At 59.0% G+C, this 110,561-nt stretch carries 117 protein-coding genes, 1 other RNA gene and 1 pseudogene (2 of these 119 only partly in view); 66 read left to right on the top strand and 53 right to left on the bottom strand.

Translation table 11 applies throughout. The features are described from left to right. The 5 genes from ACFWW4_RS11180 to ACFWW4_RS11160 all read left to right on the top strand — a co-directional run. Positions 1-506: the 3' portion of a hypothetical protein gene (locus ACFWW4_RS11180; protein ID WP_411890914.1), read on the top strand. The gene continues 478 nt to the left of window position 1, outside the view; 506 of the gene's 984 nt are visible here — the last part of the coding sequence; its start codon lies off the left edge, out of view; it ends in the stop codon at positions 504-506. Positions 507-1,108: 602 nt separating this feature from the next. Then, complete coding sequence (locus tag ACFWW4_RS11175) at positions 1,109-1,360, top strand: hypothetical protein (RefSeq protein WP_411890913.1); 252 nt, start codon at positions 1,109-1,111, stop codon at positions 1,358-1,360. After that, the gene (locus ACFWW4_RS11170) at positions 1,357-2,283 is read left to right on the top strand and encodes a hypothetical protein (RefSeq protein ID WP_411890912.1); all 927 of its coding nucleotides are present in this window, start codon (positions 1,357-1,359) and stop codon (positions 2,281-2,283) included. The genes ACFWW4_RS11175 and ACFWW4_RS11170 overlap by 4 nt, the downstream gene beginning before the upstream one ends. 1 nt (position 2,284) lies before the next feature. Next, a complete protein-coding gene (locus tag ACFWW4_RS11165) occupies positions 2,285-2,653 on the top strand; it encodes a hypothetical protein (protein ID WP_411890911.1) in 369 nt (122 codons plus the stop codon). A 9-nt stretch (positions 2,654-2,662) separates the two neighbouring features. After that, a complete protein-coding gene (locus ACFWW4_RS11160; RefSeq protein WP_411890910.1) occupies positions 2,663-4,408 on the top strand; it encodes a hypothetical protein in 1,746 nt (581 codons plus the stop codon). 7 nt (positions 4,409-4,415) lie between these two features. Here the strand turns inward: ACFWW4_RS11160 and ACFWW4_RS11155 are convergent, their stop codons facing one another. Both ACFWW4_RS11155 and ACFWW4_RS11150 read right to left on the bottom strand, forming a co-directional pair. After that, on the bottom strand, positions 4,416-6,545 hold the full coding sequence (locus ACFWW4_RS11155; protein ID WP_411890909.1) for a hypothetical protein: 2,130 nt from the start codon (positions 6,543-6,545) through the stop codon (positions 4,416-4,418). Beyond that, a complete protein-coding gene (locus ACFWW4_RS11150; RefSeq protein WP_411890908.1) occupies positions 6,542-7,639 on the bottom strand; it encodes a phosphatase PAP2 family protein in 1,098 nt (365 codons plus the stop codon). The genes ACFWW4_RS11155 and ACFWW4_RS11150 overlap by 4 nt, the downstream gene beginning before the upstream one ends. 187 nt (positions 7,640-7,826) lie before the next feature. Between ACFWW4_RS11150 and ACFWW4_RS11145 the strand changes: the two genes are divergently transcribed. Next, positions 7,827-9,464, top strand: a complete 1,638-nt coding sequence (locus ACFWW4_RS11145; RefSeq protein ID WP_411890907.1) for a hypothetical protein — start codon at positions 7,827-7,829, stop codon at positions 9,462-9,464. Between the two features lie 216 nt (positions 9,465-9,680). Here ACFWW4_RS11145 and ACFWW4_RS11140 read toward each other — a convergent pair whose 3' ends face one another. After that, positions 9,681-10,100, bottom strand: a complete 420-nt coding sequence (locus ACFWW4_RS11140; protein WP_411890906.1) for a VOC family protein — start codon at positions 10,098-10,100, stop codon at positions 9,681-9,683. A gap of 87 nt (positions 10,101-10,187) precedes the next feature. Here ACFWW4_RS11140 and ACFWW4_RS11135 point away from each other — a divergent pair, with 87 nt between their 5' ends. Together ACFWW4_RS11135 and ACFWW4_RS11130 are read left to right on the top strand one after the other, a co-directional pair. After that, positions 10,188-11,480 (top strand): O-acetylhomoserine aminocarboxypropyltransferase/cysteine synthase family protein, encoded by a 1,293-nt coding sequence (locus ACFWW4_RS11135; RefSeq protein WP_411890905.1) that lies wholly within the window; start codon positions 10,188-10,190, stop codon positions 11,478-11,480. 134 nt (positions 11,481-11,614) lie between these two features. Further along, entirely contained in the window at positions 11,615-14,755 is a 3,141-nt protein-coding gene (locus ACFWW4_RS11130; protein WP_411890904.1) for a hypothetical protein, read from the top strand. On the opposite strand, the gene hppD is transcribed toward ACFWW4_RS11130, so the two are convergent. Continuing rightward, positions 14,752-15,846, bottom strand: a complete 1,095-nt coding sequence (gene hppD / locus ACFWW4_RS11125) for a 4-hydroxyphenylpyruvate dioxygenase (RefSeq protein WP_411890903.1) — start codon at positions 15,844-15,846, stop codon at positions 14,752-14,754. The two genes, ACFWW4_RS11130 and hppD, sit on opposite strands and share 4 nt — an antisense overlap. Positions 15,847-15,978: 132 nt before the next feature. On the opposite strand from hppD, the gene ACFWW4_RS11120 reads away from it, so the two are divergent. Next, positions 15,979-16,437 (top strand): Lrp/AsnC family transcriptional regulator, encoded by a 459-nt coding sequence (locus ACFWW4_RS11120; protein ID WP_411890902.1) that lies wholly within the window; start codon positions 15,979-15,981, stop codon positions 16,435-16,437. On the opposite strand, the gene ACFWW4_RS11115 is transcribed toward ACFWW4_RS11120, so the two are convergent. Beyond that, the gene (locus ACFWW4_RS11115) at positions 16,434-17,624 is read right to left on the bottom strand and encodes an MFS transporter (protein WP_411890901.1); all 1,191 of its coding nucleotides are present in this window, start codon (positions 17,622-17,624) and stop codon (positions 16,434-16,436) included. The two genes, ACFWW4_RS11120 and ACFWW4_RS11115, sit on opposite strands and share 4 nt — an antisense overlap. Before the next feature lie 117 nt (positions 17,625-17,741). Between ACFWW4_RS11115 and ACFWW4_RS11110 the strand changes: the two genes are divergently transcribed. Then, a complete protein-coding gene (locus ACFWW4_RS11110; RefSeq protein ID WP_393933387.1) occupies positions 17,742-19,616 on the top strand; it encodes a monovalent cation:proton antiporter-2 (CPA2) family protein in 1,875 nt (624 codons plus the stop codon). A 2-nt stretch (positions 19,617-19,618) separates the two neighbouring features. On the opposite strand, the gene cobT is transcribed toward ACFWW4_RS11110, so the two are convergent. Then, the gene (gene cobT / locus ACFWW4_RS11105; protein WP_411890900.1) at positions 19,619-20,629 is read right to left on the bottom strand and encodes a nicotinate-nucleotide--dimethylbenzimidazole phosphoribosyltransferase; all 1,011 of its coding nucleotides are present in this window, start codon (positions 20,627-20,629) and stop codon (positions 19,619-19,621) included. A gap of 77 nt (positions 20,630-20,706) precedes the next feature. Here cobT and cobS point away from each other — a divergent pair, with 77 nt between their 5' ends. Then, positions 20,707-21,471, top strand: coding sequence for an adenosylcobinamide-GDP ribazoletransferase (gene cobS, locus ACFWW4_RS11100; protein WP_411890899.1), 765 nt, complete (start codon positions 20,707-20,709; stop codon positions 21,469-21,471). On the opposite strand, the gene ACFWW4_RS11095 is transcribed toward cobS, so the two are convergent. Both ACFWW4_RS11095 and ACFWW4_RS11090 read right to left on the bottom strand, forming a co-directional pair. Next, on the bottom strand, positions 21,461-22,147 hold the full coding sequence (locus ACFWW4_RS11095; RefSeq protein WP_411890898.1) for an FG-GAP repeat domain-containing protein: 687 nt from the start codon (positions 22,145-22,147) through the stop codon (positions 21,461-21,463). The genes cobS and ACFWW4_RS11095 overlap by 11 nt on opposite strands. Before the next feature lie 146 nt (positions 22,148-22,293). Next, positions 22,294-22,617 carry a 2Fe-2S iron-sulfur cluster-binding protein gene (locus tag ACFWW4_RS11090; protein ID WP_411890897.1) on the bottom strand — a complete coding sequence of 108 codons (324 nt, stop codon included), beginning with the start codon at positions 22,615-22,617 and terminating at the stop codon, positions 22,294-22,296. A gap of 325 nt (positions 22,618-22,942) precedes the next feature. Here ACFWW4_RS11090 and ACFWW4_RS11085 point away from each other — a divergent pair, with 325 nt between their 5' ends. The 3 genes from ACFWW4_RS11085 to ACFWW4_RS11075 are packed head-to-tail and all read left to right on the top strand — an operon-like array spanning position 22,943 to position 26,487. Continuing rightward, positions 22,943-23,944: a TAXI family TRAP transporter solute-binding subunit gene (locus ACFWW4_RS11085; RefSeq protein ID WP_393933346.1), complete on the top strand. Its 1,002-nt coding sequence runs from the start codon at positions 22,943-22,945 to the stop codon at positions 23,942-23,944. Between the two features lie 57 nt (positions 23,945-24,001). After that, positions 24,002-26,095, top strand: a complete 2,094-nt coding sequence (locus tag ACFWW4_RS11080; protein ID WP_411890896.1) for a TRAP transporter permease — start codon at positions 24,002-24,004, stop codon at positions 26,093-26,095. Between the two features lie 11 nt (positions 26,096-26,106). Then, positions 26,107-26,487 carry a GFA family protein gene (locus ACFWW4_RS11075; RefSeq protein WP_411890895.1) on the top strand — a complete coding sequence of 127 codons (381 nt, stop codon included), beginning with the start codon at positions 26,107-26,109 and terminating at the stop codon, positions 26,485-26,487. Positions 26,488-26,551: 64 nt separating this feature from the next. Here the strand turns inward: ACFWW4_RS11075 and ACFWW4_RS11070 are convergent, their stop codons facing one another. The 5 genes from ACFWW4_RS11070 to rpiA all read right to left on the bottom strand — a co-directional run bounded on the left by ACFWW4_RS11070 (position 26,552) and on the right by rpiA (position 32,599). Then, on the bottom strand, positions 26,552-27,958 hold the full coding sequence (locus ACFWW4_RS11070; RefSeq protein WP_411890975.1) for a Do family serine endopeptidase: 1,407 nt from the start codon (positions 27,956-27,958) through the stop codon (positions 26,552-26,554). Between the two features lie 259 nt (positions 27,959-28,217). Then, positions 28,218-29,099 carry a protease modulator HflC gene (gene hflC / locus ACFWW4_RS11065; RefSeq protein WP_411890894.1) on the bottom strand — a complete coding sequence of 294 codons (882 nt, stop codon included), beginning with the start codon at positions 29,097-29,099 and terminating at the stop codon, positions 28,218-28,220. Then, positions 29,099-30,235, bottom strand: a complete 1,137-nt coding sequence (gene hflK / locus ACFWW4_RS11060) for an FtsH protease activity modulator HflK (RefSeq protein WP_411890893.1) — start codon at positions 30,233-30,235, stop codon at positions 29,099-29,101. Before hflK ends, hflC begins: the two co-directional genes overlap by 1 nt. Positions 30,236-30,313: 78 nt before the next feature. Continuing rightward, the gene (locus tag ACFWW4_RS11055; RefSeq protein ID WP_411890974.1) at positions 30,314-31,780 is read right to left on the bottom strand and encodes an FAD-dependent oxidoreductase; all 1,467 of its coding nucleotides are present in this window, start codon (positions 31,778-31,780) and stop codon (positions 30,314-30,316) included. A gap of 30 nt (positions 31,781-31,810) precedes the next feature. Then, positions 31,811-32,599, bottom strand: a complete 789-nt coding sequence (gene rpiA / locus ACFWW4_RS11050; protein ID WP_411890892.1) for a ribose-5-phosphate isomerase RpiA — start codon at positions 32,597-32,599, stop codon at positions 31,811-31,813. Between the two features lie 170 nt (positions 32,600-32,769). On the opposite strand from rpiA, the gene ACFWW4_RS11045 reads away from it, so the two are divergent. Genes ACFWW4_RS11045 through ACFWW4_RS11035 form a run of 3 tightly spaced genes read left to right on the top strand, consistent with a single transcriptional unit; the run spans position 32,770 to position 35,322 of the window. Continuing rightward, positions 32,770-33,456 carry a glutathione S-transferase family protein gene (locus tag ACFWW4_RS11045; RefSeq protein ID WP_411890891.1) on the top strand — a complete coding sequence of 229 codons (687 nt, stop codon included), beginning with the start codon at positions 32,770-32,772 and terminating at the stop codon, positions 33,454-33,456. Then, positions 33,456-34,829, top strand: a complete 1,374-nt coding sequence (locus ACFWW4_RS11040; protein ID WP_411890890.1) for an L-serine ammonia-lyase — start codon at positions 33,456-33,458, stop codon at positions 34,827-34,829. Before ACFWW4_RS11045 ends, ACFWW4_RS11040 begins: the two co-directional genes overlap by 1 nt. A gap of 10 nt (positions 34,830-34,839) precedes the next feature. Continuing rightward, positions 34,840-35,322 (top strand): DUF6886 family protein, encoded by a 483-nt coding sequence (locus tag ACFWW4_RS11035; RefSeq protein WP_411890889.1) that lies wholly within the window; start codon positions 34,840-34,842, stop codon positions 35,320-35,322. 6 nt (positions 35,323-35,328) lie between these two features. Here the strand turns inward: ACFWW4_RS11035 and ACFWW4_RS11030 are convergent, their stop codons facing one another. After that, the gene (locus ACFWW4_RS11030; protein WP_411890888.1) at positions 35,329-36,339 is read right to left on the bottom strand and encodes a heme-binding protein; all 1,011 of its coding nucleotides are present in this window, start codon (positions 36,337-36,339) and stop codon (positions 35,329-35,331) included. 191 nt (positions 36,340-36,530) lie between these two features. Between ACFWW4_RS11030 and ACFWW4_RS11025 the strand changes: the two genes are divergently transcribed. After that, positions 36,531-37,442 carry a DMT family transporter gene (locus ACFWW4_RS11025; protein ID WP_411890887.1) on the top strand — a complete coding sequence of 304 codons (912 nt, stop codon included), beginning with the start codon at positions 36,531-36,533 and terminating at the stop codon, positions 37,440-37,442. Here ACFWW4_RS11025 and ACFWW4_RS11020 read toward each other — a convergent pair. Then, entirely contained in the window at positions 37,387-38,052 is a 666-nt protein-coding gene (locus ACFWW4_RS11020) for a thiamine diphosphokinase (RefSeq protein WP_411890886.1), read from the bottom strand. The two genes, ACFWW4_RS11025 and ACFWW4_RS11020, sit on opposite strands and share 56 nt — an antisense overlap. Before the next feature lie 134 nt (positions 38,053-38,186). Between ACFWW4_RS11020 and ACFWW4_RS11015 the strand changes: the two genes are divergently transcribed. Continuing rightward, complete coding sequence (locus ACFWW4_RS11015) at positions 38,187-40,025, top strand: hypothetical protein (RefSeq protein ID WP_411890885.1); 1,839 nt, start codon at positions 38,187-38,189, stop codon at positions 40,023-40,025. A 192-nt stretch (positions 40,026-40,217) separates the two neighbouring features. On the opposite strand, the gene ACFWW4_RS11010 is transcribed toward ACFWW4_RS11015, so the two are convergent. Continuing rightward, a complete protein-coding gene (locus ACFWW4_RS11010; RefSeq protein ID WP_411890884.1) occupies positions 40,218-40,433 on the bottom strand; it encodes a DUF2842 domain-containing protein in 216 nt (71 codons plus the stop codon). A 6-nt stretch (positions 40,434-40,439) separates the two neighbouring features. Then, entirely contained in the window at positions 40,440-41,732 is a 1,293-nt protein-coding gene (locus ACFWW4_RS11005; RefSeq protein ID WP_393933373.1) for an adenylosuccinate synthase, read from the bottom strand. 142 nt (positions 41,733-41,874) lie between these two features. Between ACFWW4_RS11005 and ACFWW4_RS11000 the strand changes: the two genes are divergently transcribed. From ACFWW4_RS11000 to ACFWW4_RS10990, 3 genes are all read left to right on the top strand, one after another. After that, the gene (locus ACFWW4_RS11000; RefSeq protein WP_411890883.1) at positions 41,875-42,270 is read left to right on the top strand and encodes a DUF6524 family protein; all 396 of its coding nucleotides are present in this window, start codon (positions 41,875-41,877) and stop codon (positions 42,268-42,270) included. 76 nt (positions 42,271-42,346) lie between these two features. Beyond that, positions 42,347-42,700, top strand: coding sequence for a preprotein translocase subunit SecG (gene secG / locus ACFWW4_RS10995; protein WP_411890882.1), 354 nt, complete (start codon positions 42,347-42,349; stop codon positions 42,698-42,700). Positions 42,701-42,859: 159 nt separating this feature from the next. After that, the gene (locus ACFWW4_RS10990) at positions 42,860-44,503 is read left to right on the top strand and encodes a CTP synthase (protein WP_393933379.1); all 1,644 of its coding nucleotides are present in this window, start codon (positions 42,860-42,862) and stop codon (positions 44,501-44,503) included. A gap of 251 nt (positions 44,504-44,754) precedes the next feature. On the opposite strand, the gene ACFWW4_RS10985 is transcribed toward ACFWW4_RS10990, so the two are convergent. Further along, positions 44,755-45,273 carry an acyloxyacyl hydrolase gene (locus ACFWW4_RS10985; protein WP_411890881.1) on the bottom strand — a complete coding sequence of 173 codons (519 nt, stop codon included), beginning with the start codon at positions 45,271-45,273 and terminating at the stop codon, positions 44,755-44,757. Positions 45,274-45,784: 511 nt separating this feature from the next. Next, entirely contained in the window at positions 45,785-46,534 is a 750-nt protein-coding gene (locus tag ACFWW4_RS10980; protein ID WP_411890880.1) for a MipA/OmpV family protein, read from the bottom strand. Positions 46,535-46,650: 116 nt separating this feature from the next. Between ACFWW4_RS10980 and ACFWW4_RS10975 the strand changes: the two genes are divergently transcribed. The 10 genes from ACFWW4_RS10975 to ACFWW4_RS10930 all read left to right on the top strand — a co-directional run bounded on the left by ACFWW4_RS10975 (position 46,651) and on the right by ACFWW4_RS10930 (position 55,007). Continuing rightward, positions 46,651-47,442, top strand: coding sequence for a 23S rRNA (adenine(2030)-N(6))-methyltransferase RlmJ (locus ACFWW4_RS10975; RefSeq protein WP_411890879.1), 792 nt, complete (start codon positions 46,651-46,653; stop codon positions 47,440-47,442). 5 nt (positions 47,443-47,447) lie between these two features. Then, entirely contained in the window at positions 47,448-47,879 is a 432-nt protein-coding gene (locus tag ACFWW4_RS10970; RefSeq protein WP_393926997.1) for a TerB family tellurite resistance protein, read from the top strand. Next, the gene (locus ACFWW4_RS10965) at positions 47,876-48,628 is read left to right on the top strand and encodes a phosphate/phosphite/phosphonate ABC transporter substrate-binding protein (protein ID WP_411890878.1); all 753 of its coding nucleotides are present in this window, start codon (positions 47,876-47,878) and stop codon (positions 48,626-48,628) included. The genes ACFWW4_RS10970 and ACFWW4_RS10965 overlap by 4 nt, the downstream gene beginning before the upstream one ends. An 84-nt stretch (positions 48,629-48,712) precedes the next feature. Beyond that, on the top strand, positions 48,713-49,486 hold the full coding sequence (locus ACFWW4_RS10960) for an ABC transporter ATP-binding protein (protein WP_411890877.1): 774 nt from the start codon (positions 48,713-48,715) through the stop codon (positions 49,484-49,486). Positions 49,487-49,511: 25 nt separating this feature from the next. Continuing rightward, positions 49,512-50,234, top strand: coding sequence for a transporter substrate-binding domain-containing protein (locus tag ACFWW4_RS10955; protein ID WP_411890876.1), 723 nt, complete (start codon positions 49,512-49,514; stop codon positions 50,232-50,234). Between the two features lie 52 nt (positions 50,235-50,286). Further along, a complete protein-coding gene (locus ACFWW4_RS10950; protein WP_411890973.1) occupies positions 50,287-51,171 on the top strand; it encodes an ABC transporter permease in 885 nt (294 codons plus the stop codon). Continuing rightward, positions 51,168-51,974 (top strand): ABC transporter permease, encoded by an 807-nt coding sequence (locus tag ACFWW4_RS10945; protein ID WP_411890875.1) that lies wholly within the window; start codon positions 51,168-51,170, stop codon positions 51,972-51,974. Before ACFWW4_RS10950 ends, ACFWW4_RS10945 begins: the two co-directional genes overlap by 4 nt. Before the next feature lie 128 nt (positions 51,975-52,102). Further along, entirely contained in the window at positions 52,103-52,786 is a 684-nt protein-coding gene (locus tag ACFWW4_RS10940; protein ID WP_411890874.1) for a type 1 glutamine amidotransferase, read from the top strand. After that, a complete protein-coding gene (locus ACFWW4_RS10935; protein ID WP_411890873.1) occupies positions 52,783-54,135 on the top strand; it encodes a glutamine synthetase family protein in 1,353 nt (450 codons plus the stop codon). The genes ACFWW4_RS10940 and ACFWW4_RS10935 overlap by 4 nt, the downstream gene beginning before the upstream one ends. Further along, positions 54,102-55,007 (top strand): hypothetical protein, encoded by a 906-nt coding sequence (locus tag ACFWW4_RS10930; RefSeq protein ID WP_411890872.1) that lies wholly within the window; start codon positions 54,102-54,104, stop codon positions 55,005-55,007. The genes ACFWW4_RS10935 and ACFWW4_RS10930 overlap by 34 nt, the downstream gene beginning before the upstream one ends. Positions 55,008-55,015: 8 nt before the next feature. On the opposite strand, the gene ACFWW4_RS10925 is transcribed toward ACFWW4_RS10930, so the two are convergent. After that, the gene (locus ACFWW4_RS10925) at positions 55,016-55,435 is read right to left on the bottom strand and encodes a GFA family protein (RefSeq protein WP_411890871.1); all 420 of its coding nucleotides are present in this window, start codon (positions 55,433-55,435) and stop codon (positions 55,016-55,018) included. Between the two features lie 91 nt (positions 55,436-55,526). On the opposite strand from ACFWW4_RS10925, the gene ACFWW4_RS10920 reads away from it, so the two are divergent. Both ACFWW4_RS10920 and ACFWW4_RS10915 read left to right on the top strand, forming a co-directional pair. Further along, entirely contained in the window at positions 55,527-56,831 is a 1,305-nt protein-coding gene (locus ACFWW4_RS10920; protein WP_411890870.1) for an NAD(P)/FAD-dependent oxidoreductase, read from the top strand. Between the two features lie 78 nt (positions 56,832-56,909). After that, a complete protein-coding gene (locus ACFWW4_RS10915) occupies positions 56,910-58,094 on the top strand; it encodes a DegT/DnrJ/EryC1/StrS family aminotransferase (RefSeq protein WP_411890869.1) in 1,185 nt (394 codons plus the stop codon). A 109-nt stretch (positions 58,095-58,203) separates the two neighbouring features. Here the strand turns inward: ACFWW4_RS10915 and ACFWW4_RS10910 are convergent, their stop codons facing one another. Next, positions 58,204-59,163: a LysR family transcriptional regulator gene (locus tag ACFWW4_RS10910; RefSeq protein WP_411890868.1), complete on the bottom strand. Its 960-nt coding sequence runs from the start codon at positions 59,161-59,163 to the stop codon at positions 58,204-58,206. Positions 59,164-59,242: 79 nt separating this feature from the next. On the opposite strand from ACFWW4_RS10910, the gene ACFWW4_RS10905 reads away from it, so the two are divergent. Then, the gene (locus tag ACFWW4_RS10905) at positions 59,243-59,494 is read left to right on the top strand and encodes an N-(5'-phosphoribosyl)anthranilate isomerase (RefSeq protein WP_411890867.1); all 252 of its coding nucleotides are present in this window, start codon (positions 59,243-59,245) and stop codon (positions 59,492-59,494) included. A 63-nt stretch (positions 59,495-59,557) separates the two neighbouring features. On the opposite strand, the gene phaR is transcribed toward ACFWW4_RS10905, so the two are convergent. Next, positions 59,558-60,094, bottom strand: a complete 537-nt coding sequence (gene phaR, locus ACFWW4_RS10900) for a polyhydroxyalkanoate synthesis repressor PhaR (protein ID WP_411890866.1) — start codon at positions 60,092-60,094, stop codon at positions 59,558-59,560. Positions 60,095-60,186: 92 nt separating this feature from the next. Between phaR and ACFWW4_RS10895 the strand changes: the two genes are divergently transcribed. Next, positions 60,187-60,594, top strand: coding sequence for a hypothetical protein (locus tag ACFWW4_RS10895; protein ID WP_411890865.1), 408 nt, complete (start codon positions 60,187-60,189; stop codon positions 60,592-60,594). Positions 60,595-60,668: 74 nt separating this feature from the next. On the opposite strand, the gene ACFWW4_RS10890 is transcribed toward ACFWW4_RS10895, so the two are convergent. Together ACFWW4_RS10890 and ACFWW4_RS10885 are read right to left on the bottom strand one after the other, a co-directional pair. Further along, positions 60,669-61,118 carry a phasin family protein gene (locus ACFWW4_RS10890; protein WP_393927004.1) on the bottom strand — a complete coding sequence of 150 codons (450 nt, stop codon included), beginning with the start codon at positions 61,116-61,118 and terminating at the stop codon, positions 60,669-60,671. A 146-nt stretch (positions 61,119-61,264) separates the two neighbouring features. Continuing rightward, a complete protein-coding gene (locus ACFWW4_RS10885) occupies positions 61,265-63,061 on the bottom strand; it encodes a PHA/PHB synthase family protein (protein WP_411890864.1) in 1,797 nt (598 codons plus the stop codon). A 70-nt stretch (positions 63,062-63,131) separates the two neighbouring features. Here ACFWW4_RS10885 and phaZ point away from each other — a divergent pair, with 70 nt between their 5' ends. Continuing rightward, the gene (phaZ, locus tag ACFWW4_RS10880) at positions 63,132-64,403 is read left to right on the top strand and encodes a polyhydroxyalkanoate depolymerase (protein ID WP_411890863.1); all 1,272 of its coding nucleotides are present in this window, start codon (positions 63,132-63,134) and stop codon (positions 64,401-64,403) included. 33 nt (positions 64,404-64,436) lie between these two features. Here the strand turns inward: phaZ and ACFWW4_RS10875 are convergent, their stop codons facing one another. The 6 genes from ACFWW4_RS10875 to ACFWW4_RS10850 all read right to left on the bottom strand — a co-directional run bounded on the left by ACFWW4_RS10875 (position 64,437) and on the right by ACFWW4_RS10850 (position 70,420). Next, a complete protein-coding gene (locus ACFWW4_RS10875) occupies positions 64,437-65,141 on the bottom strand; it encodes a glyoxalase superfamily protein (RefSeq protein WP_411890862.1) in 705 nt (234 codons plus the stop codon). Between the two features lie 177 nt (positions 65,142-65,318). Continuing rightward, complete coding sequence (locus ACFWW4_RS10870; protein ID WP_411890861.1) at positions 65,319-66,035, bottom strand: alpha/beta fold hydrolase; 717 nt, start codon at positions 66,033-66,035, stop codon at positions 65,319-65,321. A 93-nt stretch (positions 66,036-66,128) separates the two neighbouring features. Continuing rightward, positions 66,129-66,986 (bottom strand): alpha/beta hydrolase, encoded by an 858-nt coding sequence (locus ACFWW4_RS10865; RefSeq protein WP_411890860.1) that lies wholly within the window; start codon positions 66,984-66,986, stop codon positions 66,129-66,131. Continuing rightward, positions 66,979-68,328 carry an MFS transporter gene (locus ACFWW4_RS10860; RefSeq protein ID WP_411890859.1) on the bottom strand — a complete coding sequence of 450 codons (1,350 nt, stop codon included), beginning with the start codon at positions 68,326-68,328 and terminating at the stop codon, positions 66,979-66,981. The genes ACFWW4_RS10865 and ACFWW4_RS10860 overlap by 8 nt, the downstream gene beginning before the upstream one ends. A 78-nt stretch (positions 68,329-68,406) precedes the next feature. After that, positions 68,407-69,153, bottom strand: a complete 747-nt coding sequence (locus tag ACFWW4_RS10855) for an alpha/beta hydrolase (RefSeq protein ID WP_411890858.1) — start codon at positions 69,151-69,153, stop codon at positions 68,407-68,409. Continuing rightward, complete coding sequence (locus ACFWW4_RS10850) at positions 69,146-70,420, bottom strand: MFS transporter (RefSeq protein ID WP_411890857.1); 1,275 nt, start codon at positions 70,418-70,420, stop codon at positions 69,146-69,148. Before ACFWW4_RS10850 ends, ACFWW4_RS10855 begins: the two co-directional genes overlap by 8 nt. Positions 70,421-70,516: 96 nt before the next feature. Here ACFWW4_RS10850 and ACFWW4_RS10845 point away from each other — a divergent pair, with 96 nt between their 5' ends. Further along, entirely contained in the window at positions 70,517-71,272 is a 756-nt protein-coding gene (locus tag ACFWW4_RS10845; protein WP_411890856.1) for an ArsR/SmtB family transcription factor, read from the top strand. 2 nt (positions 71,273-71,274) lie between these two features. Beyond that, a complete protein-coding gene (locus tag ACFWW4_RS10840; protein ID WP_411890855.1) occupies positions 71,275-71,709 on the top strand; it encodes an MAPEG family protein in 435 nt (144 codons plus the stop codon). Positions 71,710-71,805: 96 nt separating this feature from the next. On the opposite strand, the gene ACFWW4_RS10835 is transcribed toward ACFWW4_RS10840, so the two are convergent. After that, entirely contained in the window at positions 71,806-72,051 is a 246-nt protein-coding gene (locus tag ACFWW4_RS10835; RefSeq protein ID WP_411890854.1) for a hypothetical protein, read from the bottom strand. A gap of 195 nt (positions 72,052-72,246) precedes the next feature. On the opposite strand from ACFWW4_RS10835, the gene thrS reads away from it, so the two are divergent. The 5 genes from thrS (at position 72,247) to ACFWW4_RS10810 (ending at position 77,000) form a co-directional block, all read left to right on the top strand. Continuing rightward, positions 72,247-74,241, top strand: coding sequence for a threonine--tRNA ligase (gene thrS, locus ACFWW4_RS10830; RefSeq protein WP_411890853.1), 1,995 nt, complete (start codon positions 72,247-72,249; stop codon positions 74,239-74,241). Positions 74,242-74,474: 233 nt separating this feature from the next. Beyond that, positions 74,475-74,777: a DUF2282 domain-containing protein gene (locus ACFWW4_RS10825; protein ID WP_393926969.1), complete on the top strand. Its 303-nt coding sequence runs from the start codon at positions 74,475-74,477 to the stop codon at positions 74,775-74,777. 65 nt (positions 74,778-74,842) lie between these two features. Continuing rightward, entirely contained in the window at positions 74,843-75,697 is an 855-nt protein-coding gene (locus ACFWW4_RS10820; RefSeq protein WP_411890852.1) for a DUF692 domain-containing protein, read from the top strand. Then, positions 75,694-76,431, top strand: coding sequence for a DUF2063 domain-containing protein (locus ACFWW4_RS10815; RefSeq protein ID WP_411890851.1), 738 nt, complete (start codon positions 75,694-75,696; stop codon positions 76,429-76,431). The genes ACFWW4_RS10820 and ACFWW4_RS10815 overlap by 4 nt, the downstream gene beginning before the upstream one ends. Positions 76,432-76,451: 20 nt before the next feature. Beyond that, the gene (locus tag ACFWW4_RS10810) at positions 76,452-77,000 is read left to right on the top strand and encodes a DoxX family protein (RefSeq protein ID WP_411890972.1); all 549 of its coding nucleotides are present in this window, start codon (positions 76,452-76,454) and stop codon (positions 76,998-77,000) included. Here ACFWW4_RS10810 and ACFWW4_RS10805 read toward each other — a convergent pair. Both ACFWW4_RS10805 and ACFWW4_RS10800 read right to left on the bottom strand, forming a co-directional pair. Further along, positions 76,984-77,352: a hypothetical protein gene (locus tag ACFWW4_RS10805; protein WP_411890850.1), complete on the bottom strand. Its 369-nt coding sequence runs from the start codon at positions 77,350-77,352 to the stop codon at positions 76,984-76,986. The genes ACFWW4_RS10810 and ACFWW4_RS10805 overlap by 17 nt on opposite strands. Before the next feature lie 44 nt (positions 77,353-77,396). Further along, on the bottom strand, positions 77,397-77,726 hold the full coding sequence (locus ACFWW4_RS10800) for an arsenate reductase family protein (protein ID WP_411890849.1): 330 nt from the start codon (positions 77,724-77,726) through the stop codon (positions 77,397-77,399). Between the two features lie 174 nt (positions 77,727-77,900). On the opposite strand from ACFWW4_RS10800, the gene ACFWW4_RS10795 reads away from it, so the two are divergent. After that, complete coding sequence (locus tag ACFWW4_RS10795; RefSeq protein WP_393926964.1) at positions 77,901-78,110, top strand: cold-shock protein; 210 nt, start codon at positions 77,901-77,903, stop codon at positions 78,108-78,110. Positions 78,111-78,163: 53 nt separating this feature from the next. Here ACFWW4_RS10795 and ACFWW4_RS10790 read toward each other — a convergent pair whose 3' ends face one another. From ACFWW4_RS10790 to thyX, 5 genes and pseudogenes are all read right to left on the bottom strand, one after another. Beyond that, a complete protein-coding gene (locus tag ACFWW4_RS10790) occupies positions 78,164-78,337 on the bottom strand; it encodes a hypothetical protein (protein ID WP_411890848.1) in 174 nt (57 codons plus the stop codon). Between the two features lie 215 nt (positions 78,338-78,552). Beyond that, positions 78,553-78,681 (bottom strand): annotated as a pseudogene (locus ACFWW4_RS10785) (TraR/DksA C4-type zinc finger protein); the annotation flags it as partial. Between the two features lie 70 nt (positions 78,682-78,751). Beyond that, a complete protein-coding gene (locus tag ACFWW4_RS10780; protein WP_411890847.1) occupies positions 78,752-79,702 on the bottom strand; it encodes a hypothetical protein in 951 nt (316 codons plus the stop codon). Between the two features lie 687 nt (positions 79,703-80,389). After that, positions 80,390-81,448 (bottom strand): DUF6161 domain-containing protein, encoded by a 1,059-nt coding sequence (locus ACFWW4_RS10775; protein WP_411890846.1) that lies wholly within the window; start codon positions 81,446-81,448, stop codon positions 80,390-80,392. A gap of 170 nt (positions 81,449-81,618) precedes the next feature. Further along, a complete protein-coding gene (gene thyX / locus ACFWW4_RS10770; RefSeq protein ID WP_411890845.1) occupies positions 81,619-82,524 on the bottom strand; it encodes an FAD-dependent thymidylate synthase in 906 nt (301 codons plus the stop codon). A gap of 168 nt (positions 82,525-82,692) precedes the next feature. Between thyX and ACFWW4_RS10765 the strand changes: the two genes are divergently transcribed. The 3 genes from ACFWW4_RS10765 to ACFWW4_RS10755 all read left to right on the top strand — a co-directional run bounded on the left by ACFWW4_RS10765 (position 82,693) and on the right by ACFWW4_RS10755 (position 85,505). Then, positions 82,693-83,649 carry a hypothetical protein gene (locus ACFWW4_RS10765; RefSeq protein WP_411890844.1) on the top strand — a complete coding sequence of 319 codons (957 nt, stop codon included), beginning with the start codon at positions 82,693-82,695 and terminating at the stop codon, positions 83,647-83,649. Further along, entirely contained in the window at positions 83,639-85,024 is a 1,386-nt protein-coding gene (locus ACFWW4_RS10760) for a surface lipoprotein assembly modifier (RefSeq protein ID WP_411890843.1), read from the top strand. The genes ACFWW4_RS10765 and ACFWW4_RS10760 overlap by 11 nt, the downstream gene beginning before the upstream one ends. Before the next feature lie 82 nt (positions 85,025-85,106). Beyond that, positions 85,107-85,505, top strand: a complete 399-nt coding sequence (locus tag ACFWW4_RS10755; protein WP_411890842.1) for an MAPEG family protein — start codon at positions 85,107-85,109, stop codon at positions 85,503-85,505. 4 nt (positions 85,506-85,509) lie between these two features. Here the strand turns inward: ACFWW4_RS10755 and ACFWW4_RS10750 are convergent, their stop codons facing one another. The 9 genes from ACFWW4_RS10750 to ACFWW4_RS10710 all read right to left on the bottom strand — a co-directional run bounded on the left by ACFWW4_RS10750 (position 85,510) and on the right by ACFWW4_RS10710 (position 91,098). Next, positions 85,510-85,938: a hypothetical protein gene (locus ACFWW4_RS10750; protein WP_411890841.1), complete on the bottom strand. Its 429-nt coding sequence runs from the start codon at positions 85,936-85,938 to the stop codon at positions 85,510-85,512. A 143-nt stretch (positions 85,939-86,081) separates the two neighbouring features. Continuing rightward, the gene (gene rpmG, locus ACFWW4_RS10745; RefSeq protein ID WP_007814563.1) at positions 86,082-86,249 is read right to left on the bottom strand and encodes a 50S ribosomal protein L33; all 168 of its coding nucleotides are present in this window, start codon (positions 86,247-86,249) and stop codon (positions 86,082-86,084) included. A 107-nt stretch (positions 86,250-86,356) separates the two neighbouring features. Continuing rightward, positions 86,357-86,746, bottom strand: a complete 390-nt coding sequence (locus tag ACFWW4_RS10740) for a PAS domain-containing protein (RefSeq protein WP_411890840.1) — start codon at positions 86,744-86,746, stop codon at positions 86,357-86,359. Between the two features lie 68 nt (positions 86,747-86,814). Next, positions 86,815-87,182, bottom strand: an RNA gene (rnpB, locus tag ACFWW4_RS10735) — RNase P RNA component class A. A 12-nt stretch (positions 87,183-87,194) separates the two neighbouring features. Continuing rightward, positions 87,195-87,812 carry an N-acetylmuramoyl-L-alanine amidase gene (locus tag ACFWW4_RS10730; protein ID WP_411890839.1) on the bottom strand — a complete coding sequence of 206 codons (618 nt, stop codon included), beginning with the start codon at positions 87,810-87,812 and terminating at the stop codon, positions 87,195-87,197. Positions 87,813-87,871: 59 nt separating this feature from the next. Then, positions 87,872-88,612, bottom strand: a complete 741-nt coding sequence (locus tag ACFWW4_RS10725) for a hypothetical protein (RefSeq protein WP_411890838.1) — start codon at positions 88,610-88,612, stop codon at positions 87,872-87,874. Positions 88,613-88,651: 39 nt separating this feature from the next. Next, the gene (gene gatA, locus ACFWW4_RS10720; protein ID WP_411890837.1) at positions 88,652-90,133 is read right to left on the bottom strand and encodes an Asp-tRNA(Asn)/Glu-tRNA(Gln) amidotransferase subunit GatA; all 1,482 of its coding nucleotides are present in this window, start codon (positions 90,131-90,133) and stop codon (positions 88,652-88,654) included. Next, a complete protein-coding gene (gene gatC / locus ACFWW4_RS10715; protein WP_393926951.1) occupies positions 90,133-90,420 on the bottom strand; it encodes an Asp-tRNA(Asn)/Glu-tRNA(Gln) amidotransferase subunit GatC in 288 nt (95 codons plus the stop codon). Before gatC ends, gatA begins: the two co-directional genes overlap by 1 nt. A gap of 36 nt (positions 90,421-90,456) precedes the next feature. Then, a complete protein-coding gene (locus tag ACFWW4_RS10710) occupies positions 90,457-91,098 on the bottom strand; it encodes a ceramidase domain-containing protein (protein ID WP_411890836.1) in 642 nt (213 codons plus the stop codon). A 53-nt stretch (positions 91,099-91,151) separates the two neighbouring features. Here ACFWW4_RS10710 and ACFWW4_RS10705 point away from each other — a divergent pair, with 53 nt between their 5' ends. Next, on the top strand, positions 91,152-91,823 hold the full coding sequence (locus ACFWW4_RS10705) for a metal-dependent hydrolase (RefSeq protein ID WP_411890835.1): 672 nt from the start codon (positions 91,152-91,154) through the stop codon (positions 91,821-91,823). A gap of 51 nt (positions 91,824-91,874) precedes the next feature. Here ACFWW4_RS10705 and ACFWW4_RS10700 read toward each other — a convergent pair whose 3' ends face one another. Next, positions 91,875-92,321, bottom strand: coding sequence for a nucleoside deaminase (locus ACFWW4_RS10700; RefSeq protein ID WP_411890834.1), 447 nt, complete (start codon positions 92,319-92,321; stop codon positions 91,875-91,877). A gap of 407 nt (positions 92,322-92,728) precedes the next feature. Here ACFWW4_RS10700 and ACFWW4_RS10695 point away from each other — a divergent pair, with 407 nt between their 5' ends. The 3 genes from ACFWW4_RS10695 to ACFWW4_RS10685 all read left to right on the top strand — a co-directional run bounded on the left by ACFWW4_RS10695 (position 92,729) and on the right by ACFWW4_RS10685 (position 96,005). Next, the gene (locus ACFWW4_RS10695; protein ID WP_411890833.1) at positions 92,729-94,372 is read left to right on the top strand and encodes a sulfatase-like hydrolase/transferase; all 1,644 of its coding nucleotides are present in this window, start codon (positions 92,729-92,731) and stop codon (positions 94,370-94,372) included. A gap of 73 nt (positions 94,373-94,445) precedes the next feature. Continuing rightward, on the top strand, positions 94,446-95,201 hold the full coding sequence (locus ACFWW4_RS10690; RefSeq protein ID WP_411890832.1) for a class I SAM-dependent methyltransferase: 756 nt from the start codon (positions 94,446-94,448) through the stop codon (positions 95,199-95,201). 9 nt (positions 95,202-95,210) lie between these two features. Further along, the gene (locus tag ACFWW4_RS10685; protein ID WP_411890831.1) at positions 95,211-96,005 is read left to right on the top strand and encodes a pseudouridine synthase; all 795 of its coding nucleotides are present in this window, start codon (positions 95,211-95,213) and stop codon (positions 96,003-96,005) included. Between the two features lie 12 nt (positions 96,006-96,017). Here the strand turns inward: ACFWW4_RS10685 and ACFWW4_RS10680 are convergent, their stop codons facing one another. Then, a complete protein-coding gene (locus ACFWW4_RS10680) occupies positions 96,018-97,046 on the bottom strand; it encodes a hypothetical protein (RefSeq protein WP_411890830.1) in 1,029 nt (342 codons plus the stop codon). Positions 97,047-97,263: 217 nt separating this feature from the next. On the opposite strand from ACFWW4_RS10680, the gene ACFWW4_RS10675 reads away from it, so the two are divergent. From ACFWW4_RS10675 to dtd, 12 genes are read left to right on the top strand one after another with little or no spacing between them, the layout of a single operon-like run. Next, positions 97,264-98,109: a TerC family protein gene (locus ACFWW4_RS10675; protein ID WP_411890829.1), complete on the top strand. Its 846-nt coding sequence runs from the start codon at positions 97,264-97,266 to the stop codon at positions 98,107-98,109. 53 nt (positions 98,110-98,162) lie between these two features. Next, complete coding sequence (locus ACFWW4_RS10670) at positions 98,163-98,366, top strand: hypothetical protein (protein WP_411890828.1); 204 nt, start codon at positions 98,163-98,165, stop codon at positions 98,364-98,366. 1 nt (position 98,367) lies between these two features. Continuing rightward, the gene (locus tag ACFWW4_RS10665) at positions 98,368-99,249 is read left to right on the top strand and encodes a 5-bromo-4-chloroindolyl phosphate hydrolysis family protein (protein WP_411890827.1); all 882 of its coding nucleotides are present in this window, start codon (positions 98,368-98,370) and stop codon (positions 99,247-99,249) included. 3 nt (positions 99,250-99,252) lie between these two features. Continuing rightward, positions 99,253-100,437, top strand: a complete 1,185-nt coding sequence (locus ACFWW4_RS10660; RefSeq protein ID WP_411890826.1) for a toxic anion resistance protein — start codon at positions 99,253-99,255, stop codon at positions 100,435-100,437. 6 nt (positions 100,438-100,443) lie between these two features. Continuing rightward, entirely contained in the window at positions 100,444-101,400 is a 957-nt protein-coding gene (locus ACFWW4_RS10655) for a DUF2927 domain-containing protein (RefSeq protein WP_411890825.1), read from the top strand. After that, positions 101,400-102,035 carry a hypothetical protein gene (locus tag ACFWW4_RS10650; RefSeq protein WP_411890824.1) on the top strand — a complete coding sequence of 212 codons (636 nt, stop codon included), beginning with the start codon at positions 101,400-101,402 and terminating at the stop codon, positions 102,033-102,035. The genes ACFWW4_RS10655 and ACFWW4_RS10650 overlap by 1 nt, the downstream gene beginning before the upstream one ends. A 16-nt stretch (positions 102,036-102,051) precedes the next feature. Continuing rightward, the gene (locus ACFWW4_RS10645) at positions 102,052-103,140 is read left to right on the top strand and encodes an SPFH domain-containing protein (protein ID WP_411890823.1); all 1,089 of its coding nucleotides are present in this window, start codon (positions 102,052-102,054) and stop codon (positions 103,138-103,140) included. A 10-nt stretch (positions 103,141-103,150) separates the two neighbouring features. Continuing rightward, on the top strand, positions 103,151-103,714 hold the full coding sequence (locus ACFWW4_RS10640; protein WP_411890822.1) for a cytochrome b/b6 domain-containing protein: 564 nt from the start codon (positions 103,151-103,153) through the stop codon (positions 103,712-103,714). 1 nt (position 103,715) lies between these two features. Next, the gene (locus tag ACFWW4_RS10635; protein ID WP_411890821.1) at positions 103,716-104,138 is read left to right on the top strand and encodes a hypothetical protein; all 423 of its coding nucleotides are present in this window, start codon (positions 103,716-103,718) and stop codon (positions 104,136-104,138) included. Then, positions 104,138-105,226: a primosomal protein N' (replication factor Y) - superfamily II helicase gene (locus tag ACFWW4_RS10630; protein WP_411890820.1), complete on the top strand. Its 1,089-nt coding sequence runs from the start codon at positions 104,138-104,140 to the stop codon at positions 105,224-105,226. Before ACFWW4_RS10635 ends, ACFWW4_RS10630 begins: the two co-directional genes overlap by 1 nt. Before the next feature lie 21 nt (positions 105,227-105,247). Continuing rightward, complete coding sequence (locus ACFWW4_RS10625) at positions 105,248-106,153, top strand: carbohydrate kinase family protein (protein WP_411890819.1); 906 nt, start codon at positions 105,248-105,250, stop codon at positions 106,151-106,153. Beyond that, complete coding sequence (gene dtd / locus ACFWW4_RS10620; RefSeq protein WP_411890818.1) at positions 106,150-106,587, top strand: D-aminoacyl-tRNA deacylase; 438 nt, start codon at positions 106,150-106,152, stop codon at positions 106,585-106,587. The genes ACFWW4_RS10625 and dtd overlap by 4 nt, the downstream gene beginning before the upstream one ends. Before the next feature lie 81 nt (positions 106,588-106,668). Here the strand turns inward: dtd and ACFWW4_RS10615 are convergent, their stop codons facing one another. The 4 genes from ACFWW4_RS10615 to ACFWW4_RS10600 all read right to left on the bottom strand — a co-directional run bounded on the left by ACFWW4_RS10615 (position 106,669) and on the right by ACFWW4_RS10600 (position 109,250). Then, a complete protein-coding gene (locus ACFWW4_RS10615; RefSeq protein ID WP_411890817.1) occupies positions 106,669-107,145 on the bottom strand; it encodes a CAP domain-containing protein in 477 nt (158 codons plus the stop codon). Between the two features lie 88 nt (positions 107,146-107,233). After that, positions 107,234-108,031 carry a metal ABC transporter permease gene (locus tag ACFWW4_RS10610; RefSeq protein ID WP_411890816.1) on the bottom strand — a complete coding sequence of 266 codons (798 nt, stop codon included), beginning with the start codon at positions 108,029-108,031 and terminating at the stop codon, positions 107,234-107,236. Further along, a complete protein-coding gene (locus ACFWW4_RS10605) occupies positions 108,031-108,777 on the bottom strand; it encodes an ATP-binding cassette domain-containing protein (RefSeq protein ID WP_411890815.1) in 747 nt (248 codons plus the stop codon). The genes ACFWW4_RS10610 and ACFWW4_RS10605 overlap by 1 nt, the downstream gene beginning before the upstream one ends. Continuing rightward, entirely contained in the window at positions 108,774-109,250 is a 477-nt protein-coding gene (locus ACFWW4_RS10600) for a transcriptional repressor (protein ID WP_411890814.1), read from the bottom strand. The genes ACFWW4_RS10605 and ACFWW4_RS10600 overlap by 4 nt, the downstream gene beginning before the upstream one ends. Before the next feature lie 70 nt (positions 109,251-109,320). On the opposite strand from ACFWW4_RS10600, the gene ACFWW4_RS10595 reads away from it, so the two are divergent. Together ACFWW4_RS10595 and ACFWW4_RS10590 are read left to right on the top strand one after the other, a co-directional pair. Beyond that, entirely contained in the window at positions 109,321-110,277 is a 957-nt protein-coding gene (locus ACFWW4_RS10595) for a zinc ABC transporter substrate-binding protein (RefSeq protein WP_411890813.1), read from the top strand. A 141-nt stretch (positions 110,278-110,418) separates the two neighbouring features. Next, on the top strand, positions 110,419-110,561 hold the 5' end (the start) of the coding sequence (locus ACFWW4_RS10590) for a hypothetical protein (RefSeq protein ID WP_393926925.1). Its footprint extends 178 nt past the window's final position; 143 of the gene's 321 nt are visible here — the first part of the coding sequence; it begins with the start codon at positions 110,419-110,421; the stop codon falls past the right edge of the window.

Genomic DNA, 110,561 nt, shown 5'->3' with positions numbered 1-110,561 from the left:
GCTCGCTTGATCTGTCGCAACCCGATGAATACTGGGAGAGATATCTGTATTTCAACGCCGGTTGGTTTCTTGGCCCGGACCCTGCGGAATTCAGAAGATTGTTCACCGAATACGCGGTTTCAGTGCGGGACAATCCGCCGGAGGAACTGGTCATCCAACCGCTCGATCCCTGGCTGGATCAGGTGGTGCTGCCGCTGGTGATCCATGCGTTGGGCGGCGGGCGGCCCGGGCCGGAACTGGACGGATTAGACGGCGAAATAACGTGCCATTACAGGGTATTACCGCTGTTTTATGCCCGCGAGAGTGATCATGTGATTGATACGCTGGAGGCCGTGGCGGCACCCAACAAGATCAAGAAATGGCTCAAGCAATATGAGCCGTTCAAGCGCATGATCTATCAGGGGCGCGGGCGGAAAGTGCGGGCGCTGTTTGATCAGACCAATCTGCCGCGCAAGGAAAAGGCGTTAAGAAACAAGATCAAGGCAGCGGGTTTCTGGATGCGCTGAGGGTGTTGCGTCACCCCCACCGTACGGTCGCAACGACCGCACCGCGCGAATCAAAGGCTAACGCCTGCATTTCCTGACAAAACCGCTGTCAGCATCACGTCGGATTTGCGTCGGCAAAGCGTCGGACCTTTTGTCGGGCATTTGGTGGGTTAAGGCGGCTTGCGGTGGGTTGAGAAACTCGCCATGAGTGTAGGTTATGTTTCTGGCTCGATGGCTAATTTGCGGGACAAACCCGACCTTGGATTTCACGAGTTCGCTGAGGCAGCATTTGCTCACAGCCGCCGCAACTATGTTGTTGCAACGCAGCGCGTATTGCCATTCCGGTTGTTGATGGGCGTCATTCTGGCCGGCACGGGGACGGTTCGAAACTGTCACGAACGCCCTGCGCCTCGACGATCATCTATATACCATTTTCTCGGGGATAACGTTTCGGGTTGGGGTGTTGGTCGGAGTCCAGCTTTCCCAGGCACCTCAACTTGGTGACCACATCACGCAGCATGTGCACCCCTGTTCTGAATTAACGCTTCCTTCACGCTGGTCTCACCGGGCTTTCACGACGACTTGGGATGCTCCTTTCACCGAACCAACAGAAAGGACATCACATGTACCGCATGCTTACCTCCGCAACGACACGCAAGGTCAAGGGCACTACCATCGCCGTCGCCCTTGCCACACTTCTGATTTGGGGACTTGAGACATTCGTCCTGCATGAACGCTTGCCCAGCGGCATCCCAACCGAAATCCAGGGCGTCATACTGACGGTCGTCCTGTTTGTCACCGGCTACTCCATCTCGCCCGGGGCCCAAGACCAGATTGTGGCAGTGACCGCACCCGAGGGCGAGATTTTGTCATGAGAGGGCTTTCATACCCTGCCACTGTTTTGGTGCTGTGCAGTTGCGCCGCACCCGATGTCACCAGTGAGCTGACACAGGTAAATGCCGTGTTTGACGAAAGCGCCGCCGCGCTTTCGTCGGTCGTGGCGCCCATCGCCAAGGCAGAGTTTACAGCAGCCGAGGAACAACTGATTGCGCAACGCGCACCCGTTGTCGGGCAATCGGGCATCTGCGATCCACAATTTGCCCGCACGACAGGGCGCAGCATGGCGGATTGTACGCTGGACAGCTACGCCGACGACAGTTTGGCAGATAGCGAGACAATCAATGCAGCGCAGGTGCAGTCCGCAATTACCGCCATGGATGCCTATTGGGCGGCACTGGCGGAATTGGCAGCAGCCGAAACCACGGCCGAGGTTGCGACCGCCACCAGCGCGTTGCAAGCCACCCTTGTCAGCGCCACCGAGATCGGCACAGCACCGGCCTTTGCCAACGCAGCCCAGAGGGCGGCTGATCGGGGGCCAGCTGTTTTCGGAGCGCTGCAGTTTGGGGTTGAACAGTATCGAGCCCGCCAACTGCGCAATGTGATGCGCCGGGCAGACCCGGTCATTGCAGATATCACCGACGGGATCGCGGCTTGGGCCAATGTCACGCTCAATCCCGCGCCCAATCCCTACACACGGTTCCGCGACGCGATCCGCGCGCTTGAGCTGGCCCGCACTGATGGCACGCAAGACGGGTACCGCGCGGCGATCAAGGAAGCTCGGGATGCTCACCGCGCATTGCAGACCTTTGCGGCCAATGACCCGGTCAATCGGCTTTGGCTCTTGCGTAATGCCCACGGGGATATCCTTGCGCGGCTCGACGACCCGACGGCCGATGAATGGCTGACCACATTCGAACAGATCAAGGCGCTGCGCGCGCTTTCAAAGGAAGGGGCATGAGATGCCAACACTGACAAACCAGGACATGAACCTTGCCCACGGCAACATCCGATCACTTAGCAATACCGCGGCACAGGTCATCATAGCGTTGCAGATGCATGCCGAGACACTGCGCAAAAGCGGTGATTTCACGGGGCGCGCAGCGTTTCTTGATCAGTCCTATCGGGTCGCCGACGCAATGGCAGCCATTCAACAGGCACGGGATCGGCTGCGCCTCCAGCGGTCGTTGAAGGGGCCGATTGCCGAGCTGACAAACATCACCGTTGCGGCCAAGGCAGCCAAGGCCCAAATCGCCAAAATCGCCAAGGCATTGGGTGCGGCCAACGATCTTATCAAGCTTTTGAACCGGCTGCTGAAACTGGTCACATAGGAGGTCGTGATGTCAGAAGGTGGATTCACGTTAAAGCTGGTCGCCGGTGGGTCGATCACAACGGCAGCACTTTGTTTGCTCGAATATATCAAGATGCGCAGTCTCGACATCCCGTTGAGTGTCGGCCTGATTGGTTTTGATGTTATTGCCTCTGGAATTAGTCACATTGGGACGTTGATTTATCTAAGCGTGCTTGCTGGCCTCATCATTATAATTGCGATGATGGTTGCGCGAACCGTGGCATGGCTATTTTTCAACAAACTCCCTATCCATGCCGCCGGTTGGTACGCGACCGCCTATCTTGGCTACGGCGCGGCTTGGTCGCTCGCGCGTGGCAAAACGGCCTGGGCAGGCATGTCGGGCAGCGGTGAGAGCGATGCGCGCACAGACCTCGCAGTGTTGCACGAAAAAGCCGATGAAGAGGCCAGGCTGGTACTTGAGGACCGCATTGCCAGCATTGAGGCACGCATTGATGCACTTCGGAAGAAGTACGAAAAACAATCCAAACGTTTTGTCCGGGCGTTTCAGGTCACCAAGGCGGCTGGTCCGGGCTGGCCAAAAGCCTTGCGCTTATTGGTCGTCATGGCGTTTTTGGGAATTGCATTGTCGAATGCGGTCGCATGGAACCATATCAAGAATAAAAGGATGTGGGCGGAAGACGGATCGGCTGTGCATAGCAAACCGCTTCCAGAACCTGTGCAGTTAAATGTCACCATTCTGGAGTGGTCACTCGACTGCGACTCACATCGTCAATTACCGGTGATCGCTGTCGTCCAAAACCGGATCTGTGAGATTTGGATCAGCTTGGCTAACGACTATCCGCTGATCCATGTGACCGCTGTCGCACGTGAACGTACCGCGATGGGTTATCTGGAGCCGCTGGCAACAGATTCCGACCTCTATGCACCGTTCATATCAAAGCCCTACTACTATCTTGGTGATTTTGGCCCCTGGGCCTATCTGGCCGATGCGGATGATCCAAGTCGCCGCGTTCTGATTAAACGCAGCCACATCAACGAAATCTCCAGATCAGCACCAATGGAAATCGCCATCCAATACCCCGATGCGCCCGCTGTGTCTTGGTCCGAGGCCGCCGCGAAACTGCAAACCTGGTTTGGCAGTGCTGCCGCCCACATACCAGACGTGAATGTCCTGGTCAGCCAAGCGCAGAAACATGAACATCAATACACAAACGACTATGCTTTCGTCCGCGATCTGCATCATCGGCAGTGGACGGTCAACTTTAACGTCAGCATGCCCGAGAACGGCAGTAGCACCGAACCACAGGTCGATACCCTGACCGACGCAGTGTTGGAAATACTGGGCCCGACGCAGCGGCAAGCAGCACGCGAAGTCGCCAAATGCATGAAAAGGTCAGACGATGCCATGGCCGCGGTGCAGTTCGCGGAAAACACAACGGATCAGTTCGTCGCGGGCTCCCTGCCCTTTGGTGACATCCGCCAACTGGTCGCGTCGCGACATGCGCAGGGCGACAGCACCACGTTATTGCTGCTGGGTAGCGCCAGCGCGTCGGGGCCGCCGCACGCCAATCAGATCATATCAGAACGACGCGCCGAAATGGTCGGGCGTCTGATCACCAGCTACTTCCTTGATGCGGGGGACCTGCCCGACCCGGAGGCAGCCGCTCAGACGTTGATGAAAACACATGGGCTGCGCCTGATCGCCTTTGGCATTGGCGAGTTTGAAACCAAAGGCGAAGACACCGCGCGGCGAGTGCAAATCATCCAATGCTGACGAGGACCTATTTGTGGCGATCGATCCGCCGGCCAGCGTCCTGCCGACATTTGCGACCCTTGCCAGATTTGAGCGGCGCGATTTTGGTCCCGTAAGAATGCCCGCGGTTGTTTTCAACCATCCTGATCGCATCTGTTTCGAAGGACCCCGGGTCCGTCGCGCACTGCAAATAGGCCGCAATTTCCCGTGTCGCCTGTGCTGCCGCGAAACTGGTGCCGGAAAAGGCCACCGCGGACCCGTCTGCGCTGCCTGCCGCAAGGATCCCACGGGTCACAGCGCCATCCTCGGTCGGATAGGACAGGTTGGGTTGGAGTGCGATATCGCAGGGGCTGGTTACATGGTCGAATACAGCACCGGTTGAGGCATGAATCCAGGGCTGGCCGTCAGTGGCACGATGGCTTGTTGCCACCATGATGGACCGACTGCCATTATCGGGACGGCGCTGTTGTAGCACGCTGGCTGCGACTGCATTGATCGTTCCATGTCGGAAAACATAGCGGTCCGGGCTCATTCCCGACGGCCGATCAAGGTCTTCGGGCAATTCGCTGCTATCGATAGGTTCGTCTGTCGCATAGCTGTCGATCATCTCACCCCGCTCATCGTGCCGTTCGTAGTGCAAGTCGCGCAAGCTTGGGCGCAATCCGGTTGCACCTGTCGGCAGGTAGGATTGGTCGCTTTGCACGGCCACATTCACCTTGATGTAACTGTCGGAAACATTCTTTAGGCGAATTGCACAGCGTCCCGAGGGCACGGGTGTGCTCGGCATGACGTTGATCAAGGTTGGACGCATGGCCAGCGTATAACGCTGGCGTGGAATTTCACCAAGTGGGGCAGCCTGTTTTTGGTTCCCGTGGCTCCGCGCGACGGGCATTTTACTAGGATCAACATGGCCGCCAAGCTCAGGTACGTTGCTATAAATCCTTGCCACAGTCTCGTCCAAAGGCGTGATCAGATCACGATATCCTCCATTTTCAGGCACATCAGAACATGTGTCAGGCAAGTCCTGACCGCACAGTGCAATATCAATCGCAAGCGGTGCGGGTTTCGGATCTGGCACCGCTTTTTCTTCCAGCTCTTTTGACCATATCTCAACATAGCTTGACGACTGATCCTCAGGCGGGACATCCAAGTGGAAAGTCCGCACCTGACCTGGTTCCAGCGTGAACCTACCCACCCCTTCGGTCAGGTTGTCGTTTCCAGCGGGATAGACGAAGTACACTTTCGACTTGCCCGCGCACTTCCGGTCAACATTTATGCTGTCGATCAACTGCGCAATCCCGGTTGACGCATCGCGGGCACCGGCGAGTTTGGAGTAGGACAGGTTGATCACCATAGGATACCCTTTCGGTCCGTCCCCTTTCTGCTCGGCGGGCAGTTGCTTCCAGAGCACGTCGGCAAGGTCGATCATGCGCAGCATGCCGAGTACCGCAAAATACTCCAGAAATGTACCCGACAGACCAACAAGCGCGCGGTTCGGCATGTTCACCACCATCATGGCAGAGCATGTGCCGCCTGCCGCGATATCAGCCACAAACGTGCCGTGCGCGGCGCGATGTGCCAGCGCACGCGCCCCGTCAAAGTTGACCATATCAACAAGGTCAGCGGCGCGGTTGAACGCCTCTTGGTCAATGGCAATACCGGTGTCATGGCACTGCAACAGATCGTTGATATCCTGTGCATAGAGCTCTCGGCCAAAGGGCAGATACTTCTGATCGGCCTGCAAAGACGTCGCATTCTGCTGCCATGCCGCCAGTACACGCGTCTTGCCTCCGTCAAGAAGCGCCCGATGCGACAGGCTGATCCCTTCATCGATCACCACCGTGATCACCGTGTCAGGCGGCGGCGGGTCGGTGCGAAGCTGATCTGGTGATGGAAGCCAGCAGTCCCCTTCCTCAAATGCATCGTTTCTAAACCGTGGTCGCAGCGGCACACGGTCACCAATGCCCGGAATATTGGGGAAACGACCGGCAATTTTGCGCACGGGGTCAGACGGACCGAACACAAATTCTTCCAACCTCTGATCTGGCATCACCTCATACTGATCTGCATCCACCAAAAGCCACCAGTTCAGATAGGGGGACTGGACCTTGGGGTCCCAAACCTCCACTGACTTTGACTGCCACGGCGACCACTTCATGACCATTCCTCGGTGGCTGTGTGGAACTGCTTGCGCCACAGGTCTGCAACAAGGCATTCTGTGACGTCCTTGGCGGTCTTGTGCTCCAAGAACTCGGTGTAAAACCCGGAAAGCAAAAAATCAGGACTATCAGCAACTGTGAACCACCCTTCCCCCGGCGTAAATGAACCCAGATCAAGCGGCTGACCTACCCCGGCAAGCGCGATCAGCGCCTCACCCAAGGCAACGCCCAGAATGGCACCTGCGGCATTGTCTACGGGAAAATGTACGCCCGCCACCGTGCGATTGACCGCAATGCGGTGCGCCACCTTGAATGGCAAACGCTGGTCGCGGATACCCTTCACCGCACCAACATGCGCCGCCTGCTGACCTGTAATCAACCGATCCAGCACCGTGGCCATGGCAAAGGCCTCAAACGCGTGACCGGATGGAAATGACGAATGGTCCGGGGTCTGGATAATCGGAAAAATCCGCGGCTCCAGTGTGATCGGGCGCGGGGTCCAGCAGATATGTTTCGCCGTCATCTCCGACATAATGGCAAAGCTTTGCGTGACCGCGAGCAGTTCCATTGTCTTTTCGCGTTCGCCATTGTTCATCAATGCGACAGCACCAAAGAACGAGAGCAGATCATCAATCTGCTGATTGATCTCGCCAATCCGGTCGGCCCGCAGATCGCTGTAGCTTTGCAGATAGGTGACCTGTGCACCAAGCAGATCGATGTCTGGCGCGCTGATCTGCGCCAAGGCGTCTTTGCCCAGGTACAGCGTTGCTTGGTCACGGCATCCCGCAACACGGATGTGTCTGGCCAACTCTGCAAACAACACGATCTGGCGGCGTTCGCTGCCCAGATAATCCAGACTGTCAGCCGGTGGCTTGGGAACATTGGGGCGATATGCGGCGTTTTCTTGCCAGATGGAGGTGACAGCCTCACCCATCATGGCCAGCGCAAAATTCAGCTGTGTCGAACTTTCGGATCCGGCATGGGCCGCCCGGCCTGATCCCTGACCAGACCCTTGTCCCGACCCCTGGCCAGACCCCTGCCCCGACCCTTGACCAGACCCCTGTCCCGCACCAATTCCCCAACGCATCGCCATTTCGCCACCTCGTTATCCACTACTTTGATGCTTCAAGGCTTCCTTATCAGGTGGTGCGGACGCAAGCTTGCACCCCAAAGAACTCTATTTTTTCACGGTAAATTCGCGGAGAAGTTGTTTTTCTTGTCAGGCAATACAGCCATGGCGTAGCTTGTGGAAATTCATTTTAGAGGTGTTTGGTGGTAAGATGGCATGTGCAGGTCCTGTTCCCGATCTTAGATTTCACATTTGCGGTCAGTTTCACGTTCTTGATCCCAAGGGCCGCGATGTCACGCCCAAGGGGCGCAAAACGCAGGCCGTACTCGCCCTTCTGGTCACATCGGATACCGGCGGGCGGACCCGCGCATGGCTTCAGGACAAACTCTGGAGCGACCGCGGACCCGAACAGGGGGCTGGCAGCCTGCGACAGGCGCTATGTGAGATTAGACGCAGTTTCGGCCCGGCCAAAGATACGCTGCAAGCCAGCCGAAATGCCGTTTGGCTGGATCAGTCCCGTATCACTGTAAACGCAAAACCTGCCGGGCTGGACAAGAACGCAGAGCTTTTCGAAGGGCTGGATGTGCGTGACGATGAATTTGACCTGTGGCTGGTCAGTCTGCGCGCAAATGCCGGGTACACATCTGACACTGGCGCGGGTCTTGGCACACCCGACACGATCAAGCGGAAAGACAATGCAAAGATGCGCCAGATCATCTTGAACCTGCAAAACGCAGGACAGGGTGAAATTGGGTTTATCGAGGAGATTACCGCCGAGGCCGTCAAACGAAACCTGCGTGAACAGGCCGATTTTGACGTCCACACAAGCGCACCCCCTGCCACGCACCCGGACGCGCTAGTTATCGAAATTCAGTGCTTTGCGCCTACCAGTGGCGGTTTTGCAATCCGTGCCGCGCTACAGACCGTGGCAGACGGCAAGGTGCTTTGGTCCGACATCCACCCCACAGCGACTGCCCCAACGTTTGAATCGACGCCGCCCGAAATTCTGGCATTCAGTACCATAATTGCCGGGCGTATCTTTCGGGCCTTCCTGATGGACAGGGTCTCAAACGATTTTGACCCCGATGCCAACGTACTGGCACTTCTGGCAATGCAGAAAGTTTTCCTGCTGCGCGCGGATGAAGCCCAGAACGCCGAGGCCATGCTCGAAGCCGCCTATGAACGCAGGCAGCGCGGGGTCTATCAGGCCTGGCTTGCCCAGATCAACACGATTTCCTTTATCGAAGGGTTTGCCGCACGTGATGAAATGGCCAGTTCGGCCGAACAAACCATCGCCCTCGCCTTGGAAACAGAAGGCGAAAACAGTCAGGTGCTGACGGTGGCGGCAAATTGTGCGTTGGTCTTTGACCGCGATCCGCAATTGGCGGGCCATCTTGCACGCACAGCCGTCCGGGCCAACCCCGCCAACGCCATGGCTTGGTGGGTGCTGGGACATGTGCAACTGTATTGCGGGCAATATGATGAGTCCTATCACACCAGCTGCCGCGGGCAGGTCTTGGCGCGGGGCACTTTCCTGCAATACTGGCTGGATTTTCAAAAAGCTTTTGCTGCCGCCTTCTGCGGTAAACTAGATGAAGCGCGCATTCATGGCCAGGCATCTTCGATATTGCGACCCGAGTTCCGGGCGGCACATCGCTTTGCACTGGCCTTGAACACGGCCTCTGGTGATGATGAACATGCTCGGTACGCATTTCAGAAGTTGCGCAAACTGGAAGAGGGATTCAGCCCCTCACGCTTTGTAAACGACGAAGACTACCCGGTCAGCTTGATCCGGTCGACACCATTCTATAACACACGCAAGCTCTTGGAATTTGAGGCAAAACTCTAGATATTCTGGAGCACAAGAATCGCCAAAGGCAATCCTGAACGGCAGGAAAGTCTCTCGGCCAGTGAATGCTACGCCTGATCCATGCTGCGAGCGGCACCCATGACCGTCTCTCCCAATGCGCGGCAGCATAGATATCTTCGCTCATACGGCGATTTTCGTGCTGCGTGCGCTCGCAGCACGAAATGCAAACGACTGGCTTGGGCTTAAACCAGCCGCTCAACCTTCCTTCGCAAACACCCCGCTTTGCTCTGCGAACCCTTTCACCTCGATCGGGTTTCCGGAGGGGTCGCGGAAGAACATTGTCCATTGCTCGCCCGCCTCGCCTTTGAACCGCACGGAGGGGGCGATGATGAAATCGGTTTGTCTTTCTTCCAGGCGCCCGGCCAGTGCGTTCCAATCATCAAGCGGCAGGACGACCCCGAAATGCGGCATGGGCACCATGTGATCCCCGACCTTGCCGGTGGGCGCGTTGCTGAAGGGTTCGCCCAGATGCAGGCTGAGTTGATGTCCGAAAAAGTCGAAATCGACCCAGGTGTCGGTGGATCGCCCTTCGACAGCCCCCAGCGCGCCGGAATAGAATTCTCTGGCCGCGTCCAGATCGGTGACGTGAAAGGCGAAATGGAACGGTACGGGCATGGTCTGGTCCTTTTCATCAAGGGCCGTTGAGTGCCCCCGGTTTTCCGCCTACACCTTCGCCCGACAGATTTCAAAGGGAGACCACCAATGACTGACGGCCCGACATACGGCTTTGACACTTTGCAGATCCATGCGGGCGCCCGCCCTGATCCCGCGACAGGGGCACGGCAGGTCCCGATTTATCAGACGACGGCGTATGTGTTTCGCGATGCCGATCACGCTGCTGCTTTGTTCAATCTGCAGGAGGTCGGCTATATCTATTCCCGCCTGACAAATCCCACGGTCGCTGCATTGCAGGAGCGCATCGCCACGCTGGAGGGTGGTGTTGGTGCTGTCTGCTGTTCGTCGGGTCACGCGGCCCAGATCATGGCCCTGTTTCCGCTGATGGGTCCGGGGATGAATGTTGTCGCCTCGAGCCGGTTATATGGCGGCACAGTCACCCAGTTTTCCCAGACCATCAAGCGCTTTGGCTGGTCCGCGAAATTTGTGGATTTCGACGATCATGAGGCGGTCAAGGCCGCCATTGATGACAACACCCGCGCGGTGTTCTGCGAGGCGATTGCCAATCCGGGCGGGCATATCACTGATCTGGATGCGATCTCGGCTATATCGGATGCGGCGGGTGTGCCTTTGATTGTCGATAATACGTCGGCCACCCCGTATCTGTGCCGCCCGATTGAGCATGGGGCGACACTGGTGGTGCATTCGACGACCAAGTATCTGACCGGGAATGGGACGGTGACCGGCGGTTGCGTTGTCGATAGCGGCAAGTTTGACTGGGCCGCGAATGACAAGTTCCCGTCGCTCAGCCAGCCGGAACCGGCTTATCACGGGTTGAAATTTGCTGAGACCTTTGGCCCGCTGGCGTTTACTTTTCATGGCATCGCCATTGGTTTGCGCGATCTGGGCATGACGATGAACCCGCAGGCCGCCCATTACACGCTGATGGGTATCGAGACCCTGTCGCTGCGCATGGATCGCCATGTGGAAAATGCGATGAAGATCGCCAAATGGCTGGAGGATGATCCGCGCACCGACTACGTGACCTATGCGGGGCTGGACAGTTCCCCCTATTCCAAGCTGGTCCCCAAGATCTGCCCAAAAGGCGCTGGCGCCCTGTTTACGGTGGCCGTGAAGGGCGGTTATGACGCCTGCGTGAAGCTGGTCGATAGTCTGGAGATATTCAGCCACGTGGCCAATCTGGGTGATACGCGCAGCCTGATAATTCATTCCGCCAGCACCACCCACCGCCAGCTGACCGCCGAGCAGCAGGAAGCTGCGGGGGCCGGTCCGGGGATTGTCCGTCTGTCCATCGGGATCGAGGACGCTGACGATCTGATTGCCGATCTGGATCAGGCGCTGGCCAAGGCCACTGCCTGACGTCGCGCCCTGATCAAAATGGCAGGCCCGTTCGGGCCTGCCAAACCCTTGGCGTTGGCGGGTTTCTGCTATAATGTTAACCCGCGCAGGCGAAACGCGTTTTGCCCGCAACAACAAAATGCTAGACCCGTCACATGACCACCAATTTCGCTTTGTCCCTTTCATTCGAAGGTATTCAACTGTTGCATCGGGTGACAGGCGGCTGGCGGGTCGTGGGCGATGCGGATGTCGAAGACCCCAATCTGGATGCGGTTCTGGCCGATCTGCGCCAGAAGGCGCTGGCGCTGGAACCCGGCGGATTGCGCACCAAGATCGTGATCCCGCTGGATCAGATCAAATACCTGGCTCTGGACACAACGCAGACCACGCAGGATCACATCAACGCCGCCCTTGATGGCGCAACGCCGTACGATCTGGACGAGTTGGTTATTGATTGTGAGCGCCGTGGTGGCCGCACCCATATCGCGGCTGTCGCCCGCGAGACCCTGGATGAAGCCGAGGCCTTTGCCCGCGCCCACAAGTTCAACCCTGTCGCCTTTGTCGCCATTCCGGAACCGTTCACTTTTCAAAGCGAGGTGTTTTTCGGCCCCACCGCAATGATGCCAGAGGTGCTGGGCCCTGACGGTGCGGTCGAACGTGACATCCTGCCGATCATGGTCGTGGGCACACGCATCAAATCGCGCCTGCTGATCTTTGATATCCCTGAGGATGAATTGCCCCCCTCAGACGGTGCCGATCTGGCCGCGTTGCTGGCCCCCCATGTTGAGGAGGCTGATGCCCCGGCTGAGACACCAAAGCCCGAAGTTACGGAAGCGGTGTCTGATGAAGCTGCGCCGGATCAGACGGAGGCCGAGCCCGAGATAAAGGCTGCACCACCCGAAGACGGGGCATCCGAGGAGGCACCGGCGGAGCCGGTTGTTGAGGACAAGGACGTTCTTGTTCTATCGGATGCGATTGATGAACCGGAGGTGCTGGAGGAGGAAACAGCAGCCCCTGCCACTGAAACAGCCCCCAGCGTGCCAGACGCCGACGCGACGACGGCGGAATCGGAAGAGAATGCGCAGGACGGCCCTGCCGATGTGACCGCAGATCTGGTTTCTGACGTCGCTGCGGTGGATCAGGAGCCCGTTGAAGCAGACCCGGCGGATGAGGCTGCAGTGGCCGAAACGCCGACTGCGGAAAATGTTGATGATGCGCCTGCAAGCGACGAAACCGATACGCCAGAAGCAGAACCGGATCTGTTCAGCAGCCTGAAGGATGTTGAAGCGGCTGAGCCGGTCAAAGACACCGCTGCGCCGAAGGAAGAGACACCGGAAGACGACGCAGTCGCGACTGATACGCCAACCTCCCAGACACCGGTCGAGGACACGCCAGAGGTCGAAAAAGATGCCCCCGAGGTAGCGGCGACCGAAACTGTAACGCCGCCTGTCGCTGAACCGACAACAGCCAAGCAGCCCGTACTGCGCGATCCGACCTATCCGATGCCGGTCGATCCGATCATTGCCGAATATCATACCGCCCGGCCCAAATATAAGCGCCGCGCCCGGCGACGCGTTGTGGGGTCGATCACGGCGGTGGCCCCTGCCGCCGATGCCGCAGCCCTTGTTCCGCCGCCCAAGACCTCAAAAGCGCCTGTGGCCCCGGCGCGTCCGGTGGCAGCCGCCAATAACACGCCGCCGAAAAAACTGCTGGTGGGTACGGCTATTGCAGCCAGCTTTGCCGTGGCCGGGTTGTTGGCCTGGTGGCAGCTGGGTGCTGATCCGGTCGATGCGCCTGCTGAAATGCAGGGTGAACCTGCCGCTGCGGTGGAAACGATTGACTCTGCCGCTCTTGCTGCACCGGTAACGACCGCCGATAGTGCCACCCCGCTGTCCGATGAGGCACCACGTGTCGGCACATTGGATGTGATGCGCCAGACCGTGCCGTCAACCGATCCGGCGAATGCAGCGGATATTGCGGCGTGGACTGGCTATAACCCAGCCGCACCAGTGACTGCCCCTGACATCGCAGAGCCGGATGCGCCATTGGCCGCGCTGCCACCGATGCCTGCACCTGCCGAACCGACCGAAGCGGCGCAGGCCGAAGTCGGTGCGCCGATCCTGCGCGGTCGCGTCTTGAGCCCGGATGAGGCCGCCCGCATTTACGCCGCAACCGGCGTCTGGCAGCGCGCGCCCCGGATCGTGGATGTGCCGGATACGACCACGGCAGAGGGCATTATCTGGCCGGACGTGACCATTGCCCCCGGCAAGGTTGCGCAACCCGTCACGCCGGATGCCAACGCGCTGCAACCGGAACTGACCTTTGTCGCGCCAGCCGATCCGCCGCCTCCTGATGCGACATTCGATCTGGATGAGAACGGAAATGTTCTGGCCACAGCCGAAGGGGCTGTCACCCCGGAAGGGGCCGTGGTTTTTGCCGGGCTGCCCGACCTGAACGTGCGCCCACGTCCGACGCTGACCGAGGATGATCTTGCCCGCATGGCGCTGCTGGCCCCGGCGGCTGAAGATGTGGTGATCGTGGCGGGCACACCGGATGTGATCCCGCCCCTGCGCCCAGCCAACGCGGCATTGCCAGACGTGGTTGAAGAAGATGCAGAACCGGCGCCAACGCCGGGCGGCGTGGGTCTGGCCGGACTACAGCCTGATGCAGAAGCAGCTCCGCTGGTCGAAACCCAAGAGGCCGCATTGGGGTCAACCACGCCGATTGGTCCGCGACCGCAGCCCCGCCCCTCTGGTCTGGTTCCGCCACCGCCGCCTGCTGATCTACCCAGCAATCCTGACATCACATCCGTGATCGCCAGTATCGCAGAGGAAGCGGCTGCTGAACCGTTCATCGACATGACGCCCCGCGCGGTAAGCGCATCGCGCCGCCCTGATACACGCCCGCGTAACTTTGCTACTGTAGTGGCCAATGCGCGCCAGCAGGAAGCCAACCGGCAGGCCGCGGCCGCAGCAGCCCCGCAGCAACAGCCGCAACAGGCCGCACCCCAGCAAACCTCGGCCCCTGTGAATATTCCGCGCAACACCGGCCCTGTCCCAGGTGGTGTCGCCCGGGCGGCCACGCAGGAAGAGGCAATTGGCCTGCGCGAGATCAATCTGATTGGTGTTTATGGCCGCCCCAACAACCGCCGTGCGCTGGTGCGTCTTCCAAATGGCAGCTTTGTGCGGGTGGAAATCGGCAGTTCGCTGGATGGCGGTCAGGTAACCGCCATCGGCGACAACGCATTGAACTATGTCAAACGTGGCCGCACTTACGCGCTGCAGGTGCCGGGTTAACCGGCTTCCAGCACGCCACGTTCGATCTGGTCGGCCTCGATGCTTTCGAACAGCGCCTTGAAGTTGCCTTCGCCGAACCCGTCATCGCCCTTACGCTGGATGAACTCGAAGAAGATCGGCCCGATGACCGTTTTGGAGAAGATCTGCAGCAGGATGCGGGTTTCGCCGCCATCCACCACGCCTTCACCGTCGATCAGGATGCCGTGCTTTTCCATGCGGTCGCGCGGTTCGTCGTGGCCGACAACCCTGTCGTAGCTCAGGTCGTAATAGCTGCTGGGCGGCTTGGGCATGAATTTGATGCCACGCTCGGCGATCTCATCGGTCGCATCGTAGAGGTCCTGCGCACCCACCGCGATGTGCTGGATGCCTTCGCCCTTGTACCGCTTGAGGTATTCGACGATCTGCCCGGTTTCGCCCCGGTCTTCGTTGATCGGGATGCGGATGCGCCCGCAAGGCGATGTCAGGGCGCGGGATAGAAGGCCGGTGAACTTGCCCTCGATGTCAAAGAACCGGATTTCCCGGAAATTGAACAGATCACCATAGAACGCGAACCATTTGTCCATGTTCCCCTTGTGGACGTTGTGGGTCAGGTGATCAAGGTAGTGGAAGCCGACGCCAATCGGGTGCGCATCTGCGACCCAGTTGAATTCGTCGTTATAGGGGTTGGCTTCGTAATACTGGTCGATGAAGTAGATCAGGCTGCCGCCGATGCCGACGATGGCAGGGACGTCCATGGTTTTGCCGTCGCCTTCATAGGGTGTGGCCCCCTTGCTGACCGCATGATCAAAGGCGTGCTGCGCATCGACAACCCGCCATCCCATCGCAGGGGCGCAAGGCCCGTGTTCCTCGACAAAGGTGCGTGCGTGGCTACTGGGTTCGTTGTTGATGATGTAGGTGATGTCGCCCTGCTGCCAAAGCTCGATATCTTTGGTCTTATGCGTGGCTGTGTGGGTGTAGCCCATCTTGCTGAAGAGATCGCGAAGCGTGTCGGGCTCCGGATGGGCGAATTCGACGAATTCGAAACCGTCAGTGCCTGCGGGATTTTCAGCGGTGATCGTGGCCTTGGGGGCGTCGTGCGGGAAAGGACCCATGTTGTATTCTCCTGTTCGCGTTTGATGCATCCTACCGCATCTGGCGGTCCGGTTTTGCGCATTTTCGTAGCTCGATCAGCAAATATGTGCGAGTGTAGCGCAAATTTCTAGAAATTTGCGCGTGGAGGCCGCATGGAACTCGATCCGACCGACCTGAAATTGCTGTCAGCCCTGCAGCGCGATTCCACCCTAACGGCGCAAGATCTGGGTGAGGCCCTGAACATGTCAGCCTCGCAAGCCGGGCGCCGCCGCCAGCGATTGGAGGCGGAGGGATACATTGCGGGCTACCGCGCCTATCTGAACCCGGAGCGGGTCGGGCTGGGCGTGCAGGCCTTTATCCAGATTGTGATGGCCACCCATACTGAACAGAACGCGCGCGACTTTGTCCGCCTGACCCGGACCCGGCCCGAGATTGTGGGGGCTTGGACGCTGACCGGGGAAGCCGACTATCTGCTGCGGGTCTACTGCGCTGACCTGACGGCGCTGAACCTGCTGGTTCAGCAGGTCTTGCTACCGCATCCCGCTGTCAGCCGGGTGCAAAGCCAGATCGTAATGGAGCGGGTGAAGCCGGACGCGCCGCTGCCTGTTTAGGATTTATCGCGCAAGGTCAGCGCGCGGATCGCAGCCCCGCACATGACCAGCCCACCGGCAATGAAGGCCGCCCCAATCGAAAACGTCGCGGCAATGGCCGCGCCGATGAACGGGGCGGTGAGCAGGGCAAAGGTGTTGATTGCTTCGCTGAGGGCCGTGATCCGACCGATCTGGTCGGGGCTTACAGCATCCTGGATGATGGTTCGGAAGGGCACGACCGACATAGCTGAGGCGATACCGAGAATACCGAATAGAGCTATGTAAAGGATGACATGGAGAGGGGTGGATGTGACCTCTGACAGGCCAAGGATCACGGTCATGGATGCGCCGATGGCGAAGCCGCCGGCAATCCAGACGAATGGTTTGAGCGCGCGTTTGGTTGTCCCAAGCACCAGCGACCCGGCGACACCGCCTGCCCCGACGGCCGCAAGGCTCAGCCCCAGCACGGTTTGCGAAAACCCCAGATCACGGGTCAGCGGGGCGATCAGCGTGTCATAGAAGAACATGGCGAAATAGCCTGCGGCCATCATCAGCAAGGCCGCGCGGAGGACCGGTTTGCCGCGCACCGTCCGCATCCCGTCGCGGATGCTGTGCAGGATGTTTTCGTCGGGGGCAGCCGTTGTTACACCAATGGCAGGCAAGCGAAGGATCATCGCCGCCGCCAACAGCGAGACCAGCGCATTGATCAGAAACACCATCTGCGGCGCGAGCCAGATCAGGAAGACGCCGCCCAGCGCTGGGGCCACGATCTTGGACGATTGGTTGATCGCATGGCTGAACCCGTTGGCCCGGTTGCGCTGGTCGGGTTCGGTCAGCGCCTGGATCGCGGCCTGTTTGGCGGGCGTGTAGAAGGTATCAACCGCGCTGCGGCAGAACACGAGGGCCAACAGAACCGGCCAGTCGGGGGCGAGGAACAGTGCCGCAGTCGTGACCGCCCGGCCGAGGTTGCTGAGGATCAGCACCTGGCGGGTCGCCATCCGGTCCACCAGCACCCCGGCGAACGGACCGATCAGCAGGTAAGGCGCGCCCATGCTGACAGCCAGCAGGGCAAACACAAATGGTTCGGCCTGCCAGACATAGGCCAAGAGCGCCCCGATCGCTACGAAATCCAGCCAATCGGCAAAATCGGCGGGCAGCTGTGCCGCCAGCAGGCGGCGCAGGTCACGCGAAAGGGGGTTGGTGGGCATCAGCGGGCATTAACCAATCGAGAGTAATATATGGCCATTGCATCACTGCCTCGCATGAAGCGCGGGCACACGCAATCGCGCGTTGCTTATGACATTGGAGGTTGCGATACGTCGCGTATGGAATCCTTTCTGCTTCAGGCCACGATCTATCTGGGCGCTGCGGTCATCGCAGTGCCACTGGCCGCACGTCTGGGGCTTGGGTCCGTGCTGGGCTATCTGCTGGCGGGGATCGTCATCGGCCCGCTGACAGGGCTGGTCGGGACAGAGGCGCAGGATATCCAACATTTCGCCGAATTCGGCGTGGTGATGATGCTGTTCCTGATCGGGCTGGAACTGGAACCCCGCGCCTTGTGGGACATGCGCGACAGGTTGATCGGGCTGGGTGGTTTGCAGGTTGTGGTCACAACGGTCGCTATCATGGGTGGCTGTTTGCTGATGGGCTACAGCTGGACCATCTCCTTTGCCGTTGGCATGATTTTTGCATTATCTTCGACGGCTATTGTCTTGCAAACGCTCACGGAAAAAGGATTGATGCAAACCGGTGGCGGGCGGGCGACATTTTCGGTTCTGCTGACGCAGGACATCGCCGTGATCCCGATGCTGGCGGTTTTGCCGCTGCTGGCCGTTCCCGCCGTCATGCAGCTGGGCCCGGATGGATCGGTTCAGCGGGTTGATACACATCAAGACGATCATCATGGCGCGATGAGCCTTGTCGAGGGGTTGCCCGGTTGGGGTGTTACCCTTGTGACCCTTGGCGCGGTCATCGCCGTCATCCTGGCCGGGATTTATCTGATCCGTCCGGTGTTTCGTTACATCCACCATGCCCGCCTGCGCGAGATGTATACCGCCCTTGCCTTGCTGATGGTCGTGTCGATTGCCGTTTTGATGGGGATGGTCGGCCTGTCGCCGGCTTTGGGCACGTTTCTGGCGGGTGTGGTTCTGGCCAACTCAGAATTCCGGCACGAATTGGAAAGCGACCTTGAACCGTTCAAGGGGCTGTTGTTGGGCCTGTTCTTTATCACCGTGGGTGCGGGGATTAACTTTTCCCTGCTCTTCGATGAGCCGGGTTACATCCTGACGCTGACCTTGAGTGTCATGCTGATCAAGGGTGTGATCCTTTATGCCCTGTCGCTGTTGTTCAAGGTGAAGGGCAAGGATCGCTGGCTGTTTACCCTTGGTCTGGCGCAGGCGGGGGAGTTCGGTTTTGTCCTGATCTCATTCTCGCTGCAGCAGGGGGTGCTGAGTCAGGGGCAATCAAACACCCTGCTTTTGGTGGTGGCTTTGTCGATGTTGATCACGCCATTGCTGTTCATCGTCTACGACCAGCTGAGCCGTCGCATGGTTGATCACGAAGAGGCCGATGAGGACGAGGTGGATGAACAAGGCACCGTCATCATCGCGGGCATTGGTCGCTTTGGTCAGATCGTGAACCGTCTTGTGCAAAGTGCGGGGTTTTCGACTGTGGTGATCGACAGCAACCTGACCACGGTGCAGACCATGCGCAAATTTGGTTTTCGCGGCTTCTTTGGCGATCCGACCCGGCCTGACCTGCTGAATGCTGCTGGCCTCGAAGATGCCAAGGTGCTGGTGGTGGCCATCGACAACAAGGAATCGGCGGTCAAGCTGGTGGCCTATGCTCGCAAGGCCCGCCCTGATCTGCATATCATCGCTCGCGCCCGTGACCGCGTGCATGTCTATGAGCTATACGATGCCGGTGCCAATGATATCGTCCGCGAGATGTTCGACAGCTCATTGCGTGCGGGCCGGTATGCGCTCGAAAATCTCGGCCTGACCGAGTTTGAAGCGGCAGAGGCCGAAGAGACATTCTATCACCATGACCGGACCGCATTGCGCGAGCTGGCCGCCCTTTGGAAGCCGGGCGTGCCGGTGGCCGAAGTTCCTGAATATGTCAAACGATCCAAAGAGTTGAACACCGATCTTGAGACAGCACTTGCCGCCCGTCAGCAAGCGGATGACAACAAGAAGAAATAGGGTCAGCCGTCGCTGACCCCGGCCTCTGCGAATGTGGCCATGCCGGAATGGCAGGCGACCGCCCCTTTCAGCACCCCGATGGCCAGCGCAGCACCTGATCCTTCGCCTAGCCGCAGACCAAGGTTCAGTAGTGGTTCCTTGCCCAGCGCGTCCAGCATTTTCTGGTGTGCGCCTTCCGCGCTCAGATGCCCGGCGACCGTGTGGTCCAGTGCCCCTTCTTGTGTCTTGGCCAGCACAGCGGCGGCGGCGGTGCAGATGAAACCGTCAAGGATCACCGGGGTCCGGTGCTGCCGTGCCGCCGCAATGGCCCCGGCCATGGCCGCCAGCTCGCGACCGCCCAGACAGCGCAGCACCTCAAGCGGGTCGTCGGTGGCGTGCAGGGCGACACCTTGGGCCACCACTTCCGTCTTGTGCGCAAGCCCGGCGTCGTCCACCCCGGTGCCACGCCCGGTCCAGTCGGCCGCCTCGCCGCCCAATATGGCGGTGGCGATGGCAGCAGCGGATGTTGTGTTGCCGATGCCCATTTCGCCGGTGACCAGCAGGTCGCTTTGCGGATCAACAGCGGTCCAGCCGGTTTGCAGGGCGTCGATCACCTCTGCCTCTGTCATCGCGGGGCCTTGGGTGAAATCGGCGGTTGGTGTTTCCAAAGACAGGGCATGGACATCCATTCTGGCCCCGAATGCCTTGGACAATTGATTGATCGCGGCCCCGCCATGTTGAAAATTGGCGACCATCTGTACCGTAACCTCTGGCGGGAAGGCAGAGACGCCTTGTGCGCAGACGCCATGATTACCCGCAAAGACAATGACTTGCGGTGTGTTGATCTGCGGCTGCGGCGTGCCGCGCCACCCGGCATACCAGATCGCCAGATCCTCCAGCCGGCCCAGTGCGCCCGGTGGTTTGGTCAACTGGCTGTTGCGGTCCTGCGCACCTGCGGTGGCTACAGCATCGGGCGCGGGAGCCTGCGCCAGAACTGTGCGGAACTCATCAAGGGTCGTGAAAGGTGCTGGCATCAGGTCCTCGTTGCGTAAATCCTGCGAACTGTCTAACGATCAGGACGGCGATGAAAAGGGCCACAAGGGGCATCCGCGTGAACAATCGCGACACATCACTAATGACCGTGGGCGACGTGGCAGCGGCGGTCGGATTGCTGACCCGCCTGCCCATGCCTGTCGATACGGACCGGGCCATGGCCCGGGGTGCGCGGGCGGCATGGGCCTATCCTCTGGTGGGCGCCTTGATCGGGGCGATCATGGCGTCACTTGCCGCCCTGTTGCTCTGGCTGAGCCTGCCTGCTGCCATCGTCGCCGCGCTGATATTGGCCTTATCGGTCATTCTTACAGGCGCAATGCATGAGGATGGGTTGGCTGATGCGGCTGATGGGCTGTGGGGTGGCTGGGACAAACAGAAACGTCTGGAAATCATGAAGGACAGCCATATCGGTGTTTACGGCGTTGTGGCGATTGGGTTGGCGCTGTTGATCCGCTGGCTGGCGCTGGCGGCAATTGCGCAAAGTGGGCTTTATTGGGGGGCCTTGATCGCTGTTGGCGCGCTCAGCCGGGCGGGGATGGTCGGGGTCATGTCCGGCCTGCCCCATGCGCGTGATACCGGGCTGAGCCATAGCGTGGGCCGTCCCGAGACGATGACGGGCGTTGTTGCCTTTGGTCTTGCCACAATCATCGCGGTGGTTTGTTTTGGCTTCGGACTGATTTTTCCCGCCTGTATGGCCGCGCTGTTTTGCGGGCTGGTCGCAAAGGCCAAGATCGCGGGACAGACCGGGGATATTCTGGGGGCCACGCAGCAGGTGACCGAAATGGTTCTGCTGGTGACGGTGGTCGGGCTGATCAGCAGCTAAGGGCGGCCTCGAACGACTGGCGCCCCTCATGCGGTCCGACGATCCGGGCCTGCAACCGACCATCCACAAGCCGGGTCGCCATGATATTGGTCCAGTTGGCATCGGCCGTGATCATCTCGGGCCCCTGCCCGCAGTCGCGGATACCCCCGCTGATGTAATCCTCGCCGATCCGGTGATTGGTGAGGCCAGAGGCCGCCGTCACCTCGGTCAATTCACCATCTTTGAAGCGCCAGACCCGCAGCGTCTTGGCCAAATGCGGACGATCGATATAGGCGATTTCGATATAGCCATCGCCGTCAAGGTCAGCAGCACCGATGGGCGCAAGCCAGCGGTTGCGTTGGCCGATATAAGGTGTAGCTGCAATGAGTCGCAAATCGACTTCACCCGGCACAGCCGCGTAGATCGCAAGCTGCGCCCCCTTCTGCAAGTGGCTGCGCACCGCTATGATTTCGGCCTGACCATCACCGTTCAGGTCAGCAAGACGCGGTTGCGTATCTTCAAACACATGCGCGTCATCAAGTATCGCGTGTTTGTCGCCACAACTGCTGACTGTTTCGCCTCCCAAAACGGGCGTATAATATGCGGCCAGTCGACTGCCTTCGATGGCATCGCCCAACACACCATGAGCATAGCGATCCGTCGGCACTTCGTACCAGGCGGCTGTTATCCCTATCACATCACATGCGGGCCATTGTCCTGAACAGCCAGGCAAGCTGACATAACTTTCCACCCTGAAATCGGAAGAAATGTGCGGCGGTGACCGGCACGCAGAGACAGCCGCGGGCACCAGCAGTGCACAAAGGGCGATAAGCCCCAAGCGCATCAAATCTGCTTTTCCGGCATCTGCACGCGCAGGCCGTTCAGATCGTCGGTCACCTTCAACTGGCAGGTCAGGCGCGATTTGGTCGTGTCGGGTTGATAGGCAAAATCCAGCATATCCTCTTCCATCGCGTCCTTGGCGGGCAGTTTGTCCACCCAAGCGTCATCGACATAGACATGGCATGTCGAACAGGCGCAGGCACCACCGCAGTCAGCCTCGATCCCCGGAATGCCGTTATCGCGGGCCCCTTCCATGACGGTCAGGCCATTGGCGACCTCGACGACGTGTTCTTTGCCGCCATGTTCGACGTAAGTAATCTTGGCCATTTCGCTTGGTCCCTCGCACTGAAAATCCGTTCCATGGATTACTAATTCACCTGCAGAGGTTGGGCCAGCGCAAATGACCGTCGGGCTGTGCAAATTCAGTTGTGTTCGGTGGGGCGAGTCGCCGCATCGTCATGTTGGCGCTAGCAGTGTGCGGTTATCCGCACATCTTTTGCGAATCCTGCCCATTGACCGTGCAAATTAGCCAAATAAGTCAAATTGTTAACGCCGCGGACCCGATCCTGCTTGTCCTTCGGTCAGCATCGCGGTTTTGTTGTCTCGTCCGTCCGAAAAGGGCGACAACGTATATCCTGAGGGAGGAAACATTATGAAAATGTTCACAGCCGCTGTTGCGGCAGGTCTTGTGCTGGCAGCCCCTGTGGCACAGGCCGAAGAGGCCAGCTATATTCTGTCGACCGCATCAACGGGCGGTACCTATTATCCGGTCGGTGTGGCCCTGTCGACGCTGATCAAGGTCAAGCTGGAACCGTCACAGAAAATCGGCATGTCGGCCATCAGTTCTGCCGGGTCTGGCGAAAACGTGCGCCTGATCCGCGAAGGCGAGGCGCAGTTTGCCATTTTGCAGGGTCTGTTCGGCTATTATGCCGCCACCGGCACCGGCCCATTGGAAGAGGCTGGCCCGCAGGAGCATCTGCGTTCGGTCACGATGCTGTGGCAGAATGTGGAACAGTTTGTCGTGGCCGCTGACGCCGCCCCTACCGGCACGATCGAGGATATGGTCGCGTTGAAGGGGGAGGGCATGGCGCTTGGTCGCCAGAACTCTGGCACGATCGGCTCCAACGCGACCATTCTGTCGGGCTTTGGCGTTGATATCGAAAACGACTATGAACTGGTTTTTGCAGGCTATGGCCCATCAGCCGAAGCCTTGCAGAACGGTCAGGTCAAGGGGATCGGGACACCAGCGGGCGTGCCTACCGGTGCTATCAGCCAGTTGATGGCCGCAGCCGGTGACAGCGTGACCATGCTGAACTTTACCGAAGAGCAGGTGGCGCAGGCGGATGGCGGTCGTGGTCTTTGGACCCCCTACACCATTCCTGCAGGCACCTATCCCGGTCAGGACGCGGATATCAACACCATCGCGCAGCCGAATTTCCTGGCGACCCATGCTGATATCCCGGAAGAGAACGTCTATCAGATCACCAAGACGATCTATGAAAACCTGCCCTTCTTGCAGGCCATTCACCCGGCCACCAAGGCGATGGCGATCGAGCGGGCGATTGCCGGTCTGCCCGTGCCACTGCACCCCGGTGCAGTGCGTTACTATCAGGAAGTCGGGATCGAAATTCCTGACCGTCTGATCGCCGAATAACTGATCTTTCGGCCCGCGCATCCCGCGCGGGCCGAAACTGACCCCGAGGATTTGCCGATGTCCGACGAACGCCCCACCGACGGGGCGGTACAGCGCAGCTTTACCGGCCTGCCCGATACCGCATTGACCCTGTTATGTTTTCTGATCGCGGTCGGTCATATCTATGTGGCGTTCGACCCGTTCATTTCCGAGTTTCAACGTAATGCCTATCACTTTGCCGGTTTTGCCTTTCTGGCGGCTGTGTTTCACCCGCTGGTGCGCGGTGCGGTGCGCAGCCCGGCCCTGCTGGCCTTTGATCTGGCGTTTGGCGTCGCGATTGCAGCGGCGGCCATCTACCTACCCTATGCCGAACAGGGCATCTATGATCGGGGCGTGAAGTTTTCGACCGCCGACTGGATCGCAGCGGTTATCTGTGTCATCGGCGCGATCGAACTGACGCGCCGTCTGACCGGGCTCGTCATCCCGCTGCTGATCATCATTGCGCTTAGCTATGTGGGGTTTTGGGGCAAATATGTGGGCGGGGTGTTTTCGTTTCCCGGGCTCAGCTGGGAATCCATCGCGTTCCGGTCGATCTATGGCGATGACGCGATGTTCGGCACGATTGCGCGGATTTCATCCACTTTTGTCTTTCTTTTCATTATCTTCGGGGCCTTCCTGCTGCGTTCGGGCGCGGGAGATTTTGTGATCAATCTGGCCCGCGCCGTCGCGGGGCGCATGGTCGGTGGGCCGGGTATCGTGGCGGTTATAGCCTCTGGTCTGACTGGGACGATTTCGGGGTCTGCGGTAGCCAACACAGCCTCAACCGGCGTGATTACGATCCCCCTGATGAAAAAGGCGGGCTTCCCGCCGAAATTTGCCGGCGGGGTTGAGGCTGCATCGTCCACGGGCGGCCAGTTGATGCCGCCGATCATGGGGGCTGGCGCCTTTGTCATGGCGAGCTTTACCCAGATCCCTTACGAAAGAATCGTCGCCGTCGCGGCCCTGCCCGCCCTGCTTTATTTCCTGTCCGTCGTCTTTTTCGTCCGGATCGAGGCGCGCCGTCTGGGCCTGCCCCCGATGGAAAGCGATGGCGAGACATTTGGGTCGGCCTTTCGCAAGGGCGGGGCCAGTTTTGTCATCCCCATTGGCGGTTTGATCGCGATGCTGGTGTCGGGCTTTACCCCTGCCTATGCTGCCGTATTCGGCATTCTGGCCGTCATAGCATCCAGCTGGCTGACCCAGAACCCGATGGGCCCCAAGGCGGTGTTCGAGGCGATGGTTATGGGCACCAAAGGCATGATCATGACCGCTGTTCTGCTATGCGCTGTCGGGCTTGTGGTGAACGTGATTGCCACGGCGGGGATCGGCAATACGTTCAGTCTGATGATTGCCGAATGGGCCGGGGGAAACCTGCTGATCGCGATCATCATGGTCGCCATTGCCAGTCTGGTGCTGGGCATGGGCCTGCCGGTGACGGCGGCCTATATCGTGCTGGCCACGCTATCGGCCCCTGCCCTTGCCGGCATGATCCAGGACCGGTTCGTTATCGACGCATTGGCAAGTGGCACGCTGGACCCAAGTGCCATGCCGATCCTGATGCTGGCCCTGCCGGACCCGTCGGTTCTGGCGGGACCTGTCAGTGCTGAAGATGCGACCGCCATCGTGCGTAGTCTACCGTTGGAGGTAGCAGCCCCGTTGCGGGATATGGTTGTTCCGGCCGAGGTCGCCGTCGCGGCGATCCTGTCAGCCCATATGATCATTTTCTGGCTGAGCCAGGACAGTAACGTCACCCCGCCCGTCGCTCTGGCGGCCTTTACCGCCGCGGCGATTGCAAAGGCCCCCGCCATGGCCACAGGTGTTGCCAGCTGGAAGCTGGCCAAGGGGCTGTATATCGTGCCGATCATGATGGCCTATACCCCGTTCCTGTCCGGCGACTGGCCTGCGATGATCACGATTTTCGCCTTTGGCGTCGTGGGCATTTATGGGCTGGCCGGTGCACTACAGGGCTGTCTGGAGCGCCCGGTCGGGTTGTTGGAACGCCTGATCCTTGCCGTTGCCGGGGCCGCCTGTGTCTGGCCAACTGAAATCTGGATCAATCTTGTGGCCGCCGTCATTGTGCTGGGTTTGCTGGTGATCAATATGCGCAAACCGGCGGTCGTCGCGACAGCTTAAGGAGTTCTGCGATGCATCGGGGAAGCTGTTTATGCGGTGCGGTGACATTTGGGGTAACCGGCGATCTGCCGCAACCATCAGCTTGCCATTGCGTGGCCTGCCGCAAACATTCCGGCCATTTCGAGGCCTCAGTAGACATACCGGCAGATACGCTGACGATATCCGGTGAAGCGCATGTCAAATGGTACCAGTCATCCGAGAAAGTCCGGCGCGGGTTTTGCGACATCTGCGGGTCCACCCTGTTCTGGGACCCGGTGTTTCGCGATTGGACCGCCGTGGCCATGGGCGCGTTTGACACGCCGACACAGACCAAGCTGGCGATGCATATCTTTGTATCAGAGAAGGGCGATTATTATGATATCGCCGACGGGTTGCCGCAGAACGATCGTTAATGCGATGAAAAAGGGCGGGCCACTTGCGCGGCCCGCCCTACTCTCTCACTCACTCTGAAACTGTTTATTCCTCGAGCGACAGCGCCACGAAACGTGGGTCACCACCCCGGCGAACGAGGAGGAGAAGAGATTTCCGGCCTGCCTCCGACGCAGCTTCGATCTGCGCTTCGAGATCGGCGATCGAGGCGATGGCTTGCTGGCCGGCTTCGGTGATCACATCACCTTCAAGCAAACCCTTGGAGGCTGCCTCTGATTCAGCGTTGATGCCGGTGATCACAAGACCTTCCTCAATCGACAGGCCGAACTGTTCGGATAGTTCCGGTGTGATTTCCGAAAGGGTCAAGCCAAGGACTTCAGCCGATGCGGGGTCTTCTTCCTGCTCGGTCGATGCAGGGAAGGCCACAGCCTCTGACGTTTCCCGGCGGCCCAGAACCACGATCAGCGCTTCCATATCGCCATCGCGCAGGACCTCAACCGGGACTTCCTTGCCCACGGGCGAGTTACCGACGATGCGGACCAGTTCGCGGGTATCCTCAATCTCGATCCCGTCGAAATTCAGGATGACATCGCCAGACACCATACCGGCGTCTTCGGCAGGGCCAGCAGGCACATCGGTGACAAGGGCACCGCGTGCCATATCAAGCCCTTCGATAGCTTCGACCATGTCGGGCGTCACGTCCTGGATGCGCACGCCCAGCCAGCCACGGCGGGTTTCGCCAAACTCCTTGAGCTGATCGACCACATTGGTGACGACGGCAGAGGACATCGCAAAGCCAATCCCGATGGAACCCCCATTAGGCGACAGGATTGCCGTGTTCACGCCGATCACGTCGCCATCCATGTTGAAGAGCGGACCACCGGAGTTACCGCGGTTGATCGCAGCGTCGGTCTGGATGTAGTCATCATAGGTGCCTGACAGCGCGCGGTTGCGTGCTGACACGATACCGGCGGATACCGAAAAGCCTTGGCCCAGCGGATTACCCATGGCCATGACCCAGTCACCGACGCGGCTGCCGGCGCCATTGCTGTCACCGAATTCTACAAATGGCAGGTCCTCGAGATCGACCTTCAGCAGGGCAATATCGGTATTCGGGTCAGTGCCGACAAGTTCGGCAGGTACACCGGGTTCGCCGCCGGGGTAGAATTCGATCAGGATTTCATCGGCCCCTTCGATCACGTGGTTGTTGGTGACGATGAAACCGTCCTCTGAGATCACGAAACCGGACCCCAGCGCTGAAGAGCGACGTGCGCCTTCACCCGGACCCCGTTCAAGATCGTTGAAGAAATCCTCGAAAGGTGAACCTTCGGGCACGATCCCGCGTGGCCCTGTCCGCCCTGCCACAACAGTGCTGGTCGTGATGTTCACCACCGATGGGCTGACCTGCTCGGCCAGATCAGCGAAGGTTGCGGGGCGCGTCTGCGCGTTGGATGCGGTCGCCTGCGCGAGCACCAGCGCAAGAGCGAGCGTCATGGCTGCAAAGAGCGCCGCCAGAAGCCGCCGTGTACGCGCCTGATCTTGTTGAATTGCGATTGCCGTCGATTTCACAGGCAAGTCTCCTTGTACATTACAAATGGGCCAGTCGCTGACCCGTGCTGTTCATGATGATCTATCTAGGGCACAAATTGTTCAACACAAACCGTGTCACCAGGCTGTGATAATTTGAGATGATTCAAAGAAAAAAGGGGCCAGCGCGATGCCTGGCCCCTTTTTGAGACTGCTGATCCTGCAATTATTCGTTTGCAGCGCTGCCCTGATCGGACTTCAGATAGTTGAAGAATTCACTATCAGGCGACAGAACCATGGTCGCATTGCCGGACTGCAGGGACCGTTCATAGGCCGTCATGGACCGGTAGAATTCAAAGAATTCAGGGTCGGCCCCAAAGGCATTGGCAAAGATCTCGTTCCGGCGGGCGTCGGCCTCACCTTGAGTGATCTGCGCCTGCCGTTCTGCATCTGACACCAGTTCGATCACGGTCCGGTCGGCGCCTGCCTCAATACGCTGTGCGGCTTCGTTACCGCGCGCGATTTCGTCAGCCGCTTCACGTTCCCGTTCGGCCTTCATCCGCTCGTAAGTGGCGTTAAGGTTTTCGGGAGGCAGATCGGTCCGCTTCAGGCGTACGTCGATCAGTTGCAGGCCCAGACCACGCGCTTCGACGATGGCGTCATTACGGATACGCAGCATCAGCGCCGCCCGGTCGATGGACAGGATGTCGTTGCTGGCCACAGTACCCAGAACGTTCCGGGTCTTGTCGCGCAGGATACCATCCAGACGATCGGCGGCGCGCTGTTCGCCACCGTCACCGACGGCGCGGCGGAACTGTTCGACATCCACGATCCGGTAGCGGGCGAAGGCATCGACCACCAGACGCCGGTCATCCGATGGTGTCACTTCCAGCGGATCAAGGTCGCGGCTGAGGATACGGTCATCGTAACGCACGACTTCCTGAATCAGCGGGACCTTGAAATAAAGTCCCGGATCTTCGCGCACTGAAACGATCTGACCGAACTGCAGAACAAGCGCCTTCTTGCGTTCGTCGACGATGAACACTGAGGACATGATGCCAAGCACAATGACTGCGATGGCAGGCAGGATAAAGGCTGATCTACTCATCAGTTTGACCCTCCGGTTGTATTGCGGCGCAGTTCGTTCAAGGGCAGATATGGCACAACGCCCTGGCCCCCACCGCCACTCTCATCAAGCAGAATGATGTCAGTCCCGCCAAGGACCCGTTCCATCGTTTCCAAATACAGACGTTTGCGTGTCACCTCGGGTGCCTTTTGGTATTCCTCCAGAACAGCGGAGAAACGGCTTGCCTCACCTTCGGCCTCGTTGACGACGCGAGCGCGGTAACCTTCGGCCTGTTCGAGGATTTGGGCTGCCTGACCACGTGCTTCGGCGACCACCCGGTTGGCGTATGCGTCAGCGACGTTCTGCACACGGTCCCGTTCCTGTTCGGCGTCCTGCACCTGGCGGAATGACGCGATGACTGGTTCGGGTGGGTCGGCCTTGTTGAAGTTCACACGTACGATGTTCACGCCCGAGTTATAGGAATCAAGCGTGAGCTGGATTTCATCAGTCAAACGTTCTGCAATCGAACCACGATCACGGTTCAGAATCGGGGCGAGTTCGCTTTGCGCGATGATCTCGCGCATCGCCGATTCAGCCACGGCCGCAATCGTTTGTGGCGGATCGGCCAGGTTGAACAGATACTCGCGCAGATCAGAGATATTCCAAACCACCTGGAAATCGATATCAACGATGTTTTCGTCACCCGTCAGCATCAAACCGGCTTCCATACCAGACCGGCTGGTCCCAATATCAATGCTGCGTTCGGTTGTCACCGGCAGGATTTCACGGGTCACGATGGGCCATGGCGCAAAGTTCAGACCTTCGCCGTTGGTTTCCATGTAGCTCCCGAACAAGAGTTCGATTGACTGTTCTTCGGGTTTGACCGTGTAGAGCGACGCAAACACCCAAAACCCGGCTGCGATCAGGGCACCAAGCCCCACCATACCGCGCGTGATCTGCGGACCACCGCCGCCGCCTGTACCGCCGTTTTTGCCGCCGGATCCACCGCCGCCCATCAATACGCGCAGCTGTTCGCGCCCCTTGTTCACCAGATCGTCGATTTCAGGGATGCCGGGCCCATCATTGCCCGGTTTGCGGCCGCCGCGATTGCGGTCGTCATCGCCCCCTGATCCGTTATTGCCGCCGCCGCCCCAAGGGCCCCCAGTGTTTCCTGCCATCGTGTGTCTTCGCTTCCTTTATTCATCGCCCGGTCGGTCGGGCTATCCCTGTGCCATGTGTGGCCTAGTCTTGCAAAATCAAGCGGTCCGCATCGGATCCTTCATGGTCACCAATTCTTCGGCCATTGTCGGGTGTACCGCCACTGTACGGTCGAAATCTTCCTTTGTCGCGCCCATCTTGACCGCGATACCGGCCAGCTGGATCATCTCGCCCGCATGGTCTGCGACGATATGACAGCCCAGCACCTTGCGGCTTTCCTTGGACACGATCAGCTTCATCAGTACCCGCCCGGATTTTCCGGCAAAGGCCTGTTGCATCGGCCTGAACGAGGTGCAGTAAACCTCAATCGGTTCCTGATCGCGCGCTTCCTCTTCGGTCAGGCCAATCGTGCCCAGTTCGGGCTGCGTAAAGACCGCAGAAGGGATTAGATCGTGATCCGGCTTGGTTGGGTTGCCCTTGAACACGGTTTCAACAAAGGCCATGCCCTCGCGGATCGCCACCGGCGTCAGTTGCACCCGGTTGGTCACATCACCGATGGCGTAGATCGACGGCACCGATGTCTGCGAATAATCGTCCACCACGATTTCGCCACGGCGTCCAATCTCAACCCCGGCTTCCTTCAGGCCGATACCGTCGGTGTTTGGTGCCCGCCCTGTGGCAAACAATACGTGATCGAACACCTGTTCATTGCCGTTGGTCGATTTGACCCAGATCGGCCCCTTGGCCTTTTTATCTGTGTCGCTTTTGGGATTGCTGGCAATATCTTGCGAGTGCTTGGCCGAAGCACCCATAGCGGCATCGGAATCCGTGGGTGTCGGTCCGCCGTGATCTTCGCCCGCCGGGGCCATTTCAACGATATTGGTCCCGACATGCAGGTTGATACCGCGTTGGGTCATGGCGTCAGCCAAAAGACCCCGTGCCTCGTCATCGAAGCCACGCAATATCTGAGCGCCCCGATAATACTGTGTCACTTCCACACCTAGCCCGTGCAGAATGCAGGCAAATTCACAGGCGATGTAGCCACCACCGATGATCAGCACCGATTTCGGCATCTTCTCCATCAAGAAGATATCATTGGACACAATCCCCAGATCGGCGTTTGGCATGTCCGGACGTACCGGGTGCCCGCCGGTGGCCACCAGAATATGCTTGGCGGTCACCGTCTTGTCATTGATCCGCACCGTGTGCGGGTCGTCCAGCGTCGCCCGCCCATCAAAGATTTCGACCTCAGAGCCGTTCAGAAGGTCACGATACACTTCTTCCAACCGGTCCAGTTCGCTATGCAGCCGGGTACGGAAATGACCCCAGTCAAATCCGTTATGGCTGACGTCCCAGCCGTATTCGCGCGCATCGTCGAAGATATCGGGATATCCGCTGGCGTAGACCATCAGCTTTTTGGGTACACAGCCCCGGATCACGCAAGTGCCGCCCATCCGATATTCTTCAGCCAGTGCCACCTTGGCCCCTGTCGCTGCGGCCACGCGCGCGGCCCTAACACCGCCGGAGCCACCGCCAATGACAAAAAGATCGTAGTCGAACGCCATATCTTCACTCTCCGCGGTCATGTTTGGTTCTTAGTCGGTCACGTCGGCAAAGATATTGTCATCGTCCAACACATTGAAACGTACTTCTTGAGTGGCATCATTGAGGATATCGCGCACGGTGACACGCCCATCGCTATGACCCACAATCACCATGTCACAGGTGTCGATGAACAACCCGTTATCCACCACCCCAGGTATTTGATTGAGCATCAGGCTGAGCTTGCGTGGTTCGCCGATCCGCTTGAGATGCAAATCGAAGATAAAATTCCCTTCGTCGCTGACAAAGGGCGTGTCACCCGCCATCCGCTGCGTGATGGTGCGCCCCAGCACATCCATCCCGATCAGCATTTCCTCGATCAGGGCCTGTGTTGTGCCCATGCCAAATGGGATCACCTCGACCGGCAGCGGGAATGCCCCAAGCGTGTCCACCTTTTTGGAGGCGTCGGCGATTACGATCATCCGGTCACTGGCGGTTGCCACGATCTTTTCCTGCAGATGCGCGCCGCCGCCGCCTTTGATCAGGTTCAGATCATCGTCATATTCGTCGGCCCCATCGATGGTCACGTCCAACCAGCGCGCCTCGTCCAAGGTGATGACTTCGATCCCTACTTCGCGTGCCAACTTGGCCGTCCGGCTGGAGGTGGGCACGCCTTTGATCTGCAGCCCTTCATCACGCACCATTTCGCCCAGACATTGCACCAGCCACGCCGCGGTCGAGCCGGTCCCGAGACCAACTTTCATACCCGATTTCACATATTCCGTAGCCTGTTTGGCGGCGACAAATTTTGCCTTGTCGATGGGCGACAATTCACTGGTCATGGGGCAGCTCCGATAGTTCCTGATGCCTTATAGGCAAGATGGGCACGAGGTGCGAGACCTCAAATGCCTCTCACGGGCGTCTCACGGCAGTGTGTCCTGATCTCCGTCTTTTTGGGTGCAATGGTCGTATTTGGGCGGACGAGCGATCTGCGATGGTCTAGCGTCCGGCCATGACCAGACCCTTGCGCCTGCACTATGCCCCGGACAACGCCTCGCTTTGCGTGCGGTTGGCGTTGGAGGAGTTGGGGCTGGCCTATGACAATGTTCTGGTGGACCGCCGGGCAAAGGCGCAGAAATCACCCGCCTATCTGGCGATGAATCCGAATGGCCTGATTCCAGTGCTGGAAACCCCGCAGGGCCCGATGTTTGAGACCGGGGCGATCCTGTTATGGCTGTCTGACACCTATGGCGGTTTGATGCCTGCGCCTGATGATCCGGCACGCGCCCATGCGGTGCAGTGGTTGTTCTGGCTGGCCAATACGCTGCATCCTACCGCCCGAATGCTGTTCTATCCGGATCAGTATTGCGATGGCGATGCCGAAGGGTTGCGCCGGACCACACGCCAGCGCCTGTCAAAGCAGCTGGGCCTGCTTGAACAGGCCAGCTATGCGGATTGGATCGACGCTGACGGCGTCAGCGCGCAGGGCTGCTATCTTGGGCCGCTCCTGCGCTGGTTTGCGCTTTATGACGGGGCGACGGATTGGTTTGCCCTGCAGCGCTGGCCGCGTCTGCTGGCCTTTGCCCAACGCGCCGAAGTTCGGCCCGCCGCCCGCAAGGCAGCCAGTGCTGAGGGGCTTGGCCCCAAACCGTTTTCCGCCCCTATTCACTGTCATCCGCCCGAAGGAAGTGCTGTCTGATGTTCCTGTCTGTCTTTGATATGTTCAAGGTCGGTGTCGGCCCATCCTCGTCCCATACAATCGGGCCCATGGTCGCCGCAGCCCGGTTTCTGGACCACCTGCGCGCGCAGCCGTTCCGGGTGGCAGGCCTGCGCGCCTCGTTGCATGGCAGTCTGGCATTCACCGGCGTGGGCCACGCCACCGACCGGGCCGTAATTCTGGGCCTCGCCGGGTTTCGCGCCGATGACTACGACGCTGGAAGGGCCGAGACTGAACTGACCCGGATCACAACCGACCATACTGTCAGTCCTGACGGGTTGGGCACGCTCAAGTTTCACCCCAAGGACGATCTGGAATTCGACTATGGCCCTGCCCTGCCCGGCCACGCCAACGGGATGATCCTGCGCGGCACCGATGCGCAGGGCGACGTGATCACGCAAGTCACGTATTATTCCATCGGCGGGGGCTTCGTCCTGACCGAGGCGGAACTGGCCGCAGGCAAAGACACAGATAACGGCCCGCCGATCCCGTTCCCGTTCCACAGCGCCGATGAGATGCTGCAAATGGCCGCCACATCCGGCAAGACCATCGCGGGCATGAAACGGGCGAACGAACTGTCGCGGATGCCCGATGCCGATCTGGATCGCGGCCTCGCCCGGATCTGGGAGGTGATGAATGCCTGCATCGACCGGGGGTTGACGACCGATGGCACGCTGCCCGGCGGGCTGAAGGTCCGGCGCCGGGCCAAAGGGATTTATGACGCGCTGATGGCTGAACGCGGCATGAACCTGACCGCGCCGCACACCATCAACGATTACATGTCGACCTATGCGATGGCCGTGAATGAGGAAAACGCCGCTGGTGGTCAGGTTGTGACCGCGCCGACTAACGGTGCGGCGGGCGTTGTGCCTGCGACAATCCGCTACTGGCTGGACCACGTGCCGGGGGCCACCGCGTCCCGCGTCCCGGAGTTTCTACTGACAGCGGCGGCCATCGGCGGGCTGATCAAATTCAACGCCTCGATATCAGGTGCCGAGTGTGGCTGTCAGGCCGAGGTCGGCAGCGCATCTGCCATGGCGGCGGGCGGGCTGGCCGCAGTCCTTGGCGGCACACCGGAACAGATTGAAAACGCCGCCGAAATCGCGCTGGAACACCATCTGGGCATGACCTGCGATCCGGTCAAAGGGCTGGTGCAGGTCCCGTGCATCGAACGCAACGGGCTGGGCGCGATCAAGGCGGTCTCCGCCGCATCACTCGCCATGCGCGGCGACGGGCAACACCTTGTCTCGCTCGACGTCGCCATCGAAACCATGCGCCAGACTGGCGCGGACATGAGCGAGAAATACAAGGAAACTGCCCTCGGCGGGCTGGCCGTGAACGTCCCGAATTGCTAATGCCCGGTGCATGCTTTTTCACTTCAGCGAAGAGCCCACAATAAAGCGATTTGTTCCGCGGCCGACCCGGCTGAACCGCCCGCTGGTCTGGGCGATCAGCGACGCCTTTGATTTCCTCTACCTCTTCCCCCGCGACTGTCCCCGGATCGTTATCTGGGCAACGGAGCGGACGGCCGACAATGACGCGCAGTACTGGCTGGGCGGACATCGGCGGGTGGCGTTTGTGCAGGACAACTGGATGGACCGGATCAGCAAAGCAACGATCTATCGCTACAGCCTGCCCGGCGATCATTTCACGGCGATCGATGATGTCGGCATGGCGGTGTCCGACCGCCCCGTCGTGCCGGATAATATCGAAGCGCTGACAGGCCTGCCAGCGCTTCTTGCAGCGCGGGAGGTTTCGCTGCGTTCGGTGCCGTCCCTGGACCCGATCAAAGCGGTCTGGGACAGCACCCTTCATGCAAGCGGCATTCGCTTGAGGAATGCCGCCTAATCCTCTTTAAACAGATGGCATTTCAGCCTTCGACGTGTCAGGCTCTGCCACCTTCTCCATCGTGTTGATGCTGACATGCGGCCAGCGGATCAGGCCGGGCTGGCCGTCACGACGCGGGAAGAAATCAAGCATCACAAGCTGTGAATACTGCATAATCAGCTTGTCGGTGCCGTTGTCATCAACCTCCATGATCCAGAAGATGGATTTCATGTCGGTCGCATTGGCCTGCCTAACAATGAACGGAATGTTCGAAATCCGCGCCTGTTCTACAGATGTCTCCATCTCCAGCACGGTTGTGCGCTTGACCGTTCCCGGTACTGCACCTTTCAGCAGATCGTTCGGGGTCACCGGATTGAAACCGGGAAAGCCCGGCGCAGTGACCGTGCCCTTGAAGGGGTTGTCATTGAACGCCTTGTAGGGCGACAGGTAGACCCCATTCAGATCCGTTGCGACACCAATCGGCAGGCCGCTGACATCGGGGATCGTGGGTGGGCCATCGATCACCTTGCTTTCGCCAATAACCAGCGCACTGTCACCATGCGGGATGGTGCCCAGCCGCGCGATATCAAGGTTGTCTGTCTGCCGGTTCAGCATGTGCAGAAACAACCCCGGTTCGTGGTGAATGGCCAGATCGGCAGGTCCGGCCAGCCCGCTTTTGGGGTGATCATCGGCTGCCTTCTGTTTGATCATCTGCTCATAGTCGAGCGTGACGACAAACTGGTCGGTATTCTCGGACGGGTTACCAAAGGCGATGCCGCGATTGGGCACCGCCTTGTCCACCAGCGAGAACTTGAGCTCTTCGTTGTACTGATTGGCCAGCACCCGGTAATTGATCGGGTTGTCCTCGCGGGCAAAGGGAAGGGCAATCATGTTCCAGCCCCGCCCGTCAAAGGCGTCAGTGTTTTTCCATGTACCCGGCAGCAGCTTCAGCGGCCCAAGATCCGGGTCGCCGGTCTGGGCCACATCGACATAGCGGCCCCCACTGCGAAGCGTTTCCAAGCGATCTTCAGAGATCATAACAATATCCTTTTTAAAACAAACATTTAAATGCAGAAGCCGGTGCTTCACCTTTTGTAAAACGCATAGACGGCTTGAAATACGGGCGCCGGTTCTGCGAAACGATCTTAGCACAAGTTTCTGATTTTTTCGAATCTTTCAACAAAGTCGGCGCGATTGTGCCGAAGACGCACTCTCGATAGGCTGCATGAATGTCTGGCGATCGTCCCTTTCTTGGCGTCCTTTTGATGCTCGCGTTCTGCGTCCTCGCACCGCTTGGCGATGCTGTGGCAAAACTGCTTGGCGGGATTGTCGCCCTTGGTATTCTGTTGCTGGTCCGCTTTGTCATGCAGGCGTTGATCCTGTTGCCTTTGGTTCTGCTGAACGGTCAAAAACTGACCCTGCCGCGTGATCTTTTGATCTGGACCCTGATGCGCACCGGCCTGCACATTCTGGGGATCGGCCTGATGTTTACCGCATTGCGGTATTTGCCCTTGGCTGATGCCTTGGCCATCGCTTTTGTCATGCCGTTTATCATGCTGCTTCTGGGGCATTTCGCGATGGGGGAAGAGGTCGGCATGCCACGGATGATGGCCTGTCTTGTCGGCTTTATCGGGACGCTTCTGGTGATCCAGCCCAATTTTGTCGAGGTCGGATACCCTGCCCTGTTGCCGCTTGGCGTCGCGCTTGTTTTTGCACTGTTCATGATGCTGACACGCAAGGTTGCCCGCGATGTTGACCCGATCCGGTTGCAGGCGATCAGTGGCGTTCAAGCGACCGTGATGCTGGTGCCGCTCTTGCTGCTGTTCCCCGATGCCCGAGGTACGGGCGCTTTCGACTTCGCCCCATCTACGCTCTGGTTGCTGCTGGCGCTTGGGGTGATCGGGACCAGCGCCCATCTGTTCATGACATGGAGCCTGCGATTTGCCCCCGCCTCGACCCTTGCGCCGATGCAGTATCTCGAAATCCCGTTTGGCACGGCCATCGGCTGGATGATCTTTTCGGATTTACCAAACGGGCTCGCTGCCGTCGGAATTTGCATTACTGTCGGTGCGGGCCTTTACATCATCATGCGGGAACGACAGCTTTCAAGGCGGCCGCAAGATGCGACCGCGGCAGAGTGATCAGCAACGGTCCTGCCGCGTCGATCACCACCGCATCATCCGCCACGGCGTTTGACGAACTGATAAAACCCGTTGGATGCATCTCCTGATCGGCAAAGGGCCATTGCACACCGCTGACGCTGACCCGTGCGGTGCCAAGCGGCATCAACGACACACGGGTCTGGCGTGGCAGGTACAACACCGTGCGACCCTGGGATGCCATGAAGCTGACATCGTTCGCATCAGCAAGCAGCACGTTCTTGTCGGGATACCGGGCGACCACGTTCAATACAGCCAGAGCATGATCAATCCGCCCGCCGGTAAAGCCCAGCGCGATGATTGCAGCGGCGGAAACGCGGGTCAGCGCCTTCTCAAAATCCGTCGTGGATTGTTCGGGAATGTGGCAAAGCAGATCTGCAAATGTGGCACGGGCGTGTTCAGACAAACTATCCAGGTCGCCGATCACAGCGGCAGGGGTGATTCCCGCCTGCAAAAGACTGTCAGCACCGCCATCAACCCCTATGTGTTTGGAAACAAAGGGGGAAAGCTGATGGATCTCTGCCGCATCCACACTTGCGCCTCCGACCAGGCAAACTATACCTGCGTCAGAAACAATTTGTTTGATGGGCACGTTATTAACCTCAATTCACAAACATTCCTCAAAACGGTCACAAAATGATCCCGAATGTTCCGTCATGCTGTTCTCGATTAAGAATGAGTATCTGTCCAGCAAACTGCGGCCAATAGATCTAGAAAGCGGAAAATATGGGCGAAGCCAACAAAATTCTGAGCGTTTCATATGGCACTTTTTCGTGCCGCCTTGAAGGGTTCGAAGACTCTGTCGAAACGATGAAAACCGTGGTGTCCTACTTCCACGAATTGGCAGGTCATGACCGCTTTATGGATATGGAACCGCAGGCCCCTGATCTGGACGAATTGGCAGATCTGACGGTCGAAGATGACGGAACCCCAGTTGAAGCCGTTGTCGATAGCGGTGTGGTCAGCCTGCGCATTCAGCGCCCTGAACCGACGGAAGAAGAGGAACGGCCGAGCCTGCGCTTGCGTCGTGACAAACCGGCAGAACAGCCCGTAGACGAAGATGTGTCTGATCTGGATGACCTGGCGGATGAGGTTTCAGACCTCGACGATCTGGATGATGATGATGTCTCCGATCTGGATGATCTGGAAGACGATGTCGCTGATCTGGATGATTATGACGATGTCGCAGCTTCTGACGATGACAGCGATGATCATGCAGAGGTCGATGAAGCCGCCGAACTGGACGACGCTGTCGCCGAAGATGACCTCGATGAGGTCGCGGCAGAAGATATGGACCTTGTCGAAGATACCGAGGTCGAAGAAGAAGACACCCTGGCCGCGGATGACGACACCGACGAAGACGAGATGGTTGCTGCCGAAGCAGACGACGCCGATGACGACATGGCAGAGGCCGAGCTGGTAGCGGAAGATGATGTTGCCGATGATGATACAGCTGACGCACCCTTCTACGATCCCGCTGCGACCCAGCCCGCTGCTGATCAGGATGACAGCGTTGCCGCCAAGCTGGAGCGTATCCGCTCTCTGGTCGGGCGCGTGCCTCCCGCCAACCGCACTGCCGCCCCTGACGCGGGCGCGCCTGCAGCGTCGGGCAGTATCGCTGACCGTCTGTCGGCCCTGACCGGCAAAGCCCCTCAAACCGATGATCATCTGGTTGATGATTTCGATTTCAAAGCTGACGAGGCCGAGCCGCTGGTCCTGTCTGACGAAGACAGCGCTGATGACGAAATGGCCGATCACGCCGACGATTTCGACCGTGATGACGCAGAGGATACCGCCGCACATCTCGCCGATGACGACGATGGCGCAGAAGATGCCGCCATGGATGCCGACGAGGGCGAGACAGAAGACGACATCGCCATGCGGCGCGACAACCGGTCCAAGCGGGACAATCTGCCCAAAAACGACGATGACGCCATGTCGCGGATCATGTCGCAGGCCGATGAACGCCTGAACGAGCCCGAGGGGCGGCGCCATCGCGATGCGTTTGCGCAACTCAAGGCCGCTGTGGCCGCAACTGAGGCCGCGCGCCAGTTGGGCGATCAAAACGAGACTACGGATCCGCGCGACGCTTTCCGTGAAGATCTGGATGAGGCTGTCAGATCAGAAGACGAGGAAAGCGACGAGGCGCCTGCCGCCCGCCCTGTTTCAACCCCGCTGAAACTGGTGGCCGAGCAGCGCATCGAGGACGAACCGTCCGATCCCGCCGACCGCCTACGTCAGATCGCCTCTGTCAAGGATGATGGCGAAGGTCAGAAAGGCGGCTTTGCCGAGTTTGCCAGCGCAAAAGGCGCAACCGAGCTTGCCGATCTGCTTGAGGCCGCCGCCGCCTATATCGCGTTTGTCGAAGGCGACGACGATTTCTCGCGTCCGCAGGTGATGAAGAAGGTTCAGATGGCTTCCGCCGATCAGTTCAGCCGCGAGGATGGGCTCCGCTCATTCGGGCGTCTGCTGCGGCAAAGCAAAATTATCAAACTGAATAACGGGCGTTTCCAGGTGTCCGAAGACACGCGATTCCGTCCTGATGATAAGGCCGCACAAGGCTGACCGTCGAGCAGACGCTAGGGTGAAAGGGGCGGGGTTAAAACTCCGCCTTTTTCTCGTTTGGACATAGCAAAGACGGTGCAGTCGCGACCATCTGATGGCTGATAGTTCTGACACCGCCTAACCGTCGACCATGACGTGCCTTTATGCGCCAAACCAAACATGTCTTGCGGGCCGAAGGTCCGCGCATTTTGGTCAGGGTTTTTCATCCGGATCGGGCTGCCCGATCCCCTTGAACACCCATTTCAGCGGAAACGCCCAGCCGATGCCAAGGGCGACATAGATGAAAAACTCGATCACTTTGGGAAAGCGCGACGCCTCTGACATGATCGTCACCGCCAGCACGATATAGGCCGGCAGGCCTACCACCAGCACGAACAGGGCCAGTCTTTTGCGCGCTTTATACGTCATTCATCCTCAGTCGGAAAACGGATCAGTCACGAGGATCGTATCCTCGCGTTCAGGCGAGGTAGAAACTAGCGCGACCGGGCATTCGATCAACTCTTCGATCCGGCGGACATATTTGATCGCCTGCGCTGGCAGGTCCGCCCAGCTGCGCGCCCCTTCGGTTGATTCAGACCAGCCCTCGATCTCTTCATAGATTGGCACACAGCGCGCCTGCTGGTCCGCGGCGGTCGGCAGGTAATCCAGCTTTTCCCCGTCCAGATCATAACCAACACATATCTTAAGCGTCTCAAAACCGTCCAGCACATCCAGCTTGGTCAGCGAGATGCCGGACACACCAGAGGTTGCACAGGTTTGCCGCACAAGGCAGGCGTCAAACCAGCCGCAGCGCCGCTTGCGGCCCGTGGTGGTGCCAAACTCATGGCCACGCTCACCCAGCCGCTGCCCGTCCGCATCCTCCAGTTCGGTTGGGAACGGCCCCTCGCCCACGCGGGTGGTGTAGGCTTTGACGATGCCGAGTACGAAATCAATCGTTCCCGGCCCGACACCAACACCGGTGGCCGCCTGACCGGCAATCACATTGGACGAGGTCACAAACGGATAGGTTCCGAAATCAATGTCGAGGAGCGCGCCCTGCGCCCCTTCAAACAGGATCCGCTTGCCCGCCTTGCGTTTTTCATTCAGCACCTTCCAGACAGGCGCTGCGTATTGTAGAACCTCGGGTGCTATGCCCCGCAGCTGTTCCAGCACTGCATCACGGTCAATCGGTTCCAGCCCCAGCCCACGACGCAACGCGTCGTGATGGATCAGCGCACGGTCCAGCCGCAATTCCAGCGTCGCATCATCGGCAAGGTCGGCCACACGGATCACCCGGCGGCCCACCTTGTCTTCGTAACATGGGCCGATGCCGCGCCCTGTCGTCCCGATCTTGGCGACAGAGTTCTGGCTTTCCCGCGCCCGGTCCAATTCGCCATGAAATGGCAGGATAAGCGGTGTGTTTTCGGCAATCATCAGCGTATCGGGTGTGATCTGCACACCTTGGCCGCGCAAGGTTTCGATTTCCTTGACCAGATGCCATGGGTCCAGCACCACCCCATTGCCGATCACCGACAGCTTGCCACCGCGCACCACGCCTGAGGGCAGCGCGTGCAGCTTGTAGACCTCACCATCTATCACCAGCGTATGGCCTGCATTGTGGCCGCCCTGAAAGCGCGCGATCACATCGGCCCTCTCCGACAGCCAATCCACGATCTTACCCTTGCCTTCGTCGCCCCACTGGGCGCCAACGACCACTACATTTGCCATACGCGCTGTCCTTACAGATGTCCCTCGCCCCTATATCGCCGCCACAGTTCAGACGAAACCGCAAATTTGGCTCCCCGCAGGCTGGACAGGGCACGCGGGCCTCGCCATTGTCCGGCCAGATAAAAAAGAAGTGAGGCATATCATGGGTTTCGTCATTCGCTGGGTCTTTGCCTTTGTCCTGTTGGCGGCCACCTATAATCCGACGGAATGGAACTTTGTGCGGTGGAGCGCGGCCAATGCCGAAACAAACCTGTCCATGACGGTTCTGTTCGGGTTGGTCCTGCTTGTGGGTTACATCATCTATCTGCGCGCCACATTGCGGTCGATCGGTATCTTCGGGATGGTTCTGATCCTTGCCGTGGTCGCCACGGTTCTGTGGGTTCTTTATGATCAGGGTATCGTCAATCTGGATGACCCAACGCTCAACACATGGATCGCGCTTGCAGCCTTGTCGGTGGTTCTGGCCATCGGTCTTAGCTGGTCCATTGTTCGCCGCAAGCTGACCGGCCAGACTGACGTGGATGACATCGACGAATAAGGGACATTCAGGGGTTGCGGGATAGCCCTGCAGCTTTTAGATACCGCGTGTTCGCGAACGCCCCGAAAGGCCTGTCATGGAAAACGTTGTCCTTATCATCCACCTGATCCTGGCGCTCAGCCTGATCGGCACCGTGCTGTTGCAGCGGTCAGAGGGTGGCGGTCTTGGCATGGGCGGCGGTGGCGGTGCTGCCACGGGGGGACGACCTGCGCCAACAGCGATGGGCAAGTTCACATGGCTTCTGGCCATCGCCTTTATCTGCACATCCATTGCCCTGACGCTGATCGCGGCGGAAAAATCCGCAGGCTCTTCCGTGGTGGACCGGTTGGGTGGAACCGGCACCGAAGAAGGCGTGCCTGCCCCTGATCTGGGTGACAGCCTTCTGCCACCATCGGCAGATGATGATCCGCTGGTTCCAACTGGCGACTAGACCACAAGCTGTTGCCGAACTGACAAGTTCGGCAACATGATGTTGCGTCACCGGTTGCGCGCACGCCCCGAATCCGGTAATAGTCAAATCCCGTGATGATGCGAACTTCGCCGTTCGCTTTCCCACAGATTTTGGACGTTTTCACGGGAGTTCCCAGCCATGGCGCGTTATATTTTCATCACCGGCGGCGTGGTGTCTTCCCTTGGTAAAGGCCTGGCCTCTGCGGCCCTCGGCGCGCTCTTGCAAGCCCGCGGTTTTTCCGTGCGTCTTCGCAAGCTTGACCCCTATCTGAACGTCGATCCCGGCACGATGTCACCCTTTGAACATGGCGAGGTTTTCGTGACCGATGACGGGGCCGAAACCGATCTGGACCTCGGCCATTACGAACGTTTCACCGGCGTGCCTGCCCGCATGACCGATTCCGTCAGCTCCGGGCGGATCTATTCCAACGTCCTCGAAAAGGAACGGCGCGGCGATTATCTGGGCAAAACCATTCAGGTCGTCCCCCACGTCACGAACGAGATCAAGGAATTCCTCAAGATCGGCGAAGACGAGGTCGATTTCATGCTCTGCGAAATCGGCGGCACCGTCGGCGACATCGAAGGCCTACCGTTTTTCGAGGCGATCCGCCAGTTCAGCCACGACAAACCCCGCGGCCAGTGCATTTTCATGCACCTGACGCTGCTGCCCTATCTGGCGGCAAGCGGCGAACTCAAGACAAAGCCGACACAACACTCCGTCAAGGAACTGCAATCCATCGGGATCGCGCCGGATGTATTGGTCTGCCGGTCCGAACAGCCGATCCCCGACAAGGAGCGGGAAAAGATCGCCCTGTTCTGCAACGTGCGCAAGGAATCCGTGGTCGCCGCCTATGACCTGAAATCCATTTACGAGGCGCCGCTGGCCTACCACGAACAGGGCCTCGATCAGGCGGTTCTGGATGCGTTCGACATTTCGCCCGCCCCGGCTCCGAAACTGGATGTCTGGCACGATGTCTATGACCGCATCCATAACCCCGAAGGCAAGGTCAAGGTCGCCATCGTCGGCAAATACACCCAGCTCGAAGATGCCTATAAATCGATTGCAGAGGCGCTGACCCATGGCGGCATGGCCAACCGGGTCAAGGTCAAGATCGAATGGGTCGATGCGGAACTGTTCGACCGCGAAGATGCCGCCCCCTATCTCGAAGGCTACCACGCCATTCTTGTGCCCGGCGGATTTGGCGAACGCGGCACCGAAGGCAAGATCAAGGCGGCGCAATTCGCCCGCGAGAAAAAGATCCCCTATCTGGGCATCTGCCTTGGCATGCAAATGGCCGTGATCGAGGCCGCGCGCAACGTCGCCGGGATGGACAAGGCCGGGTCAGAGGAATTTGACCACGAAGCCGGGAAAAAACGTTTCGAACCCGTGGTCTACCACCTCAAGGAGTGGGTGCAGGGCAATCACAAGGTGGCGCGCAAGGCCGATGACGACAAAGGCGGCACGATGCGGCTTGGCGCCTACAGCGCGACCCTCACCGAAGGATCAAAAGTGGCGCAGATCTACGGCAGCACCTCGATTGAGGAACGGCACCGGCACCGCTACGAGGTCGACGTGAAATACCGCGATACGCTGGAAAAAGCCGGGCTGAAATTCTGCGGCATGTCGCCCGACGGCAAACTGCCCGAGATCGTCGAATGGGAAGACCACCCCTGGTTCATCGGCGTCCAGTTCCACCCCGAACTGAAATCCAAACCCTTCGCCCCACACCCGCTTTTCGCAGATTTCGTCAGAGCCGCAGTAGAAACATCGCGGCTGGTGTAGGTGTGAGGTTGGGGCGAGTTGCGGGACAGAGCCGTCGTTTGCACAACTTTGGCGATTGACTGGTCGCAGCCCGAAGGAGACATTGGATGCACCTATCAACCACCTCGTGCGTTCCGGATCAACGTCCGCATTAAAGTTTAAGATTGCCGACTGGACCGACAACAGCGACCCAGTGTGCTTAGCATGACTTTCGAAGGACGAGGCCGCCTTGCTTGGGTATCTCTATCATCAAGCATTTTTGAAGGATGGCTCTATCCCTCCCAGTTGGTCGACCAACGGATGGCGAGAGTCTCGCGGCTCGGGCTTGCATCGCGAAAATCTGCGTTGGACATGCTGTCGTAGCTGATCGTCACTTTACTGCCGTTGTCAAACGTATAGCCAATACCAAGTGCCGATCGAAATTGCAGAGTTCCATCAAGATCAGCGCCGTCACCTTGCATATAAAGGCCGGGCGTCATCGAGGTTTCGATGAACAATGGGGTCTCGTAGACGTATTGGGTGCTCCATTTCCAGCCGATCCCGAACCATGCAGCCCCATCGGTTGTCAGCGAAAGGCCGTAAGTGGGGCGAAAGGGGCCGCGTCGACGATGGCTGTCGTAGCCAAGGTAGAACTCATTCGCACTCTGAAATTCATCAGATTGCAGTTGTCCCAGCTGATAAAGCACCTGTGGTTCTTGCTTTTCGGTATCAAGGCAACCGCTGGGGCAATCATTCAACGTCATATCTGTCAAACTCGTCAGCAGCCAGATTAGACCAAGTGTACCGTCCATGATGTCATCCTATTTTTTGTGGCCCGGTGGAGCCTCCCGAAAAATGTACAAGGGCCAGATAAATCTAAGGCGCATATCTGTCTGCAACGGCGCAGCTAAACAAATGCCTTGATTGAGCTCCCTAAGAAGTGGCTTTGGAACTATCAGCTTACATCTTGTGTGTCTGCAACATGAGAGCAGGGTACAGCGCGTCAGTAGCCGCCACAACGGGCATTTTCCTCGTGGTTGATGTATACAGTGCCGCGAGGCAGACAACGTCTGGGCAGCCGAGGCGGATTAAGATCTACCACACACGATAGCTCCCTATCGACATGCTGCGAGCGGGTCTAGGGTCGGCAATTCTGGCCACTGGTGCAACACCGGATCAGCCCTAACGCTGAGAACACTAGGCGGTCCGAACGCTATAGACTAGTCCGAGTTTGCAGTTTTGCTGTGTCCGCTTCCTGCGCATAGCAGTCGCCAAAGCAAAGCGCAGCATCGGCCAAAGTGGCATCTACCCCACCCCAAACCCCTAAAACCCGAACGTCACCCGTCGGGTCAGGACGATGCTGCCTGTCACCTGATCTTCTGACTGTGTAATTGGACTATTCGCTGCATCATCACGCAATTGGTCATATTGCACCGTGCCGATCAAACCCCAATCGTCGTTGATCTGATAGGTTGCCTCTGCCTTCAGCCCTTGGCTGATAATGCCGCTACCCGCATCATAGGCATCGAAGGCACTTGCACCGGCTTCGATGTCACTGACCCCGAAATAGGTCTGCGCATAATCATCGCTGCCCCACAGGACACGCGGCCCGGCGGCGATTGTGATCTGGTCTGTGGGACGATAGATGATGTCGCCCCCAATCTCGGCCACAAGCGATTCATGCCCCACGACGCCGTAACGCACGTCGGCAAACAGCTTGTAGCCCGGTTGGGCGAACCGCAGACCGCCGCCCAGTTCCAGTGACGGGTCAATATCCTCCAAGCCAGTCAACTCCGCATAGTCATCCGCGCTGCGTTCGCTGATGAACCGAACAGAGCCACCAAACCCAAAGCCGGTCCGATCTTCACCCCCCAAGGACAGACCACCGAACTGCAGACGTTCCAGCTTGAAGCTGCCGGTCACGCCCAGTTCATTGTCATCCGACCCAAAATATTCAGGAGACGATTCCGGGCCGACACCGAAATGAAAGCTGATGCCATTGCCGCCATCCTGCGCCAGCACAGGTTGGCTGGCGACCAGCGCGGTCATCACAAGGATCGTGCGAAATGTCATCTTGGCCCCTCGCCATGTTTCAATCCCAAGGATAGGCCACCTGACCGGGGCGACAACCCCCTTGGCGCATCATCGCTTTATCGTTACCTCGCAGGGCAGACAGGCGGGGACAGCGGATGCTTTCATATCAACACGGGTTTCATGCGGGCAATCTGGCGGATGTGCACAAGCACAGCCTGCTGGCATGGGTTCTGGCCTATATGACCGGCAAGGACAAACCGCTAACTTATCTGGAAACCCATGCCGGGCGCGGGCTTTATGATCTGACCGATGCCGCGGCGCTGAAAACGGGTGAGGCCGCCAGGGGGATCGCCATCGCGCAAGACTGGTTCGCCGCCGATCACCCTTATCGGCAGGTCCTGTCGCGGATCCATGCCGCCCACGGGCCAAACGCCTATCCCGGCTCACCCCTGATCGCGGCCGAACTTTTGCGCCCGATGGACAATATCCACCTGTCCGAACTGCACCCGCAGGAATTTGCCGCCCTGCAGACCAACATGGCGTCTTATGGCGGCGTGATCCGCCAGCGCGACGGATGGGACATGGCCCTGTCGCTGTGCCCGCCTGACCCGCGCCGCGGCCTGCTGCTGGTCGATCCGTCTTTCGAGGTCAAATCGGATTACCAGACCATCCCCAGAACGCTCGCCAATATCCACCGCAAATGGGGGGTGGGCGTGCTGATGCTCTGGTATCCGGTCCTGACGGACGGCCCCCACAAACCCATGATCGGCGCCCTGAAATCCGCGATCCCCGACAGCGTCGTGCACGAGGTGCGTTTTCCCCCTGCCCGCCCCGGCCATCGCATGGTCGGCTCCGGTCTCTTCGTCGTGAACGCGCCTTACGGTTTCACGCAAGAGTGTGCGCGCGTGACCAAACTCTTCCAAGACAGGCTGTCAGGCACTAAGTAGGGCAAATGTTTACTGATCTCCTGCGGCGTCTGACCGCCCCCGAACCGCAAAAACTGCCCGATCCCGATGCCCGCCTTGCCCTTGGTGCGCTTCTGGTCCGGGTCGCACGATCCGATGGCGATTACGCCGATGTCGAAATTGCCCAGATCGACCGGGCCCTGTCCGCCCGCTACGGCCTCAGCCCGTTCGAGGCCGCCAAACTGCGCGCGGAATGTGAACAGCTTGAGGCAGAGGCGCCAGACACCGTCCGCTTTACCCGCGCGATCAAGGATGCCGTCGATTACGACGACCGCGTCGCCGTGATCGAGGCGATGTGGTCCATCGTCATGGCCGATGGCGTGCGGGAAGAGGAAGAGGACAGCCTGATGCGCATGACCGCCTCACTCCTTGGCGTGTCCGATCAGGACAGCCACAAGGCGAGGCTGCGCATTTCGTGATCGCCAGCCTGCCGATGTACGCCACAACACGCACGGCAGCCGCCGATGCACGGTTCTGGGCCGGCATCCGCGACGCCCTGCGCGCGCAAGGCCAGCCAGCGCCCGACACGCTGACGCCCGCACCGGGTGACCTGCTGACCCATTGGCGCGACCCGGCACTGGTGCTGTCGCAAACCTGCGGGCTGCCTTACCGAAAGGTTCTGCGCGATCACGTTATGCTGGTGGGCACCCCGGATTACGCGGTCGAGGGCTGTCCGCCCGGCCACTATTGCAGCCTTGTCATCACACGGTCGGACGATCCGCGCACCGATCTTGCGGCGCTCACCCAGACGCGCTTTGCCTATAACGACGCGATGTCGCAATCCGGCTGGGCCGCGCTCGCGCTTGAGGCACCTGATGTGCTGCAGGGGCCGCTGATCCAGACTGGCAGCCACCGCGCCTCGGCCATGGCAGTCCGGACCGGGCAGGCCGATTTCGCCAGCATCGATGCGGTGACATGGCGGCACCTGTCGGCCAGCGGCGACACTGCCGGGCTGTCCGTCATCCATCGCACCCGGCCAACGCCCGGCTTGCCCTTCATCGCTGCCAGGTGCCGGGACGGCACCGTGATCCGGCAGGCCGTCAGCATGGCAATCGCGGGCCTGTCCGCCGATGACCGCGCCATATTGGGGCTTCGCGACATCATCGAGTTATCGCCAGACGTGTATGATCTGCCCTTGCCGCCCTCTCCGCCGGCAATCGGAACCTGACGTTGGGTCAATGCGCCGTGAACCGTTGCAAATGCCCCGAAAATAAGCCCTACTCCCCGGCGGAATAACAAGAAGCTGCCACACGTGACCAATACCGCCCCTGTTATCGAAATCCGTGATCTGCATAAATCCTACGGGGCGCTTGAGGTGCTCAAGGGTGTGGATATCACGGCCCCCGCTGGGCATGTGGTATCGCTGATCGGCTCATCCGGATCGGGCAAATCCACCTTGCTGCGATGCGCCAACCTGCTCGAAGACAGCCAGCAGGGCGACGTCATTTTCTGTGGCGAGCCGGTGAAATGGAAAGGCAGCGGGGCGGGGCGCCATCCGGGCGACCACGCCCAGATGATCCGCATCCGCACCAACCTGTCCATGGTGTTCCAGCAGTTCAATCTGTGGGCACACATGACGATTCTGCAAAACGTGATGGAAGCCCCGGTAACAGTCCTCAAGCGCGACAAGGCCGAGGTCGAGGCAGCAGCCCGCAAATACCTCGAAAAGGTGGGGATCGGCGACAAATGCGACGCCTATCCGGCACAATTGTCCGGTGGTCAGCAACAACGCGCCGCCATCGCGCGGGCACTTTGCATGGAACCCAAGGCGCTGCTATTCGATGAACCCACCAGCGCCCTGGACCCGGAACTGGAACAGGAAGTCGTCAAGGTGATCAAGGATCTGGCCGCCGAAGGGCGCACCATGATCATCGTGACCCACGATATGCGGCTTGCCGGCGATGTCAGCGACCACGTGGTCTTCCTGCATCAGGGCAAAATCGAAGAAGAAGGACCGCCCGAAACGCTGTTCGGGCAACCGAAAACTGAACGACTGCGCGGGTTTCTGTCCGCCACAGTCTCATAAGAACATCAAACTGGGAGTATACCTGATGAAAAAACTGATCCTGACGACCGCACTGGCCCTTGTGGGCGGTATGGCATTTGCCGACGCGCATTCCGTGGTGCGTCTGGGCACCGAAGGCGCCTACCCTCCGTACAACTTCATCAATGACGCTGGCGAAGTGGACGGGTTCGAACGCGAACTGGGGGATGAACTTTGCGCACGGGCTGAGCTGACCTGCGAATGGGTCACCAACGAATGGGACAGCATCATCCCGAACCTCGTGTCCGGCAACTACGATGCGATCATGGCCGGCATGTCGGTCACGGATGAGCGTAAGGAAGTCATTGATTTCTCTGAACAATACACCCTGCCCGATCCGTCCGCATTCCTCGCCCTCGGCGATGTGGATCTGGAAAACGGCGTCATCGCCGCCCAGTCCAGCACGATCCAGGCCAGCCACGTCGCCAGCATGACCGGTGCCACGCTTCTGGAATTCGCCACACCTGACGAAACCATCGCCGCTGTGAAGAACGGAGAGGCCGACGCGGTTCTCGCCGACAAGGCGTTCCTGCTGCCGATCGCTGAATCCGACGGCGAACTGTCCATCGTCGGTGATGATGTCCTGATCGGTGGCGGTATCGGTGTCGGCGTCCGTCAAAGCGACACCGAACTGCGCGACAAATTCAGCGCCGCGATCCTTTCCATGAAAGAAGACGGCTCGCTGAACGAACTGATCACCAAATGGTTGCCTGATTCAGCCACATTCTAAGACCTGTTCGAGGGGGCCTTGCGCCCCCTCATCTTCTTTCCGGTGACCGCTTATTTTCAGCTTCTGCTTAGATCCCGCCAGTCTTGAAGGCCTGCCATGGCTCAGCTGCTACCTGACCACGGGCAAGCATATGGCGATGTATTGGGCGGTGGGCACCGTGCTGCTGCTTCTGGCGATCACCGCGCCGGTCGCACTCTTGTTCGGGTTCGGCGGGGCCTCTGCCGCGCGCAGCCACATCGCCCCGCTGCGCTGGATCGGCAAGACCTATATCGCCATCGTGCGCGGCATCCCCGACATCGCATTCTTTCTGTTCTTCGTGATCGCGCTGGATCAGCTGTTCGAATACATCCGCCACCGGATCAAATGCTCCGACTGGTCCGATGCGGTCTGGCAGGGCAGCGATTTCGTGGTCTGCTCCGCGGCGAAACTGCCCTTGGGCAACGCACCGCAATGGGTGCATGAAACCTATGGCTTCTTTCTGGCCGCCCTGACCTTCGCCATCGTTTTCGGCGCCTTTGCGGGCAATGTGCTGTTCGGGGCGATGCAGGCGGTCCCCCGCGGCCAGCTTGAAACGGCAGAGGCTTACGGGATGTCGCGCCGCCAGACTTTCTGGCGCGTGCTGGTGCCGCAAATGTGGGTCTACGCCCTGCCCGGCCTGTCGAACCTGTGGATGGTGCTGATCAAGGCGACGCCACTGCTGTTCCTGCTCGGTGTCGAAGACATCGTCTATTGGGCCCGCGAACTGGGTGGCTCGAAACAACCCCAATTCACCGACTATCCCCATCCCGACTGGCGGATGTGGTACTTTCTGGCGCTTCTGGTGTTCTATCTGTGCTTCACCAAACTCTCCGAAGTGGTGCTTGACCGGATCATGGCACGCCTGACCCACGGACAGGCCACCGCCGCTGGCGAAGCCCAGCGAAAGGCAGCCGCATGAGCTGCTGGGAAACCATCATCGACTATGGCCTGCGCAGCCAAGGCATCGGCGAACGGCTGTTGCCACGCAGTGATTTCACGCTGTGCCAGCAATTCACCCTGATCGGCTCCGGCATGATCTGGAACATCTATTTCGGGTTCTTTGCGCTCGTCTCCGGGTTCTTCCTTGCCACGGCCGTGGCACTTGGAAAGGCCGCCCGCAACCCGCTGATCCGCAAACCATCCGAATGGTTCATCTTCGTCTTCCGGGGCTCACCGCTCTTTATCCAGTTCTTCTTCGCCTATTTCCTGTTTCTCAGCCTCAAGGGGGTCTACCCGATCTTCAGCCCGCTCACCTCGGCCTGGGCGGGCGCGCTGGTGGTGCTGTTCCTGAACACCGCCGCCTACTCGGGCGAGATTTTCTACGGCGCCCTGCAATCCATTCCCAAAGGCGATACCGAAGCCGCTGACGCCTACGGGCTGTCCGGCTGGACCCGGTTCCGCCGCGTGATCTGGCCCACCATGCTGCGGCTGGCCTGGCCCGCCTACACGAACGAGGCGATCTTTCTCTTCCACGCGACCACGCTGGTCTTCTTCTCGGGCTTCCCGGCGCTGCAGCAACGGGGCGACGCGCTCTATTACGCCAACTACTTTGCCGACAAGACGTTCAACCCGTTCATCCCCTACCCGATCCTTGCGGGCTATTTCATCCTGCTGACACTGGTGGTCATAGGGGTGTTCGGTCTGGTCAACAAACGCCTGAACCGGCACCTGCCGCAAGAGGCACGAAAGCGGCTGAAGGTCCGGCCACAGGTTATCCGGTAGCGCGCAGAATTTTCTGGAAAATTCTGACGGCACACGGATTTTCGCGAAAATCCGTCCACCCCTCGCATCCGCTTGCGACAGGTCTAAAATCGGATTAGTTTTGCGCGACCTACAATCACGGTGACCCCATGAAAATCGGCATATTGCAAACGGGCCATTCGCCGGACACGCTGATGCCGCGCTATGGCGATTACGGGCAGTTTTTTGAAAAACTGCTGACCGGCAACGGCTTTGATTTCCAAACCTACAGCGTCGTCGACATGACGTTTCCCGCCAGCATCACTGACCAAGATGGCTGGCTGATCACAGGTTCAAAGCATGGCGCTTACGAGGACCTGCCCTTCATCCCCCCGCTTGAGGATATGATCCGCGACATCTACGCCGCCGCCATCCCGCTGGTGGGCATCTGTTTCGGGCACCAGATCATCGCACAGGCCTTGGGCGGTAAGGTCGCCAAGTTTGATGGCGGCTGGGCCGTGGGTCGCCAGACCTATGACTGGAACGGCGAGACGATTGCGCTCAACGCCTGGCATCAGGATCAGGTCACCCGCCGCCCCGCCGATGCGCAGGTTTGCGCCACCAACGCATTTTGCGAAAATGCAGCGCTTGTCTATGGCAATCGCGCCTTTACGGTACAAGCGCATCCGGAGTTCAATTCCGCCTTCACAGCAGAACTGGCCGACATCCGGGGCGAAGGCGTTGTGCCTAAACCGTTGCTGGAAAACATGAGGGCTAATCTGGACAAACCTATCGACGACACCCGCATTGCCCTGCAAATCGCGCGGTTTTTCAAGGAACGGAACGTAGCATGAGTTGGACCGAAAAAATCCCGCAAGCCGCAAGGGATTATCTTGAGGCCAACCGGCTGGACGAGGTCGAATGTGTGATCGCCGACCTGCCCGGAATTGCGCGGGGCAAGGCCGTGCCTGCTGGCAAATGGGAAAAGCAGACCAGCTTTCATCTGCCGAACTCCATCTTCTTCCAGACCATCACCGGTGACTGGGGGGAGGCCGCAGGCCCTGACGGCTTTCTTGAACCCGACATGGTCATGAAACCGGACTTGTCGACAACCACCGCCGCCCCATGGGCCGATGATGGCACACTGCAGGTCATCCACGACGCCTTTGACCAAAAAGGCAAACCTGTTCCTTTTTCGCCCCGCAATGTATTGCGCCGGGTGGTTGACCTCTACAAGGCCGAAGGCTGGACACCGGTCGTGGCCCCCGAGATGGAGTTCTACCTTGTCGCCCGCAACATCGACCCCGCCAAGGCGATTGAACCCATGATGGGGCGCACCGGACGCCCTGCCGCCGGACGGCAAGCCTATTCGATGTCTGCCGTCGATGATTACGGGCCGGTGATCGACGACATCTATGAATACGCTGAAGTCCAGGGGTTCGAGATTGACGGCATCGCCCAGGAAGGCGGCGCTGGACAGCTTGAGATTAATCTGCGCCACGGCAACCCGGTCAAGCTCGCCGATGAGGTCTTCTATTTCAAACGGCTGATCCGCGAGGCAGCCCTGAAACACGATTGCTTCGCCACCTTCATGGCCAAACCGATTGAAGGCGAACCCGGCTCGGCCATGCATATCCATCATTCGGTGCTGGACGAAAAAGGGCGCAATATCTTTACCGGCCCGCAGGGCGGCGAAACTGATGCCTTTTTCCATTTCATCGGGGGTTTGCAGGAGCACATGCCAAGCGTGATCGCCATGATCGCGCCTTATGTGAACAGCTACCGGCGCTATGTCCGCGATCATGCGGCGCCCATCAACCTCGAATGGGGGCGCGACAATCGGACGACAGGTATCCGCATCCCCGTCTCGCCACCCGAGGCGCGGCGGATCGAAAACCGGCTCGCCGGGATGGACTGCAACCCTTATCTTTGCATCGCCGCCTCGCTCGCTTGCGGTTATCTGGGAATGAAGAACGAGGTGCGGCCCGACAAACGCTGGCACGGCGACGCATATGAGTCAGAAGATGAAGTGCCACAGGGTCTTTATGCTGCCCTCGACATGTTTGACGAGGCGACCGATATCCACGACGTCCTCGGCCCTGATTTCGCCCGGGTCTATTCCATTGTCAAAAGGGCAGAATATAATGAGTTCCTGCAGGTCATCAGCCCGTGGGAACGCGAACATCTGTTGTTGAACGTATGATCAAACACGGCATCGCCATAATCTTTCTGACACTACTGACACAATTGGGTGGCATCGCATGGCTGCTTGCGCTGATCCTTCGACCTTTATTCGGGCGGTTTCTGACCATCTTTCTCGCCGCTTATCTGGGGCTGTCGGTCGGTGTGCATTACGCGGCCCCCTCCACAGGTCGGGTCGCCCTGCCCTGTCTGGACGCCGGGCCAACGCAGGTTGCAGTACTGAACCCGCTTTATTGCGCGCTGAACCGTCACTACGTGACACCCGAAATGAAAGACTACGCCAATTCGCTGGCCGCACATATGCACGAGACGTTCCCCGGCACACGCACCCGGGCGCTGGATGGCGGCTTTCCGTTTCTGAATGGTTTTCCGCTATTGCCCCACCTGTCACATGATGACGGGCAAAAGCTTGATCTGGCCTTTTTCTACACCGACGCCGGTGGTGAGTATCAGTTGGGCAAGGCGCGCTCGCCCATCGGCTATTGGGGCTTTGAAGATCCGCGGCCTGGCGACCCGGAACCCTGTGCCGACCAATCGGGGATCAGCCTGCGCTGGGACGTTGCATGGCTGCAACCCTATCTGCGCGATTGGCCGCTGGATGAGGCGCGGACAGGCGAAATGCTTCGCTGGCTAGCTGAAAACCCGGTTGGTGAAGACTTCCGTATCTTCATCGAACCTCATCTGGCCCGCAGGTTGGGAGTATCCGGCGATGCGGTGGGTTTCCAGGGCTGCAACGCGGCACGGCATGACGACCACATTCATGTGCAGTTTGTGCCTGCGACAACGCCACCAAGCCCCGAAGCAGTCCAACTAGATCCGGCTGAGCCGATTGAACCGGACCCTGCACCGATCGAGACAGAAACGACCGAGTAATGCCCGCCCTACCGCCTCACGAACTGCAGAATGCCGGCAATCGCCGGCGCGTCAGGATCATCTGAGGGATGGGCAACACCGTTATTCACGATGATCTCCTCAAAATCGAACGGGCTGATGCCGTCAAGACAGGCCACATTAACCCCCAGCTCATTCGGGTTCGAACGGCGCTGGTGATATGTGTAAATCCCGCAGACACGGCAAAAGTAATGCTTCGCTGTTCTGGTGTTGAATTGATAAAGCGTCAGGGCCTCTTCGCCTTGCATAAATCGGATACCACCCAGCGGTGCGGTCACGACCACCGCCCCGCGCATGCTGCAATAGGAACATGTGCAGCGACTGGCGCTGTTCAACCCATCGCTTAGCGTGACCTCAAACCGGACCGTGCCGCAGTGACATCCGCCGCTGTGCTTTGTCTCATTCGGCATCGACATCCCCCTTCGATCCGAACAAACCGCTATCTCTGTCCAACCTCAACCCCTATCATGCGCCAATACTTTCAGTGACCCGCAGGCCCTCATGAACCCGCTTCACCGCAATGACCGCCCCGGCCAGTTCCCCAAAAGCTGGTACGCTGCCAGCACCGATATCCCGCCGGAACGCCCGCCGCTTTATGGGCAGACCACGGCGGATGTCTGCGTTGTGGGCGCGGGTTACACCGGGCTGTCTGCCGCCCTGCATCTGGCGAACAAGGGACTGGATGTCGCTGTGCTGGATGCGCACAGGGCCGGTTTTGGCGCATCAGGGCGTAATGGCGGGCAAGTTGGCACCGGCTTTAACATGGACCAGCCCGCGCTGGAAAAGCGGTGCGGCCCGGACACTGCCCGCCTTTTGTGGGAACTGGCCGAAGAGGCCAAGCAAGACGTGCGCCAGAATTGCGCCCAGCTTGCGCCCGACGCGCGCTACACCCCCGGCGTGGCCCACGGGTTTTATGCCGCGCGCGAGGCAAAGGATTATGCAGACTATGCCGCGCATCTGGCCAACACCTATGGATATGATCAGATCGAACTATTGGACCCGGATGCCATGCGCGATCTGGTCAAATCCCCGCTCTACCAAGGCGGATTGCTGGATATGGGCGCCGGGCATCTGCATCCCCTACGCTATACCTTCGGCCTTGCCCGCGCGGCAGAGGCAGCAGGCGCACGCATTTACGAACGGGCCGAGGTTCACGATATTGCCCATGGCGATCCGGCCGAGGTGCGCACCGACCGGGGCTGCGTCAAGGCCCGCCATGTGATCCTTGCGGGCAATGGCTACCTGCCCAATATCGAACGCAAGGTGGCGGCCAAGGTCATGCCGATCAACAGCTTTATGTGCGCCACTGAACCGCTTGGCGACAAAGCGGCAGAGGTTCTGGCACGCGATATCGCCGTTGCGGACAGCAAGTTTGTCGTGAACTACTACCGCCTGTCCGAGGACAAACGTTTCCTGTTCGGCGGGCGCGAAAGCTATTCCATTGGCTTTCCCAAGGATATCAGCACCGCCCTGATCGCCCGCATGACAAACCTGTTTCCACAGTTGCAAGGCGTCAAGATTGACTATGTCTGGGGTGGCACACTTGGCATCACAATGCCCCGCCTGCCTGCCATTCAGCGGGTCGCACCCAATGTTCTGTCCGGCGCGGGCTTTTCGGGGCATGGTGTCGCCCTGTCCGGGCTGGCCGGCAAAGTCATGGCCGAGGCGATTGCCGGTCAGGCATCCCGTTTCGATACGCTGGCCGGGCTGAACGTCCCGAATTTCCCCGGCGGCGTGGCGTTTCGCGCGCCGCTACTGACACTGGCCATGACGTGGTACGCGCTCCGCGACAGGCTCGGCATATGACCACCTGAAACAATAATAGAATTGTAATGCGATTCGTGTTAGTTTTTCCCGAAATGTAATTTCAGGAAAGCTGAACACATGTCCTACATCCCCAATGTCTACGATGCCGAACCGATCCCAGCCGCCGCCATGGACGAGGTCAGCCGCATCCTGCGCAGTGGTGATTTGTTCCGTTACACGTCAGAGAATTCGCCAGTCGCTTTGCTTGAGGCAGAGTTCGCATCGCTGATGGGCAGCAAATATGCGCTAGCCGTGTCGTCCTGTTCGGCTGCGCTGTTTTTGTCGCTCAAAGCACTGGGTCTGCCAAAAGGCGCGCGGGTGCTGATCCCTGGGTTCACCTTTGCCGCCGTACCTTCGGCAGTGGTTCATGCTGACTGTATGCCTGTCCTGTGCGAATGCGGCGACAACTACCGCATTGATCTGGATGATTTCGAGGCCAAGATCCATCTGGTCGATGCGGTCATCATCAGCCATATGCGGGGACATACCTCGGACATGGATGAAATCATGGCGATCTGTCTAGACGCCGGAAAACCCGTTGTCGAAGATGCCGCCCACTCACTGGGGACCACATGGGATGGGCGCAATATCGGCACCATCGGCAAGATCGGCTGTTTCAGCTTTCAGTCCTACAAACTGCTCAACGCGGGCGAAGGCGGGATCATGATCACCGATGATGCCGACCTGATCGCGCGGGCCGTCATCATGTCGGGGGCCTATGAACATAACTGGAAAAAACACCCCGTTTTGCAGGACAGCTTTGTCAAATGGCAGAACAAGCTGCCACTTTATAACCAGCGGCTCAACACCCTGTCCGCAGCCATCATTCGCCCGCAGCTGGACGAGCTTGCTCGCAGGGTCGCCGATGGGCGGCGCAACCATGACCACGTTGCAACACAGCTCAACCACTCCAATTGGATCACTGTTCCCGCCAAGCTGACCCAGGAAGAGCGCGCACCTGACTCCATCCAATTCAATCTTGTCGACATGACCGATGAGCAGGTGAAGGATTTTCAGGGCGCAGCCGCCAAGTCAGGGCTGTCAGTGCAGGTGTTTGGGCTCAGCGACGACAATGCGCGTGCCTTCTGGAACTGGCAGTTCCTGGACCGGATCCCGCAATTACCGCGCACGCGTGCCATGCTGATGCGCGCCTGTGACGTGCGATTACCCGCGCGACTGAGCCTTGATGATTGCGACATCATCGCACAGACCATCGTCGAAGCGGCCGATCATGTCATGGTCCGTGAGCTAGAGCTGAACTAGAGCGTCGTCCGTAAAATCTGCAACGCAGATTTTCTCGGCGACAAGACAGGAGCAACAGTTGCATCTGTCTTGAAATCAAAAATCTGATTCAGATTTTTGGGATTTCGCTTTAGAGTAAGCGCAGTTGGTCTTTCAGCCAGGGGTATTGCTGCAGCGCCGGGTTTACGATCATATCCTGCAACAGCGGCTTGATCCGGGCGGCTATTGTCGCAGGCAAATCACCCAGAATGTCCTGTCGCGCGGTCAGTGAAATGGTCCGGCTCAGCGGCGGAAACGGCAGCGGCATCAGATCGACGGCATCGCGGAAACGGCCCGCACGCAGCCAACCCAGCGGCGTCAGGATTGTCCAGCCGGCCCCGTCCGCCACCATCGCCATGATGGCATGATAACTGTCCAGTTCGAACCGGTGGGTCAGGCGCAGGTTCTGTCGCGCCAGGTGGGCGGCGATCGTCCGGCCCATATGATGGCGGGTCGTGTATTGGATCAACTGCATCCGGTGCAGCTTGCGGGTCAGGTCCCCCTCGCCCATAACACCTTTTGGGGCTGCCAGCACGAAAGGTTCCTCAAGGAGCGGATGCACCTCCATCCCGGACATGGCCTGCCCCATATCCGCCGCCGCAATCACATCGAGCGCCCGTGTGTCCAGCAGATCGAACAGCCGATGCGACGCGCCGGTTTCCAACAGGAACTGGCAGTTCTTCAACTCCGCACTCATGGCGCGCAAAAGGCCCGGCGTCACGTCGGCATCCAAATCCTCGATCATGCCAAGGCGCAACCGGGTCAATCGGCTGAGGTCCACCATGGCCAGTTCTGCCTTGGCCTGATCTGCTTCGTTCAAGATCGTGTTGGCGCGGCGCAGAAACATCTCACCCGCCGGGGTCAGGGTTACGGGCCGTTCGCCCCGGTTCAAAAGGGTGGTGCCAATGGCCCCTTCCAGATTGGTGATCTGCTGGCTGACGGTCGCGGCTGACGTGCCCAAACGGCGGGCCGCCGCCGAAATCGATGCCTCCTCGGCCGTCGCCACAAAGACCGATATGCCCCAAAGGGTGATCTTACCTGATGTTGCCATGGTGCAATTCCTTCACCCGGCAAACTAGGTGGAAAGATGGCCCGCTGCAATGCAGGTCACTGTTAATGCCATCTTAACAATGACCGCACCATTTTGGTGCATGCAGTTGGAGCGTTTCAAACCAAAGGGGCGGGACTGGCTCTCCCAAATCTTCCATTGCCGAGCGGTGGAAACGGGCGGGGTCATCCGGCGACAGGTGGTCGATGTGGATCGCGAGGTTGGTATCTCTGCCTTCGTGGCCGAGGTACAGCGCCGTGGCTTCCGGCTGATCCGCACGCAACATTACTTTGTCATTGTCTGCGATCCGGGGCCCATCGAAGTGATCATCTAAAGTAGCGATCAAATTTCTGGAAATTTGATCTGTAAGAAGGAATTTCCCGAAATTCCTTCGCGCCTACTTCCCCATCTTTGACAGCTTTTCCTGCAAGGCTGCCAACTGGTCCTTGATCTCATTAAGATCATCACCCTGTTTCTCCGGCGATCCGGCACCAGGTATTATGCCCCCGGTCATCGCCTTGAAAAACGCTTCCTGTTGCGCACGCATCGCCTCGAAACCCGGCATGGTCGCCATGGGATTGGCTTTGGTCATGTTCTCCATGGCTTTGGATTGCCCATCACGCAGCATCTCGAAACTGGCCTGCAGGAACTGCGGCACCACGGATGCGGCCTGGCTGGTATAGCTGCGCACCAGATCGGTCAGCACATCAACGGGCAACACATTTTCGCCCCGGCTTTCATGCTCTGCGATAATCTGCAACAGATACTGCCGCGTCAGATCATCACCGGATTTCAGATCGACAATCTGCACTTCGCGTCCTTCGCGGATGAACGCAGCGATATCTTCCAGTGTCACGTAATCGCTGGTCTCGGTATTATAGAGACGCCGGCTCGCGTATCGCTTGATCAGCAGCGGTTTATTTGCCTCGGCCATGATCGTCCCTCCCAAGACATATTGCAGTGCAGAGAAGCCTATGCCGCGTCTGCGCAAAAAGAAAGAGGCTTGATCAAGTGACACCCGTCATTATGGATGCCGTCATGTATCTTAGGTTTGTTCATGACGTGCCCGTCGATGGCTTGAACGCGCGCCAGGGGTTTTTGGCGGCAGCCTATTTACTAAACCGAAACATCGCACTGGATGATAGTTTCAAGCGCAGTCTAGCGGAACATATCAGCTGGTCTGAAGACATCCTCGCCCAGCCAGATCGGTTTAATCGGTCCAAATCCAAGGGGGCATGGCGGCGGAACACAAAAGGCTTAAGCTGGTTCAGATCAAGTGCCACAGATCACATCGACCGAGCGATCGCGCTCAATGATTTGCTAGCCCAACGAGGCATTGTGATCGCAACACTTCGCACGGACCGTATTGGATATGTCGTTTATCAGGATGACTATCAGGTTGTCGCAGAGCCATTTGCGGATACACCTCGATAAACAAAAAACGGCCCGCGATGCGGACCGTTTCTTGATATCAAACCCTAGGGAGGCAAGGGCGATTTTAAATCAGCTTACTTTGCAGCAGCAGTTGCCTTCTTGGCAGCAGCAGTCACCTCGTTAGTGGCTTTCTTTGCAGCAGCAGTCATGTCCTCAGACATATCCTTGCCAGCGGCCAGAACCAGTTCCATGGTCTGTGTCTGCACTTTTTTCGCGATTTCAGCGAAAGCAGACATGTGCTCGGCAGCGGATTCAGCTTGTGCAGAAGCGAAATCAGTCATTGCTTTTGCATAGTCAGCAGGCTCTGCCTTTGCTTTGGACATGGCTTCAACTTTGGCCAGTGTGTCCTGTGTCCACTTTGCGGACAGCTCAGCAGATTTGCCAGCAGCGTCGATTGCAACACCAGACATTTTCTCGGCGAGAGTTGTCTGGTTCTTGAACTGCTCTTCCATTGCCTTTGTGTCGACAGGGAATGCGCCCATCATGTCTTTGAAGATCGCGGTGAAGTCTTGTGTCTTAGCCATTTTATCAGTCTCTTTCATGTCGGTGCGGAGCCCCCTCCGCGGTTATCTTGTGACACCAATATGCATGCTGCAGCGCAGCATTTCAAGTATTTTTTCTGCACTGCAGCATTTTTTTCTGCGGCCGCAAATTTATTAAGCGGAATCGGCTACTTAGTCACCACATAGGTGCCCGGCGCGGGTGCCAGAACCGGGTGATCGGCGTCGCCCGGCTCTCGTGCCGGTACCTTTTTGCCAGATTTTTGTGACAGCCACGTGTCCCAGCGCGGCCACCAGGACCCTTCGTGTTTTTCGGCCGCGTCATACCAGTCATCGACCGTCAGACCCATTTCAGGGTTGGTATAGTGACCGTATTTCTTTTTGCTCGGCGGGTTCACGATGCCCGCAATATGGCCAGACTCAGACAGGATGAACGTTTTGTCTTTCGCCCCCATCTTCTGAACACCTGTGTAACTGCTTTTCCACGCGGCAATGTGATCGGTCTCGCAGGCGATGGCGCAAAGCGGCACAGTCACATCCTTGATATGTAGGGTCGTCCCGCAAACCTCGAACCCGTCGGTCGCGAATTTGTCGTCCTGACACAGGCCCCGCAGATATTCGATTGCCATGCAGGCGGGCAGGTTCGTGCCGTCCCCGTTCCAGTAGAGCAAGTCAAAGGCGGGCGGCGCTTTGCCCATCATATAGCTTTTGATCGCTGGCCCATAGATCAGATCATTTGCCCGCAGATAGGAAAACGTGCGCGACATGAAGAATGAATCGAGGATGCCGTTTTCCGTCACCTCGGCCTCAATCCCGTCGACAAAATCATCCTGCAGGAAGACCCCCACTTCACCCCGGTCCGAAAAATCCGTGAGCGTGGTAAAGAACGTGGCCGCGTTTACCGACGTATCCTTGCGTTGCTTCATCAGCGCCAGCGTCAGGGACAGGGTGGTGCCCGCGATGCAGTAGCCCACGGCATTCACCTTTTTGACGCCGCAGATCTTTTTGACCTCATCAATCGCAATCAGATAGCCGTCTTCGATGTAATCGCTCATCGATGTATCGCGATACCCCGCATCGGGGTTCACCCATGAGACGATGAATACAGTGTACCCCTGCTCTACCGCCCATTTGATCAGGCTGTTTTGCGGCTTAAGGTCGAGAATATAGAACTTGTTGATCCAGGGCGGAAAGATGATCAGAGGAGTGGAGTAGACCTTTTCGGTCGTGGGCGCATACTGGATCAACTCAAACATATGGTTGCGGAACACAACCGACCCCGGCGTCGTGGCCAGATTTTCGCCCAGCTTGAACGCCTTCTTGTCAGCCAGCGTGACCACCAGATCGCCGTCATTCGCTTCCAGGTCGGCAACAAGATTTTCCAGCCCAGCCACAAGGCTTTCGCCATCCGTCTCGGCCGCCAATGCCAGCGCCTCTGGATTGGTCGGCAGGAAATTGGTCGGGCTCATCATATCGACCAGTTGCTGGCTGAAATAGCGCAACCGCTTCTTTTCCTCAGAATCAAGGTCTTCGATATCCTCGACCGCCTGCTGCACTGCGGCGGCGTTCATCAGGTATTGTTGCTTGATGAAATTGAAATACGGGTTGGTGTCCCACAACTCGTGGGCAAAGCGGCGATCCTTGGGGGTTTCATCCGTTGGCGGTTCCAGCTTGCCCTGCGCCAGCAAGTGCTGCGCCTCGACATAATGCTTGACCGACTTCCCCCAGAACTCAAGCTGATGTTCGATCAGCTTGGCGGGATTGTTCACCATTTCAGTCATATAGGCGGTCGCGGCCTTGACATAAAGGTCATGACTCGGCCCTTGCAGCGGTGGCGCAATCGGGCGCGCCTGACCCAATGCGGTCAACAAACGTTGGGTTAATTCTTCGACACGGGCAAGGTTGGCTTCCAGTTTTGCAACATTGTGTGCGGAAGTTACGTCATCCGCCAAATCGTTAGTTGTCATGTTAACCTTCCTATGCGTATGCTGCAGTCGCAGCATTCTGTCTGCGCGCCCCAGTTCGGAGACCCGTGTGATGAAGTATATGATGACCTACGACCTGATGGAAAGCGCGCGTAATACAAATCAGTGGTTGGGGGCAACCGCACGCGCTTTCGCTTCCTATCCTGCCATGTCCTGGGGGGCCAACCCTGCCATGGATTGGCTGAAAGCCTGGGGCGAGGTGACCGAACGCAGCTTTGCACGGATGGTGGTCAAGCCGGACTGGAACATCCCTGTCCAGACCAGCCATGACGGCACCGACATGGTCGTGACCACTGAAACCGTTGTTGAACGACCTTTTGGCGATCTTGTCCGCTTTCGTGTTGGCAGCCGCCCTGACCGGACGCGCCGCGTTCTGTTGGTGGCCCCGATGTCCGGTCACTATGCGACACTCCTCCGCAAGACGGTCATCAGTCTGCTGCCCGATTGTGACGTCTACATCACAGACTGGCACAATGCGCGCGACATACCCGTAAGCGCAGGCAAGTTCGATATTGAGGATTACACACTCTACCTTGTCGATTTCATGCGCGAGCTTGGCTCTGACATCCATGTCATCGCTGTTTGCCAACCGGTTCCGCTGACCCTCGCCGCCACCGCATATCTGGCCGAGCAGGACCCCGACGCGCAGCCCAAATCGCTGACGCTGATCGGCGGCCCCGTGGACCCGGAAGCGAACCACACCGAAGTCACCGACTTTGGCCGCACGGTCACCATGGGCCAGTTGGAAGAAACGATGATCCAGCGGGTCGGTTTCAAATATGCAGGCGTTGGGCGCATGGTCTATCCGGGTCTGCTGCAACTGGCATCGTTCATTTCCATGAACGCCGAAACCCACGCCAATTCCTTCCGGGATGAGATCATTCGCGTCGCCAAGGGCGAAGCGTCTGAACATGACCGGCACAACAATTTCTACGACGAATACCTCGCGGTCATGGACATGACGTCAGAATTCTACCTGTCCACCGTCGAACGGATCTTCAAAGGTCGCGAGATCGCGCGCAATGAATTCATCGTTGACGGGCACAAGGTCGACTTCAGCAAGATCACGACCGTCGCGGTCAAGATCGTCGAAGGGGAAGAGGATGACATCTCCGCCCCCGGCCAATGCCTCGCCGCACTTGATCTGCTGACTGGTCTGCCGGACGACAAAAAGGCGGCACATCTCGAACCGGGCGCAGGTCACTACGGCATCTTCGCAGGCGGTAGCTGGCGGAACAACATCCGGCCACTGGTTCTGGAATTCATCGATGCAAATTCCGACGGGCCAAAGCGCAAATCAGCCAAGGTCGTCAAACTCAAATAGGGGCGACACAACACCGCCCCCTTATGGCCCTGATCAGGCCATGACCGATTGTTCGGCAAAGTTCAGGTTCATTGGCTGGTCCAGAACCTCTCTTGCATCCGATGTCACCGGCACGTTGTCATCGACCTCGCGCAGATCAAAGCCGCGCGACCAACACTGACCTTCGCCGCGCAGATAAAACCCGTAATGCAGGGTGTCCGCATCGTCCGGCACATCCAGCACGATATGCCGTTTCGTCCAGTCCTGCGTGCCTTGCAACACACCGTCCGACCGCCGGTCCTCCATATTGTCAAAGCGGATGTTCCGCCCCACAGCGTCATCAATGCGCATCCAGATCGTCACGGCCCCGGTCACATGGGCGCAGGACAGATCAACAGACAATTGCAACCGTTTGCCGCGAAAGCCTGCCGCATCCACCATCTGCACCAACGTGGCAAACCCGGTATGCGGTCCGCGATGGTCGAGCGATTGAATGGTGACCGGGGTGCCGGGCGCATCGGGATCCATGCCAATTCGGTAGTCGGTGGCATTTGACCCGGCCACCTGCCACCCCATTGGCAATTGCAGCGGGCCAAAACTATCCCCGGCCAGCGCTGCCGCAGCCGTATTCCAATCAGCATGGCCCAACTGGTGGGCCACAATTTCCAGACATTGGCTATGGCTCAGCTTCAGCCCATGTGCTGCCATATCATTGCGCAGGGCTTTCGCCATCGCCTTTGGGTCGCGTAAAGCGTTCATCTTGATCTCCTTGATCATCGGACAAACCGTAAAACACCAGTGCGCGCATTGCTGACGGGCTTGTCCCGTTCAAAGCAGATCATGATGGGTTTTCAGGTCTTCACCAAACCCGGGGTGTGGGCGCGCGCGGCAGGCGACCTTGGCCTGCGAGTTACGTAACGGCATCCCCGTCTGCGGTCAAGGTCGCAACATCAGTGGCATCTTCATCCAGCGGCGCAAGGCATCGGTGACGGCTTCAGGGGCTTCGGCGGTTGTCAGATAACCGCCCTGCTCGATCACCTCCAGATGACCATAGGGGATCATCTCGGCCATGAACTCCTGCCGTTTGAGCGGAAACTGACCGTTGAAGCGACCGCACAGCACGACGGCGGGCTGCTTGATCTTGCGCAATGTAGCCTGCTGATCCTTGCGGCGTTGCAAGGCTCGGGCTTGCCGCACATAAACTTCGGCACCCAACCCATGCCCCATTTCTTTCAGCAACTGGATCATCGCCGCCTTGTCGGTGTTCGGGGCCATCCAAGTCGAATTCATCTCGTGCTGCAGCACATCATCCATCCGGCCTGACCGGGCGGCAATGATCTGCGCCTCGCGGGCTGCTGCTATTTCGGGCGTGTCGGCCTGCGCGCTGGTATCGATCAGGGCAATGCGGGTCACCCGGTCAGAGGCGCGGCGGATCACCTCCATCGCGACCATGCCGCCCAGGCCCGCGCCCGCCAGTGCAAATTTCGATGGGGCCCATGTCAGGATCTGGCTGGCAATCTCCTCCATCCGCTCGCCCCGCGTGGCAGGCGCGATCATGATCGCATGTTCCTTGGACAATTCTCTGATCTGGTGGCTGAAAATCCGGGCGTCACACATCAGCGGCGGGATCATCACCAGCGTTTCACTCGGCATTCGCTGCCTGCCCGTGCATAATGCGCAATCCTCAACCTTTGTTTTGCGGTCAGTTTGCCCGGCAGGCGGGACCACCGCAAGGGTGCGGCAGTGCTAGAGCCCCTGTAACCAAGCAGATATCCGCCGGGCCAGCGGCTCTGTCTGGTTTGGGCTGAACACATCGCCCGCCATCACATGCCCGTCCGGATCATCACCCGGACCAGGCGTGATGACATCCATGGTCACTGGCCCTGTCCAGCGTGCGGCGACCTTGCGGGTGTCACTGGGATGCACAACCGTGTCCGCCTCATTCAGACAGAAAAACGCTGGGGTTGCGACCTTTGACAAGTCGGCCTTGCGCACCGCGCGCACAGCCTGACCCATCGGATGCACAGCCTCGGTCGGGTAACTTGTGGTCCAATAAGCGGTGTGCCTGTCGTTAATCGGCTCAAACCGACGGGTCCGCCCGGCCACGTATTTGCCCCAGTGTTTGACCGCTGGCGCATCCAGCACCACCTGCGCAAGCCGGTTTCGCAAACCAAAATTGGGCGAGATATAGATCGCGGCCTTCGCCGGAACACCGTCTGCCAACGCCAATGTGGCCAGCGTACAGCCCGTCGAACACCCCATGATCACGATCTCATCGCCGATGCTCTGCGCAATCTCTACCGCTTCAGCAACATCCGCACGCCAATCTTCATAGGTCGCCGTCGCCATCGCGGCACTATCCTGTCCGTGACCCGTCAAACGGGTGAAATGGATATTGGCACCCAAATCCTTGGCCACCAGATCAGGCAGCGGGCGCAGTTCTTCCGGTGAGGCGGAAAACCCATGAATATAAAGCAGCGAAACCGGCGTCTTGACCCCCGGCTTATCGGCCCAGATCACACGTTTTTTGCACCCTTCGCGCAGGTTGGGCACGATGGCTTCCCGGTCAGCCAGCCAGGTTTCGATGTCTTCAATATTAACCATGGGACGCCACATGCCTGCTGACGGGCCGATAGATCGCGATCAACCCGATAATCGACACCAAGAAGATACCCGAAGGCACCAATGTCAACGCCGTCTTCAGCGCATCCAGCGCGCTTTGGGTCTGTTGCACAACACCGCTGTCAGACGACTGCCAGCCGGCCGCCGACAGGATCAGGCCCAGTACCAGCGGGGCAATGGCATTGGCCACCTTCTGACCAAAAAGCCAGACCGCGCTGAACGCACCCTCAATCGCCTCGCCGCTTTCGGCGCGGGTCACATCCATCAGGTCGGGATACATAGCCCACGGGATCTGCTGATAGGCGCCGTTGGTAAGACCTGCACATAGAAACAGGAGGGCCATGGTGGTGACGCCTGTGGCGGGCAGGCTCATCCAGATCAGAACCAGCACCAGAATGTACAACCCCATGCCCAGATTAAGCGCCCAAGTCTTGCCTAACCACGCACTCAGCCGCACCCAGATGAACTGGCTGATGACAGAGCCCACGATGAACATCGCAAACAGCGTCGAAAAAACCCCCAAAGCGGCAGCAAGCCCTGACAACATGCTGCGCCCGTCATCCTGCATCAGATACAGGGCCGCCAGTTGCAACCCGGCCGCGATCAACGCCACCCCCAACGTCAGAACACCGTAAAGCACCACCAGAACAACAAATGCGCGATTGCGCATTACCAGCCGCACGATCTCCATGAAGCTGCCCGATGCAGCCGATGGGATACGTGGCGCGTTGCGCGTGGCCAGCAGCATCCCCCAGATTGTCAGCACCACCACCGGGGCGACCAGCAAAACAGCGCGCAAATACCCTTCGCGCGTATCGCCCGCCATCGCTGGGACCAGCGCCCCAGCCGTCAGCAAACCCAATGACGCAAAGGTCATGCGAAACGCCATCATCGCAGAGCGTTCATGCGGCTCTTGGGTCATCTCACCGGCCATGGCACCATAGGGAATGGCCACAAACGTGAACCCGACCGTGGCGACACCAAAGAACGCCACCACCCAGATCGCATTGAACTGCCAACTCATCCCCATGGGCACAGCGAACATACCCACGATGCCAAGGGCCAGAACAATTGCACCCACCGCAATCCATGGGGCACGGCGGCCCCAGCGGCTGTTGGTGCGGTCCGAAAGGTAGCCCACGAGCGGATCAGTCACCACGTCAAACGCCAGAACGGCAAAAGTTACAAACCCGGCAACCGATGGCGGCACACCAAGAAAAGTGGTCAGATAGGTAAAGACCAGCAGTTGCTTGACCACAACAAAGACATTGACACCCATATCGGCCAGGCCCCAGCCTGCCTTCTGCCCTACTGATAACGCCATACTCGTTCTCCCGCGGCTCGGCGCAGGTTAGGCAATCACGGACCCATGGCGAAACAGCGACGTTGCGTAAGATGGGTTTTAACCCATCGCCCGGTCCAGAACATCCGTAACAGACGTGGCAATCAGTTCCAGACAGGTGTCATCGGAAAACCGGTGATCAGCCCCATCCACCAGCGTCAGGCGCATATCGGGGCCCTCCGCATGCTCCAGCAGGCGCAAGGCCACCGCCATATCCACATCCGCATCCGCAGTGCCCTGCAGGAACCGGACCGGAAACGGCAAAGGCAGCGGATCGCGCAGCACCAGCCGGTCGCGCCCCTCTTCGATCAACCGCTTGGTGATAACGTAAGGCTCACCATATTCCGACGGCAGCGCCACCTGGCCTGCGCTGTCCAGCTCTGCCTTCTGCGCCTCCGAAAACCCCGTCCACATGCTGTCCTCGGTGAAATCCGGGGCTGCCGCGATGGTGACCAGCCCTGCCACCCGGTCCGGCAATGCGCGGGCGACCAACAGCGATATCCAGCCCCCCATGGACGAGCCCACCAGCACCACCGGCCCCTCAATCAAACCCAGCGCCGCACAGGCATCCTCGAACCAGTCACCGATACAGCCATCGGTAAACGCCTCACTGCTTTCGCCATGGCCCGAATAATCAAACCGCAGAAACGCACGGCCCTGCGCGCGGGCCCACTCCTCTATATACACCGCCTTGGTGCCCTGCATGTCGGACTTGAACCCGCCAAGGAAAACCACCGCCGGGCCATCACCCGCAGTCAGGTGATAGGCAATCCGCCTGCCCTGCGGGGTTGTAAAAGTTTCAGCCATGCTGCACCTCGTCCAGTCCTGCCGCAATCATGGCGGCACCAAAACACATGGCCGCGAAAAGGCCAATCACCAGCGGCACGCTGAACGCCGCAATCGCGGCAAACCCGGCACCGGCCACCAGCAGAACCAGCCCGACAATGGTATTCGACAGCGCAGTGTAACTGGCACGATCCTCAGGCCCTGCCATGTCAACCAGATGGGTGGACCGGCCCTGCCGAACCCCGTGATAGGCAATCATCAGACCAAACAGGACAACGGGTATCACACCCGGGACCGTCGCGATCCCGGTCAGCGCCAGCACCACCATCGCGGCCAGAACCGCACCACCGGCAAGACCCGCCAATTGCAGCACCCGGCGCGATGACCGGTCCGATAACCGGCCCCAGACATAGGATGACAACAGCGATGCGACAGCCGACGCCAGCACCAGTGCACCCAACTGGCCGAACGCCCCGTCAGGCTGCAGCATTACCAGATAAGGCGGGGCCAATGCTGTGCCCACCAGCAATGACCGCACGATGATAAACCGGGCCAGTTGCGGGCGCTCGCGCAACAGCGAAAACTGCGCCAGCCCGTTGGCGGCGGAATCCTCGTCCGACGGGGCCTCGTCCATGGTGGCAAACACCAGCGCGGCCAGCACCCACAACCCGGCAGCCAGCAGGATCGCCCCTTCGACCAGCACATAACGGTCGCCGATGCCCGACATCAGGACAATCGCAAACACGATCACACCCAGCGCCGCGGCAGAACTGGCAAAGCCGGTGGCGGTGCCCCGGCGCGATTTGCCCACGGTCTTGCCCAGAATATCCTTGTAGCTTGCCGAACAGACCGACCGGGCCAGCGCCAGCACGGCCAGCAGACCCACAATCACCGCCCCGGCCAACCAGCCTTCCAGCGTCAGGGCGGCGATGGCGATCCCGGCGGCACTGATCCCCTGCACAAACGCACCGCCCGCCCAGAACCATTTGCGGATGCGGGCGCGGGTGATGAACGGCGTGGTGAAAAGCTGCGGCAGCAACGCACCGGCCTCGCGGACCGGGACCAGCAGACCGGTCCAGAACGCCCCGGCGCCCAGATGGGTCAACAACCAGCTCAACACCAGTTTAGGGTCAATCAGACCATCGGCAATCTTGCTGGCACTCAACGACAGAACATGGCGCAGAAAACTGCCCGGCTCGGCCTCTTGCGCGGGCTGCGGCAGATCAGGGTCCGCACCCGTATCATCGGTCACGATGTCGAAGATCTGTTCGGTTGTGGTGTCGGCCATCTGTCGTCTCCTTCTGCGATCACTATCTAGGGCGGCCGACAGATTTTCACGTTACCATCTTGTCACGTGACTATATTGTCACCTATAAGTGATTCCATGGATGCCATTTTCAAAGCTCTCAACGATCCTGCCCGGCGCGACCTGCTCGACAGTTTGCGGCGCAAGGATGGTCAGTCACTCAGCGACCTCGAACAGGTTCTGGATATGTCACGCTTTGGGGTGATGAAGCATCTCAAGGTCCTGGAAGACGCGAAACTGATCGTCACCCGCAAGATGGGACGGTTCAAGTACCACTACCTCAACGTCCTGCCCCTGCAAGAGGTGATGGACCGCTGGGCCGCGCCCTTTCTTCAAAGACAGGCGCGCGCGCTGACCGAACTGAAACTGAAACTGGAAAGAGACACCAAGATGGGAAAACCCGATTTCGTGATGCAGACATTCATCCGCTGCACCCAAGACGCGCTTTGGTCCGCCCTGACAGAGGCCGACCAGATGGCCGCCTACCATTTTGCCTGCAACAGCGTGCAGGGCAATCCGGCGGTTGATCAGGCGACCACATTCATTCTGCCCAATGGCGACGCGATGCTGCGGCAGGTCACAACGGCGCTTGACCCGAAATCGCGGATCGCCATGACATTCGAACCGCTTTTCATGGGCCCAGATGCGCCCACCAGCCACATGGTCTATCAGATCGAACCGCAGGGCGACCAGTGCAAGCTGACCATCGAACATTATGACATGGCCCCGGGTCAGGAAGGCTTCGGCGAAGGCTGGGCGCGTCTGGCCGCCTCACTCAAATCCTATCTGGAAACCGGAACCGGCCTGAAGGCCGCGATGCAACAAGGAGCATGACAATGGAAACCTTCCCAACCGAACTGGGCATACTGACCTGTCTTGCGATCCTCGCGGCATCGCTCTGGATTCCCTATATCGTCGGCATGAAGACGGCAGCCGAAGGATCATTGCCCGCCGATGCGCCTGATGGCTTCGTGCGGATATCCAACCCCGCCCTGCACCGCCCTTGGGTGCAGCGGGCATACCGCGCCCATCTCAACCTGCTGGAACAGCTGGTGCCGTTCGCGCTCTTGGTCTTCATCGTCGACAGGCTCGACGGGTTCACCGCGCTCACCTACTGGACGGCGATCGCGTTTTTCTGGCTGCGGGTGGTGCACGCGGTCGGCTACATCACCGGCAAGGCGGCATTTCCGCTGCGCCCGATCATCTTCACGGCCGGTTGGGTGTGCTGTCTAATCATGGCCTACGCGGCTTTTGCGGCGGGGCTGGCGTAAACACGGGGTTAACGATGCAAGCGTTGGGGTCCGACGTTTTGCCGACACAAATCCGACGCAAATCCGACGCAACGCCGACCGCCATTTCAGGCCAATTCAACCCCCAACATAGACGCTGGTTTTGGGCCGGTAAAAGATTTTCTGATCATGCAACCGGCCCAGCAACTCCTCGCCCTCGCGCTGGTCCTGTTCGATCACCTTGATCGATTCCAGATGGGCCGGGTTCTCTTCCGACAAGGCCCGGCGCATCTTGCACAATTCACGGCCACGGGCGCGCAAAGCCTCCTCGATCAGATCAACATCAGTGATGCTCAATTCGAACTGGCGGTTGTAGCGTGGCATGTAATATCCCCAAGATGTGGGTTTCCCATCGGAAACATGCGTCGTATCTAACGCGCCAAACGTCGCAGTCAACGTATATCTGGGTATACCATCGTTCGGACTTGACCAAAGCCCCGCTTGGCGGCATCTAGCCATCACACATAACCCGCAACCGGGCGTTCCGTGGGCGCCAAACTGACGAGGAGCTTAAGGCCGATGGCCCAGATTTCCCTGACTTTTCCTGATGGTAACAGCCGATCCTACGAGGCCGGGGTAACGCCTGCTGACGTCGCCGCCGACATTTCATCCAGCCTGCGAAAGAAGGCGATTTCAGCCACGGTCAATGACCAGCACTGGGATCTGCAATGGCCCATCGAAACGGATTCCGCCATTGCAATCAACACGATGAAGGACGAAGCGCCAGCGCTCGAACTGGTTCGTCATGATCTGGCGCATATCATGGCGCGCGCCGTGCAGGAAATTTGGCCTGAAACGCAGGTCACAATCGGCCCCGTGATCGAAAACGGCTGGTACTACGATTTCGACCGCGAGGAACCGTTCGTCCCAGAAGACCTCGCCCTGATCGAAAAAAAGATGAAGGAAATCATCAACAAACGGGACGACGTGCGCACGGAAATCTGGGACCGGCCCAAGGCAATCCAGTATTACAACGACCGGGGCGAGCCCTATAAGGTCGAACTGATCGAAGCCATCCCGGGCGACGAACCCCTGCGCATGTACTGGCACGGCGACTGGCAGGACCTGTGCCGCGGTCCGCACCTGCAGCACACGGGGCAAGTGCCCGCCGACGCGTTCAAGCTGATGTCCATCGCCGGTGCCTATTGGCGCGGCGACAGCAATCGCCCCATGCTGCAACGCATCTACGGTGCTGCCTTTCGCAACAAGGAAGACCTCAAGGCATATCTGCACCGGCTGGAGGAAGCAGCCAAGCGCGACCACCGCAAACTGGGCCGCGAGATGGACCTGTTCCACATGCAGGAAGAGGCGCCCGGCCAGATTTTCTGGCATCCGAATGGCTGGACGATCTACACCGAATTGCAGGACTTCATCCGGCGCAAACAGCGGGCGGGTGGCTATGTTGAGGTCAACACACCGCAGGTTGTCGACCGTGTGCTATGGGAAAAATCCGGCCACTGGGAAAAATTCCAGGAGTCCATGTTCATCGTGGAAGTGGATGAAAGCCGCACCGAAGAGGGCGACAATGCCCAGAACTTCGATGAACGCGTCAATGACCCAAAGCATACACGGGTCAATGCGCTCAAGCCCATGAACTGCCCCTGCCACGTGCAGATTTTCAATCAGGGGCTAAAATCCTATCGCGATCTGCCATTGCGCATGGCCGAATTCGGATCTTGTGCGCGCTATGAACCGTCAGGCGCGCTGCACGGGATCATGCGGGTGCGCGGGTTTACCCAGGATGACGGTCATATCTTCTGCCGCGAGGACCAGATCGAAAGCGAAACAGCAATCTATATCGACTTCCTGTCTTCAATTTATCACGACCTGGGCTTTGACAGCTTCAAGGTGAAATTCTCTGACCGCCCGGAAAAGCGGGCCGGGACTGATGAGACATGGGACAAGGCCGAGGCAGCATTGCTGTCGGCGACACGCGCTGCGGGGATTGAGCCAGAGCTGAACCCCGGCGAAGGCGCGTTTTATGGCCCCAAACTAGAATTCGTGCTGACGGACGCGATTGGGCGGGATTGGCAATGCGGCACGCATCAGGTGGATTTTGTTCTGCCCGAGCGGCTGAATGCGGACTATATTGGCGAAGACGGCAACAAACACCGTCCCGTTATGCTGCACCGCGCCACGCTGGGATCATTTGAGCGGTTCATCGGCATCCTGATTGAAGAACACGCAGGCAAACTGCCGTTCTGGCTGGCACCGCGTCAGGTCGTCGTCGCGACCATCGTGTCCGACGCGGACGATTACGCGCAAGAAGTCGTAACGGCCTTGAAAGCAGCCGGTGTCCGGGCCGAGGCGGATACGCGCAATGAAAAGATCAACTATAAGGTCCGCGAACATTCAGTCGGCAAAGTGCCGGTCATTCTGGCGCTTGGCGCACGCGAGGTCGACGACAAGACAGTCACCGTGCGCCGTCTGGGTGAAAACAAGACAAGTGTAACATCACTTGATGAAATTGTTGCAGAACTGGGCAAAGCGGCAACGCCACCCGATCTGCTGTAACATTTCGAAACAGGTTATTGAAACAAACCCGCCGGTTTCAAACCCGGCGGGCCCTTTGTTTTTATGACTATCGGTGGGCGACCGCCCGCCGCATCGCCTGTGCCCCTCACACGACCTCACGGAACCGCGATGCACGGGGCTGTGAATAGAAAACCGATCTGGCATAAGGTTACTGTCTGGTCAGCACCGGTATGCGGTGACTGCATAACGAAATTCAACCGAAGGAACCCTCGATGTCCAAAGCTTCAAAATCTCTCGTTCTGGCAAGCGCCGTTGCTACAGCGCTGACCGGTCTGGCCACCACATCTGCTGCAGCAGGTGATGTGAAATGCTACGGCGTGTCGCTGGCTGGCGAAAACGACTGTGCAGCTGGCCCCGGCACTACATGTGCAGGCACATCGACCATCGACTATCAGGGCAACGCCTGGACGCTTGTTCCCGAAGGCACCTGCGAAACAATGGACCTGCCAGCCATGGCAGACGGCACACCACGCGAAGGATCGCTGGAAGAGCTTGATCGCGATCTGCCTGCATAAATCGATCATGATAAGGTAAGGTGGGCACGAACTCACCTTACCCTCTGACCAAACGGGGCCAGACGATGCTTGATTCCGCACGCCATTCATCCCTGCCGCCCCGTCCCGGCGTTGGCTACAAACCCCAACATTACCGCGACATCATGGCTGATCCCGGCCCTGTCGGCTGGCTGGAAATCCACGCCGAAAACTACATGGGCGATGGTGGTCGCCCGATTGCGCAACTGCGTCACCTTGCTGAACGCTTTCCGATCTCGGTGCATGGCGTGGGACTGTCCATCGGGGGCGAGGGCGATCTTGACCCCGACCATCTGGCCCGGCTGAAACATTTGGTGGGCTGGCTGAACCCCGCCAGCTTTTCCGAACATCTCGCGTGGTCCACCCATGACGCACATTTCTTCAACGACCTGCTGCCCTTGCCATACAACGCAGCAACCCTCCACAGGGTCGCGTCCCATATCGATCAGGTACAGGACGTGCTGGGTCGGCAAATGCTGCTGGAAAACCCGTCCAGCTACCTCGCCTTTGCCGACTCCACCATGTCAGAGACTGATTTCCTGCGCGCGCTTGTCACGCGCACTGGCTGTGGCCTGCTTTTGGACGTCAACAATGTCTTTGTCAGCGCAACCAACCTGAAAACGTCACCGAAAGCTTACATTGATGACTTCCCACTGGAGGCTGTCGGTGAAATCCATCTTGGCGGCCACGACGAGGATGAAGACGAAACCGGCGCCCCACTCCTGATCGACAGCCATGGCAAGGCGGTGGTTGATCCTGTCTGGGTGCTGCTGGATTACACACTTGCCAAGTCCGGCCCCAAACCGCTGTTGATCGAATGGGACAATGACGTACCGGCCTGGCCGGTTCTGGCGGATGAAATTCGCCGCGCCGAGAGCGCATTGTCATTGGTGACAATATGACCGTCACGCAAGCCAATTTCACGGCTGCGATGTTGGATCCCAACGCTGCTGTTCCCACAGGACTGCAAAATCCCAATGGGCACATTGCTAGTAAGCGCTTCAACGTCTACCGCAACAATGTTGCCGTAAGCCTGTCTGACGCGCTGGAAACGGCTTTCCCGGTGGTCCGCAAACTTGTCGGTGACACGTTTTTCCGCGCGATGGCGGGCGTTTATCTTCGCCAGCATCCGCCAACATCCCCGCTGATGATGTTCTATGGTGAGGATATGCCCGTGTTCCTCAGCGGTTTTGAACCGGCCAGATCGCTGCCCTATCTACCCGACATCGCCCGTATCGATTTGGGCCTGCGCCGCGCCTATCACGCAGCGGACGCCACCCCGGTGGATGGTCAGGTACTTGGCACATTTGACCCCGAAACACTGATGAAGATGCGATTGCGCATTGCCCCTGCGGCGCAAACAATTGCATCGGACTTCCCCATCTACAGCATCTACCGCGCCAATACCGCTCCCGATGAACCCAAACCCGTGATGCAGGCGGAGGCCGTGCTGATCACCCGTGCCGGGTTTGACCCCGATATTCACCTGATCAACAACGCTGCAGCCACTTGTGTCACCGCACTCGCCGACGGGCAGTCACTGGGCGAGGCCATCGACACCGCTGGCGAAACGCTCGATCTTGCTGGCGTCCTGAACTTGCTGCTGTCCCACGGCGCTGTGACCGAAATTTACTGAAAGGCCCCTCCCCCATGAATATGATCGTTTCCCCGCTTGAGCCGATGACCGAACCGATGAACCGCGCCGGCGATCAGGTCCTGCCCCTGTTGGCGCGCCTCGTCTTTGCGGGGGTACTGCTACAGTATTTCTGGAATTCGGGCCTGACCAAACTGGGAGACGGGTTTTTCGGCTTTCTGACCCCGTCATCGGGGGCCTATGTCCAGATTTTCCCCAAAGCGATGGAGGCAGCAGGGTATGACACATCACAACTGGGCGTCTTTCACTGGGCCGTCGTGGTCGGCGGGACGGTGGCGGAATTCGTCCTGCCATTGCTGATCATTGTGGGTTTACTGACGCGTTTGTCGGCGATCGGCATGATTGGCTTCATCATCGTCCAGTCGCTGACAGACCTCTATGGCCACGGCGGGATCGAACACGAAGGCACACTTGGCGCATGGTTCGACCGGTTCTCTGACGCGCTGATCCTCGATCAGCGGGCATTCTGGGTGCTGTGCCTTCTGATCCTGGTGTTCAAAGGGCCAGGGCTGTTGTCGCTCGACCGGGCTATCTTCAAAAGTGCGCCTTAGGCTCATCCGGCTGACCGGCGGCAATCGCCAGCAGACCACCCAGACCGGCAAAGCCGATGGGAAACATCGTTGCTACATTGAATCCAAAGGCGGCATAGAAACAGGCCGCCGCCAGCACCATCAGGATACCACCCCATAGCGCGCGGGCCTTTGCCATGGCGCCGCCTGCGATAGCCAAAAGTGGTGCCATAAAGCTGGCGAAACGGATGAAGCCGGGGTTTTCGAACATGCCGAATAACTCACCCACTTCGGCATGTTGCTCTGACAGCTCTGCATAACCATAGCCGAACAGGCCCACGAAAATCCCCATAACGCCCGCGATCAGGCCCAGTGTCATTGCCGCATTGCGCATGCGTGTCTCCTTACTGCTCTGAAATTTACTTATGCAGTGTCAGATCATTCGCCAAGGTATCGTGCCTGAACGTCAGGTTTCCAGCCGATCGTCCATTCACCGCCCATCTCAATTACAGGGCGTTTCATCAGCGTCGGATGGGCCGCCAACAGGGCGGCCGGATCAGCCGCCTTTTCATCATCCGACAGCCCGCGCCAGGTCGTCGAGGCACGATTGATCGCCGTCTCACCGAATGCAGCGATGATCGCACCGCGATCTTCGTCGCTCATACCGTCAGCGCGCACATCGATCACCTTGAGGTTGTGGCCCGCAGCTGCCAGCGCTTTGAGCGCTTTGCGGCATGTGTCGCATGATTTCAGACCAAAGAAACGCATTTTACCTGTCCTATGTGCAAGGGATTGCCGGTTCGCGGGGATGCGACGACTTGTCATTTGCCTTTTGGATAAAACACTTAAGTGTAAAGGTACAAGGCCAAGGGAAGTCCGCTTTGTCGCGGGGCCCAAGTGCTGCCCTGCCCGCTACGGGCGCGACATGAAGGAGTGCTGACAATGCCGAGTGGCACTGTAAAGTGGTTCAATACAACGAAAGGTTATGGGTTCATCGCACCCGATGACGGTGGTGCTGACATTTTTGTGCATATCTCAGCTGTAGAACAATCCGGTCTGACAGGCTTGGCTGATGATCAAAAAGTGACTTTTGAACTGGTAGAAGGTCGCGATGGACGCAAAATGGCCGGGAACCTGTCAGTGGGTGGTTGATCCACTGGAAAGCCTTTGCGAAACCAGTTGGCGCTGAGCCCCTGTTTCAGGGCTCAGGCTGCCAGTTTGTTTGAATCGCCAGACTTGCCCGAAATAGCGCACGGGGCGTGACCGGTGCGGTTCTCCGCCTCTCGGGTCAACCGCTCCACCAGATCCATCTGGATCGGCAAAAAGGCGCGGCGGGTGGTGTCTTCGTCAGATGGTCCGTTTGTCTTTTTTGTCGTCATATCTATCCCCAGTTCTTGATTTCTCAAAACGTTTGTACTGGAAACGCCCCCATCTGGATGAGGGGAACCTCGCGGCACATTTCCCCCAGTGACGTGGGGTCATGAACATAACAGGCCCGATTTTCACGCGATCTGCTGCGTGGCGCAGGCGGTAACAACTACCGAAGGTTCTTGCTTACGTATGCAAGAACAACCTCAGGGTGCTCTCTAATACTTTACGAATCGTTAACTGTGACCCCTTGTCGTCGCGTCAGCTTTGGCGTTTGTCGCCAGCGGAGCGTGGTAGAAGCCACACGTGCGGGGGCAATATCCTCACCACAATCGGTACAATATCCGTAATCCCCCTGCGCAACAGTTGCTCACCACACCATCGGCAGCATTGAGAGCAGCAGAACCGTAGCTCGCTAAGGCCGATCAGTATTTGCGCTGTGGCATCCGGCTGCGGACCATCTCGCGCAGGTCGTCAGGGTCCATGCGTTCCACCGGCGGGTTATAGGCCAGTTCGGCCTCATGCGCCTCGCGGCGGCGTTCATAGACCAGCACGGCACCAGCGCATTGCAGGCTGAACAGCCACAACAGATAGACGATAATTATGCCCGCCATGATCGCATCGATCGGGGCAAAACTATACGACCCGCCGGCATCTACCATGACCGAGAATTCCATAACCCGGGCCATGATCACCTCGCTCAGGCCAAATTGGGTGGCGATGATAAAGGCTGCGGGGATGGCAAGAAAACCCAGCAGGTAGATGATGATGATCAGCAGAACGAGCGACAGAAACCCCGACCCGACACCGGAAAACGGGGTGTGAAACTGCCCATTCGGGTCGCGCCCGGCGGCGCCACCAGCAACAGCTGGCAAAAGGGCCGCGCGCATCAGGACAAATATCAGGCTGGTGGCCAGAAACAGCCAGCCGCTGCCGGAAACACCACCATCAAGTGTAAGATCAGAAAACGGGTCGACGGCCCCAGCCGCCAGTTCGGTCACCTCGGTGGCGGACCCTCCTCCGGAAAACAACACCAGCAACCCTGCCGCCCCGAACGTCACAATCAGCTTGGTCACAGCCTCGAACGCGCCATAGCCCAGGGACGGTAGAAACAGGTTCACGTAAGAGCCTTCCACGGCCTCGCCTCGCGCTTGAAGGCCCAGCCGGGTGCCCACCATCATCGGGATCATCGCCATCACGAATGTCATCGCCAGGATGATACCGATGGCAATCAAGGGTGAGATCAGAGCGGCGAAGATACCCCAGAAGACCGACAGCAGGACATAGAGGACCAGAAAGACCAGCAGAAACGGCAGCACGATCAGGAACCGCCAGAGGATGGAAAACGACAGAGGGAATGCGCGCAGAATAATCATCAATCATAGCCCGATTGTTTTGTTTTATCCGGCCATATGGGCTAATCCCGGCAAAAATGTGAACCGTTCATGTTCGGTTAATGGAATGTGGTGTCATGCGTAGCCGACAGGCAGTGACAGCCTTGATCAGACACGAAGACCGTAACGATCGTACGCGCCACATCAGGGCAGCGCCGGGACCGACGGGGGGGCTGGACCTTCTCGGAAACTGTCCAGTGGACAGTTTCAGGTCCAGGCGGGCGGAGCCCAGGGGGCTCGGCCGTTATGCGCAATATAAGGGCAGCGCCCGGACCTCGGGGTGGGCGCGCCGACATGTGTGCATGGCGGGCCGGTCAATTCAGATGCGGCGGTTATGCAGGGTGCGACGTTGCAGAAGCGCCCTCCCCGTGGGGGAGGGTTTGGACCGTCTCGGAAATGGTCCGGGGGACCATTTCAGGTTCAAACGGGCGGAGCCCCGTCGAGGGTGCGCTTCCGCGCAGCGGAAGCCTTTGGTTACCCTGAAAGCCTTGGCTGGTGTCGCGCACAACAGTAGGGCAGCGCCCGGACCTCGGGATGGGCGCTCAAACGGGTCTGTTTGGCGGGGCTTAGCGTTTAACGGTGACGATGGTGCGGGGTGCGGCGTTGCAAAAGCGCCCTCCACGTGGGGGAGGTCCGGGCGCTGCCCGACGATGCCGGGCGGAGCGTTGGTTAGTTTCCGCCATACTTTCGCGAAAAAGCTTCTAGCGGACTGACTGAGCCGAAATCGTCCTTAACAACACCATCAGATGCCGGGGCAAATAGTCGATTAACCAAAGCTCCCATAAACTCCTCTTTGTTGTGCCCCTTCTCCGCAAGCGCAAGATACGTCTCAGTCATCGTGATCCGCTCAGAGGCGTCATTCCAAAGATGAAGTTGGCTAGCAAAAAGGCGATAGATGATACGGGAAAACACCAATATGAGCCCAATCAATAGAGCAACAACGCCGAAGGCACCTGGGCTGGCGTCTTTCCAATAATTCACGAAAGCTTCAAAACCCTGTTCGAACGAACGAATATATCCCCAAACCACCCATGCCAGCGCCCAAGAGTACCCAAGAAAGATTAAAGCGAAAATGAAAGTTGAAACACGGTGCCACCACCGCTTGTTCTTCCAGTAACTGACCGGCTCTAACAAAGCAATTTTGGTCTCGTAGAACTCCTCAAAGGCCTCGATCCGCCCCTTTGAGTCGGCAATCAGTTTATCAAGCTCATCTTTTGCCGACGTCCTGATCTCGAGCTGTTCTTTGTATACATTGGATTTTTTTCTTGCCAAAAGTCTGGCCAATCCACCCGTCGACTGTCTGACCTTTGCCTCGCGGGCTTCAATCGCTTCATCAAGTTTCCGAAGCCGTTTATCGGCGCCTACCTTCAATTCCGAAATTTCGGAAGAATATTGCTCACTCAACTCGTTGAGTAGGCTACGGGCGCTTGCCGCACCCTTCTTTGTCATGCCAAGCTTGAACGCAGATAGGGCCGCTACCCCCTCCAAGTAAGGACGGGTCAATTGGTTATGATGTGGATGCGGTAACATCGCCGCGTTCAACATGTTCAACGAAAGCTCGGGGTTAATTTTTGCGATATCTTGAGCGTATGCGCCTATCGCTGAGTCTCCACTTAGGTAAGCATCTTTTTCTATCGCTGCCTGAACTTGGGTTAACTGGTTGTTAAGCTCACGCTCATGTCTCAGTTCTTCCGGCTGATTGATGACGTTTTGCGCCGCAGTGTCCAAATTACTCCACCTACTATTCAGGCTATTTTTGACACCAGAACTCAGGTTTGGGTGTTCATCCAACCAACCCCATAACTTGCGCTCTAAACTAACCTAATCCGAAACTGCTTGCGCATCTTTCAGTTGCAGTGACTTGCCGCTTTTTAGTTGAATTTCGTACCCAACTTCACTCACCCAATTATCCCTTCAAACTCCCGCCACTCCCCCTTGGACATGCCCGAGGTCTCCTGCGTCACCTCTTCACCCTTGAGCATCCGTCGCAAGCAATCCAGCGCTTTGCCAGAGAGTGTCGCCCCGCCCATCCGGTAGTCCTCGAACGCGCCATAGGCCGCGGGCACCCAGTCGGCCACCACCTTGCAGATTTCTTCCGCATAGACCCTGATTTCATATTGCGCGTGCGCGTCCGCCCGCAGGCGCAGGAAGTGAAACAGGTTGTGCAAATCCACCTTCCAGTACCATTGGGTGTAGATATTGGCGGGCAGGTTCATGCGGGCCAGTTCGCGGGCAAGGCCTTGCTGGCCCTCCTGCCCGATCATTTCCTCGTAATGGTCATAACACCGGGCCGCATCGCCCTTGAGGTATTCCAGCACGCGGGCCGCTTCTTCACCCGTCAGCGCCTCGCCCCGTCCCTGATTGTTGATGACGGACTGGGCGGCCAGTTTATCGGCCTCCGGGATATAGAATTCACGATCAAGGATCGAATAGCGCGCCGAATATTCGTTCACATTCGCAGTCCGGTGCCGGATCCACTGGCGGGCCACAAAAACAGGCAGCTTCACATGCAGCTTGATCTCGCACATCTCGAACGGGGTCGAATGCCAGTGGCGCATCAGGTAGCGGATCAGCCCTTCGTCATTCTGGACGGATTTGGTGCCCTTGCCATAGCTGACGCGCGCCGCCTGACAGATCGCGGCATCGTCGCCCATATAGTCGATCACCCGGATGAACCCGTGGTCGAGCACGTCATACGCCTTGTAAAGATGCGCCTCCATCCCGTCGGCGACAGCGCGCAGAGTGGACTTGGGGTTGGCGCGCAGGTCATCGATTTCGGCCTGTTGGTCGGGGGTGATTGGCATCCGTTTTCTCCGGCTTTTGCTGAGTCTTTCGCTGACTATAGGGATTGGGCGGCTGTGGCAAAACCTCCATACCGCGAAAACAATGCGTACATCGCCACGGTTGAGCGTTGACATGTGGAAAAGCGGACAAGATGTTACAGTCAAAGAAAAACAAATGAGGCAGAGATCATGACACGACTTGTAACCGCTGCAGCGCTGCTGGCGTTGCTGGCAGCATGTGACGACGACCAACCGCTGAACTTTGACGGCGAAACACCAACGACACCGCCAACGACACCGACGGACGGCGAAGATCCGCTTAACCCGGACGAACTGCCGCCGGTGAATGGTGTGTTTGGCCCTGTCGCAGGGGACATTGATGCTGGTTCATTTTCGACTTCTGGCGGCGGTACTTTACAGGTGTCGATCACGCTTGATGATGACGTATTGCTACAAACCTACACGCGCAACGCGGCGTATGATGTCCCAGGATACCTTGCCTTCACAACTCAGGATGACGCGCTGGATCGCTTCTTCACCGCATTTGGCGCGACTTCTAATGATGGCGATGTTCAGGCTGTGCTTGCGATGGATGGCGGCCAATTCACCAAGTATTTTGGCGGTGTGACATATTCCGCTACCGACTATACCGCACCTTCAAGCGGGCTTGCCAGCTACGCCGGGACCTATGTCGGCATGTCAAACTTTGGCACACGTGACGGCACGCTGCCATCCGGCGCCGATCCAGACCTTCTGCCGGAACGAGCTACCCGGGTTACAGGTGACATCTTCATTAACGCTGACTTCACGGACAACACTTTGAACGGCGCGATCTATGGTCGAGCTTCTCTCGATGGCAGTCCTGTCGCGGTTGATACCGTATTTCTTGTTCCTGCGGGGATTAATGCCGATGGCAGCTTTACCGGTGGTGCCGAAGACCGCGCGCAGGAAAATATCGGATCTTATTCCGGTACTTTCGGCGGCACGAATGCTTCGGGCATTGCTGGCGGCGTGTTTCTGCAAGACTTTGACGGCGGTGTAGATAACGAACAAGAGCGCGGCATATTTGTTCTTAATCAATGTGGAACGCCGGGTGAGGCTGCAATCTGTAATGATGAGGACGTTGACGACGTTGATGAAGACTAGTCGCTGTCTTGTGCTGGCGCTTTGCCTTCTGGGGCAAAGCGCCATGGCCCAGACAACAGTCGACATTCCCATCGATGAAGCCCGTGTCATAGCGACACGGGCGCTTTTGGCTGGAGAGACTGAATTGGCCCTGCAGATCGCGCAGGGCCTTTTGCAGGCAAACCCGGATGACCGCGCAGCATTGCTGGTCGTCGCGGCCGGCGCGCCGCGTGCGGGCGACGCTGCTGCAGGGCGACGGGCAGGTGCCCGGGCCTATGCGTTGTCCCAGACAGATACACAGCGATACGAGGCGGCGCGCCTGACTGCCCTTGCGGCGGCCAATGAAGAACGGTTTACGCTGGCCACATTCTGGCTTCGCCGCGCCCTGACTGTGGTGCCCAACGAACAGGAACGCGAACGGACGCTGGCGGATGCGGCCGGATTGCGGCGCGTTAATCCATGGTCAACAAACCTTGGCTTTGCCATTGTCCCGTCTAACAACGTCAATGGCGGGGCAGATGAAAATGATGTGGACGACCTGGGCGGGCTTCAGGGTAATCTATCTGCGGACGCGCTGGCACTCGCCGGTGTGCGCGCATCCCTGAATTTCTCTACACAGTATCGGTTTTACCAAAGTCCCCGAGACCGGGCGACCGTCGCTTTGCAATATCAGGTTGCGCGGGTCAGGCTGCAGGACGAGATCGTGGACAATCCACAGGATCGGCCAGATGTGGAAGGGGATGAAACGGTCAGAGTGGACGCAGGTGCCTTCGCAACCGATTACCTGCAATTGTCGCTCGGTTACGATCGTGCCTTCGAGGCGGGCACCATCGGGCTCCAGGCCAGTATCGGCACGTTCGAATATGGCGGCGATCCTTACTACGATTTCCAACGACTGCGCCTGACAGGGGCAATTCCCCTGTCAGATCCGCTTGTACTGCAACTCTCGGCGCGGCGCGAATGGCAGGATTATGAAAGCACAACCATCGGCGAGGTGGTTCGGACTACATTGAATGCGGGGCTGTCCTATCGGCTGGACAGCGGTGACCGGATCAGCGCGACCTTGGGTAGCACTGATAGCGACGGTCAAGGCCCATCACAGACTTTCGAGGATTGGAGTCTGCGCTTTGGCTACAGTTTTGCCGAACCTGTCGGTCCGGCCTCGCTCAGTCTCAATGCAGGCGTGAAATTTGCTGACTACCCGGTGTTTTTTAACACAACCGATGGCCGCGAGGACGAGACGTTTTTCTACGGCGTTAATATCGGCTTTCCCGATATTGAATATGCGGGTTTCGTGCCCGGGCTTTCAATTGATGGCAGCCAGTCCGAAAGCAATGTGGGGCGCTTTACCCGCAACAGCCTGTCGGTCGCCTTTACGATCAACTCGGCCTTTTAGCGCCTTGGGGCAGGTTGCAAACTTGGACGGTTCTGTGAACAAACAATTCCCGAGTATCGCGGCCGGGTTGGAGATATGAACTTTGACTGATCTGAGTTTGCCCATCACCAGCTTTGCGGCCATTGCCAATGGGCTGATCCTGTTGCTGCTGACCTATAAGGTCATCGTGCTGCGTCGTCGGGACGGTGTGGTGCTGGGTGACAATGACGACCGGGAAATGATCAAGGCGATCCGTGGGCAGGCCAATGCGGCCGAGCAGATACCGCTCGCCATCATCCTTCTCGCCCTGATCGAACTTCAGGCGGGCAATGTCATCGTACTTGGCGTTCTGGCCGCCGCCTTGACCACGGGTCGCGTCATGCACGCCCTTTATTTCGGCATCCACGGCACCAACTGGCGATTGCGGTTTTACGGGATGCTGCTGACGCTCTTTGCGCAGGCGGGGCTGTTGCTGGCGCTGCTGGTGACGGTCGCACTCTGAGCCGCTATGCGCCGGTACGGGTGATCCAGAAGAACCGGTAAGCCACGGTGCCCACCGCACTGCTCAGCCGATCACGACGGCGCCAGACGCTGATCGCGTCGCGGGGCGTGCGATAGATGCCCAGAAACAGCTCCAGATGCATGAAACGGTTTGCGGTCTGCCCGCCAACGTTCGTGACATCAATCGCCGCAACGGCAATCATGCCGCCTGTCTCGTGACCCTGAAAATAGTTTGGCAGAAACGCGCTTTGCCGTTCTCTTTCCCGGTTGATCGCATAATCGACCGACCAGGAATTCAGTGCCTGCGACCCGGCCTGCACAACTGCCGCAACGGCATCGCCGGTCGATGTTGCCGGCCCATCCCCGCGACCTGCCAATGTGTAACCGGGCGCGGAAAGATTGCCATTGTTCACCTCTGTCCATTGAAAACCCATGATCAATGCTCCTTTGTTCCAATGAACGAAGCATAGAACAGCGCGCGCGGCAGCAATAGGCAGGTTTCCCTGACCCAAGCGTCCGACAACAAAAAAGGCCGCGCAGGTTGCACGGCCCTATCACTGTCCCAAAGTGGCGATCTTTACTTGATCTTGCCTTCTTTGTACTCGACATGCTTGCGCACGACGGGGTCATATTTCCGCACGACCATCTTTTCGGTCATGGTGCGGGCGTTCTTCTTGGTGACGTAAAAATGCCCGGTCCCCGCGGTGGAGTTCAGGCGGATCTTGATGGTGGTCGGCTTCGCCATGTCTCATCTCTCCTGGTTGCGGGCCGCGTTGCGCGCAGATCGCATGAATCTGATTGAAGCTGCCTTTTAACCTTGGGCACGCCCCTGTCAACCGCAAAGGCGATAAATCAGGGGGCTGGCGTCACGTCGCGTGACAGAACGAGCACCGAGGTGCTGACACCGTTCACACCCGGAACGGGCGACAGCGTGATCGACCATTCCTTGAGTTTTCCACTGGGCATGCGCCGGGTTGTTTTGAACTGCTGCACATCACCTGCCAGCGCCGCATCGAACCGGGATTTGATCATCGCCTGTTGGTCGTTGGGCCAAAACTCCCACCAGCATTTACCGACCACTTCGGACATGTCGTTCAGTTCCATCACCCGAAGGCTCTGTTCACCCATGAAACTGATCCGCCCGACCGTGTTCAGCAGCTTCACGCAATCACTGCTGTTGCGTAAATCCGCGAGCGTGGGCGCGTCAACGGCGTTCTGTCTGGGCGTTTCTGCGATTTTCATGCGCAGTCCTCCTCTTCTTAAACCAGAGGTAGTTCGCCATCCTTAAAGACAACCTAATTTTATGAAAATTGCGCGGATGGCCTGTAAGCCGGATTCTGTCCCGGTGGCGAACCACCCTGGATGACCATTCATCTAAAGCATCTGTTACCAGATACCCTCTAGCTGCCAACCCGGACCGTCTGGGGTTCAAGCATCCCCGCCTTTCGGCACGAGGTCCCTATTTGGCATTGCTCCCGGTGGGGCTTGCCGTGCCGCTTACGTTGCCGCTTGCGCGGTGGGCTCTTACCCCACCGTTTCACCGTGACCATGCATGCATGGCCGTCTGTTCTCTGTGGCGCTTTCCCTGGGGTTGCCCCCGCCGGGCGTTACCCGGCACCGTGCTTTGTGGAGTCCGGACTTTCCTCGGTATTGCTACCGCAGCCATCCAGCCATCCGCGCAAGAGATCAGTTAGGTGGACGCCGCGTTGACGTCAACGGGAAAACGGCTGGCCAGATCGATGATCATCCCCGCATCCTTCGGGTCAATTGGGCCTATGGCGCCGGGCCTGAAACGCATGCGAAACACCTTCAGCAGCAAGTCCGCATCCCCATCGGCGGTGTAGCCAAAGGCCCGCATCATCGGCACGAACTTTGCCGTGTCGCCTGTTTGTGCGTGCGGCCAGACCGCCAACCCCTCGAGCGCCAGTCTGCGCCAGTCAAAGCGGGGACCGGGATCAATCTTGCGGCCCGGTGCCATATCGGAATGGCCGATGATCCGCTCAGGCCGGATATCCCAGCGCGCGCGGATACCCCGCAGCAGATCAGCCAGCGCATCCATCTGGGCGGCGGCAAAAGGGCTGAATCCGTTATTAGCCAATTCAATCCCGATGGAGCGGCTGTTGACATCCGTCACTGCGCCCCAACGCCCTGCCCCGGCATGCCACGCACGCAGTGCTTCCGGTACCAGCGACATGACCTCGCCATCCGCGGCGATCAGGTAATGGGCCGACACCTCGGTTTCGGGGTTGCATAATGTCTTCAGCGCAGCCTCGGCCGTTTCCATCGCGGTGTAATGGATCACCACCATATCGGGTCGCGCATGATCACGACGCGGCCCACAATTGGGGGAGTTGTAGGTGGTTAGTTTCAGTTGCCGGCAGCCCGCTTGAACGGTGCAGGGTCCCAGCCGCAGGCAAAGCCGTCACCATCGGGGTCAATGCCCAACCGGTCACGTTCAGGCCCGCCACGCGCCAGAAAATCGCGCTGCGCCTCGTCCGAGCTGGCATACCCCGCGCAGTTGCGCTGGAACCGTCCCTGCCCTGACAGGATCGACCGGCTGTACCATTCCTGCCCTTTCACATTGGGCGCGTTAATGGCGTATTCGACGATATTCGGCCCGGTAGAGCTTGGGCGCTGCGGCACGGCTGTCGGCTGAATCTCCTGCCGGGCGGCGGCCTGGGCAGCACGACGTTCCGCATCGCTTTCGATGGTTTCGCGGCCCGCCACGGCGTCAAAACTCTGCTCGTCCGAAATGCCTGGATTATTGGCAAGCGCCGGCGGAGCATTGGTGGGCGACGCATCCAGGCCTTGGGTCCGGCCAGGGTCATTAGCGGTGTTCACTGGCGTCTGCACCTGACCAATACCAGCCGCCGCCAAATCGCTGGACGGGATGCCTCCAGGCGGCAATGGCGACGCCCCCGGTATGGTATTTACCTGCGGTGGTGGAATGATCGACTGACGTGGTGACGACAGGGCCGCCTCGCGCCGGGCGCGCTCCAGCTCGAACTGCGAAAAGTCATCAAAACCGATACCGCGCTGCGTTGGCTGCGGTGATCCACAGGCGGCCAGAACCGTCAAAGCTGCCAATACTACCAAACCCGATTTCATCGCCGATCACCTGTCACATCTGTTTTCTTTTGGCCGAAACTACCACCACTTGGTCGGTTTGGCTACAAAACCTGCGGCCTCTTCCAGCGTGTAAGCCACGTTCAGCAAATCGGCTTCTTCCCATGGCCGTCCGATCAGTTGCAGGCCCAAGGGCAGGCCTTGCTTGTCCAGCCCCGCGGGCACCGAAATCCCCGGCAGCCCGGCAAGGTTCACCGTGACGGTGAAGACGTCATTCAGATACATCTGGATCGGGTCAAAGTTTTCACCCAGCGCAAAGGCCGCAGAGGGTGTGGCAGGCGTCAGGATCGCGTCGACACCATCGGCAAAAACAGTTTCAAAATCCTGCTTGATCAATGTCCGCACCCGGCGCGCCCTGTTGTAGTAGGCATCGTAGAAACCAGCGGACAGCACGTATGTCCCGATCATCACGCGGCGCTGCACCTCGGGGCCAAAGCCTTCGGCGCGGGTCTTTTCATACATCTCTGTGATGCCGTCGCCTTGCGCCAGCTTGGCGCGATGCCCGAAACGCACACCGTCATAACGGGCCAGGTTCGATGACGCCTCAGCGGGCGCAATCACATAGTAGGCCGGCAGCGCGTATTGCGTATGCGGCAGGCTGATATCCTTGATCACGGCACCCGCGTCTTTCAGCATGGCGGTCCCGTCCGACCAGAGCTTTTCAATCTCTTCCGGCATGCCGTCCATCCGATATTCCTTTGGAATACCAATGGTTTTGCCCTTGATGTCCCCGGTCAGCGCGGCCTCAAAATCCGGCACGGCCAGATCGGCGCTGGTGCTGTCTTTCGGATCATGCCCGCACATGGTCTGCAGCATGATGGCACTGTCGCGCACATCCTTCGTCATCGGCCCCGCCTGATCAAGCGAGGACGCAAAAGCCACGATCCCCCAGCGCGACACGCGGCCATAAGTCGGTTTCAACCCGGTGATGCCAACAAAGGCGGCAGGTTGGCGGATGGAACCGCCAGTGTCGGTGCCTGTTGCGGCAAGGCAAAGGTCAGCGGCAACCGCAGAAGCAGACCCACCAGACGATCCACCCGGCGTCAGCGCCGCATCATCATTGCCGCGCCGCCACGGGTTGACCGCGTTGCCGTAAACGGATGTTTCGTTGGACGAGCCCATGGCGAATTCATCCATGTTCAGCTTGCCCAGCATGACCGCACCAGCATCAAAAAGCTGACTGGTCACGGTGCTTTCATATTCCGGTTTGAACCCTTCGAGGATACCAGAAGCCGCCTGCGACGGCACACCCTTGGTGCAGAACAAATCCTTAATCCCCAAGGGGATACCGCACATATCAGGCGCATCGCCTGTCTTGATCAGGGCATCCGCAGCGGCGGCCTGTTCGGTCGCAATCTCGGGCGTGTGATGGACAAACGCACCGAGCGCCCCGGCCCCTTCGATGGCGGTCAGGCAGGCCTGCGTGATCTCGGCACTGGTCGTGTCGCCCTTGCGCATCGCGTCACGGGCTTCGGCAATGGTCAGTTTTGTCAGATCGGTCATTATTCAACCACCTTTGGTACGGCGAAGAACCCTTCGCGCGCATCAGGCGCGTTCTTCAACACAGCCGCTTGCTGATCACCATCTGTGACCACATCATCGCGCCGCTTGAGGCGTTGTGGGGTTACGGATGTCATCGGTTCCACGCCCTCAACATCGACCTCGTTGAGTTGTTCGATAAAATCAAGGATCGCGCTGAATTCGCCCGCCAGTGCAGGCAGTTGATCGTCTTCGACCTTGATGCGGGCCAGCTTGGCCACGCGGCGGGCGGTTTCGGTGTCGATTGACATGGGCCTCTCCGGTAAAACTGTTGCCCGCGTTTACCGCTACGCAGCACGGGTCGCAAGCATGTGGCGACGGTAAACTTCGATCATCCAGCCCAGCATGACGCCGTTGAGCAAATGCCAGAAGATATGTGTTCCGATCGGGAATTGCGCACACCAGATTTCATCCAGCGATCGCAGCGTGATCGACAGACACAAAATGGCGGCACCGATTATGAAACCTCTGCCCACCGGCCCGCGCAGCAGGACCGCATACAGGATCAGCAGGATCGGCACCGTCCAGTAGAAATTCGAGATGCGAAAGAACGGCAACTGGTTCAAAAGTGGCACGATTACATAGGCATAGGGGGCAAACAGCGCTGTAATCAGTAGTGCCGCCCACCACGGCACGCCGACCATATCGCGGTTCGCAAGGAACAGATAGGTCAGGATAAACAGCCCGATGGGGGCGACATCGGCCAGGGCAGCCCATTGTGTTGCATGGGTGTGGAACAGATAGCTGCCCACCCCGATACAGAACAGGATCACGCACAGAAAACGGGCGGCAGGCAGACCCGCGCTGCGCCGCCACATGATGATCGCCGCGATAATGAAAGCCAGATTTGTGATCGCGTTAAGCGGTTCAGACCAATAGGAAAAATCGGTCCGTTCGCAATAGGCGTCGATCTGTGCGAACCAGTCCATCTTGCGCCCCTTTCACTGACCGTTATCCTGACCGGAAAGCAGTGGAGGGCAATATGAAAATTACATGGCTGGGACATGCGAGTTTCCGGATGGAGGTCGCTGATGCGGTACTTCTGATCGACCCGTGGCTGGCGGCAAATCCGTCATTCCCTGATGACAGGCGGGCGGATGCGTTGGCGGGTGCGACCCATATTCTGCTGACCCATGGGCATTTCGATCATGCCTCGGAAGTTGCTGATATCGCTCAGGAAACAGGCGCATCCGTTGTCGGTATTCCAGAGCTTTGTGCAGCCTTCGAAAGTCACGGTACCGTCGAATTCAACAAGGGCGGCACAGTCGATCTGAACGGCGCGAAAGTCTCCATGGTCCAAGCCACACATTCGTCATCGTTGGGCAGCGCCTATGCCGGAACCGAGGCTGGGTATATGATCAAGGGGGATGGTCATACGGTTTATGTGTCCGGCGATACGGACGTAATGGCCGATATGGGCTGGATGGCAGAGTTTTATCGGCCTGACATTGGTATCTTGTGCTGCGGCGGCCATTATACGATGGGCATGGAGGGTGCGGCGTTTGCCGCGAAAAAGTTCTTTGATTTCAAAATGATCATTCCCTGCCACTACAAAACATTTCCTTTACTCGCACAATCCGCGCAGCCGCTGGTGGATGCCCTGCCGGATGTGAATGTGCTGACGCCCGAGGTGATGGACGTGGTCGACATCTGAGCGATCAAACTTTCACCGAAAGTTTGACACCAATTCCTGTGCAAGGAATTGTCAGCGCCGGGCGGCGAAGAAGCTCTTTAACAGCGCCTCAGACGCGGCGGCATCGATTCCGTCATAGATTTCAGGCACATGATGACATTGCGCATGACTGAAAATACGTGGCCCCTGCCCCACCCCGCCGGATTTGGGATCATCCGCCCCATAGTAGAGCCGCGCGATACGCGCGTTGCTGATCGCGGCGGCACACATCGGGCAGGGTTCCAGCGTAACATAAAGATCAAATCCGGTAAGCCGTTCTTTTCCAAGGGTTTTACAGACCTCTCGGATCACCAGCATTTCCGCATGGGCGGTGGGATCGTTCAACTCGCGCGTCCGGTTGCCGGCCTGCGCGATGATGCCGTCCGGGCCTGCAATGACAGCACCAACCGGCACTTCACCGCGTTCAGCAGCGGCGCGCGCCTCAATCAAGGCCGTGTCCATATGTGTGCGAAACACCATAGGTCTTGATGCCCGTTTCGCCACCAAGCGACAAGATCGGTTAATGGGCCGAACGTCGGGAATCTGCCACACGCAACAGGCCAATCGTTAACGGCCTTGTTTTACGGGGCCTGAGTCGGTTTTGGCCGGTCGGCATCGCGTCGGCAAAACGTCGGACTTGCGTCGGACCCTGATGCAGTTTTTCGCCAAATCCGGCTGGTGAATGCCCCGCACGGTGATAGAGATTAAGAAACACTTACCGCAGACAGGTGACCAACGCATCGATAACGATCACTTGAACGCGGCGAAAACAACAGTTTGCACACGGGGTTTCACATGGTGACGCACACGCTAAAGATGTAGCTGGACTGCGGGCGCCGCTATTTGCGCCAGATTTTCAACGTTTTCATCACAAAGGACGCATTGCCATGAATATTCTTTTCATCATGTATGACCAGCTCCGCTTTGACTACCTGAGCTGCGCAGGCCACCCGCATCTGGATACGCCGAATTTTGACCGGGTCGCCGCGATGGGGGTCCGCTTTACCAATACCTACGTCCAATCGCCGATCTGCGGGTCAAGCCGCATGTCGTTCTATACCGGGCGGTATCCGTCGAGCCATGGGGCGCAATGGAACAACTTTCCCTTGCGCGTGGGCGAGCAAACGATTGGCGATCACCTGCGCAAGATCGGCATGGATTGCTGGCTGATCGGCAAGACCCATATGCATGCCGACAAGGAAGGCATGGAGCGGCTGGGGCTGGATGCCGACAGCGTGATCGGTGCGCGGCAGGCGGAATGCGGATTTGATGTGTGGATCCGCGATGACGGGCTCTGGGCGCAGGGGCCTAAAGGGTTCTACGATGAAAAGCGCTCGCCCTATAATGAATACCTGAAATCCAAAGGCTATCCCGCTGACAACCCATGGCATGACCATGCCAATGCGGGGGTGAAGCCGCCGAACCGCATGGCATCCGGCTGGATGTATGAAAACGCCGACCGCCCCGCCAATATCCATGAAGAGGATTCAGAAACCGCCTGGCTGACCACCAAGGCCATCGAATTCATGGATCAGGCCAAGGGGCCATGGTGCGCCCATGTCAGCTATATCAAGCCGCATTGGCCCTATATCGTGCCTGCCCCCTATCACAACATGTATGGCACCGACCTTGTCCCGCCCCCCTTGCGCGACGAGAGAGAGCGCGAGGACGCCCATCCGGTGTTCAACGGCTATATGAACAATCGTGTCGGCTACGCCTTTCAGCGCGAAGAGGTCCGCCAAAAGGTGATCCCCGCCTATATGGGTCTGATCAAGCAATGTGACGATCATCTGGGTCGCGTTCTGGATCATCTGGAAGACACAGGCGCGATGAAGGACACGATGATCGTGCTCACGTCAGACCACGGTGATTATCTGGGCGATCACTGGATGGGCGAGAAATCCCTGTTTCACGACCAGTCCGCCAAGATCCCGATGATCATCTATGACCCGCGCAGGCGTGCCAATGGCACTCGCGGCACGACCTGCGATGCGCTGGTCGAAAGCCTTGATCTGGCCGCGACCTTTGTCGAGGCGGCGGGTGGCGAAGTGCCGGCCCATATCATCGAAGGCCGGTCGCTGCAGCCCTGGCTGGACGGCGAAAGCCCCGACTGGCGCGACTTCCTGATTAGCGAATTTGACTATTCCGGCACCCCGCTGGCCGAGGAACTGGGGTTGGAGCCGCGCGATTGTCGCCTGTTCATGGTGTTTGATGGCCGCTGGAAGATGATGCATGCCGAAGGCGGGTTCCGCCCGATGCTGTTTGATCTGCAAACAGACCCGGAAGAATTCATCGACCTGGCCAAAGCGGATGCGCATAACGCAGAGATCACCCGGCTTTACGGCTATCTGGCCCAATGGGGGCGACGCATGTCGCAACGTGTCACCAAATCAGACGCGGACATTGTCGCCATGCGAAACAAGGCCGGGATGAAAGGCGTGCTGCCCTTCATGTATGACGGCAGCGAAGTGCCGCGCCCCCTGACCAAGTTCTATCGGGGCAAGGCGCCGGCATTGCCTGAGAAGGAATAAGCCCCAGGGGTGGTCACGCATTGACACCGAGCGTCTTCGCTGCGCAGGTCGCTTGAAAGCGAATGGTGCCTTGATGAGTGATACCAGCCAGACCGATATCTATGATCCGGATTTTGTGGCCGACCTGTTTGACCGCTGCTCTGCCAATTACCGCAGGTGGAGCGCGGTCAGTTCCTTTGGCTTTACCTATATCTGGCGCAAACAATGCGTGGCCCGCCTGCCCCGCCCCATGCAGTCGGACGCAGTGGCCGTTGATCTGATGGCGGGCACGGGCGAGGTTTGGCCGCATCTCTTGCGCCGGTTCCCCGGTCTGGGGCGGATCACAGCACTTGATATCTCGCACCGGATGCATCTGGATGCGGTCGCCCGGCTTCATGGTGGTCATGCTGACCGGATCACACATGTTGAGGCGAACGCGCTGGAAACGGATTTGCCGGAAGGCATGGCTGACATTCTGATTTCGACTTTCGGCCTCAAGACCTTCAATCCCGATCAGCAGACGATCCTCGCCCGGCAAATCGCTCGCATCCTCAAACCCGGCGGCCATTTTTCATTGATCGAGGCGTCTGATCCGCAAGGGTGGGTCTTGCGCCCGTTCTACCGGTTTTATCTGGACCGGATGCTGCCGCAGATCGAACGATTCTTCCTGAAAGGCGCCCATGATTTCAGCATGATCGGCACCTATACCCGTAATTTCGGCGATAGCGCCCATATGGCCGAAGCCCTGCGTGATGCGGGTCTGACCGTCACCCTGAAGAAGCATTTTTTCGGTTGCGCGACCAGCGTGGCGGGCCATAAGCCGATTGCGCCGCCGCCCGATGCATCCTAGAGCCATGATATGACCGATACACCCCCATCCGGCGACCGCATCGCCAAGGTTTTGTCCCGTGCGGGCGTTGCAAGCCGCCGCGAGGCGGAGCGTATGATCGAAGCGGGCCGCGTGGCGGTCAATGGCAAGCGCATCGACAGCCCTGCCCTGAACGTGACCGCCGCTGATAAGATCACGGTGGATGGCAAGCCCGTGGGTGAGCCGGATCCGCCGCGCATCTGGCTTTATCACAAACCTGCCGGTCTGGTGACGACCGAACGCGATGAAAAGGACCGACCAACGGTCTTTGCCTCCCTTCCCGATACCATGCCGCGGGTGATGTCAGTGGGCCGCCTTGATCTGAATTCAGAAGGTCTGTTGTTGCTGACGAATGACGGCGGCGTGAAGCGCCGGCTGGAACTGCCCAGCACCGGATGGCTGCGCCGCTACCGGGTGCGCATCAACGGCTCCGTCAGTGAGGCCAAGCTGGATCAGTTGCGGGCGGGGATCGCGGTGGATGGCATACGCTATCAGCCGATGACGGTGACATTCGACCGCCAGCAAGGGGCGAATGCCTGGCTGACCGTATCCATTCGAGAAGGCAAGAACCGCGAAATCCGCCGCGCGATGGAAGCGATTGGGGTGACGGTGAACCGGCTGATCCGGGTCAGCTATGGCCCGTTCCAGCTTGGCAATCTTGCCGCCGGCGCGGTGGAAGAACTCAAACAGCGGGTGGTCCGCGACCAGTTGGGCCTGTCAGACAAGCCCAAACCGACACGGGTGCGCAAACCGGTGAACAGGCCGACCCGTGGCAAGCCAAAGTAACACGACGGACGGTCAGCTTGGGGTCTGTGCGCCGTTCGCCGGAACGGCAACGGTCGCGGCACCTTCGACCTGCCGCAGTGCGTTGGGCACGAATAATTCGCTGAACCCTGCCAGAAAGCCAAAAAGCAGATAGGTCCACGGCAAAACTGCAGGCTCGATGGAAGCCAGCAGCCAATCGCCTGAAATAAGGAAAATCGCCACACCCGCCGCAATCACGCCGATGGGGATGCGCACGAACCCGGTATAGACCATTTCCCAGAACGACACGGAATGATCCACCCGAATGTCGCTGACAGAGGCCGACACCGCAAAAAACGCACCAATCGCGCCCAGTGCCAGCACATCCAGCGCGTGGACATCGAAGGCCATCGACGCCTCGTTCACGACCAGGCTCGACATGAGGGTTGTGAAACGGAAACCAACCCAGATCCCAAGGATCGCGGCCAGCGCAAGCAGGTTGCCCTGTACGTAGCGCATGCGGTTCTTGCTGTCGCGCAGCGTCGTGATGTTCTTGCGCAGATGACCGAGGAGTTCCTTGGCCTCGTCCTTGTTCCCCTCGTAGGCCATTTCCATCGCGCGGGCCATCATCTCGGTCGCGCGGCGGCGCAGGGACGCCGAACTGCTGGCGTCAAGGTTTCCGGACCGGCAAATGCTATCAACCACATCGCAGATATGCGCCAGATCGGCGGCGATCGCCCCAAGGTTCGCACGCAGCTTCTTGGCACAATCATAGTCGCGCGGATATTTTGTGCGCAGCCACACATGATCCACCCCGGAGCTTTTGTTGCCACCAAACAGCCGGGCGACACCTTGCCGCCCTTCCCCAACGTCATCCAATTCTGTCAGATGGGCGGGCCCGCTTGCCTGTACGACCGAGTAGATGATGAAGCGATCAGTGCCGACCAGAATGCGGTCCACCGTATCGCCAAGCGGATCGGTCTGACCCTTTTGTATCCGGTCATCGTCAGCCATCTTGCAGGGATCAGGGGTGCTATCGTCAATATCTGCTGCATATTGCGGTATTGTAGAATGCTCATTCATGAAACTGTCCAATCAATAACAACTGCCTTAAATGCTGCGATAAATACCATAAAATCGCACGGCTGCACAGGTAAGGCCTCCCATACCTCCTGATCCGAAACGTCTGCAAAGTGCATATCAACGGCCCGCAAGGGGGAAAATCGCCCGATTTTGAACCCTTGCCCTGTCACATGCGTTGTGCATGGTGTTTCAAAAGAAAATACCGGGGGACAATGCTTTGGCTGAACTGCTGACGCTTGAAAACGCGACCAACCTGATCATGCTGTGCTTTTTGCAGGCCGTATTGGGGTTCGATAATCTGCTTTATATCTCAATCGAAAGCCAGCGGGCCCCTGTGGCCCAGCAGAAGAATGTGCGCACATGGGGCATCATCATCGCCGTCGCCCTGCGCGTAATCTTGTTGTTCACCATGATCCAACTGCTGGATGCGCTGTCAGAGCCGTTCTACATCCTTGAATGGGAAGGTATCCTGACGGGCGGTGTGAACTTTGCCACCGTAGTCTTTATTTTTGGTGGGATTTTCATCATGTACACGGCCGTCAAAGAGATTGGCCATATGCTGTCCATGGATGATCTGAGCCATGATGTGGAGGGCAAATCAGCCAAATCCGCGACACAGGTGGTCATGCTGATCGTGCTGATGAACCTGATCTTTTCGTTTGATTCCGTGCTGTCGGCCATTGCCATCACCGATGTTTTCCCGATCCTGGCCTTTGCGATCATCCTGTCGGGCCTTGCCATGCTGGTGCTGGCCGATGGGGTGACCCGATTTCTTGAAAAAAACCGCATGTACGAGGTTCTGGGCCTGTTTATCCTGCTGATCGTCGGCGTCGTGCTGTTGGGTGAGGCCGGACAGGCCGCCGTGCATGGTGTCGAAAGCATGGGCGTGCCCCATGAGGAGGCGAAGGACCTGGCCTTGCGTGTGTTTGACCGTGAGATCGTGCCAATGTCCAAATCCACATTCTACTTCTCGGTTGTGGTGCTGGTGGCGGTGGAAATCATCCAGTCCGGTTACCGCCGCAAACTGGATGCAGAGCGCACCGCGTTGCAGAAACACTCGTAAACGGGCCGGTCTGTGCCTATCTGGAAAGGACTGGGGGATGATGCGAGGAACCGATGTTTCGCCTGATCTTGTTGATTTTGTTCATTGCTGCGATTGTGACCACAGCGCTCGCCATGCTTGCAGTCATGCAGTCAGTGGCTGGTCTGGCCCGTTCAACAGGCGAGGATAACATGCCCGGAACCTTCCAACGCATTGCCTATATTCTGCTTGTCCTTTTGCTGATCGGTCTGACCAGCGGCTGGCTGGGGGGCGTCTGAAGTGGCAAAGCGGTTTGGCGGTAAATACAGCCCTGATGGTGAGGGCGGGTCGCCCTCGGCTGCGCCGGTTGCGGTCGCACGACCCGGTGCGAAATCGAACCTGCTGTTTGTCCCTGCGATCATTCTGGTCTTTACCTCGCTGAATGAAGGGCCGCAGACCCTGGTCACGGCTCTGATCGGTGGCGCCGTTCTGACCCTTGCCGCATGGATGCTGCGGGAAGGATTGCAGGCCGAAGCCGCCTATCACGCCCGCCGCGTCGCCCGTCGCCCGGCGATCCCCCGCAAGATGATGTCGAGCGCGCTGACCGGGATTGGCGCCGCCATTGCCGCCTATACCGGGGAGAGCGGGATCATTGGCTCCGCGCTTTATGGTATTGCGGCGATTGGCCTGCATGTGGCCGCTTTTGGCGTTGACCCGCTGACAGACAAGCGCATGGAGGGCATCGACACCCGCCAGCAGGATCGTGTGGCCCGGGTTGTGGACGAAGCGCAGAATTACCTGGATGTGATGAAATCGCAGATTGAATCGCTGGGTGATCGCAAACTGGAACGCCGGGTCGTCGATTTTCGCGATATCGCCGAGAAGATGATCCGCACGGTCGAGGAAGACCCCCGCGACCTGACAGCAGCGCGCAAGTTTCTGGGCGTCTACCTGATGGGTGCGCGTGATGCGACGCTGAAATTCGTCGATCTTTATGCCCGCAACAAGGACACTGAAGCCCGGCAAAACTATGAGGCGCTGCTGGACGATCTGGAACAGAACTTTGCCTCCAAGACAGAAAAGATGCTGCTGGACGACCGCAGCGATATGGATATCGAAATCAACGTGCTGCGCGACAGGCTGCAGCGCGAGGGCGTCAGCCTGAACAGTAAAGGGAGTTAGACCATGTCCGACACGATCCGCCAAAAGGCGAAAGAGACCCTCGCCGAAGTTGAAAAAGTCACCGCTGTGGTGTTGCCAGAGCCGCAGGGCGAAGTGGTCACGCTAGAGGCTGCTGATCCGTCCACCAGCAACGCCATCACCCAGCGTATGGGCGAGATTGATATCAGCGACACCAATTCGATTGTGTCCTTCGGGTCCGCCGCACAGGCCGAATTGCAGGAGATTTCGCAATCCATGCTGGCAGGCGTCCGCAACAAGGATGTCGGCCCCGCTGGTGACAGCCTGCGCAATATCGTCACCACGATCCGCGGCTTCTCGATCTCCGAACTTGACGTGCGCCGCGAACGCAGCTGGTGGGAAAAACTGCTGGGCCGTGCCGCCCCCATCGCCAAATTCACCGCCCGGTTTGAAGAGGTGCAGGGCCAAATCGACCACATCACCGATGATCTGCTCAAGCATGAACATGTGCTGCTGAAAGATATCGAAAGCCTCGATGTGCTCTATGAAAAGACGCTGCAATTCTATGATGAACTGGCGCTCTATATCTCGGCTGGTGAGGCGAAGCTGAAAGAGCTCGACACCAAGACGATCCCCGCCAAGGAAGCCGAGGTTGAAAAGGCCCCCGAAGAACAAGCGGTGATGAAAGCGCAGGAACTGCGCGACATGCGGTCGGCCCGCGATGATCTGGAACGCCGAGTGCATGATCTGAAACTGACCCGTCAGGTGACGATGCAATCGCTGCCTTCGATCCGGCTGGTGCAGGAAAATGACAAATCGCTGGTGACCAAGATCAATTCGACGCTGGTCAACACTGTGCCGCTTTGGGAAACGCAACTGGCGCAGGCCGTGACGATCCAGCGGTCGTCAGAAGCCGCCGCCGCCGTGCGCGAGGCCAACGACCTGACCAACGAATTGCTGACCGCCAATGCCGAAAACCTGCGCGACGCCAACCGTGTGATCCGGACGGAAATGGAACGCGGCGTCTTTGACATCAATGCGGTGAAAGAGGCCAACGAACATCTGATCGCCACGATCAATGAAAGCCTTGAGATCGCTGACGAAGGCAAGCGCAAACGGGCCGAGGCCGAGGCCGAGATGATCAAGATGGAGGCCGAGTTGAAGCAGACCCTGGCATCGGCCAAGGCGCGCAGCATTCCCAGTGCGGCCCCCGGCGACGCCGATATCTGATCATTGATGGCGGGGCGGTTCTCAGTGCGTGGTTTATGGGTTGCCCTTGTGATGGGGCTGGCGGGCTGCGCCGAGCTGTTTCCGCCAGTCACGCCGCCCCCGGTTGACCCGCCGGTCGAAACGCCCGATCCGCCGCCGCCAGTGGTCGAACCCAGCCAGGTCAGCAAGGATCTGGCCGTCTATTACCGCCGTCTGCAGAATGACCTCTTGACCCAAGGGTTGCTGCGCGGCGACGGCGGCGGGCCGGACACGCCCTTTACCGACACGCAGTTGGCGCGCAATTTCGTGCGCATCGCCCTGTTCAATGAATACCGCGATGACAGCGATTTCCGCAGCCCGCAGGCCACCGTATCCAAGCTGCGGCGGTGGGAGACACCAATTCGCATGTCTGTCGAATTTGGCCCTTCTGTCCCCCCCGATCAGCAAGCGATGGATACCGCGAGCGTGAGTGCTTATGCCGCCCGACTGTCCCGGCTGACCGGCGTGCCGATCACCCAGACAGACCGCAACCCCAACTATCACGTCCTGTTTCTGAACGAAGACGACCGGCGCGGGGCAGCGGCGCGCCTGCGCCAGATCATCCCCGGCTTGGGCGAGGCGACATTGCGGGCAATCATCAACCTGCCCCGCGATCAGCTTTGCGTCGTCATCGGCACGTTTTCCCCCGGCGGGGCCAGCTATCAAAAGGCGGTGGCAATCATCCGGGCAGAACATCCCAACCTGATGCGCTCCGCCTGCATTCACGAAGAACTGGCACAAGGGCTGGGTCTTGCCAATGACAGCCCCCAGGCGCGCCCCTCGATCTTCAATGATGACGAGGAATTCGGGCTGCTGACCACCCATGACGAATTGCTGCTGCGGATGCTCTACGATCGCCGCCTGCGCACCGGCATGCCCCCAGCCGAGGCTGCACCGATCGCGCGGGTCATCGCACGCGAATACCTGGCCGGAGGTGCCAGCTGATGCGCTTGGCAACCACCTTATGTTTCACTCTGCTGCCCTGCCTGAGCAGTGCCGAACAGGATTTTGGGCAATGGGTACAGACAAACCTCGGGCCTGGAACCGACTTTTCCTATGCTGGTCAGTGGGTGGCCAATGATGGCCATGTTTTCGGGATCGGCCCACTGACATTGTTCGGTGCAAACCGCGCGCCGATTTCTGTCCCCACCACCGAAGCCGCCGTTATCGGACTGAATCAGGCGGACCCCGACGAGCGCACGGCAATTCTTGCGCTGGTTTGGTCGGATGCCCCATTTGTCTGCGGTCAGGATGCAGGCTTCATCGGTGTCGATACCGGGTTGGCGGCATTTGCAACCGCATCGGAAATTGCGGCACTCGAAAAATATGCACGGGATCACGGGGACCTCTACGCTGGGACATATGCCGAACAGATCGACAGTCTTTATCCCGGCCCCTTTTTGGCAGAATTGCCAGATGGCACACGATTGCCTCTCAGCGGCAGCGGATGGGGCGACGGTGGATACCCTGTGACAGCTCTGTTTGATGCAGATGGCGACATGATCGCCTTGTTTGCGCAGTTCATCACCGCAGGCGACGACTGGCTGACGCCACCAACCTGCACCAAACGCATTTCCTGATTTAAGGAGTACCCAGATGGGCATTTTCGATTTTCTGACGGGCGAGTTTATCGACGTCATCCACTGGACCGATAACACCCGCGACACCATGGTCTGGCGGTTCGAGCGTGAGGATCACGAGATCAAATACGGGGCCAAGTTGACCGTCCGCGAGGGGCAGGCTGCCGTGTTCGTGCATGAAGGCCAGTTGGCGGATGTGTTCACGCCGGGCCTTTACATGCTTGAAACCAACAACATGCCGATCATGACCACCCTGCAGCACTGGGATCATGGTTTCAAAAGCCCGTTCAAATCGGAAATCTACTTCGTCAACACAACCCGGTTTTCCAACCTCAAATGGGGTACCAAGAACCCGATCATGCTGCGCGATCCCGAATTCGGGCCGACCCGCCTGCGCGCCTTTGGCACCTACACCGTCAAGGTCGCCGATCCTGCCGTCTTCCTGCGCGAGATTGTGGGGACGGATGGTGAGTTTACCATGGACGAGATCAGCTATCAGATCCGCAATATCATCGTGCAGGAATTCAGCCGGGCGATTGCGTCATCGGGTATCCCCGTTCTTGATATGGCCGCCAACACGGCTGATCTGGGCAAGCTGATCGCCAACGCAATTGACCCGACAATGAAGCAATATGGCCTGACCATCCCCGAGCTTTATATCGAAAACATCAGCCTGCCGCCCGCCGTGGAAGAGGCGCTGGATGCCCGCACATCACGCGGAATGGCTGGCAATCTGGACGAACACATGAAATGGAAAGCCGCTGAATCCATGACCATGGAAGGCTCTGCGGCCGGCGGGGCCATGGGCATGGGCATGGGGGCCGGTCTGGGGATGCAGATGGGCAATATGATTCAGGCAGGCGCAGGCCCGGTTGCCGCACCGCCGCCACCGCCGCCGGTCGAACATGTCTGGCACATTGCCGAAGGCGGCGAGGTCAGCGGCCCGTTTTCCAAGGCCGCCATGGGCCGCAAGGTGACCGATGGCAGCCTGAACCGCGACAGCATGGTCTGGACGCAAGGCCAGGACGGCTGGATGCGGGCCGAGGATGTGGCCGAACTGGCGCAGCTTTTCACCGTGATGCCCCCACCGCCGCCGGGAACATGAGGCAAGCAGCATGGGCACGGGATTAGCCCGATTCACGCACCTGCTGCCCCATCGCCGCACATGGCTGAAGGTCAGCCATGCCGCGATGATCCCACTGCTGGTCTGGTTCATCTTCGTCACACCCGATGATGTGCTGCCATTCGGGCAGGCCGCATTCCGGTTCCATTCGATCCTCGCGCTGATCTTCGTGATCATCTGCCTGATCTGGACAGTGGATTACCTGCGGCGCGGACTGGCAGGGCGGCCGGGGCCAAAGCTGGGACCAAAGGCGCGCCGGTTCCATGTGATCCTGCACAAGACAATCATCCTGGGCCTCGGCGGGGTCGCGCTGACCGGGTTTCTGCTGGGGCTGACATCCTCCAAACTGCTCAAGGCCGGGGGGTTCCTGCCCATCGCCCCGCCGATGAACTGGCCGGACGCGAACGAAATCGCGGGCACCATCCATATCTATGAATTCTATATCCTCGGCGCGATTGTGGTCGTTCACGCCGGGTTCCATATCTGGCGACATGTTCGGCTGCGCGACAACGCGCTGCGGATCATGGCCCCGAAATTCCTGCACCGGTTCCTGTAGGATGACCCGCCGCCGCCTGACAATCCTGCTGCACTGGTCGGTCCTGCTTCTGGCCTTGATGATGGTCAAGGGTGGCACGTCCGATACCTACATCCGCTGGGCCTTTGTGCTGGCGGGCGGGCTGTGGCTCGGCATGACGGCCCTGTGCGGGATGTTGTGCAAACCGGGGCCGAAACTGCAGGGCCCGCTGCGCAACGCCTATCCGTGGATGCACCGGGGTATGTATGCGCTGCTGACCCTTGCGGTCACCACCAACGCCGCTGCCCTCCTCCACTTCGCCCCGCATGATACCGGCTGGATCCCGCTTCTTCTCCTTCTGGCCGGGGCGGCGTTCCATGGCCTCTTTCATTTCTGGCGGCATAATGTTCTGTATGACGGTGCATTGCGCGCCATGACCCCCCGATTTGTCCACAAGATCCTCTGATGACCGAAGCTGAACACCGATTTCCCTGTGACACCTGCGGGTCCGACCTGCGCTTTGATCCCGGCGATCACCGGCTGGTCTGCGATCATTGCGGCAATATCGAACCGATCGAAGGCACACGGCACACCGCCGGCGGCATCAAGGAACTGGATTTCCGCGATGCGGTTGAAAACCGGCTGGCCGCCGAAGAGATGGAGGAAACGCGCGTCATCACATGCCCCAATTGCGGGGCCAGCACCGAATTTGACGCCGATACGCACGCCGCCGAATGTCCGTTCTGCGCGACACCGGTTGTCACCGACACCGGCACCCACCGGCATATCAAACCACGCGGCCTCTTGCCCTTTGGTCTGGATGAAGGATCGGCGCGCAAGGCGCTGACCGACTGGCTGGGCAGCCTGTGGTTTGCCCCCAACGGGTTGACCGAATACGCCCGCAAGGGGCGCAAGATGAATGGCATCTATGTGCCCTACTGGACCTTCGATGCCGACACCAAAAGTAGCTATCGCGGCCAGCGCGGCACCCATTATTACGAGACCAAAACCGTCGTCCGCGATGGCAAACGCAAGAATGTCCGCGTGCGTAAAACCCGCTGGCGCGGTGTCTCTGGCCGGGTGGCGCGGTTCTTTGACGATGTGCTGGTGCTTGCGTCCCGGTCCTTGCCCAAGAAATATACCGATGGGCTGGAACCCTGGGATCTCTCGGCACTGGAACCCTACAAACCCGAATACCTCGCCGGGTTCCGGGCCGAGGGCTATCAGGTCGAACTGACCGACGGCTTCACCGAGGCACGGGCCTACATGGACCGGATGATCCTGCGCGATGTGAAATACGATATCGGCGGTGACGATCAGCGGGTCAGCGATGTGGACACGGCGATCAGCGATGTGACGTTCAAGCATATCCTGCTGCCGGTCTGGCTGGCCGCCTATAAATACCGGGGCCGCACCTATCGCTTTGTGGTCAACGGGCGCACAGGCCGGGTGCAGGGTGAACGTCCCTATTCCGCATGGAAGATCGCGATTGCCGTGGTGATCGGAACGATCCTTGCGCTTGGCGTGGGATTTGTTATCGCTAACACCCAGTAGTTTTTGTGGGGGAGAAAGCCGATGATCCTATGCTGCGGCGAAGCGCTGATTGATATGCTGCCCCGGCAGACCACCGATGGCGGCAACGCATTTGCGCCTCATGCCGGGGGTTCGGTTTTCAACACGGCGATTGCTTTGGGGCGGCTCGACGCACCGGTGCAGTTCTTTTCAGGCCTGTCATCTGATCTGTTCGGGGATATCCTGCGCGCCGAGCTGACCGCCTCTGGCGTGGACAGCACGCCAGCCGCGATCAGCGACCGACCCACGACGCTGGCCTTCGTCACGCTGACCGATGGCCATGCCTCCTATGCGTTCTATGACGAAAACACCGCTGGCCGGATGCTGTCGCAGGATGATCTGCCCCAAACGCAGGCCGACGCACTGTTCTTCGGTGGCATATCGCTTGTCGTCGAACCTTGCGGTGCGGCCTACGAGGCGCTGATGCTGCGCGAAGCCGCAAGTCGCGTGACGATGATCGACCCCAATATCCGCCCGTCCTTTATCACGGACGAAGCCGCCTATCGCGCCCGCCTGACCCGGATGCTGGGTGCGGCCGATATCATCAAGACCTCTGACGAGGATCTGGAATGGATTACCGGTGGAACCGATGCGGCTGCTCTGTTCGACACCAACGCCGCCAAGGTGATCTTGCTGACACGCGGCGCTGACGGCGTGACTGTTCTGACACCCGGCAATCAGTTCGATGTCCCCGCTGAAAAAGCGACGGTCGTCGATACGGTCGGCGCGGGGGACACTTTCAGCGCGGGGTTTCTGGCGCAAATGCAGCGCAGCGGGCACCTGACCAAGGCAATGCTGGGCCAGGCCAAGCCCGAGGACCTGCGCAAGGCGACAGCATTCGGGGCCAAGGTCGCCGCAATCACGGTCAGCCGCGCAGGCGCCAACCCGCCCTGGGCGTCAGAGCTATGAGGGCGCTGATCCAGCGCGTCAGCCACGCATCCGTCACCGTCGCCGGTGACACTATCGGCGAAATCGGCCCCGGCCTGCTAATCCTTGTCTGTGCGATGGACGGAGACGATGCGGCGAAATCCGCAGCCCTCGCCGCCAAGATCAGCAAGCTGCGTATCTTTGCCGATGACGCAGGCAAGATGAACCTGTCGCTGCTTGATACCGGCGGTGCCGCCCTGATCGTCAGCCAGTTCACGCTGGCCGCCGACACGTCACGCGGCAACAGGCCGGGGTTTTCGGCGGCGGCCAAGCCGGAACTGGGCCGCGCACTCTATGAGCAGTTTGTGGGGCATATGGATGCTTTGGGCATCCCGACCGCGACTGGATCATTTGGTGCGGATATGGCTGTCAATCTGACGAATGACGGGCCAGTCACGATCTGGATGGACGTATGAGATGGGTTAAAACCCATCTTACGTTGCCGCAAAGCCGGTACAGACGATCTTGCGTAAGATGGGTCTTGACCCATCAACCCTTTAGCAGCTTTTGCCAACCACCAGCACCCAGTACGGGCCTTTGGGGCCCTGACTGATACCCACCCCAAACTCCTCTATCCGGGGATGGAGCATATTGCGGCGATGCCCCGGGGAATTCATCCAACCATTGATGATCTGCGAAGACCGAGGATACCCCCAGGCGATGTTTTCCGCCACGATGCAATCATTATAGCCCGCACGCTGCACGCGCGCCTGTGAGTTGGAGCCATCAGAACCACGATGATCAAAGAAACCATTCACCTGCATATCGCAGGCATGGACCATCGCAGCACGTCCCAACTGGCGATTGAACTGCAAGGGCGCCTGCCCATTGGCCCGACGGTTTGCGTTGACGCCAGCTGCAATTTCAGTGGCCAGCGCGTTGACATTCTCTGGTGTCGCACAGCTTTGGGCCGCAGCCTGACTGCCGATCATGGCCATGGCGGCCCCTGCAACGAGCATCGCAATTCGCTTCATCTGAACATCCCTTTGTCCCATTCTCGCCTTAGAATGTGACAGAGGAACGCGGCAATGCTGAGGCAGTGGCTGGGCAGACAGGCGGCAATTACGCGCCAATCCTGCGCAATTGTTCGCCAATCGTGGCAACTGCGAACATGAGCGCGGCGATGCAGATAATCGACGGCCCAACAGGTGTATCTAGCAAAAGGGCCACCCGCAGACCGGCAATGGCAGCCAGGATTCCAATCGCGACCGATAACAGCGCCATGCGTTCCGGCGTATGCGCATATCGGCGCGCAGTCGCCGCCGGGATGATTAGCAGTGCCGTGATCAGCAACGCCCCCACAACCTTGATCGCAACCGCCACGACAGCGGCCAGAAGCAGGGTCAGGATCAACTGTTCGCGCCGTGGATTGATACCCGCCGCATAGGCCAGATCGGGGCTGAGCGTTGCGGTCAGCAGCGCCGACCAGTTCCACCACAACACGGCAGAAACCAGCAATGCACCGCCCCAGATCACCGCCAGATCCCAGCGGGTCACGGTCACCACATCGCCAAACAGATAGGCATCCAGATCGATCCGCTGGCCGGGGATCAGGGCCACCGCAACCAGACCAAGCGCCAACGCGCCATGGGCCAGCACCCCCAGCAACGTATCAATAGAGGCATCGCGTTCCGCCAATGCATAGATCAGCAGCGCCATGGCCAGCGCGACCACCGCCACCCCCGCAAAGATCGAGATGTTGAAACCCAACGCCAGTGCCACGCCCAGCACAGCCGCATGGGCCGTTGCATCGCCGAAATAGGCCATGCGCCGCCAGACCACGAAACAGCCCAAAAGACCGGCCGCGATGGCCGTGCCGACACCCGCAAGGGCAACCCGGACCAGAAAATCGTCCAGCATTATTCCGCAGCCTCATGATGATGGTGGTCGTGGTCGTGATCATGCCCATGATCGTGCTCGTGCCGATATAGGGCCAGCGCCCCGCCCGTGCCGGTCCCGAACAGCTCGCGATAGGCCGGTGCCGCAGACACCACCTCGGGCGTGCCTTCGCAGCAGACATGGCCGTTCAGGCAAATCACCCTGTCGGATGCGCTCATCACCACGTGCAATTCGTGGCTGACCATCAGTACGGCACAGCCCAGATCGCGGCGCACCGCTTCGATCTGCCGATAGAATGCGGCGGACCCGGGTTGATCCAGCCCTTGTGTGGCCTCATCCAGCATCAGGATATCGGGGCGACCCAGGATGGCGCGGGCGAGCAGGACGCGTTGAAACTGCCCCCCTGACAGATCCGCCATCTGCCGTTTACCAACGCCCGGCACCCCGGCCTTTTGCAAGGCGCTGGCGGCGTCTTCGGGGCCAACACGCAGGGGCAGATCAAGGAACCGGTTCACCGTCATCGGCAGCGTCGGATCAATATGCAGCCTTTGCGGCACATAGCCGATCCGCAGTTTTGGCGCGCGCGTTACCTGACCCTTCTGCGGCTTCAGCGCGCCAACCAAAACCCGCAACAGGGTCGATTTGCCAGACCCATTCGGCCCGACAATCGTGACGATCTCGCCCGGTTCAATGGCGATATCGACACCTTGCAACACCCGCTGCCCGCCATAGCGGACATCGACACCCTTGGCCGCAATCAGGCTCATGATGCAGCACCTTCCTGGCATCCGGGGCACAGTCCTTCGGCTTCGATCACTGTCTGTTCGATCCGAAAGCCGCTGCTTTCCGCCTCTGACCCAAGCGCCTCGCCCGCCAGCGCCTCGGCCACCTTGCCGCAGCCCCGGCAGATCATGAAAGCCGGGTCATGGGTGGCCCCGGGATGCGCACAGGCGATAAAGGCATTGAGCCGTTCGATCCGATGCACAAAGCCTTGTTCAACCAGAAATGTCAGCGCGCGATAGGCGATCGGCGGCTTTGATCCCAGCCCTTCCGCATCAAGCCGCGCCAGCACGTCATAGGCGCCCATGGCCGCATGACTTTCCAGCAGGATTTCCAGCACCCGGCGGCGCACGGGCGTCAGCTGCACCTTGCGTGTGGCGCAGGCCGCCTCTGCCGCGCTGAGGGCCGCCTGCACGCAGGAGCTGTGATCATGTTTGGCGAAACCCAGCGTGTCTGGCATTTTTGCCACCTTGTGATGTTATAACATACGCTCTATATCGGCAGCGATTTCAAAGAACAAGGGCCGAATCATGCGTCATTTATTTGCTACACTATGTCTTTTGCCATCAATTGGCTTTGCCGATGTGCCCCGGGTGATGACGGATATCGCCCCGATCCATAGCCTAACCGCGCAGGTCATGGGCGATCTGGGCACGCCTGACCTGCTGTTGCCGCCGGGCGCCGACCCGCATGATTTTGCGCTACGCCCCAGCGATGCACAGGCACTGGGTGCGGCCGATGTGGTCATCTGGGTCGGTCACGGCCTGACCCCGTGGCTGGAGGAGCCGCTGACAACACTGGCCCCGCAGGCGGCCCGCTTGGAACTGCTGGAAACACCCGGATGGGACCCGCTGGAGGTGCGCGATCATAAAGCGCATGGTGACCATGACGATCATGGTGATCATGATGAGCATGGCCATGACGATGAACACGACCACGATCATGATCACGGGCATGACCACGGCGAGTTTGACCCGCATGCCTGGGTTGATCCGGCAATCGCACGGGTCTGGCTGGCCGCCATCGCTGACCAATTGGCGACCGCCGATCCTGAAAACGCAGCAGTCTATGCGGAAAACGCGGCCAGTGCGGCCAATGCGCTTGTCGCATTGGAGCAAAGGCTCACCGCCGATCTGGCCCCGGTCGCTGACCGCGCCTATATCCTGCCCCATGACGGCTATCAGTATTTTGAGGCGCGATTTGGCCTGACCGCAAGCGGGGCCATTGCCGGGATCGACGCCCGCGACCCGGGCCCTGCGCAGGTCGCCACCTTGCGTGAACAAATGGCAGAGGATGGCGTGGCCTGCGTCTTTAGCGACGCCGAAATCGGGGATGGCTGGGCAACGCTGGTGATTGAAGGCACCGACGCCAAGACAGCGCAGATTGATGCGGTCGGGGCCGGGCTGGATGCCGGGCCAGGTCTCTATGCGGAGATGTTGAACCGTTTGGGTACGGCGTTTTCGACCTGCCTTGCCGCTGATACCTAGGATCGGAAATATGCAATAAGTCCGCTGACAACGACCCTGATCGGCCACTGTGCCAATTCTCACTGTGAGGCCGATCAGAACAGCGTATCCCATGACGATTATTTTGTTGGTTCAGGAAAGGTATTGATCATGGCGTCGAAGATGAAAGTGAACGGAGAAGTGGACGTAAACACCTTCGTCGATCAGGCTGCGGGTATTGCAAAGGCTCTCGATGCCGGAACAGCGCTGGTCTACAATGACAGCAACAAGACCGTGCAATTCTATTGCTATAACGGCGGCGACAT

The sequence above is a fragment of the Yoonia sp. SDW83-1 genome (assembly GCF_046762885.1).
Taxonomy (GTDB): domain Bacteria; phylum Pseudomonadota; class Alphaproteobacteria; order Rhodobacterales; family Rhodobacteraceae; genus Yoonia.
The sequence above is the reverse complement of the archived record's forward strand: the minus strand, read 5'-3'. Positions and strand labels throughout refer to the sequence as shown.

Coding starts and splice junctions, on each gene's coding strand:
- ACFWW4_RS11170 (WP_411890912.1), top strand. CDS start 1,357: ATGAGAGGGCTTTCATACCCTGCCACTGTTTTGGTGCTGTGCAGTTGC.
- ACFWW4_RS10730 (WP_411890839.1), bottom strand. CDS start 87,812: ATGGTGGTGATCCATTACACCGCGATGGAAACGGCCGAGGCTGCGCTG.
- ACFWW4_RS10610 (WP_411890816.1), bottom strand. CDS start 108,031: ATGCTGGACGATTTTCTGGTCCGGGTTGCCCTTGCGGGTGTCGGCACG.
- ACFWW4_RS10835 (WP_411890854.1), bottom strand. CDS start 72,051: ATGCCACGCTACAACCGCCAGTTCGAATTGAGCATCACTGATGTTGAT.
- ACFWW4_RS10935 (WP_411890873.1), top strand. CDS start 52,783: ATGAGTTGGACCGAAAAAATCCCGCAAGCCGCAAGGGATTATCTTGAG.
- ACFWW4_RS10945 (WP_411890875.1), top strand. CDS start 51,168: ATGAGCTGCTGGGAAACCATCATCGACTATGGCCTGCGCAGCCAAGGC.
- ACFWW4_RS11055 (WP_411890974.1), bottom strand. CDS start 31,780: ATGGCGTTCGACTACGATCTTTTTGTCATTGGCGGTGGCTCCGGCGGT.
- ACFWW4_RS10905 (WP_411890867.1), top strand. CDS start 59,243: ATGACCGCACCATTTTGGTGCATGCAGTTGGAGCGTTTCAAACCAAAG.
- phaR (WP_411890866.1), bottom strand. CDS start 60,094: ATGGCCGAGGCAAATAAACCGCTGCTGATCAAGCGATACGCGAGCCGG.
- ACFWW4_RS10605 (WP_411890815.1), bottom strand. CDS start 108,777: ATGAGCCTGATTGCGGCCAAGGGTGTCGATGTCCGCTATGGCGGGCAG.
- ACFWW4_RS10615 (WP_411890817.1), bottom strand. CDS start 107,145: ATGAAGCGAATTGCGATGCTCGTTGCAGGGGCCGCCATGGCCATGATC.
- ACFWW4_RS10645 (WP_411890823.1), top strand. CDS start 102,052: ATGGGCATTTTCGATTTTCTGACGGGCGAGTTTATCGACGTCATCCAC.
- ACFWW4_RS10660 (WP_411890826.1), top strand. CDS start 99,253: ATGTCCGACACGATCCGCCAAAAGGCGAAAGAGACCCTCGCCGAAGTT.
- ACFWW4_RS10695 (WP_411890833.1), top strand. CDS start 92,729: ATGAATATTCTTTTCATCATGTATGACCAGCTCCGCTTTGACTACCTG.
- thrS (WP_411890853.1), top strand. CDS start 72,247: ATGGCCCAGATTTCCCTGACTTTTCCTGATGGTAACAGCCGATCCTAC.
- ACFWW4_RS10630 (WP_411890820.1), top strand. CDS start 104,138: ATGACCGAAGCTGAACACCGATTTCCCTGTGACACCTGCGGGTCCGAC.
- ACFWW4_RS10805 (WP_411890850.1), bottom strand. CDS start 77,352: ATGCGCAATGCGGCAATGACACTGGGCCTGATCGCGGGCGTTATGGGG.
- ACFWW4_RS10870 (WP_411890861.1), bottom strand. CDS start 66,035: ATGCCGAGTGAAACGCTGGTGATGATCCCGCCGCTGATGTGTGACGCC.
- ACFWW4_RS10690 (WP_411890832.1), top strand. CDS start 94,446: ATGAGTGATACCAGCCAGACCGATATCTATGATCCGGATTTTGTGGCC.
- ACFWW4_RS11040 (WP_411890890.1), top strand. CDS start 33,456: ATGTTCCTGTCTGTCTTTGATATGTTCAAGGTCGGTGTCGGCCCATCC.
- gatA (WP_411890837.1), bottom strand. CDS start 90,133: ATGACCGATCTGACAAAACTGACCATTGCCGAAGCCCGTGACGCGATG.
- ACFWW4_RS10680 (WP_411890830.1), bottom strand. CDS start 97,046: ATGAATGAGCATTCTACAATACCGCAATATGCAGCAGATATTGACGAT.
- ACFWW4_RS10985 (WP_411890881.1), bottom strand. CDS start 45,273: ATGGACGGTACACTTGGTCTAATCTGGCTGCTGACGAGTTTGACAGAT.
- ACFWW4_RS10815 (WP_411890851.1), top strand. CDS start 75,694: ATGACCGTCACGCAAGCCAATTTCACGGCTGCGATGTTGGATCCCAAC.
- dtd (WP_411890818.1), top strand. CDS start 106,150: ATGAGGGCGCTGATCCAGCGCGTCAGCCACGCATCCGTCACCGTCGCC.
- ACFWW4_RS11115 (WP_411890901.1), bottom strand. CDS start 17,624: ATGCCCACCAACCCCCTTTCGCGTGACCTGCGCCGCCTGCTGGCGGCA.
- ACFWW4_RS10795 (WP_393926964.1), top strand. CDS start 77,901: ATGCCGAGTGGCACTGTAAAGTGGTTCAATACAACGAAAGGTTATGGG.
- ACFWW4_RS10940 (WP_411890874.1), top strand. CDS start 52,103: ATGAAAATCGGCATATTGCAAACGGGCCATTCGCCGGACACGCTGATG.
- ACFWW4_RS11000 (WP_411890883.1), top strand. CDS start 41,875: ATGGGTTTCGTCATTCGCTGGGTCTTTGCCTTTGTCCTGTTGGCGGCC.
- gatC (WP_393926951.1), bottom strand. CDS start 90,420: ATGTCAATCGACACCGAAACCGCCCGCCGCGTGGCCAAGCTGGCCCGC.
- ACFWW4_RS10910 (WP_411890868.1), bottom strand. CDS start 59,163: ATGGCAACATCAGGTAAGATCACCCTTTGGGGCATATCGGTCTTTGTG.
- ACFWW4_RS10885 (WP_411890864.1), bottom strand. CDS start 63,061: ATGACAACTAACGATTTGGCGGATGACGTAACTTCCGCACACAATGTT.
- ACFWW4_RS11045 (WP_411890891.1), top strand. CDS start 32,770: ATGACCAGACCCTTGCGCCTGCACTATGCCCCGGACAACGCCTCGCTT.
- ACFWW4_RS10860 (WP_411890859.1), bottom strand. CDS start 68,328: ATGGCGTTATCAGTAGGGCAGAAGGCAGGCTGGGGCCTGGCCGATATG.
- secG (WP_411890882.1), top strand. CDS start 42,347: ATGGAAAACGTTGTCCTTATCATCCACCTGATCCTGGCGCTCAGCCTG.
- ACFWW4_RS11025 (WP_411890887.1), top strand. CDS start 36,531: ATGTCTGGCGATCGTCCCTTTCTTGGCGTCCTTTTGATGCTCGCGTTC.
- ACFWW4_RS10980 (WP_411890880.1), bottom strand. CDS start 46,534: ATGACATTTCGCACGATCCTTGTGATGACCGCGCTGGTCGCCAGCCAA.
- ACFWW4_RS10970 (WP_393926997.1), top strand. CDS start 47,448: ATGTTTACTGATCTCCTGCGGCGTCTGACCGCCCCCGAACCGCAAAAA.
- ACFWW4_RS10865 (WP_411890860.1), bottom strand. CDS start 66,986: ATGGTTAATATTGAAGACATCGAAACCTGGCTGGCTGACCGGGAAGCC.
- ACFWW4_RS10650 (WP_411890824.1), top strand. CDS start 101,400: ATGCGCTTGGCAACCACCTTATGTTTCACTCTGCTGCCCTGCCTGAGC.
- ACFWW4_RS11120 (WP_411890902.1), top strand. CDS start 15,979: ATGGAACTCGATCCGACCGACCTGAAATTGCTGTCAGCCCTGCAGCGC.
- ACFWW4_RS10710 (WP_411890836.1), bottom strand. CDS start 91,098: ATGGACTGGTTCGCACAGATCGACGCCTATTGCGAACGGACCGATTTT.
- ACFWW4_RS10765 (WP_411890844.1), top strand. CDS start 82,693: ATGACACGACTTGTAACCGCTGCAGCGCTGCTGGCGTTGCTGGCAGCA.
- ACFWW4_RS11015 (WP_411890885.1), top strand. CDS start 38,187: ATGGGCGAAGCCAACAAAATTCTGAGCGTTTCATATGGCACTTTTTCG.
- ACFWW4_RS10840 (WP_411890855.1), top strand. CDS start 71,275: ATGGAAACCTTCCCAACCGAACTGGGCATACTGACCTGTCTTGCGATC.
- ACFWW4_RS11005 (WP_393933373.1), bottom strand. CDS start 41,732: ATGGCAAATGTAGTGGTCGTTGGCGCCCAGTGGGGCGACGAAGGCAAG.
- ACFWW4_RS11145 (WP_411890907.1), top strand. CDS start 7,827: ATGGCATGTGCAGGTCCTGTTCCCGATCTTAGATTTCACATTTGCGGT.
- ACFWW4_RS11080 (WP_411890896.1), top strand. CDS start 24,002: ATGTCCGACGAACGCCCCACCGACGGGGCGGTACAGCGCAGCTTTACC.
- hflC (WP_411890894.1), bottom strand. CDS start 29,099: ATGAGTAGATCAGCCTTTATCCTGCCTGCCATCGCAGTCATTGTGCTT.
- phaZ (WP_411890863.1), top strand. CDS start 63,132: ATGAAGTATATGATGACCTACGACCTGATGGAAAGCGCGCGTAATACA.
- ACFWW4_RS10625 (WP_411890819.1), top strand. CDS start 105,248: ATGATCCTATGCTGCGGCGAAGCGCTGATTGATATGCTGCCCCGGCAG.
- ACFWW4_RS10810 (WP_411890972.1), top strand. CDS start 76,452: ATGATCGTTTCCCCGCTTGAGCCGATGACCGAACCGATGAACCGCGCC.
- rpmG (WP_007814563.1), bottom strand. CDS start 86,249: ATGGCGAAGCCGACCACCATCAAGATCCGCCTGAACTCCACCGCGGGG.
- rpiA (WP_411890892.1), bottom strand. CDS start 32,599: ATGACCAGTGAATTGTCGCCCATCGACAAGGCAAAATTTGTCGCCGCC.
- ACFWW4_RS10925 (WP_411890871.1), bottom strand. CDS start 55,435: ATGCCGAATGAGACAAAGCACAGCGGCGGATGTCACTGCGGCACGGTC.
- ACFWW4_RS11035 (WP_411890889.1), top strand. CDS start 34,840: ATGCTTTTTCACTTCAGCGAAGAGCCCACAATAAAGCGATTTGTTCCG.
- ACFWW4_RS10705 (WP_411890835.1), top strand. CDS start 91,152: ATGAAAATTACATGGCTGGGACATGCGAGTTTCCGGATGGAGGTCGCT.
- ACFWW4_RS11070 (WP_411890975.1), bottom strand. CDS start 27,958: ATGACGCTCGCTCTTGCGCTGGTGCTCGCGCAGGCGACCGCATCCAAC.
- ACFWW4_RS11110 (WP_393933387.1), top strand. CDS start 17,742: ATGGAATCCTTTCTGCTTCAGGCCACGATCTATCTGGGCGCTGCGGTC.
- ACFWW4_RS10635 (WP_411890821.1), top strand. CDS start 103,716: ATGACCCGCCGCCGCCTGACAATCCTGCTGCACTGGTCGGTCCTGCTT.
- ACFWW4_RS10975 (WP_411890879.1), top strand. CDS start 46,651: ATGCTTTCATATCAACACGGGTTTCATGCGGGCAATCTGGCGGATGTG.
- ACFWW4_RS10990 (WP_393933379.1), top strand. CDS start 42,860: ATGGCGCGTTATATTTTCATCACCGGCGGCGTGGTGTCTTCCCTTGGT.
- ACFWW4_RS11155 (WP_411890909.1), bottom strand. CDS start 6,545: ATGAAGTGGTCGCCGTGGCAGTCAAAGTCAGTGGAGGTTTGGGACCCC.
- ACFWW4_RS10855 (WP_411890858.1), bottom strand. CDS start 69,153: ATGGCTGAAACTTTTACAACCCCGCAGGGCAGGCGGATTGCCTATCAC.
- ACFWW4_RS11075 (WP_411890895.1), top strand. CDS start 26,107: ATGCATCGGGGAAGCTGTTTATGCGGTGCGGTGACATTTGGGGTAACC.
- ACFWW4_RS10640 (WP_411890822.1), top strand. CDS start 103,151: ATGGGCACGGGATTAGCCCGATTCACGCACCTGCTGCCCCATCGCCGC.
- ACFWW4_RS10890 (WP_393927004.1), bottom strand. CDS start 61,118: ATGGCTAAGACACAAGACTTCACCGCGATCTTCAAAGACATGATGGGC.
- ACFWW4_RS11135 (WP_411890905.1), top strand. CDS start 10,188: ATGACTGACGGCCCGACATACGGCTTTGACACTTTGCAGATCCATGCG.
- ACFWW4_RS10780 (WP_411890847.1), bottom strand. CDS start 79,702: ATGATTATTCTGCGCGCATTCCCTCTGTCGTTTTCCATCCTCTGGCGG.
- ACFWW4_RS11130 (WP_411890904.1), top strand. CDS start 11,615: ATGACCACCAATTTCGCTTTGTCCCTTTCATTCGAAGGTATTCAACTG.
- ACFWW4_RS10800 (WP_411890849.1), bottom strand. CDS start 77,726: ATGCGTTTCTTTGGTCTGAAATCATGCGACACATGCCGCAAAGCGCTC.
- ACFWW4_RS10655 (WP_411890825.1), top strand. CDS start 100,444: ATGGCGGGGCGGTTCTCAGTGCGTGGTTTATGGGTTGCCCTTGTGATG.
- ACFWW4_RS11030 (WP_411890888.1), bottom strand. CDS start 36,339: ATGATCTCTGAAGATCGCTTGGAAACGCTTCGCAGTGGGGGCCGCTAT.
- ACFWW4_RS10895 (WP_411890865.1), top strand. CDS start 60,187: ATGGATGCCGTCATGTATCTTAGGTTTGTTCATGACGTGCCCGTCGAT.
- ACFWW4_RS10850 (WP_411890857.1), bottom strand. CDS start 70,420: ATGGCCGACACCACAACCGAACAGATCTTCGACATCGTGACCGATGAT.
- ACFWW4_RS10750 (WP_411890841.1), bottom strand. CDS start 85,938: ATGGGTTTTCAATGGACAGAGGTGAACAATGGCAATCTTTCCGCGCCC.
- ACFWW4_RS10920 (WP_411890870.1), top strand. CDS start 55,527: ATGAACCCGCTTCACCGCAATGACCGCCCCGGCCAGTTCCCCAAAAGC.
- ACFWW4_RS10595 (WP_411890813.1), top strand. CDS start 109,321: ATGCGTCATTTATTTGCTACACTATGTCTTTTGCCATCAATTGGCTTT.
- ACFWW4_RS10685 (WP_411890831.1), top strand. CDS start 95,211: ATGACCGATACACCCCCATCCGGCGACCGCATCGCCAAGGTTTTGTCC.
- ACFWW4_RS10790 (WP_411890848.1), bottom strand. CDS start 78,337: ATGACGACAAAAAAGACAAACGGACCATCTGACGAAGACACCACCCGC.
- ACFWW4_RS11165 (WP_411890911.1), top strand. CDS start 2,285: ATGCCAACACTGACAAACCAGGACATGAACCTTGCCCACGGCAACATC.
- hflK (WP_411890893.1), bottom strand. CDS start 30,235: ATGGCAGGAAACACTGGGGGCCCTTGGGGCGGCGGCGGCAATAACGGA.
- ACFWW4_RS11160 (WP_411890910.1), top strand. CDS start 2,663: ATGTCAGAAGGTGGATTCACGTTAAAGCTGGTCGCCGGTGGGTCGATC.
- ACFWW4_RS10740 (WP_411890840.1), bottom strand. CDS start 86,746: ATGAAAATCGCAGAAACGCCCAGACAGAACGCCGTTGACGCGCCCACG.
- ACFWW4_RS10955 (WP_411890876.1), top strand. CDS start 49,512: ATGAAAAAACTGATCCTGACGACCGCACTGGCCCTTGTGGGCGGTATG.
- ACFWW4_RS10915 (WP_411890869.1), top strand. CDS start 56,910: ATGTCCTACATCCCCAATGTCTACGATGCCGAACCGATCCCAGCCGCC.
- ACFWW4_RS10825 (WP_393926969.1), top strand. CDS start 74,475: ATGTCCAAAGCTTCAAAATCTCTCGTTCTGGCAAGCGCCGTTGCTACA.
- ACFWW4_RS10760 (WP_411890843.1), top strand. CDS start 83,639: ATGAAGACTAGTCGCTGTCTTGTGCTGGCGCTTTGCCTTCTGGGGCAA.
- ACFWW4_RS10600 (WP_411890814.1), bottom strand. CDS start 109,250: ATGCCAGACACGCTGGGTTTCGCCAAACATGATCACAGCTCCTGCGTG.
- ACFWW4_RS10670 (WP_411890828.1), top strand. CDS start 98,163: ATGTTTCGCCTGATCTTGTTGATTTTGTTCATTGCTGCGATTGTGACC.
- ACFWW4_RS10845 (WP_411890856.1), top strand. CDS start 70,517: ATGGATGCCATTTTCAAAGCTCTCAACGATCCTGCCCGGCGCGACCTG.
- ACFWW4_RS10725 (WP_411890838.1), bottom strand. CDS start 88,612: ATGAAATCGGGTTTGGTAGTATTGGCAGCTTTGACGGTTCTGGCCGCC.
- ACFWW4_RS10700 (WP_411890834.1), bottom strand. CDS start 92,321: ATGGTGTTTCGCACACATATGGACACGGCCTTGATTGAGGCGCGCGCC.
- thyX (WP_411890845.1), bottom strand. CDS start 82,524: ATGCCAATCACCCCCGACCAACAGGCCGAAATCGATGACCTGCGCGCC.
- ACFWW4_RS11090 (WP_411890897.1), bottom strand. CDS start 22,617: ATGGCCAAGATTACTTACGTCGAACATGGCGGCAAAGAACACGTCGTC.
- ACFWW4_RS11085 (WP_393933346.1), top strand. CDS start 22,943: ATGAAAATGTTCACAGCCGCTGTTGCGGCAGGTCTTGTGCTGGCAGCC.
- ACFWW4_RS11150 (WP_411890908.1), bottom strand. CDS start 7,639: ATGGCGATGCGTTGGGGAATTGGTGCGGGACAGGGGTCTGGTCAAGGG.
- cobT (WP_411890900.1), bottom strand. CDS start 20,629: ATGCCAGCACCTTTCACGACCCTTGATGAGTTCCGCACAGTTCTGGCG.
- ACFWW4_RS11140 (WP_411890906.1), bottom strand. CDS start 10,100: ATGCCCGTACCGTTCCATTTCGCCTTTCACGTCACCGATCTGGACGCG.
- ACFWW4_RS11175 (WP_411890913.1), top strand. CDS start 1,109: ATGTACCGCATGCTTACCTCCGCAACGACACGCAAGGTCAAGGGCACT.
- ACFWW4_RS10820 (WP_411890852.1), top strand. CDS start 74,843: ATGCTTGATTCCGCACGCCATTCATCCCTGCCGCCCCGTCCCGGCGTT.
- ACFWW4_RS10875 (WP_411890862.1), bottom strand. CDS start 65,141: ATGAACGCTTTACGCGACCCAAAGGCGATGGCGAAAGCCCTGCGCAAT.
- ACFWW4_RS11010 (WP_411890884.1), bottom strand. CDS start 40,433: ATGACGTATAAAGCGCGCAAAAGACTGGCCCTGTTCGTGCTGGTGGTA.
- hppD (WP_411890903.1), bottom strand. CDS start 15,846: ATGGGTCCTTTCCCGCACGACGCCCCCAAGGCCACGATCACCGCTGAA.